Genomic DNA, 115,343 nt, shown 5'->3' on the forward strand with positions numbered 1-115,343 from the left:
TATCTACCACTACCGCGTTCATCGAAGAAATTGACTAACATTACTGCCTTCATTATTCAAAAATCAATGAAATACTTTGCAATAGGAATTTGGCCTTGATTGACATTTACTAGCTACTGCGTTTAGCTAAGTTGGGCGTATGCTCGCAGATGATATTGCTGTAGATGTCGGTAAATATTGAGTCAAAGCTTTTGAATGAAACAATCCTTTGGAGAGTGACATCTAGCAAACTGCCAGATTTTTTGAGTGCCTGCACTCAAGGTCAATTACATTCAAATTAGAAATGACTTTAATTTTTTGTCTAGGGAATCATCTTTCTGAGAAGGCTCATATACAGATGACTTTCATTTAGCCAGTAAATACTGGTACATTTGTTTGATATACTTGTATTATGTTTGCCTTTGTACCTTCCTTTGATTAACTCAGTAAATTGTTTCTTTTAGTGTGTTTAATTGGATGCTAGTTTTTACTTCTAACTCCGTTTGCTTTGCTAATGCTTGCTTTTAAAGCACCAACTGCCTAGAAAAAAATCAATCAGAAGTGTAAAAAATAGGTTTTAAGAGCGTCCAAATTAACTGCATATAAAATTTATATTATGTATAAAACTGAGTGTTCACAGAAATTTGCCCGTTTACTTAACCCTATTAATTCTCTTCATTTTTTAGCTGAAAAATCCGGATAGTTAAACACAAAAGACTAGTTGAGAAAAGTTAAAAGATTAACGATCACTATCGTCATCGTGTCATCTATCCATTGACCTAGTATTCCCAAGTTAAAACTAGGATCTGCAATTAAAAAGTAACTAATGATCAAATTATGAGATAAAGTAATTTAAATAAGTATTTTTAAAAGAAAATCTTATATTCATACTGATAACTCTTGATGAAGCCTAAACATTTTTAACCAAGTAACATAGTATTTATACGATTTTAAATCGTATAAACACTCAATTTTTCTCTTCAAAATCTAAATCCTAGTATTTTTACGTAGTTAGTTAGAAAATCTGTGCCTCAACTTCTTTGCGGATTTCTACTGCGATCGCTCCACAGATACCGCCACTTTCCCAACTGAATAATCTGAAGGACATAGTATTGCCTGAATTTGGCTGATTGATGTCAAATTCAGTTCTTAAGGCTATCGCTATGATGCCTTGTATCTAGTTTTAAACAGGACTTACGCACCTAGGTTGTCGATTGAGACGAGGTGTAAGGGTTTTAAACATTTATTTATACCCTTATACCCTTGTCCTAGCCCTTGATTTTTCGCTTTCTGATGTAAGTCCTACTAAACTATGGCAATTTGAGTTCGGTAGTTATAACAAAAAAGTTAAAGCTTGACCGCGCACGTTAGTATTTACCTGATTCTGTTCATAAACAACCTGTCCCCCAACAATTGTGGTGACAGGCCAACCTGTGAGGTTCCAACCTTCAAAAGGACTCCAACCACATTTAGTTAATAATTCTTCGCGGCGAACTGGGCGGTAAGTATCCAAGTCTACTAATACTAAATCAGCATCGTAACCAGGGGCGATCGCTCCTTTGTTAGGAATACGATATGCTTGCGCCACAGCTTGTGACATCCAGTGAACAACTTGCGCCACAGTACATTTGCCCTCCATTGCCGCAGTTAACATCAAAGGTAAAGAAGTCTCAACCCCCGGCATACCTGAAGGCGTATTGGGATATTCTTGGGCTTTTTCTGCCAAGGTATGGGGTGCGTGGTCTGTAGCGATAAAATCAATCACACCATCGCGTAAAGCTTGCCAGAGAACTTGATTATCGTGGGGCGATCGCAATGGTGGATTCATCTGCGCTAAGGTGCCAATATCTTGATAGGCATTGGTATTTAATAACAAATGCTGTGGTGTCACCTCAGCCGTCACCCAACTCGGCTTATCTTGACGCAACAACTCAGCTTCTTCGGCTGTGGACAGATGTAAGATATGTAGCCGTCGCTGATATTTTTTAGCAAGATTTAAAGCTTTTTGTGTTGCTAACAGTGCAGCTTGATTATCTTGGATTTGCGAATGAATAGCTGGGTCATGAATGCCAGCAAATTCTTGTCTTCGTTGGTTAATACGTTCTTGGTCTTCAGCATGAACAGCAATTAAACGATTCCCCTGGGCGAAAATCGCTTCCAGTACAGTATCTTGGTCAACGAGTAACTGACCGTGCATCGACCCCATAAAAACTTTAATGCCGCATGTCGGCTGGGCTGTGAGCAAATCTGGTAGAACTTCTGCGGTTGCGCCAATAAAAAAGCCATAATTCACTACAGATTTACTTGCAGCACGTTGGAGTTTGTCATCTAATGCAGCTTGGGTAGTAGTCAGAGGGCGGGTATTGGGCATTTCTAAAAACGAGGTGACACCACCCTTCGCACAGGCACAACTGGCGGTGAACAAGTCTTCTTTATGTTCTAGCCCTGGTTCACGAAAATGCACTTGCGGATCGATAACTCCTGGCAACAAAGTTAACCCTTGTGCGTCAATTTCTCTGGTTGCGATGGTAGCAGCAATCTCCGGTGCCACTTCCATGATGAGGCGATCGCGTGTGAGTACGTCCCCAACCATGAATTCACCATTGGGTAGAACAATGCGAACGTGGCGAATTAATAAACTTTGTGAAGATGACATGGAGTTAAAAAAAATTACTCAAAGAGTTATGTGTTAGTGAGAACTCTGATTTTAGGGTAAACTTGGTTGCGTTTTCTGTGATCACTTTTTGCAGCTAATTAAAAAAAAGTTTATTTTTAACTTATGAATCTGTCTGTGAAGATGTTACAACCAGCGTAGAAAACCTAATTCTCCCGTTAAAATTTACAAATAGAGTCTCCCTGAGCTAGTTAATTCCTACACTTTTCCTTACTTCAGTACTTTCATGCAAAATCAAGTGTCTGATAAAAATTCTAATCAAAAACCCGATAATTCCTGGATTGCCGAGCTAGGTAGAACAGTTGTATTAAGTATTGTTCTTGCCCTTGGTATTCGTACTTTTGTTGCCGAAGCTCGCTGGATTCCTTCTGGTTCTATGGAACCTACTTTGCATGGTACCCAAAACCAGTGGGAAGCAGACAAGATTATTGTTGATAAGTTGAAGTATAAGTTTGCCAAGCCCCAACGAGGAGATATTGTTGTTTTCTCACCCACTGACGAACTCAAAAAAGAACAATATCAAGATGCTTTTATTAAACGTGTAATTGGCTTACCAGGAGAAACAGTAGAACTGCGGGATGGTAAAGTCTATATTAATAGCAAACCTCTCGACGAAGAAAATTATCTCAGTTCTAATCAACGTACAGTAGTTGATGTTTGTACTTCGGGACAACAACCAGCTTTTTTATCAGCCCCTCAAACCATCCCACCAAATTCATACCTAGTGTTAGGTGACAACCGTAATAGTAGTTACGACAGCCGTTGCTGGGGTGTTGTACCTCGTGACAATATTATCGGCCGGGCTGTACTGCGCTTTTGGCCACTAAATCATGTTGGTGGTATTGATAAATCACCTTTGTATCCGTAACCGAGTCATACTAGAATGCCATACCTAGCCAAAATCTTAATTTACCCGATTAAGTCATTAGATGGGGTAGAGGTGCCACAAGCCGAGGTTTTGTCTAGTGGCGCATTAAAGGGCGATCGCGAGTTCGCCATTTTTGATGTACAAGGTAAATTTGTGAATGGGAAGCGTCATCCCAAAATTCATTTACTGCGAGCGTGTTACACAAGTCTCTTTGGGGAATCGCAATTTAGCATTTCTACCAAAATTCTTTCTCTAAAAATCCCCAACTATAATTTGCCGCAAGTTTTTAATTTAGATATAGAAAAACAAACATTAGCCACAGCTTTGATTGATTTTTTTGGGTTTTCTCTTACCATAGAGCAAAACTCACTGATGGGCTTTCCTGATGATACAGACTCTCCAGGGCCAACAGTGATTAGTACGGCAACTTTAACAGAAGTAGCTTCTTGGTTTCCTGGTATGAGTGTTGACGAAATGCGCCGTCGTCTACGTGCCAATATCGAAATTGCAGGCGTACCTCCTTTTTGGGAAGATCAACTATTTAGTGAACCAAATAAGTTAGTCTCCTTTAGAGTGGGAAATGTGCTGTTTTATGGAGTCAACCCATGTCAGCGTTGTATAGTGCCTACGCGCCATCCTGATTCAGCCACAGCTTACCCGGATTTTCAAAAAATATTTATCCAAAAACGGCAAGCAACATTGCCAGAGTGGGTTAAATCATCCCACTTTAATCATTTTTATCGATTGAGCGTGAACACTAGATTACCCAGATCAGAATCTGGAAAAATATTACAAATTGGTGAAGAAATTAAAATAATTGCTGACATTAATTAATTTTTATTTAAAGTTAAATATTTAAGTTTGATAAATATAAACCATAAGCTTACTGTTAAGCTAATATGCAGTTGTCCTAGCAAAATTGTCATATTTATTCTCCAGAGATTATTTACCAGTGAGGGACTGGTAAAGTATTTGCCGATAATATCTAATTTCAAATTTTATCCAAGAGAATTGGGTAAGCAAGTGTTCATCTATTTTTGATTTTGGCTCAATAGTTTCTTTGGTATGTCACTAAAAGAGATCAAGTAAATTAAGGTGCTATAACAAAGTTTGAAGACTTAGTATAATTATGAGTTTGCCTATACTATGTATGCGTATAACTTGGCAAAAGTAAATGTTTATACTAAAAATAGTAATATAGTCTGTTATTTTCCCACTAGCACATAGTAATAACCCGGATTAAGACATGTATCTGATACAACGTGAGTGTTCCACAATTGGACTTAGGAAACAATCAAAAAACGATTTTATTCAAACTTCAATTTGCTCAATCACTTAACCTCATCATTATCATTACTAAAGTTTATGCCAAAAGACTCATAATATTAGTTCTAATTAAGCCTTGTATTTTTTGAATGGATGTTGTGATGTAAGAATTCAAGAGTAATAATATTGAAAAATTCTGCTGAATTACTTTTAAATTCTGACTTCTGACTCGTAAATGCTGAATTCTTATGTTGTGATTAGTCTATTCACTTATATTTGGTTACAAAATAGAATGCAGCAGTAAAAAGCTGACTACTCAGCCAGAAAACAAGACTTTGTTGAATTTAGAGATGATTATTGTAGAGCAGGTAAAATGCTCATTTCACAATAGTAGCAAAATCATTCCGCCAAGTATGCAAGGCAGAAAATGAAATCTGCAATCCCATAGGACAGTATTTTAAGGATAAAATTACAATCAAATAGCTGGTTTTTGAACGATTTAGCTAATAAAGCTCAGTTTAAGAAAATTATGAAATTGATTAGAAGCAAGACATAATGAATTACCAGCAGTTAGACCCGGATAAAAAAGATATTTTAATAATTGATGACAAGGCAGATAATTTGAGGGTTTTATCCTCTCTACTAGCTAGAAAAGGATACAACGTCCGTAAAGCTTTGAACTGGCAAATGGCTTTAACTGCTTGTCAAACAGTTTTACCGGATCTGATTTTACTCGATATTATGATGCCGGAAGTGGATGGTTATGAAGTTTGTCGGCGTTTTAAGAACTGGGATTTAACCGCAGATATTCCCGTGATTTTTATTAGTGCTTTAGATGACGTTTTCGATAAAATTAAAGGTTTTAGATTGGGTGGAGTAGACTATATTACTAAACCCTTTGAGTTTGAAGAAGTTGTGGTACGTGTCCAAAATCAACTAGAACTTCGAGAAGCACGCCTAGAAATCTTAAGACTTAATACGGAACTAGAACAAAGAGTAAAATCTCGTACTTGGGAACTAGAAAATACTCTCCAAAAACTTCAAAAAGAAATTTCTTCTCGGCAACAACTGCAAGATAAATTACTAGATATTGTTCTGCATGATTCGCTGACTGGATTACCAAACCGAGTTTTGTTTTTAAGACAACTAGGAAAAGCTCTCAACCTCGCCAGGGAAGATATTAAGTATCAGTTTGCTGTACTGTATTTAGATTGCGATCGCTTCAAAGTTGTGAATGATTCCCTAGGTCATATTGTTGGAGATGAATTACTCATTTCTATTGCTCGTCGTCTACAATCCTGTCTCAAGCCAGATGACACTCTAGCACGATTAGGTGGTGATGAATTTGGTATTCTTTTAGAAAATATTACAGATATGAATTCTGCTATCCAAGTGGCAGAATCATTACTCCAAGAGTTATCAATGACATTTAAATTGTCTAGATATGAAGTATTCATGAATGCTAGTATTGGCATTAATTGGGGTAATAAAGATTACGAAAAACCAGAGTATTTATTGCGTGATGCTGACACAGCAATGTATCGGGCTAAAGCCCAAGGAAAAGGTAGATATAAAGTTTTTGACCCCGCAATGTATCAGGAAGCCATCCAACTTCTAGAAATAGAAAATGATTTGCGTAGAGCTATTGAACGAGAAGAACTGATTATTTACTATCAACCCATTATTGACTTGCATACAGGTAGAGTGGCTGGATTTGAAGCCTTATTGCGTTGGCAACATCCAGTTCGTGGTCTCATGCTTCCTACAGAGTTTATCCCCATAGCAGAAGAAACAGGTTTGATTAATGATATCGACATCTGGGTTTTACAATCAGCCTGCAATCAATTACGAATTTGGCAAGATCATCCAGCAATATCAGAAAATTTAACTCTTAGTGTAAATTTAAGTGCGCGTCTTTTTACTCAAGTTAACTTAATTACACAGATTGATAAAATTATTAATAAAACTAAAATAAATCCATCAAATTTAGAACTAGAAATTACTGAAAGTGTCATTATGGAAAATACTAATCTTGTCAGAGCAATTATTGAAGAAATTAAACAGCGTAATATTAAGTTAGTGATGGATGACTTTGGTACTGGTTATTCCTCTCTCAGCTATATACATAGCTTACCTTTAGACTCATTAAAAATTGATAAATCTTTTATTACAAGAATGCAGTTTTCTCAAGATAATATGGGATTAGTACCAACAATCATCAGTATTGCTAAATCAATGGGAATGACGGTGATTGCTGAAGGAGTAGAAGCTAAAGAACAAGTAGAAAAATTAAGAAGTTTAAACTGTGACTTTGCTCAAGGTTATCTTTTTTCTCAACCTCTGGCACAACCATTAGTGATTGATTTTATTGCATCTATGCCTCAGTGGTAAATATAATTACCCGATTTGAGTTCTTAATTACTGGTAAAGTTAGGGAAGAGGAAAAAAAGGAATAAAGCAATTAATTTTACAATTATTAATATAGAAAAATATATATTTATTTTTATCAGAAGGTAATATTTTACCGCATTTCATTGACAGAATCTGTCAAAAATGAGAGTCTGGTCACTCAGAACATCAAAATAGTGTCAGCAAAATTTTTATTGATTAAAGACTACTATTTTCAGTTACATAAAAGCATAATAGAGATGTGACTGATTTGTTTGCCCCTTTACATTCTTTGGAAAAAGGTCACTGGTTCAAGCTGATTTGCGGAGCCAGTTATCAACATCTGCCAGCAGTCAGAAGTTTGACATTAGCCTACACTTTGGCAGGCGCTGACTGTATAGATGTGGCTGCTGATCCTGCGGTAATAGCAGCAGCCCAAGCAGCGCTGCAAGTCGCTAAAACTCTGACAATGGAAGCTCAACAGCGAGGCTTCAACTATCAAGGTGGCTCACCCTTGCTGATGGTGAGCTTGAATGATGGTGAAGACCCGCATTTTCGTAAAGCCGAATTTGATGTCCGTCAGTGTCCCCCAGATTGTCCCAAACCTTGTGAGCGAGTTTGTCCAGCACAGGCGATCGCATTTAACCGGACACAAGATAATTTTTCGGGAGTAGAATCTCAGAAATGTTACGGTTGCGGTCGTTGCATCCCAATATGCCCATACGGTATAATTTATACTAGTTCTTATATGTCAACACCAAAGGCGATCGCGCCAATGGTAATTTCCACGGGAGTAGATGCCGTAGAAATTCACACCCAAGTAGGACGATTAAAAGAATTTCAGAAATTATGGCAAGCGATTTCACCTTGGGCTGAACAACTGAAATTATTGGCAATCAGCTGTCCCGATGGCGAAGGCATGATTGAATACCTAAACGCAATTTATGACCTAATTAACCCACGTCCGCGTACATTAATTTGGCAAACCGATGGTCGTCCCATGAGTGGTGATATTGGAGATGGTACCACTCTGGCGGCAGTCAAATTAGGACAAAAAGTTTTGACAGCTAACTTACCGGGATATGTGCAATTAGCAGGTGGCACAAATAGCTACACCGTTGCTAAGTTAAAGGCAATGGGACTACTTAAAGAAGCAAGAGAGCAAGGGAGCAGGGAAGCAAGGGTGAAAGACTCTTCCCTGCCCTCCGCTCCTCTGCCCCTCTGCCCCTCTGCCTCAATTGCAGGAGTCGCATACGGAAGCTATGCCCGTGTATTGCTGTCGCCAGTTCTCGAACAGCTAGAGAATAAGGAGGTGAATCATACCAGTGTCAAAGCGACTGTCCACCTGGAAGCAGAACCAGACTTATTATGGGAAGCTGTAGGGCTTGCCCATTCACTCGTTTCCCAGATCAAGTCACAGCAAGAGCGATAATCGCTCGTTCGTTATCTCTCAAAACGTCACCATAGAAAGCATGACGATTAAAGACGATCTCCAAAAGTTATTAGACATCTTGCCCCAAGACTTGCGACAAGTACTAGAAAATCATCCTCAGCGAGATAGTTTAGTTGAAGTAGTCTTGGATTTGGGTCGTCGCCCAGAAGCTCGCTTTCCTAATCAAGCTGAGTATCTGAGTGAAACACCCGTAACTCAAGCACAAATAGATGATTGCATTCAGCGAGTCGGCACCTTTGGCGGAGATAATCGAGCAGGAATTGAGCAAACTTTGCATCGGATCAGTGCTATCCGCAACCGTAATGGTAAGATAATCGGCTTAACCTGTCGTGTCGGTCGTGCAGTATTCGGTACTATTAGCATGATCCGCGATTTAGTAGAAACAGGTAAATCCATTCTGATGCTGGGTCGTCCAGGTGTGGGTAAAACTACTGCATTACGGGAAATTGCCCGTGTTTTGGCAGATGAGTTAAACAAACGAGTAGTAATTATTGACACCTCCAACGAAATTGCTGGAGATGGTGATGTTGCCCACCCTGCCATTGGTCGTGCTAGACGGATGCAGGTAGCTCATCCAGAACTTCAGCATCAAGTCATGATTGAAGCGGTGGAAAACCACATGCCAGAAGTCATTGTCATTGATGAAATCGGCACAGAACTGGAAGCTTTAGCCGCGCGTACCATTGCCGAACGCGGTGTGCAATTAGTAGGTACTGCTCATGGGAACCAAATTGAAAACCTGATCAAAAACCCCACACTTTCTGATTTGGTTGGTGGGATTCAGGCTGTGACACTGGGAGACGACGAAGCCAGAAGGCGCGGTTCGCAAAAAACGGTGTTAGAACGCAAAGCTCCGCCTACCTTTGAGATTGCTGTAGAAATGTTAGAACGGCAGCGTTGGGTAGTGCATGAAAGTGTTGCTGACACAGTAGATACCTTGTTGCGTGGAAGGCAACCAAGCCCACAAACACGCACTGTGGATGAGAACGGAAAAGTCGCAATGACTAGGCAGCTATCTGTGGTTAATGGTCGTGGCGGACAGTTAGCCAGCGGGGAAGAAACTTTTGCCTCTGGGCGACAATCTACTGGCTGGCGTGCATCCGGACAGATGGTAGCACTACCACCATTAACTGTTGAAAGAGAAAAGGCAATTGGACAAAGCGAGTTTGACCGCTTGCTAGAGGAATCCTTTAACTACTCCGACAGTATTGATTTCGCCGCGACGAAGAATGCTGGCCCCAACGGAGAAGATTTGCCACTGCACGTTTATCCTTATGGGGTGAGTCGCCATCAACTAGAACAGGTAATTAGCGTGCTGACTTTGCCTGTGGTGTTGACAAAAGATATCGATAGTGCTGATGCAATTTTAGCATTGCGATCGCATGTCAAAAACCACGCTAAACTCCGGCAAGTAGCTAAAGCCCGACATCTACCCATCCATATGATCAAGGCTAGTACCATTCCGCAAATTACCCGTGGACTGCGGCGCTTGCTGAATATGGATGAACCAGAAATTGCTGATGACCGCGAACTGCAACTTTTTCTGCACAGCGGTAGTGATGACGAAATTGATGCCCTGGAAGAAGCTAGACTTGCTGTTGAGCAAATTGTGATTCCTAAAGGACAACCAGTAGAGTTATTGCCTCGTTCTCCCCAAGTTCGCAAAATGCAGCATGAGTTGGTAGAACACTATCGCCTCAAATCTCATAGCTTTGGCGAAGAACCTAATCGTCGCTTAAGAATTTATCCGGCGTAATCTCAATTCAGCACTAACCCAGAAAGGTTAGTTGTTAAAACTGGGTGTTAGGGTTGAGTGATCATTTGATTTACTTCAAACCTTACACCCTCCTAAATTTTTTTAACAACCTAGACAAGCCAAGGAATTCCCAAACGCTACTACAGAGACACAGAAGAATTAGCGTTTGAGAGGTTTTTTGCGTAATATCAATTTAAGCGGCAGCTTGCACCAGTGGCTTCGTTGCAATTAAAGCCAGGTGGGTAATGCAGAAATTTGGTCAAAAATATTTATAGTCATTATGAGCGAAGTGAAGCAATTCCACCCCTTGCGATTGCTTCGCTTCGCTCGCAATGACATTGTGTCATTAATTCTGTCTGACTACTTATTTACACTGTGGACATAGCTCACCGTACTGGTGTAACTTTTTATTTCTTTTATAGCCCCACACTAAATTTCATACTTCAAACTTCATAATTCAGATTTTTTTATAACTTTTTATACAGAAATATCCTGAAGAACACTAAAAAACTTTGTCAAAAGAAATATTGGTGTTAGTCAACAGATATACCATGAGTGACATAAGTCTACTGATGCTAGGCGTATTAACAGCCGGGCAAACATCTCCACCGTCTAATTTACCAGAGCAGCCTGTAATTCAGTCAGACAATGGTGTACAGCAGCTAACAGAAGAGAATTTATCTCCAATTTCTCCACCTGCTGAAATCACACCACCTGAATTTATGCAGCATGAAAGCACTTCGGCAGCTATTACTCCAGACGTAAATCACAAGTATCAAAATCTACTTAATAAAAGTCATAAAAATAATAGTTGGCAAAATTCTGCCAACCAAGAGCTACCAGCAGAAACCACACCACAACTATCACCATCTGTGCAACTACAAATTTCTCCAGAATCTCCTGCCATACCAGAGTTTTCTGATACATCTGATTCAGATGAGCAGATGTCTCAAGTAACATCAGTGTCGCAACTAGATGATGTGCAACCCACTGACTGGGCTTTTAGTGCTTTACAGTCTTTAGTTGAGCGCTATGGTTGTATAGCAGGAAAAAACGAGAATTATTTAGGTAACAGCGCTGTAAACCGTTATGAATTTGCCTATAGTTTAAATGTTTGTCTCAATCATATTCAGGAATTAATTAATAAAAATCAAGCTAATAGTGTTAGTCAAGCAGAATTAGACCAAATACAAAGATTACAGACAGAGTTTCAAACTGAATTACAGGAAGTAATACAACGTATTGATGTTTTAGAAAATAAAAATGTGGAATTAAAGTCTCATCAGTTTTCCACTACAACTAGACTATTTGGGCAAGCTATTTTTAGTATTCAAGGAACAAATACAACTAATGTTGATTTGTTTCCTAGAGATGGTGTTCCAGAGCGTCAAGGTAAGACAAGTCTCACTTTTACGAATAGCGTACAGTTAACATTAGCAACTTCTTTCACGGGTAAAGATTTATTAATTACAGGGCTATCAGCAGGAAATTTAGGTTCTAATGCCTCCTTAGTTTCTCACAATATGGGGCGATTAAGTTTTGAGTCAAATACAGATAATCAAGTAGTAATTAATGACTTATCTTATCGGTTTTTACTAGCAGATAATTTAGGAGTTGTAGTGGGTTCGGCTGGTGTGAATGCAGCTACGACCTTTCGGGGAATTAACCCTTTAGAAGGTTCAGGAGATGGTGCAATTTCCCAGTTTGGTCAGCGTAACCCAATTTTGAATATTGGTAACGGTACTGGTGGTATCGGTTTTGACTGGGAAATTAGCGATCGCATCAGTTTGCAAGGTGTATACAGCGCCGAAATTCCTAGTTTTCCTGGTAATAGCAATGCTGCTGGATTTTTTGGTGGTAGATATAGCGCAGGCGCACAACTCACTCTCGCACCCACCGATAATTTAGATATCGGCATAGATTACATATATTCTCATTCCCCCAACGATTTGCTCGGTACTGGTATTGGTGACGCGCAATTAATTTCACCATTTGCACCTAGTACAGCTTTTAATACTCATGCTGTTGGTGCTACCGTCGCATGGCGTGTCAATGATAATTTGCAGTTAGGCGGTTGGGGTGGTTTTTCTACCTCCAAACCAGTAAATCTCTCTGGCAGTGTAGAAACTACTAATTGGATGGTATTTGCTGCGTTGCCTAATTTGGGTAGGGCTGGTAATTTGGGTGGTATTTTGGTTGGACAACCGCCAAAAATTAGTTCGAGTAACTTACCCGATGGCTTCAATTTTCCTAACTTTTCCAATGGGGGAACGCCAGGGGGACGCAGCGATACATCATTACACGTCGAACTTTTTTATCGCGCCCAACTCAATGATCGTTTGTCTTTAACACCAGGCTTATTGGTTGTATTCAATCCCGACCATAATGCTGCTAACGACACTTTGATAGTAGGTGCATTGAGGGCAGCTTTCCGGTTTTGATTCCGTAATCATGTAAATGTAATCACAGGGGGCGAAACCCCTACTCCGTGTTGCCTTACTACTCTTGACTGTCAGCAATCTTTCAGCGTCTGCAAGTTAGATTATCGACTTTTTAATCACGCAGTAGATTCCTCTGCGTGTTGTTTTTCATGAGCAAATTAAGGAGCAAATTTTTCATGCAATTCCAGTCATCAGCAACAAAGATAGGCTGTGCAGTTTTGGGTAGTAGTAGTTTAGCCGCAATGTTGATTGCTTTGGGAGGAAGTAGTGCTTCGGCTCAACTGATCATTCAAAGTACGGGTACAGTATCAGGTACCTTAGAACTACCAAGTTTTAATCCTAATTTTAATAACTCCGTCACACGGATTGATACTGACTCTCAAGGAGTGTATCAACGTAACATAGGTACTGCAAGTAGGCCGAATTATGTGCCTGTTTACCAGTCAAATTATGTGAAGGTACTAACACGCAGTGATGGGAGTTTGCGTTATGTTGTTGACTTTAAAGGTATCCCTGTAATTTCCTTCAACGGAGTTTTGACTTCACCCGCGCTGTCTGGTGGTAAATTAACACCTTTTACTTATCAAGGAAAAATCCCTAACATTTCCTTTCAAGGTGTAGTTCAAGATGAGTTTGGCTTTGCCAAAGCTTACTACACTGGTGTTGTCACCGACCCAAAAACTGGTCAGCAATATCAAGGTACTTTTCTATTGAATGGCCAAGGGCCAAGATATAGCGATCGCAATGGTGGTGAAAGTCCAACAGTTTTTGATTATAAGTCAGATATTCCTGGTACTACGCCAGATCCCACACCCTATGAGATGAAAAATACTCCTTTGGTGAGGTTGACAATTACTGTACCGGCTGACGCTACTCCGATTAATTCCGGTGGTGGAATAACTCCAACCCCAACACCACCTAGCGTCAACAATCCTCCTACTTCTACACCGACTCCTAGTACACCTATTCCTGTATCAGTAGACAGTGGTGCGATCGCTCAGGCTCCGATAACATCTAATCTTGGTGGGACATTTGGTCAATCTAGCCCATCACCTTCTACTGATTCTAATATGGAGTTCAGTAGCGGTTATTCTCTCACAGCCAATCCTGTTAGTTTAGAAGTTTCTTCCATCGACTCGAAAATTTGTCATAACGATTCTCTTAATTGTCGTCCACAAGTGACTGCGGCTAAACAAGCGATCGGCCCCCGCAGCCGGGTTCTGGTACGTTAGCAGCTTGTCATGATCAAATTTTCAATTTTTCGGGAATTGCTCTAAGGCAGATTGTATCTAAGAAACGACTAAAAAAATACGACCTCCTAGAGCAAAAATTATACTGGAAGCGTGAGTGGCAAAACTGCCAGCCACACTTCCAGATTTCTGTTAAATATATTCTTGATAACTTTCTGGTTATACTAGTTGTCTAGGCTGGTTAATTTACAGATTCAGCCGTAGCTAATATAAAAATATCACAGCTAATTTTTGCCCAACTTATCAGTCAACCACAGAAATTAAGACTAGAGAACGATATTAATCAATCACACATCTTGCAAGTGAGCTTTTATGAAAGGGGAATTGATTGAATTGATAGCCAGAGTTTTACAGGTCTTGCGAATCAATATGAATTGGATGACTTGGAACCTATTTTTGGCTTTTATACCTTTAGCTTTAAGTGTTTGGTTGTTCCGCACAAAACGCGGACGTTCTTGGGTTTGGTGGTTGGGATTTATCGTATTCTATGCTTTCTTACCAAATGCGCCTTATCTATTAACCGATGTTATTCACCTGATAGACGATATTCGGACAATCCAATCAGTGTGGATAATTACTTTAGTGTTAATGCCGGTTTATTTGCTGGTAATTTTTGCTGGCTTTGAAGCTTATGTTATATCTTTAATCAATTTAGGTTACTATTTACACCGCATTGGCAAAAGTCAATGGATTTTGAGGATTGAGTTAATTACTCATGCTCTTTGTGCTGTTGGGATTTATTGGGGAAGATTTTTACGTTTCAACAGTTGGGATTTTATTACTCAACCTGATGCTTTATTGACTAAAGGTGTAGAGGAACTTTTTGGTAAACAACCTTTAGTGATTATCACTATTACTTTTGTAATTCTGTCGGGTTTGTATTGGATGATGAAACGAGTGAGTTTAGGTTTTGTGCGTCCATCAGCACAAGGGATAGCAGTCCAGCCAAATTCGCCTAATACTGATACACCCAATGCTGGATAAATACAATTTCTTGCTCAAATTGTTTAATAAAAATTTGAATTAATCCGCCCATTTCAGGCGGATTTTTTTTAAATCCACTTTTATCCCTACCGATTTATCTCTCTAAAGAATGGTGATTTGGTAGATATTTTTTATCAAAAGAAAGATGTATTTTTTAGCCTATAGCTTTGAAATAAATCTAGATGCTGTCAGGAGTTTTATAATATGAAACTATTATCTATTGATGAAATCAAAACTTTAACTGAACATAATGAAAAACCCTGTGTTTCGCTATATATGCCTATGCAAAAAGCAGGGTCAGAGATTCGGCAAAATCCCATTCGCTTTAAAAATTTAATCCGGGAAGCGCAAGCTCGCTTAGAAGCAATGGAAATCAGCAAAAATGAGGCGAATCAGTTGCTTCAGCCAGCAATGGAACTGGATACAGGGGAATTTTGGGAAAATCAAGACCAAAGTTTAGCTATTTTTATTGCGCCGGGAATATTCCGCTATTATCAATTGCCAATGGAATTTGCAGAGTTGGTAGTTGTGAGCGATCGCTTTCACATTAAACCATTACTATATTTAATTAATCATGATGGTCAGTTCTATGTTCTGGCTTTAAGCCAACAAGATTTGAAATTTTTTGCAGGTACTCGCTCTGGTTTGAATGAAGTAGAAGTAGAAAATCTGCCCAAGAGTCTTGATAAAGCTCTTTTATATGACGAAACTGCTAAAGAGGGACAATTTCGCATCGCCACAAAAAAAGGTAGCACTGCAACTTCTTTTTCAAGTTCACAGCCAGGTGCATTTCACGGACAAGGAAGCCCCGATAGAGATCAACACCAAGAAGCTATTCTGCAATTCTTTCACATAGTTGATGCAGAACTCCATGAAAAACTGCGAGAGGAAACAGCACCACTAATTTTGGCAGGGGTAGATTATCTTCACCCAATTTACCGCCAGGCTAACAGTTATACCAATTTATTAGAACAAGGTATTACCCGCAGACTAGAACTTTTCCAAACTGATGAATTACACGCAGACGCTTGGGAAATTGTTGAGCCGCTATTGCACGAGTCAGAACAGCAAGCTATGGAGCTTTATCAACAACTGGCTGGGGAAGGTACTGGTACAGCTTCTAATGATCTCAAAGAAATTGTGGCTGCGGCTTACTACCAAAGAGTTGATTCTTTGTTTGTACCTGTAGGACAACAAATTTGGGGCAAATTTGACCCAGAACCCATGAATGTCGATCTTCACTCAGAGCTAGAACCAGATGATCAAGATATGTTAGATTTTGCTGCAATTCACACGATTATCAACGGTGGCAAGGTTTATGCTGTGGAACCAGAAAAAATGCCAAATCAAGTACAAGTGGCAGCAATTTTCCGATATTGATGATTTATTTAGTGTTGTATAAAGTAGAACTATCTATATACAACACTTATGCAGAATCATCTCCGCCCTTTGCTTAGTCAATCTCTTATTGGTCTAGCTGTTTTTAGCCAAATTGCTATATTTGCCCAGCCAAGTAGTGCAGAAACTATTACTGGGCAATTAGGTAATATTAGTGCAGAAATATCTTACGACAAACCAGAGGAATATCAATATAAAAATGTCCGTTTGCAGATTAGCCGCGCAGGTAAAATTGTTTTAGCTCAAAAACTGCCCCAAGAAAGTGAATATGACCGACCTGTTGGCGGTATATACGAAAAAGAAGATAAGTTGCCCATACTAGATTTAGATGGGGACAAAGAACCAGAAGTAGTTGCCGATTTCTTTACAGGTGGCGCACATTGTTGTACTTATTCTTTGATTTATCGCTATGACAAAAAATCCCAAAAGTACACTCAAATTCGCCATGACTGGGGTAATGGGGCTTATCGACTCAAGGATATAGATAAAGATGGCATCGTAGAACTTGAGAGTCAAGACGATCGCTTTGCTTACGCATTTACAGCTTATGCGGCTTCTGCTTATCCGCTACAAATTTGGCAATATCGCCAAGGCAAAATGGTTGATGTGACTCGCCGTTATCCCAAGTTAATTTATAGCCATGCTTCTGAGTTATGGAAAACTTATACTGAAATTCGCCAGCAAGGTGATGATGGTAAAGGATTTTTAGCTGCGTATTTGGCAGATAAGTATTTGCTGGGTCAAGGAGAAGATGGTTGGAAACGAGTCCGACAAGCTTATACCAAAAGCGATGCCTCCGGCGGGCTACGCCAACGCAATCAATATTTTGCCGATATACGTAAGTTTTTCCGGGAAACTGGATATATTAAGTAAGATTTTATGGCTGGCTGATGTGACGGCGTGCTGCGGCCAAAATTAAGCGATGTTCAGCACGGGCGATCGCTTGATGTGTCCGTTCTACTGCTTCCGGTTCCACAGAAATTGAGGTAATACCCCATTCCACTAGTTGGTCAATAATTTCGGGATACAATGCTGGTGCTTGACCGCAAATAGAACAGGGGATTCCGGCATTTTTAGCTATTTGAATGAGTTGGGCGATCGCACCCATCACCGCTGGATGGCGTTCATCGAATATTTTTGTTAGCTGTCCTTGTTCTCGATCTACTCCCAGCAAAAGTTGTGTCAAGTCATTCGTCCCAATCGAGATTCCCTGAACTCCAGCTTTGACATACTCTGGCAGTAAAAATAATACACTAGGTACTTCTGCCATCATCCACAATTGAAATTGCGATACCTGAGTTAAGCCAATTTGCTCAACTTTGTGGCGACAAAAGGTAAATTCAGCCACATTCCGCACAAAGGGTAACAACAGCCGAAGATTGCTGTAGCCAGCTTTCTGCACATTGAGTAAAGCTGTTAGTTCCAACTCAAAAACAGCAGGATTGCTGACATAACTAAATGTGCCGCGATCGCCAAGAATAGAATGTGGTGCAGATGGTGAAGTATGAGTTAATGATGAAAACTCCGGGAATCGCCAATCAAGAGAACGATAAAACACTGGTCTGGGTGTAAAAGCCCGCGCAAAGTTGATAATCTGCTGTGTCCATATCTCCAACAGTTCAGCCCGACGACCACTCAGCAACCAGCTATGAGGATGTTGTCCTTCTAGTATATTTAATAACATTAATTCTGAGCGTAACAATCCCACACCATCGACAGGTAAGTTTTGCGATCGCTCGATTAAACTAGGCTGACTCAGATTCAACAATAGTTGAGTAGCAATCATGGGTAGATGAGGGCTAACAAGCGGATGGTTTGATGAAAAAGCAGAGATAGGCGAATTAATTTCTTGATTTTCTCCATTTCCGTTTTTAGTTTCTCTTAGGCGATAAACTTCTCCCCTATCGCCATCTACCAGTAATTGTTCTCCAGTTTGAATTAAGACTGTAGCATCTTTGGCGCTGACAACTGCGGGAATACCCAATTCTCTCGATAAAATTGCCGCATGGCTAGTCAACCCCCCTTGTACTGTGACAATCGCCACAACTTTGTGCATCAAAGCTAACCAATCAGGTGCGATCGCGGGGACGACAAGAATGACTCCTTGGGGTATTTGCTCAGGTTTTTGTAGCGAATTAATCACATAAGCACTAGCTGTTACCCTACCTGTAGCTGCGCCTAACCCTTTGATTAACTGTAAATTGGGAATTGCCGATAGGGGAGTGTTAACTTCTGTAATTTGGATCTGAGAAACAGAATCTGCGGCTGAAATACTCCACTGCACAGTAAAACTGTTACCCAGTTCACTCACTAGTTGATTTCCCAAAGCAATCACTTGTTGCAAACTTGGCTCTGGTAACGCGTATTGTTTTTGTGGCTCTTCTGGTAGTAAATGAGCAATTAGACCAGTATTTTCATCAGTGATTACTGACTGGAGTTGAGGTTGTTCTGCTGCTGTTGTGCCATCATCAAGACGATAAGCCAGTATTTTATTACCCAAATGTCGTTCTAAGACGATACCTGTTTCTGGCTGAATATAGTATACATCTGGCAAAACTTCACCTCTGGAGAGTGCTACACCTAATCCCCAGGTGGCTTCAATTGTCCATCCAGCGGAGTTAGCCTGAAGTGAGCCACTGGCGATCGCATTTTGTATTGGTTGGACTAACACAGCCAAATTGACATTTTGCAGATCAATTCCCATCCGTTGCCAATACAGTAAACTTCTAGCACGGAACAACTGACTCCAGATGCGTTTTAGTCCCAAGGCGATCGCATCTTCATCACAATAACAAAAGCTTGGCTCTAGTAACCCAGATGTATTTCCTAATGCTTGTGCAGTATTCCCAACTGACAAGGTTGGGTGCAAAATCAAATATTTAGTTTGCCATTCTCTCGTGGCCGCTAAAATTGTACTCACCCATTGGGGCGGTAAATTTGCACCCACTATTTCTTGGCGCAAGCGACTAGCTACTAGTTGAAGTTGTCGCCAATTAGCTACATCTAAATGTAATGAAGAATGAGGTAAGTCTGCAACTAAGGACTCTGAACTGTGGATAGTTTCTAAAAATTGCCGCAAAACTTCTGCTGAAACCACAAAACCAGGTAGCACAGGGTAGTTATGCTGCATGATTCTGCTTAAGTAAAATGCTTTGTCACCTACTTTGGTGCGGTCTTGTAGTTTAATTTGGTCAAGCCAGTAGACTTTTTCCACTCACGTTATTTTTTATTAGTTGTCAATTTTTTTCTCTTGGTCAATGCTTTCAGGCTGTTGACTAAATTATCTGCCGAGAGAAGTTCTTCCTAGTCTATTATTTAAGATTAGTTCGACTTAGTTATGAGTTAATTTCTCATTCCACGATATCCGGCAATAATCTCACCTCTTGGTTTAGTTAATATTGTTGGTGCAATAATCATAGATAAAACTCTAGACAGGTATATAGCCTTTAAGTATTGAGTTTATGGCTAAAACTAGTAGTTTGAGTTAAAATTTTACCTACTTAATCAGTTTTAACACTCAAATAGCTAGTCCATCAGTTTGAAAGTTATGCAGTTAGTGTAGATCATTAATATTGCCATAAATTTTCATCCAAATTCCATATCATTTGCCGAAAATAGCCCCGTAGTGAATACAGTTGATTATCCAAAATTGTCGTGATTGGCGGGTAATCAATCATTATCTTTAACATCTGGCTTTGTAGTGAAATTAATCAAACTAAGTCAGAATATTTTTCCAAAATAATTTATACTCAGCGCTATTGCTTGATAGCAATAGCCATCAAGTTGGGACACAAAAATCGTATCAAATATCTTTTACTCATCTCTAATTACCAGCAGCAATGCTGCTATTTTTAAGTTAGAGTAACATATATTACTTTATATATCTAAAAACAGAATTGTTAAATACTTACTACTTTCCACCAAATGATTGGCTGAATACTCTTTTTAGACTGTGCCTAGCTTTACTGTTAGGAGCAGTTATTGGGATAGAACGTCAACTCAGACGTAAGCCAGCAGGTTTAAGGACGCACACACTTGTGAGTTTAGGTTCAGCCTTGTTCACTCTCATACCTTTGCAAACAGGTATGTTAGATGCCAGTCCTGATGCTTTGAGTCGAGTAATTCAAGGTATCGCCGCAGGTGTAGGATTTCTTGGGGCTGGAGAAATTTTTCGAGAATCTTCCCAAAAATCACAGCAACCTGAAGTTCACGGACTGACATCAGCCGCAGCGATTTGGGTTTCAGCCGCGTTAGGAATTGCTGCTGGGTGTGGTTTATGGCAATTGGGATTAATAGCTGCTTTATTGACAATTTTAGTGCTGAATCTGTTTAAGAAATTAGAAAATAGTTGAGTTTGCCCTCGGTCATTTATTAAATAATGCTAATGCTTGAGTAAAAATTTCTTCTTCGGCTCTAGTTTCTAAGATTAATTTAACTAAATATATAAATTCCCAATCTGTTTGGTTATCAGTTTCAATAGTTTTACTAGCTGCGTAAAAACTTACATCATCAGTACACAACTCATTAGTATTACCTGTTTGTAATTCTGGTCTTCTGATATCCCAGGAGACTGTTTTTCCACGCAAGGTAAATTGAAACCAGATGATTTTTTCATACTCAAATTCAAAAAAAACATCAAAATAAGGTTCTTCGCCTTGAAACCAAATTTTTTTATAACCTTCTTTCCGTCTTTGTTTTAAGAATTTTTGCTCAATTGCTCGTAGTGATGCACCTAATGATGCAATTTCCTGTGGCTCTAATTTGTGATTAGTTTTTTGCATAATTGAAATGTCATTTGTCATTTGCCACTTGTCAATAGTCATTTGTCATTTTGAGAATTGACTATTGACTATTGACTATTGACTAATTCATGGATATCTCTCCTGCTTTGACAAACAGAATTTGAGAAGAATTTAACCACTGAGCATCAAAAGAACTCAAGTGAGTTGTGGTAATTAAAGTTTGAAAACGGTCTTGAATCGCATCAAGCAATTGATTTTGACGATATGGATCTAATTCAGCTAGGACATCATCAAGCAACAACAGTGGCGGCTCTTTAACCACTTCTTCAATTAGCTGTAATTCTGCGAGTTTTAAGGCTAAGACTAAGGTGCGTTGCTGACCCTGAGAACCATATTGCCGAGCAGGCGTTTGATTGATAGTCAATTCTACTTCGTCACGATGAGGGCCGACAAGGGTAGTACCTCGGTAGAGTTCGGCCACAGCACGTTGCTGAATTTTGGTTAAAAAAGCTTGCTGAACTTCTTCTGGTTGGTTCAGTACCAAAGGAATGTTAGGTAAATATTTAATTTCTAAGATTTCGGTACTGCCGCTAATACTAGCGTGCCAAGCCGCAGCAATGGGAGCTAATCTTTGTATAGCCCGATCGCGTCTTCTAATTACTCTTGTACCTGTAGTTGCTAACTGTGCATCCCAAAGAGCGAGTTCTGGCTTCTGAGTGCTGATAGCTGATTCTTGGTTTTTTTTTAAAAAAGCGTTGCGTTGGCGTAATACTTGGTTATATTGATGCAAAATGTGGGCATAAACTGGTTCGAGTTGAATTAATAAAGTATCCAACCAGTTGCGGCGGACTTCAGGACTACCACGCACCAATTCTAAATCTAAACTGGAAAACTGCACGGCGTTAAGAACACCTAAAAAGTCCATTTGTCGCCGCACAATCTCACCATTAATTGCCACACTGCGGCGACCATTACGACGAAGAGTTAAATTTAAATCACTAATACCTGTATCTCGTTCCAGGCTGGCGTTGATTTGAGCAAATTCTGCCCCATCTTGAATTAAATCGCGATCGCGTGCCATACGGTGCGATCGCAATGTGGCTAATAACTCTACGGCTTCCAACAAATTGGATTTTCCCTGAGCATTATTACCTACCAAAATAGCTTTGGCAGCATTAAACTCAACCTTTTGCTCTTGGTAATTCCGAAATTGTCTGAGATGTAAAGTTTTGAGATACATAATTTAACTAAAAAGGCAAAAAGTAAAAGGCAAAAGTAAAGATTATTTACTTTTGCCTTTTGACGAAATTACAAAGGTAAAAAAGCTACAAGCAGAATACAGACTAAGCAAATAGTTGTATTTATTTTCTTTTTACTTTTACCTTTTAACTTTTTAAACAGTTCTCTTGCCAATTAAACGGAAGAAGATTTTCTCACCTTCAATCCAGACAAACATTAAGGCGCTGAAACCAATACAAATTGCCAACTCTTCGGGAGGTAGCCAGTGAGTGCCGAAGAAATCGCGCAGGGGCGGAACGTAAACGAGCATCAGTTGTAAAATTGTTGTTACCACAACCGCACCCAGTACAAAAAGATTTGAAAAGGGATTGATCTCAATGGTGAGTTGGTTATTGGAACGAATAGCGATCGCATGACCCATCTGGGCAATACACAAGGATGTAAATACCATTGTCTTCCAGCGTTCTGGGTCAAGTCCTTCTCCTGTCACAGTTTGGGTATGATGATATGCCCATTCCATGAGAATGATCGTAATAATTGCAAACACAATCCCAATGCGAATCATATATGAACCCAAGCCTCTCGCAAAAATGCTTTCGCGTGGACTGAATGGTGGACGCTGCATAACGTCTGGTTCTGGTGGTTCTACAGCCAAGGCTAAGGCTGGTAAACCGTCTGTCACCAAGTTCATCCAGAGAATTTGTAAAGGTGTGAGGGGAACACCACCTAAACCTAAGATAGGCGCTGCGGCAATAGTTAAAACTTCGCCGATATTACTACCCAAAATGTATTTAATAAAGCGGCGAATATTGGTGTAAACAACTCTACCTTCTTTGGTGGCGGCCACAATGGTGGCAAAGTTGTCATCTAGCAGCACCATATCACTAGCTTCTTTACTGACATCTGTACCAGTGATGCCCATTGCAATGCCAATGTCTGCTTGTTTTAAGGCGGGGGCATCATTCACCCCATCACCAGTCATGGCGACAAATCTACCCCGACGTTGCAATGCTTGGACAATTCGCAGTTTGTGTTCTGGGGCAACTCTGGCATAGATGCTAACTAAATCAACTTGTTGCTCTAGTTCCTGGTCGCTCATGCGTTGCAATTCTTGACCAGTCAGCACTCTGTCGCCTGCTTGAGCAATGCCCAAATCGATCGCAATGGCGCGGGCTGTCAACTGGTGGTCGCCTGTAATCATGACTGGGCGAATCCCGGCTTGGCGACATTCTGCCACGGCTGCCCTAACTTCTGGTCTGGGTGCATCTAGCATTCCGACCAACCCCAGCCAGACCAAGCCTTTCTCAGATTCTTCATCTGAGCCTTCCGGGGGAACTTCTGTCAGGGGTTTATAAGCAAAACCCAACACCCGCAAGCCTTGACTTGCCATTTGGTCATTTGCAGCTAGAATTTGGCTACGTTGTTCTTCTGTTAAAGGTGCTGAGTTTGTACCTAAATGAATTTCGGTGCAACGAGCCAAAATTAACTCTGGCGAACCTTTGGTAAACATCAGGTAAGATTCAGAGTTGATAAAACCAGAAATTGCCGGATCTACACCTGTTAGTGATGGTTCTCCAGTAGCTATTTCCTCTACCTGAGTAATCACGCTCATACGCTTGCGTTCTGAGGTAAAAGGAAACTCACTCACACGAGGTAACTTACTGTTCCACTGGTCTTTTTCAATGCCAGCTTTGCCAGCTAGAGTAACTAATGCACCTTCGGTAGGGTCGCCTAAAATTGCCCATTCCCCTTTTTCTTTTTGTAGTACCGAGTCATTACAAACGGCGCAGGCGACGAGTAAAGCGGGAATTTCGGGGTAATCTTCAACAGGGATTTTTTGACTATCTAATTGAAAATCCCCAACAGGGGCGTAACCTTCTCCTGTTACCCGAAAAGTTTTGTGATTGGTAAAAATCGATTGCACCACCATTTTGTTCTGTGTCAGGGTACCTGTTTTATCAGAACAAATGGTAGTGACAGAACCCAAGGTTTCTACTGCTGGCAGTTTCCGAATTAAGGCATTGCGGCGTACCATCCGCTGGGTTCCTAACGCCAAGGTAACGGTAATAACGGCTGGTAAACCTTCTGGTACTACTGCCACCGCCATACTTAAAGAAACTTCTAAAAGGTCTTGTAAATTGCTAAAACCTCTGGCCTGGATGATACCGCCAATGACAACGATCGCTACTAAAATCAAGGAACCAGAAACTAGAACGTTACCCAGTTGCGTCATCCTTTGTTGCAAAGGTGTCGGTTCACTCTCTACCGATTGCAACATGGTGGCAATTTTACCTAGTTCGGTGGTCATTCCTGTGTTTGTCACTAGAACTTTACCGCGTCCTTGGACAACTTCGGTGCCTTGAAAAACTAAGTTAAGGCGATCGCCTAAAGATGTATCTTCGGGTAGTTGCAGAATTGCCTGCTTGTTGACAGCTTCTGCTTCGCCTGTCAGTGCTGATTCACGTATTTGTAAACTAGACTGTTCGATTAAGCGTCCATCTGCGGCTATCTGCACTCCAGCTTCTAGCAGCATGACATCTCCTGGAACGATTTCTTTAGAGGCTACATCCAACAGTTTTCTATCACGGATGACTCGCACTAAGGGAGAAGCCATTTGTTTAAGCGCGGCTAAAGCTTTTTCCGCACGGCTTTCTTGCACATAACCAAGGATGCCATTGAGAACCACAATTGCCATAATTGCAACTGTATCTTTGAATGGCACTTCTCCTGGCTTGAGTTGACCAGCTTGCCAAGCGGTAAAATCCAAAAACCCGGATATCAAAGCCACTGCAATCAGCATCAACAACATAATGTTCTTGAACTGATCGAGCAAAATTTCCCAAGCACTGCGGCCACCATGTTCTTCTAATTCGTTGGGGCCGTATTTTTGCAACCGTTGTTCAACTTCTTGGGGTGTTAAGCCACTGTCTGCCTTACTATCCAGCAGGTCTAGAGCTTTATCAACTTCCAAAGTATGCCAAATTGGGGTACTTTCAGGCAGAGAATTAGCAGACATTGTGTTAGGTTACAGGAAAAGGTTACAAAATTCGATCATAATTTAGTGATGGCAATAAAACCATTCACTAAAGTTACATTAGGTTATTACTAACTTGTACAAGTTTAAATGTGTTTCCTGACATTTGCTAACTTTTTTTAAGTTAGGATTTTGTGTATTCTTATGTAATTCATCGTATTTGTAAAAACATTTTCTCAAAAATTGTTCCCCAAAAAATTTGCGGTTCCGTCTATAGGTTATGGCAAAATCTTTGCTAGGCGTGCTAAACCGGGGAATATATATGCTTAATATAAATTTTGCACTCCCTCATTAGACTGCAAGCCAGATGTTTGGGCAAAGGACAATTCGACCGCTTACGGCTGCCTCCCTATGTGGCATTGCTTTTATTGACGATAGACTGATTGCGATTGACAGTACAAAAGGGCATCTACTAGAGATTGATCCTGAGTCTGACAATAGCAAAATTATCAATCCGCACCAGGTGAAAGAATTTAATGATGTCACCGGTTTAGCAGTTTGGGAAGATACCCTCTGGGTAACTCGTGGTAATAGTGTTTATTTATCGAAGTTGGGATCTTTAGGGCTGGAACATTTTGCCACATTGCCTTATACAGCTAATGGTGTAGCTGTTTGGGACTCAACAGTTTATATTAGCTGCCAAAAGCTGGGTTACATTTTGATTTTTGACCGAAATACGCGGAAAGAAATTACCAAATTTTATGCGCCTGGAGTTGGTGTAGAAAATTTGACAGTGACTCAAGAAACTCTGTGGATTTGCGATCGCACTGAACAAACAGTTTACTCGATGGATCGGGCAACGGGTGAGCTAAATTTTAGTGTGCTGACACCGTTTGATTCACCAACAGGTATCGCCGTACATCATGATGGTGAGACAGGGAAAGATACGCTTTATGTCGCTTATGCTTCTGAGGAGCCTTATATCCGCGATAATCCTAATGCCGACCCAAATCATGAGTTAACTTACCGCGATCGTACTTTCATTCACCCGCTGTATTACTATTACAATCCTGATAAGCGCTATGCTCTTTCTAATGGCTATCTCATTGAAATGTCCTACGCCGAAGAAATTGCGCCCTTAGAGGAAGTGTATATCCCAGATGTTGAATGGCGTATAGCTTTACCCTCAGAAACAGAACGCCAAACACTTAAACACGTTGAACCTATTGGTGTCCCTTTTACAGAAGAAGTAATTGACGGGCAACGGGTGGCAGTATTTAAATTTGAGGCTTTAGCTCCTGGTGAACGGCACGTATTTGGCTGGAAGGCATTGTTAGAAGTACGGGGAATTAAGTATCGAATTACGCCTAAAGATGTTGAAGACTTGCCAGAACTTTCCGCAGAATTTCAAAGTCGTTACTTAGTAGATGACGATGATTTGGCAATGGATACTTCTATTGTCCGCAATGCAGCCCGTGATGCCATTGGCTCTGAAACCAACTTGCTGCGGAAAATGTATAGTATCCGTAACTATGTTTACGATGAGTTGTCTTACGGCATTAAACCCTACATTGACACCCCAGATATCGTTTTAGAACGAGGAGTTGGTTCTTGCGGTGAGTATGTGGGTGTTTTACTGGCTTTGTGCCGTTTAAATGGTATACCCTGTCGTACAGTCGGCAGATACAAATGCCCCCCATATAGTGAACATCAAGGAGTACCATTACAACCAGATTTTAATCATGTTTGGTTGGAGTTTTACATCCCCAATTTTGGTTGGTTGCCAATGGAATCAAATCCTGATGATTTGGGGTATGGTGGCCCTTATCCGACTCGCTTTTTTATGGGCTTGTGTTGGTATCATATTGAAATTGGCAAGGGTATCACTTTTGAAAGTTTAAATAGTCAAGGCACTAGACTAACAAAAGAAGATATTCCCATAGGTGATTTAGCAATTAATCATATTCGCTTTACGATTCTTAAAGAGTTGCCACCTTTTTAATTTTTACCTCAGTAGTTGGGTCACATCCTCCAAATTTTTCCTTGGAGAAATTTGACCCTCTAATATCAAGCCAATATAGATAAAATTCAGCTTGATACCAGTACCTAGTTTTGAAATTAAACAACATAACTATAAAACTTATATTTGATTTTTGGCAAAAATCGGTACATTCCTATCTACTTTCTTTGCAATTCTCTGTGTTCTGTTATTTAATCAGATTATGCAAGTAACAGTATGGAGATGGTTCTGTAGTCAACCTACACAGCAGAACCCGTATACACCCCCAAGACAGCTTTTCATAATTAGGATAGTCTTCCTGTATATAGTTAATTTTCCAGCTTTTTTAAAGCTGAAGTTGTGAAGCAATCATAAGGCTGATATTTATTGTCCTGACACTAAGTAAAAATATTAGTAAACAGAGAGATGAGATTTCTTAAGTTTGCATAAACGAAATCTTCTCTGATAATTCATCAACCCAATTTAACAGTGGTAATGATCAAGTGAATGATTGGATGAATCGTAAATCTCAAAAAATTCCCAAACCACAGGTTGCTAGTAATATTGTCGTCTCTAGCAATCAAGCTTATGTACCTTCATCCTTGACACAAAATTCTCAGCAATTTAATGCTGAAGAAAAGCAAATATATCAACATTTGCTGCATTTGGTGCAAGTCAAATCTCCTAATGAGATGATTGAGCGCTGTCGAGCTTTATTTATTGAAGGTGCAGATTATCCTGAACCAGAAATATTATTAATATTAGATAAAATTACAGCATCTAAAACTGCTGTGTATGAGTTTAATTTTTTTCTTAACCGTTGCTGTCATATTTTAATTAATCGCTGGCACATGCAGCCACAGTTACATTATGCTATTCCCCAATTAGTAAAATTATTTGAATTATCACCTACTAGGTCAAGAACAACAAGTTTTCGTTATCGCAACATTAGACGCTTGCGTGAATTAATCCAGATGTTTCTCGTCAGTGAACAGTATTTAATTTTACGCAGATTTGTGCAGATAATAACGAAAAACAACGAGGAAAATCTTAATCACGTACCTCAGCCTTTAATTACTTTAATTAATCGTTATCCTTATTTATATGAGCATTGTTTAATCAGTGATGACTCTACCTTTGAACACCAGTGGCGGGTTAGGCAAATACAAGCACAGGTAAAAAAACAATTTGAAGTTGATTTATCGAAATATGTTACTTATCAAGTGCGACGCACTCAGCTAATCAAAAAATTATCAGTAGATGAAGCAGATAAAATTTTACGTCCTGTAGGTAATCCTACATTATTGAGCGATCGCCAACTGCATGATACTCTACAACATTTTATTGGTAAGGTCGAAGGTAACTATACATATCAAGAATTGGCACAAAAATTTTTACATTCTAGTCAACAGGTAAATTGTTTTCGGGACTTTAAAGATAATTTGTATGAATATCTGATATCTTCGATTACTGGAGTTTCAGGAAAACGGCAGTTGCAACAAAAGTTATATGCACACTTAAAAAAAACATTACCACAAGCTGATCAGCAAAAACCTGATGAATTTTTAATCATGAGAACCTGTAATCAGTTATTGAATTTTTTAATTGTTGAAAGTCATTTATCGATACAACACTTTAATTTTATCGACTTAATTACTAATCAAGGCACTATAGTTACTACTGGATTATTGCTAAAGATTTTGTTGATTTGTCCTAAAGTTAAATCATATCTTGAAAAGAGATTAACAACTTTATTTCACCATTATGAATGTTCTAATACTAGCGATATAAATTGGCTAGTTCAAGTTTTAGAACAAGTTAATATTGCTATGATTCTTTATTTCGGCAATATTGATATATCTTATTTTAAAGAAATTTGTTAGGTTTAATTAAACTATCCAACAAAATCACCGCTAACTCTTAAATGATTAAGTTTTCCGACTCTTAAACTGGGATAATTGTGTGGGCAGAAGTTGTGACACTGGCAAATTCACAAATAGAATTAAAGGGACAGAAACGACAGTGATAGCCAGGGTTGGGCGGAAAAATTTGACTAAAATTACTATTTTTTTCCTGATATTTGTGCAAGTCGTCTTGATGTTTATGGGCAATATTAGCTAACTCATATTTTAAATTTTCAAATTCATTATTAGTAATTTTAATTAAGTCAGATTTTTTACCCAGTTCTAAATTATAAAATGACGCTACTGCTTGTCTGCCAGGATAAAGATAACGCGCAGCTAGTAGATAAACTAGTGCTTGTCTTTGGTCAAAGGCAGATTTGCCTGTTTTAAAATCTAGAATATGTAAAGTGCGATCGCCATCAATAAAAATGCAGTCCATAGCTGCATATAAGCGGAAATAAGAATCGCCTTGTTCAATTAAAATTGGCTTCGGAAAACCTTCATCACCTGGAGTTAATTGCAGAATATTTTTTCCTCGCAGCAGCGGCGCATCCTGATATTTCTTCAAAATTTGGATGACTCGCTGTTGCACTTGGTAGCTAGTATTGCTGAGTTTTAATAACTGTGCGACTTTTTCGACACCATCGGATTTGTTTAACAAATGTCTATTATGATGAAATTCATAAACGCCTTTTTGGGCGAGTATACCAATCCGCTGAGGTGCCGTAGCCTTTGTTAATAGTGCTTTAACTTCGGGTTCATGTTGACGTGCTTTAATAAACCCACGTCGCATTTGACAATGCCAGCGTTCTTGTCCTATGGCTGGGGCAATTAAAGACCAAAGGTGATAACTGGCAAAAGGTCGGTCGGGGGTTGACATCGCTAACAAGCAGTGAGAAGAAATACAGTGGGGAGAAATTTGAGCATTAATTTTGGCTGCTCACAACTTCTTTTGATACTTGCGGCTAGGCACGCTTTGCGGGAAGCTTCGTAATAGACTACTGAAGATGGACGGGAGAAATTGGCAACAATGAGCGTTACTAGCAATTCCGGTAAAATAAAGTTTGGGACTGATGGATGGAGAGGAATTATCGCCGATGATTTTACTTTCCCCAACGTACGGAAAGTAACTAGAGCGATCGCAAGTTACCTCGAAACAGCCTACTCTAAAGACAGACCTGTTCTAATTGCTTACGATACGCGGTTTTTAGCTGATGAGTTTGCCCGTACAGCCGCGCAAGTCTTAGCAGACTTGGGTTGGACGGTCAAAATTACTGATCGGGATTGTCCCACACCAGTAATTGCCTACAACGCCCGCCACTTAAATTCAGCAGGGGCGTTGATGTTTACAGCCAGCCATAATCCTGCACCATATTGTGGAATTAAATATATCCCCGATTATGCCGGGCCTGCCACTCCAGAAATCACTGATACTATTGTGGCAAATATTGAAAGTGCTGCGGATGATCTGCCTAGTAACAACCCTAGCGGGTCAATTTCTATTTTTGATCCCAAACCCGATTATTTGCAATTTATCTACACATTGCTCGATGTCGAACGCATTAAAAGCGCCCATCTGAAAGTTAAATATGATGCGCTATATTCCACATCCCGCGGTTATTTAGATGAAGTTTTGCAACAAAGTGGCGTGGAATTAGAAAGTTTCCACACTTGGCGAGATGTATTATTTGGTGGGGGAATGCCAGAACCCAAAGGCGAACAACTAGAAGAGTTAGTGGAAGCTGTACGCCGAGATCAAGCTGATTTAGGTTTGGCAACAGATGGCGATAGCGATCGCTTTGGTATCGTAGATGAACAAGGCAACGTCCTCACCCCTAACACTGTGCTGTTAGTGTTAGCAAGGCATTTAATCAAAAATAAAGGTAAAAGTGGCGCAATTGTCCGCACTGTAGCGACAACGCACTTGCTAGATAATTTTGCAGCTAAATATGGTCTGCCAATTTATGAAACACCCGTAGGCTTTAAATACATTGGTGAAAAAATGCGCGAAACTACCGTGCTGATTGGGGGCGAAGAATCAGGCGGTTTAAGTATTGTGGGGCATATTCCCGAAAAAGACGGTGTTTTAGCCGATATGCTAGTAGCAGAAGCGATCGCCTACGAAGGTAAACCCCTCAGCCAACTCGTCAAAGAAGCGATCGCTGAAGCTGATGGCCCCTTGTATAATCATCGTTTGGACTTACACCTCACCGAAGCCCACAAAACCGCCGTTATCGACTCCTTTACCAAAAATCCGCCCTCAGAAGTTGCGGGTATTAAAGTCAAAGAAACTGGGCGCAAAGACGGGATTAAACTTTACCTAGAAGAAGGTAGCTGGGTGTTGCTACGTCCTTCAGGAACAGAACCACTGGTGCGCGTTTACATGGAAACCCATAGTCCCGAAAAACTCTCGCAAATCGCCCAAGAAATGGAGAGCGTGATTGCTAAGTTAGGATAATAATTTACACCGCAGACGGACACAGATGAATCTTGATCAATATCTGTGTTCATCTGTGTTATTTTGTAATTTTTTATGAAGACAATTGCTAATTTGTTAATATCTATTGTTGTAGCTGTTTGGATAATGGCGATCGCAATTATCTCCGTTCAAAATGCCACACCAGTTTCGTTAAAGTTTTTGAGTTTCCAATCAATTCAAATACCAGTTGGTTTAGTCCTGGCTTTTAGTGCAGCTATTGGGGTAATTGGGATAGCTGTGCTGCAACCTCTGTGGGGGTTGGCTGGTTCCGGTGATAATCGCTTGGAAGAAGATGCTGAGTTTTTTGTTGATGATGAAGATTTTTAAGGGATAAATTAATAGTAGATAAATTAGTTTGCTTTTATAAGCATTGCAAAAGTCGCTTTTACTTACTCAGAGCGATCGCACTCTGCTTAAAGCTAAAATATGAAGAGCAGTGGTATCAGCCATGACTCAATCTCTCAGCAAGTTAATTACATTTGATGAATTTGTTGCTAAATATCCAGATCAAACAGGAAAATGTTACGAACTTCATGATGGAGTAGTTGTTGAAATGCCACAACCAACAGGAGATCATGAAGAAGTAGTTGGATTTTTAGCCTTTGAAATTACTAGAGAATGTATCCGTTTAAATCTTCCTTACTTCATACCTAAGACAGCACTAGTCAAACCGCCAGAAAACGAATCAGCTTACTCACCAGATGTACTGTTGTTAAATCGTGCCAATTTAGTCCATGAACCTCTTTGGAAAAAAGAATCCACTGTTATTCAAGGTTCATCAATACCATTGATTGTTGAAGTAGTGAGTACAAACTGGCGTGATGATTACCTTAAAAAATACGCTGATTATGAAGAGATGGGAATTCCTGAATATTGGATTGTAGATTATTCAGGATTGGGCGGTAGGGAGTTTATTGGTAATCCTAAACAGCCTACTATTTTGGTTTGCGCTTTGGAAGATGGAGAGTATCGTGTAAGTAAATTTAGAGGCAATAACCGAATCGAATCTGTAACCTTCCCGCATTTAAATCTAACTGCACAACAGATTATGAATGCTCGGTATTAGTAGTGGTACGGTCAGACTAGAACATTTATCAAATGAGTTACATCCTCATACTTACAATACCACAGACAAGCGATCGCACTCTACTTACATTTTCTCTAACGATATCAGACAGATGTCATGGTAGTTTGATTAAAGTTGCCCAGTAGTAGTCAGTATGCGGCTGACCATTACTGGGAAATCCTCCGTAATTGATTAGGCCAACTAGGGAGGCACAGCTTATCATGGCAAATAATTATGAAGACTCACATCGCCAAGATGATATAAACCATTGCCCATCTTTAGAGGGTTTGCAAATTCTAGTGGTAGATGATAATGAAGATAGCCTCGTTTTGACTACTTTTATTTTAGAAAGCTACGGTGTGCAGGTCACAACAGCAACATCAGCTTTAGAAGCGCTGGAACTAATCAAAAATTGCCGATTTGATATTTTGATTTTTGATATTGCTATGCCAAAAGTAGATGGATATTCCTTAATTCGCAAAGTTAGACAAATGTTAACGTTGCAAAAACAGCATACACCTGCGATCGCTTTAACTGCTCTGACTTCAGAGGACAGTTATAATCTGGCTTTTTTATCGGGTTTTCAAGGCTATATTCATAAACCTGTCGAAGCTAGTGTGTTAATAGCTGAAATTACGAAACTTTTAGGATTTTCTCAAGAAGGAAATGGTGAATAATCAAGGCGATCGCTAAAATACATACAGATAACCCAGGTAAATTCAGCAGGCGATCGATGATTAACCAACTCCCAGACTATAATCCTAGTGGTGTAGGTGAAATTAATGGCAACCTCTTCGGTTTGCCATTTGATTACGAGTCCGCCAACTTAATTGTCTTTGCCGTACCCTGGGAAGTTACCGTTTCCTATGGTGCAGGTACAGCAAACGGCCCCCAAAGAATCCTTGACGCTTCAACTCAACTGGATTTGTTTGATTTTGACAACCCTGATGGTTGGAAACAAGGAATTTTTTTAGTAGAAATTCCTCAAGATATTTTAGAAAAAAATCATTACTATCGCACCTTAGCTGACCAAATTATTGAAAGATTAGCACAAGGTAAACCCCTAACAGATACACCAGATTTAACTCCAATTCTGACAGAAATTAATCAGGCTTCCCAACAGGTAAATCAATGGCTATTTACCCAATCTCAAGCAGCAATCAATCAAGGTAAGCAAGTTGCAGTCATTGGCGGAGATCACAGTTCTCCATTGGGTTATTTTCAGGCATTAGCAACTAAATATCCCAACTACGGTATTCTGCATATTGATGCACACGCAGATTTACGCGATGCTTATGAGGGATTTGAATTTTCTCATGCCTCAATCATGTTTAATGCTGTGAAACTACCGCAAATTTCTAAGTTAGTCCAGGTAGGTTTACGTGATATTAGCCATGATGAAGTGCAAATGATTGACCAATCGCATGGTCGCATTGTTGCCTATTATGACCCAGCCATCAAGCAAAAACTGTATGCTGGCACCACCTGGATTGATATATGTCGTGAAATTATCAATCATTTGCCAGAAAATGTTTATATTAGCTTCGATATCGATGGTTTAGATCCGAAACTTTGCCCCAATACAGGTACTCCTGTCGCTGGTGGTTTGGAATTAGAGCAAACATTCTGTATATTACGTGAATTAGTCAATAGCGGTAGAAAAATTATTGGCTTTGATGTTTGTGAAGTTGGTGATGCAGAGTGGGATGGCAACGTCGGTGCTAGAGTTATGTATAAGCTGGCAAATTTTATGGAATTATCTCAGCGATGATATTGCCATTCAACTTCAACAAACAACCTCTAAGATACTTTTGGTTGATACCACAGGGATAAATTCAACTGTGAGCAGAAGTAATTTCCAGCCATAATTTGCTGCTTGTGGTCAACTATCCAATCATACAGTTGTGCTGCTCTTGCTAGTGCTACCCGTTCAGAACGATAAAGCCGCGGACTAGGACAGAAGACTTCACCATTAATGTGTATACCTGCAATTAACCAATAGTCACTACTTTCACCCTCTGGTAAAATTTCTAGAAACCCGCTACTGTAAGGCTCGATTATTCCTATATTCATTTGCAAGCATGACAATAATCATCCTATTTAATTTACCGAGGGTTTTCCGAAATAAAAGTAGTGTAAGCTCTATTTGTTATGCTTCAGGTATTTGATCTATGATTAACCATATATGAATGTATCTAGTACAGTAACTTTAATGACAGCAGGCAGAAAGTAAATACTGGATTTTCCCAACTAATGCAGTATGGCGTAAATAAAGCACCCATTGTAAATGGCTAAAGGCTTACTATATAGCTTTTTTAATTTCAGACTTGTGCTGTAAATTTGACTACCTAAATTTATCCGAACTTTTGTACCTACTCTACACCTACGGCTCCTATTCCTGCAAATATTGAAACCATTAAAAATATCGTAACAAGAGGATAGATTACATTGACTGCTAAAACACTTCTACAACGAATAAATCAACATCAATATCTGCGTGATTTACGAAATAAATTATTACATCTTCACCGGATGTTGCTAGAAACAGAACGCATCAACTATGAACAAGTTCGTGGAAGAGTATCGAATACTGAACTCTTTCAACTTGTTGTCGCTGATGAGCAATTTGCTTGGCTACATCGAATTTCTGAACTAGTTGTGCAAATTGATGAAACTCTATCATCTGATCAACCTATATCTTTAGAAGATGTGCAGAATTTAATTGCTAGTACCCGCATTTTAATTGCACCCTCAGAAGTAGGTGATGAATTTGCTAGAAAATACTATGCTGCTCTCCAAAGTGAGCCTAGCGTGGTATTAGCACATGCAGCAGTTTCCGAACTTTTAGCCATTAAGTAAATGCGGCAAAATGAAGGATATGTAACGAGAAGTATTTTACGGTACATATCCTTTTTTAATTTTTTATCTGAAGATTGCTGAAAACGTAGGCAAAATAACGATTTTATTATCAGCTGTGCTAAGACAGGAATGACCTAAAAATGGACATTCTATGCAGCAGCAAAACAATCAATTCAGCCATCTCACAGCGATAGAAAGAACTTACCTGTCATTTCCAGCAAAGTTGTTATTAAATCAAAACCTACTTCGGGGCAAAATATTAGATTTTGGCTGTGGTTTTGGTAACGATGTTAAATTGTTGCGCGAAAAAGGTTGTGATATTACAGGTTATGATCCTTATTATGTGCCTAATTACCCTCTTGGGCAATTTGATACAATAATTTGCTTTTATGTTTTAAATGTATTGTTTTCTGAAGAGCAAGCTAATGTTTTAATGGAAGTTTCTCACCTATTAAAACCAGGAGGAAAAGCTTATTATGTTGTGAGAAGAGATATTAAAAAACAAGGTTTTAGAGAGCATTATGTGCATAAAAAACCGACCTATCAATGTACTGTAAAGCTGCCATTTCATTCAATTTATTTGGATGATAGCCGAGAAATATATGAATATACTCATTATAATTACCAACGTAATTCGTCTAATAACTGTCTCTTTTGTAATCCTTATAGAAATTTAAAGCTATTAACTGAGTCAGCAACAGCTTATGCCATTTTTGATGGTTATCCTGTAAGTAAAGGTCATGTTTTAGTCATTCCTAAACGCCATGTGAGTAATTATTTTGAACTACCTTTCAAGGAGCAATCTGCTTGCTGGTTAATGGTGAACAAAGTTCAAGAAATTATCAAAACAGAATTTGCGCCTGATGGCTTTAATGTTGGTATGAATATCAATCGAGAAGCTGGACAAAATATTCTGCACGCTAGTATTCATATTATTCCTCGCTACAAAGGTGACAACATGGGTGTTAAAAGTGGCATCAGGAATGTGATACCCAAAAGAAAATAACTAGATTTTCTTTTTAGATCTCATTTTTCTTAGGTAATGTGTGATGAGTGATTTAAAACTACTCATAGTACTAGCACTATAAAAATAACTATTCTAGATATTCTTGCCAAAATAGAGATTGCTTTTGTTGCACAGAAAGATTTTTTGAAAGTTGAAGTAAGGCTTGATACGGTAGAGAATTATTAATATAAAATAGTTCTTTTTTTCTCCTAGAAGTATAATCAAAAAATATAGTAAATCTGTCTGAATTTTCTGGGGCTTTACCTCTATGAAAAATGCTCCCTGTACCAGCAAAAATTACTGTACCAGAACTCCCAATACAGGATTTATAGTTGTCTGGGGAAATCACCTTTTGCATAGTTTCATTTGGGATATATCCATAATTATATTTTAAATATTGAACTATATTCGAGGTCAAAGACAGAGGTATATATTGAAAAGGCCCATGATTTTCTGAAACATCATTCACATAAACTATTATTTTCAATACTTTGCGATCTTCTGGGTCTAAATGCCAAAGTCGAGAACCTTTTTCTAATTGATTTGCTAAATCTCTCCGAAAATATGTTCCATGATATGCCACTGGTAGACCAATATAATGCTCGATAATATTTAGTAAACGTTGTTCTAATCCCCACAAAAAAATTGTGGGATATGCCATAATTTGCTGTGAACTAGCATGAATAACGTATTGATTATCATCACTATTAATCTCTAGTTGAATCTGAGATGTCAGAGCCTGGGCTGTCTGAAGAAGTTGAGGATTAGATGTAATTCCCAAATTATCTAAGGAAGTAATTGCAACACCTTCATGATTAATTTTTTCAACTAATTCTAGGTCATCTTTTGAGATAATAGGTAAATTTGTTTTATGCTTATTAATTGCCATCTGATAAGCAATATCATTTTGCTGTTTTACAAATGGTATTTGATAAATTTTCTTAAAAATTCTTTTTTGGATTTTTGGTAATAAAAGATTCATATAATTTCCTCGTACGTTATTTGAAAAATATATTTTTACTACTACGACCAGCGAAAAAAATTAATTCCCCACTAAATAGGGATTATATTTATGAAGATATATAGGGAAATAAATCTGGTTTAGACACTTAATCAAGTTAATTCATTAATCCCAATTCAATGTCTTACTTTAGTTATAAATTTGAGGCAATAATTAGTTGTTTGGGTAAGTTTTAATACTAAAAGACAAGGATAGTAAAGATAGGTAGATAAAGCATGACTGGATAGTCAGTTTATCTCCCAATAAATCTAAAAGTAAATATTAATTTTGATTTTGCTTGAGGATATATTAACCTCGCTTGAGTGCTAAACTCAGTCAGTCGCTAATGAGAAAAATTGAAAGAGTGATTCGTTTATCATCGTGTAGCTTTTGATTGATAGAACGGATAGCTTGAGTACTGTGGTTTTGAATTTGAAAGTTGGCTACTCGCCCAGACCATAAAACATTATTGATCGCAATTAAGCCACCAGAACGAATTAATTGCAAACATCGCTCCTCATAAGAAGCATCAATAAAGGCAAAATCAAAGGTGCCAACTTGTCCGATCACTAACAGTTGATCTAAACTTTCTAAGGCTGGTGCTAATCGCAGGTAAATTTTGGCTAGTCCAGCTTGCTGCCAATATCGCCATGCGATCGCTGTATACTCTTCGTTAATATCACAGGCAAAGATTTGACTATCAGCAGGTAAGCTCAAGCGACTGACAGCGAAATGTAACTATTTAAAGCATATACCGCTATACTAGCGCTGGAGAGTAGAATATCGAAGATGGTGCGATTGTTTGTCACAATGATTTTGCTAGTATTGTTAACCGCTTGTGGTACCGTTGGACTACTGCCAACTAGCGAGTTAGTACGAAAAGCGATCGCACTTGGGCTAGAACAAACTCAACAAGAACTTAGTCAAAAACTCGATCTCGATTTTCAGGGGTTGGAAATTCAGCAGTTAAAAATTGCTGAAGAAAAACCGCTGACAATTCAAAATTTACCAGCATTCCGCGTCAAAGGAAAATACGATTTAATTATCAAGTTACCGCAGCGACAGTTGACGCAACTGCAACAACCTTTTGAACTGTACTTACAAATTCAACAAGAAGGCAAAACTTGGCGATTATTATTGCCAGATAAGACTAGCAAAGATTCTCAAAGAGTTTGGCGCAGTTATCTTATTCAATAATTAATCTGTGCAAGTAACCAAACCAGCACAACCATTCCGTAGAAATCCCCAGCCATCGCCATGATTGAAATGATAGTTTCACTGGAGTCATGGCAAAGTGTATTTTAACTTTTTTATCAGTTCCATCGTGGGAATTGTCACTATATTATTGTTAGCTTTTGGCCTACTGCAATGGTTTCATGTACCCGCAGGTAACTTCTTAGATTGGGTAATTGGCGGTGCAAGTTTTTGGTGGTTATTGGTAATTGTCACTGTACCTTGGAATGTGCATTTTCAAGCCAAAGAAGTTTTAGCAGAAGCAGCGCAATCTACAGAAAAAGGTATTCCTGTAGATGGCAAACAAGTAAAATATGTCCAGTTATTAGCCAAGCGATCGCTTTGGTTGGCAGTTGCTTTACACTTATTCTCAGCAATTGGACTTTACACTCTCGCAGCCACTGGAATTAGTGCAGTCGGTTATATTAGTTCTGGTGCAGCTTTATTATTAACAATTTTGCGTCCTGCTATTCGCGCCTACGAATATTTATATGCACGGCTAACTATGATTAGCCAAGAATGGAAGTATCCCCGCGAAGATATTTTTGAACTGCGGAATCGCTTCTTGGAGTTAGAACAAAAAGTGCAATCTTTAGAAGAACAACTGAACCCAGAACAAGCATATTCTTTACCTGCAACTCAACAACGTTTCGCGGAAGAAACACGCAAGGAAGTATCCAGGATTTTAGCTAATTTAGAAGAATTACGCGCCACAAATCAAACAGAACATGAACGTTTAGCCAGAGAAGCCAGAAATGCGATCGCCCAACTGTCTACTGATGGGCAATTTCTCGATCATGTCCGCGAAATTATCCGATTTTTCAAAACAGCTTGAGGTTGTTTGAATAGAAGCTTTTGCAATTGGAAATTGCGGCTATACAAACAAAACCCCTTCGGATTCGCCAGTTGCCTGCGGAGGGTTTCCCTCCCGCAGCACTGGTCTCATACCGTTTCACGAAAAAAATGATACGAATTATGGGTTTTTCATTCTTTCCCCCTACTCCCTGCGGTCTATTTGTATCAAACTTAAAGTGAAACGGTATCACCACCTGCGCGGGTTTCAAAACTCAATTTTTTCTTAGTCCACGTAAGTGGACTTTAGTTAGCTTTTCAACTCAGCACTTTCAACTATTGTTCTAACTTGCATTCCAACGCCTTTTTCTGCATGGTTTTAAATATGTTGTAAAACCCGTTAGCGCGGGAAGGTGTCAAGCTGACATTTAAACCTGTTTCTTGAATAAAATCTGGTGTTAATTGGACAATTTCTGTGGGATTCAGCCCATTTAAACCTTCGATTAACAGCGCGACTAATCCTTTAGTTAACTGAGAATCAGATTCTCCTTGAAAGAAAACTTTCCCTTCATTTAAAGTGGCGGTGACATAAACCTGAGAAACACAACCAGGGACTTTATTTTCTGGTAGCTTGTCAGCTTCTGGAAATTCTGGAAGCTTCTGTGCATACCAGATGAGTTGTTCATAGCGCCGCTTAGGATCGGAAGCACGTTGAAAGCGCTGGACGATTTTAGCGAGAGCAGGTGGTAAAGAATCTAAGCTGGAAGACATAACAGAAGCTGCAAATAATTCGGTCTCACCTTGAGTGTAAATTATCTAGAGGGCGATCGCGTTCACGATGAGCAAGTCTAGGATCAAACCTCATCAATAGAAAATCTTATTAAAACTCATACTCCAAATGATTGAAGATATTCATCGGAATAAGCGTAAGTTTAAAACCTTAAAAATGGCTCAGGTCGGATTTGAACCAACGACCCCAGGCTTATGAGTCCCGTGCTCTAACCAACTGAGCTACTGAGCCAAACGCTTTTGCATTAATTCTTAATATAGCATATACATTTGTTCATGACTAGTCTATTTTTCAAAAAATTTTCACCCACAAACGCATCTAGCATCTGACTAAACTAGGCAAAAGAGGGAGGAAAACTCCCTCTTTTAACAAGGCAATGACTGAGTTGGATACAGGCAAGGACTTATATGCGGTTTTGTTGTGGTAAAAAGGCAATTGGGTTAACTGCGCCCTTACCTGATGGATGAATTTCAAAGTGGGAGTGAGGCCCAGTACTGAAACCAGTACTACCCATTAAAGCAATGGTTTCACCTTGACGCACTTGTTGACCTGGACGCACCAGAATCTTGCTGTTATGACCATAACGAGTCATACTGCCGTCAGGATGGCGAATATCCACGAGATTTCCATAACCACCTTTATTCCAGCCAGCTTTTTCAATCACGCCATCAGCCGATGCGTAAACTGGTGTACCAGTGGCGTTAGCAACGTCAATACCTTTGTGCATTCTTCCCCAACGCCAACCATAACCAGAGGTAAATACACCTTTTGCTGGCCAAATATAAGCTACAGATGAGGAGGAAGGTGGAGGGATGGTCTCATCAATAGGTTTGGGTAAGTATTGATCTACTGCTGCTAAGGGTGGTAGTTGTGGCGATACCTGATTTCCCCGCATTCTTCTGGGAGAATCAGCAGCGTTGATCCCAATTGGTGGTACTGCCACTGTAGCCTGGTTAGGCAGAAACTCTGGATTGATTGCCTCGTTTGTGGCGCGAGTAGCACGACGAAATTCGGGCTTAATCGGTTGAGCGCTGTAGCTTGGTAAGATGGGTGTCGGAACAGGAATAGGCACAGCAAAATTTTTAGTTCCTGATACAGGCTTGGTAACAGCCAAGTTATTAGGAATGGCTACAGGAATTGGAATAGCAACGCTGTTTTTGTCAGTATCAGTTGTTGCTTGTGCAACTACATTGCCAGACTCTTGAGCGCGATATTTCTGCTGTAGTCTTTGAATTTCTGCCTGTAAGCTCTGTAGACGCTCGTTGTTTCTACCTCTGGCAACCTTTTGGGCAGTTTGACTTCCTGACTGTAGTTCGGCAAAGACTTTTGGTACTGGCGTGTCACCACCTACACCGTAAGTATTAGCGTTAGCAGTATTTGTCTGTGTTTGGTTGTTCGTTGTTGCTGTGGTGGTGGGCTTGACAGCATTATTGTTGACAAAAACTGGTGAAACTGGTGCTAAGGATACATTAGGGTTGCTGCTGGCAGTGTTGATAGGTACCCCAGCTACTTTAGAATTATTGGTGAACTGTACAACCGATGGATTAACTGCTACAGGTATTGAGATTGAGCCATTGCGGTTGCCGTTAGCCGATGGCAAAATCAGCTTTTGACTAATTTTCAGCTGGTTGGGATTGCTGATATTGTTGAGTTTTGCTAATTCTGCAACACTAGTGTTGTATCGGCTGGCGATCGCTGCTAAGGTATCTCCAGGCTTAACTTCGTAAGCTGTATCAGTATTTGTTGGTGACACCATCTGTGGTGTGGCAGGTGCAGATGTTGTTGCCAGTGGTTGTATCTGCTCGCTAGGAGATTTTATCTGCTTAGTCTCTGGGAAGAACTTTGTTTTGTCTTCATCAACCAAAGCTGGCAACTGTTGTGCTACCTCTTTATTGATAATGGTAGGTGACAACTTCTCTGCTACAGTTGTCTCCTGAGCCAATGCAGTAGTTTTGGTTAAGTTTTTCGACTCCCCAGACCGCAACTCCGCCAGACTTGCTCTTAAACGGTTCGATTTTTCTTGTAAGTGATATAGAGCAAATTCTTGCTGCGCTTTTAATTTAGCATTAACTTCATCGCTGGCAATTGTAGTTTCGCTACCTGTTGTTGGTACTTGGTTGGCGGCTACATTGTTAGCATTCAGGATTTCCTTTGCCTTTTTATCCTTGGCTAATTGCGCCTGTTTGATGGCATTTGTGTCGGCTGCTGTTTGGGAAACATCCTCTGTTGGTGGAACTAACACAGACATTCCACTTGCCGCAACTTGCAATTTAGCTTCAAGCCCTGGCAATTGTGAAATTGCTGTTGGTTCCATAATGACAGCATTTTCTGCCATAGTCGCGGCAGAAGCTAGTTTTGTCTCTAGCTTTGTGGGAACGAATTTCACCTCAGTGTCAGGCGCAGCAGGAAGATTTGAGGCTACTTTTTGGCTACCTACAGGTGCGGCTGCTTGGGCTTGATCGCTTTGTCGAGTCACTAAAAGACTAGTTGCTCCGACTGAGATAGCCAAGCCAATCATGGCGGCTTGTGTGCTAACCCGACGATTGATCTTGGGATTCACCACATTTAACTGTTCGTTCGGGACACCATCACTGCTGGGGGTATTTTTCAGCACAGCTTTTACTCTTTTTTTCAATGCTCGTTTCAAAGACGACCTCCTATGATCACTAGCGCTTAACTGACCTCGATTTTGCAGTCGGAATACTAGTCTATGATTTCGATCACATCTGATGATAGATCGGGATCACATTCACCAGAGACACTTACGCAAGATTAACCTGCTTCTCTGATTTAGACAAGTTTACACCTGTTAGCAAAACATAAAGTTGCTGTGCTTACTTGTCCGCTCCACTCCTCACACCTTAGAACTTCTGCTTTTTGCAGTTGTCAGCGCTTAGTTTACTTTACTCGCTGGGATGGGAAAAGTTGATATTAGCCGAATCTGCTTTTCTTGTCAGCAATTGTAGTTGCTATAACTTTTAAAAAGTGATGCCTCCTGCTGTAAATATCTTCAAGGTTTTTCTTGCCAATCCGTCTTCCCAACAGGAGACTTTACGTTGATTCTTCCCTAAAACACAACCGTACAAACTCTCCAGTACTTTTGTCCTCCTGAAATATACTTATTCAGACAAGATAGTACAAAGGCCTTATCCGTATGGATTTTCAGCTTTTTGTTTCCTGCGGCTCGGTGAATGAAATTCATCAAAATCTATCATTCAAATTTGGTAGATTCTCAAATTTAATATATAAATTTCTTATATTAAACCTATCTAGTGAACTAGATTTTTTCAGAATTATTACTTAAATTACAATAGCTTAAGTATAAAAAGTCAAATTGTTTTTGATGAGCATTGAATCATTTGCTGTCGCAAATCCAGGTTTCAATTAACTCCAAAAGTCTTGTAAGTATAAATGCTTATGAAATTTTTGATCAAAAACTACACTAAATAACCTAGTTGTCGCCGAGCTTCAAATAAGCCTATGGCAACACTAACCGAAAGATTTAGGCTACGCACCCCTGGTTGAAACATAGGAATATACAAGGTTGTATCACAAATTGATAACGCCTCTGGTGATAAGCCAGTAGTCTCGCTACCAAATAAAAGCCAATCATTAGGTTCAAACTGAAATTGAGTGTAGTTAAAACTTCCTCTCACAGAGAAACCTAAACATCTACCCCCTCTCTGCTGATGTAAGGTTTTAAAGGCTTCGAGTGACTTATGCTCATGGAGTTTGACATAAGGCCAGTAATCTAATCCCGCCCTTTTAAGGTAGCGATCGCTAATTTCAAACCCTAAAGGCCCCACCAAATGTAGTTCTGTTCCTGTCGCAGCGCAAGTACGCGCTATATTGCCTGTATTAGGGGGAATTTGCGGATTTACTAAAACTACCTGGGGCATTGTCTGTAGAACTGAGATATTTTGTATAGAAAGTTACATTAACAAGAAAAAATCTATCTAAAGGTAGAGGTTATATATAGGTTTTCTTAATAACCATTTTTTAGTTTACATCGATTAGTTTTTTAAAACAAAAAAATTGCCAAGATTCCCTAAAAATTTTCTGAAAATGTGTTGGATTAACCTGCGAAAAAAACTACTTTATGTTTTCCGAAGTGGAAATCCGTCTTGAGTTATTTGCTGGCTACTTGGAGAAAATCTACCTTATGTATGAAACCATAAATTATGGTCTTAGAGTAGAGGGAATTTCTAAGTTGGGTATTGGGTACTGGTCAATCAGCTAAAACATATCTAACTACATAACCATCTGTAAAAAAATAGTCATTAGTCATTTGTACCTTGTTCTTTGCAAAGACTAACGACTAATGACAGTCCTAATCACAAAATGTGTAACTTGAACAACCTCAATTTCCCATTAGGCCAGCAAGGATGAACACAATTTGTTTTCTAATTCCATTTCTCGTTCTTGTGTCGCCACAATCGCTTGGGTAATAACACGCTGAGAGTCAAAGCCTACGCTGTGTAGTTGTAACCACTGTTGAGCTTCGTTACCTTCACGCAGAATTTTATGCAATGGGGAAAGGAAACAACTAAAGCCTTGTTGTTTAGCGATCGCCCAAACTTCTTGATATAATTCCGCAATCCAATCTCTGGCTAAAATAGTTCTGCCATCTTGCCAATGTTGCATCTGAGCATCAAGACTTGCACTAGCGGCTGCTATTTCATTGTTAGTGGTCAGAGCAATTAGTTCTTCTGGAGAGAAGCTACTGTTAGTTAAGGGATCTGAATCGGGATTATTGATTACCTGCAACAAACGCGCTTCTAACAATGCGGTAATTGCGAGTAAAGCAATCGGATCTGTGACTAAATCGCAAATTCGCAGTTCTAACCGATTGAGATCATAAGGACGGCGATCGCCATTGGGTCTTACCGATACCCATAAATGGCGGACATTTTGCATTGTTCCCGCCACTAACTGCTCTTCTACCCACTGAATATGATGAGCGTGGCTAGTAAATAATGGTACGTAAGCAGGTGTTTGGGGAAAGACACCCCAACGTGTAGAGTGATAGCCAGTGGTTTTGCCATTAAAAAAGGGCGATGAAGCGCTGAGGGCAAGATACAGTGGTGCTTCTAAGCGAATGAGCCGACAAGCCCGCATTAATATTTCTGGGTCACTAATACCTACATTGATATGCACACTGGCTGTAACTACGTTTGTACCGTAAGTTTGCTCAATATAGTCATGATAAGGATTGGTTGGATCAGAACGAAAAAAGCGATCGCCCCCACTCAAAGACAATGTACTTCCTGGTATTAAAGTGTAGTTACCCAAACGCTGGAGGTACTTTCTTAACTCGCGGCGCGGATACAGCAAGGCACATAAGAGATTTTCGTAACTTGTGGATGGCTTCGTTATGTATTCTACGTTGCGGCTGTCTGGTTCCCGCATAAAGCCGTCCAAGTCGGCAACAATCTTATCGGAGAGACCAACAATTTCACCTTGAGGTGTGCCAGTATACATCTCGATTTCAAAGCCTTTTGATAGCACCACTTAGTTCTCCTTGGCTCTCTCAGCCTATTAATTGTATCGAATTAGACGATTTTTTGTGTTGAAGTTGCCGTTATTTAAACGTTAAGAATCTTTTAGCAGAACATTTATCACGACAAACTATTTCTTTTATCCCTTAGTAATTACTTAAAATAAAAGTATCAATTTTATTTCTGTCTTTGTGTGGAGATTCACATACCAAATTCGGTTGAAAAAACCGTACTCAAGATTGCGTCTTTTTCCGTGAGTTGAGCCAACTAGCTGTGAAATGCCACAAATTTCGCTGACATCACTACTACCAATGACACATACTACTGGATAACTGATACTCACAACCTCTATTTTTTAGAGGAAATTGCCAGTATCTGTTAAGGGCAAATTATTTAGGCGATCGCTTTTAGACGCAAAATTCAATACAAGTATTAATGAGGACAATTTCAATTAGACATAAAACTTATAGTACGGTGCTTTGTGATGCAGCGCCATACACATTAGTTTTTAGCTAGAAGATGATCACAAGTTTTTCAAGGCAGAATTATTGTAATACTGCTTTGAGAAGAATTAATTGGCGATCGCATGACTCATATTAGGCATAACAACAAACTTTTCACGCAGGCTTCTTCCTGAATTCAGAGATATCAGCTTTTCGTTTAATGCAAATTAAACTCAATAAATTACAAAAGATTTTTGATAAGTTTTTTATTTTACTATATTATTCATTGGTTTTCTGTTTTTCAAAAACTTCTCTTTTTAATGTTTTTGTTATTTTAACGACAAACACATATTCCCTAATTGTTAAACATCGCATATCCAAAAATTTTTATATGTGCAATATCTAAAACTAAAAGGTAGATAAGCTACATCATCATAATAGTTTTTCTGTTAGTGGCTTCATTTCTCAAGCTTTCTATTATTTTTTTGACAACTACTAAAAAAATCCTTAAGCTAATAGATAGATGACCGAGTATTAACCCAATAACTTCGATTTTGTGAGGTAAATTCAAAATCGTTGTGAGAAAGTATCAGCATGAACAAATGAATTGAACTCAATCATTGACGATAAATAGTAACTTCAACCAATTTAGCTAAAAAAAGCTAATACCTGATTTATTGGATTTCGCTACGCGGTTCTGAACATCATCCAATCAGGTGTGAATGTTTGTAGTGATGATCATGCTTGTCTGTTAATCATGAAACTTTGGCTGAGGTGCAGTAAACTATGTTGGATTTTTTTACATCGTTGAACGACCATAATTTACCCTATCCAGATACGCTACACCCAATCGTTGTTCACTTTGTAATTGCGATGGTAGTGTTTGCATTTTTCTGTGATGTCTTAGGTTATTTTACTGGCAAAGCTCGCCTATTTGAGGTGGGTTGGTGGAATATGTTTGTTGCCACGATCGCCATTTTTGTAGCGATTATTTTTGGACAATTTGAAGCAGGTTTAGCCCAACCCTACGACGTAGCTAAATCAGTTTTAAATATCCATACACTGATTGGTTGGTCACTTTCTGGCATCATCGCTGCAATTACAGCATGGCGCTATGTAATTCGTTCGCATAATCCCCAAAAATTACCAATTCATTATTTAGCAGCCGGATTTATCTTAGTGGCAATTGTCGGTGTACAAGTATATTTCGGTGATCAATTGGTTTGGGTATATGGATTGCACACAGTACCAGTTGTTGAAGCAGTAAAGGATGGGATGCTGCCATGAATTCAGACCTAATTAATCAATTGAACGTAGAATTGGGCGCTAACGGACTGCCTTACACTCTGCCAATTCACCCAAACTTAGTACATCTCACAATTGGTTTATTCATCATTGGAATTACCTTTGATATCGTGGGTGTTCTATTTCCCTTCCAAAAATGGGTGTTCAAATTTTTGGCAATTACAGTTGAACGTGCCAACTTCTTTGATGTGGGTTGGTACAACATGTTTGGCTCAACCATCATTACCTTTTTTACTGTAGCCGCCGGCTTTTACGAAATGCTTTTAGCAACCCCACCAACAGAAATTAAAAGTGCTTGGGGCTTGCAAGCAATGCAAACTATGCTTTGGCACGGTATTGGTGGTGTCGTCTTACTAGCTCTATTTGTCGGGATGACCATGTGGAGAGGATGGCAGCGCTTTGTGTGGAGCAAAGATTCCGACACAGAAGTGCAGTGGGGCTATTTGTTAGCGGGAGTAGCAATTATGTTTTTGATGTTCCTCCACGGCACATTAGGAGCGCAACTAGCAGCCGAATTTGGTGTTCACAACACCGCAGACAGATTACTGAAATTAGGCGAAGACCTGAACACAATGCTCAAATAACTGTCCAGGGTCAAAAGTCCAAAGTCCAAAGTATTTAATTGTGACTCTTGACCATTGACTCTTGACTATTGACTCTTGACCAAAACCCATGAAACTCCCCAAGATTTTAAACATATTAACCTTAATTACTGGTGCGATCGCCGTGAGCATCACCAGTATGTGGATAGGTAAACAAGCCTATTCCTGGCTACCGCCCCAAGCAGCGGCCGAATCTCATCTGATTGATGATTTGATTAGCTTTTTGGTGACATTAGGTGCATTTATTTTTCTTGGTGTTACCAGCACCTTAATGTACTCTGTGATTTTCCATCGCGCCCAGAAAGATGATCTCAGCGATGGCCCCCACATCGAGGGTAATGTCACTTTAGAAGTTGTCTGGACAGCTATTCCGATTTTATTGGTACTGTGGATTGCTGGCTATAGCTCCCAAGTATACGAACAAATGGGAATTCAAGGCCCCACACAGCTAGTGCATTTGCATAATCCAGTAGGAATGGAATCTGCTTATGCAGCGACAAAAGACGCTGTTATGAGCGAACCTGTAGAAAAAATTGATGTCATCGCCAAACAATGGGCATGGGTATTCCATTACCCTGAGAAAAATGTTACCAGTACCGAACTGCATTTACCAAGCGATCGCCGCGTGCGTTTAGCACTGCAATCAGAAGACGTACTGCATGGCTTTTACATCCCCGCATTCCGCCTCAAACAAGACATCATTCCTAATCACACCATTGACTTTGAATTTACCCCCATTCTTCAGGGGCAATATCACCTCACTGACTCTCAATATAGCGGTACTTACTTTGCCACCATGCAGGCCAATGTAGTTGTGGAATCCCCTGAAGAATACCACAAATGGTTAGCGAAAATCGCTACACATAAACCCTTCTTCCCTAAGAACCAAGCTGTGAATGAATACGCCGAAACAGCCAGCGAACCAGTGAAAAATGGCTGGGATACAGTTGTACCCGCCGCCCCTCCTCTGGTCAATTTTTCCGGTTGACAACAGACACACCCTTATACCCCTGTTTTTTCAAAAGAACAATGACTAACGTCCCTATTGATAGTCTCAGCCTCCCAGTTGGGAAGCCTCAACATGAATCTCCAGGAGGCTGGAAACAATACTTCAGCTTTAGTACAGACCACAAAGTAATTGGTATCCAATACCTTGTTACCGCCTTTTTCTTCTTTCTCGTCGGTGGTATCTTTGCCATGATATTGCGGGGAGAATTAATCACCCCCGAAGCGGATTTAGTTGACCGTACTGTATACAACGGTATGTTCACCATGCACGGCACTGTGATGCTGTTCTTGTGGACATTTCCCTCACTCGTCGGTTTTGCTAACTACCTCGTCCCCTTAATGATTGGGGCGCGAGATATGGCATTTCCCCGCCTCAACGCCGTCGCCTTTTGGATGGTGCCTGTAGTTGGGATTTTGTTAATGGGCAGTTTCTTTGTCCCCGGTGGCCCCGCCCAAGCCGGTTGGTGGGCTTATCCACCAGTCAGTCTCCAAAATCCCACCGGTAACTTGATTAACGGTCAAGTTTTATGGCTGTTAGCGGTGGCAATTTCTGGTGTCTCCTCAATTATGGGGGCTGTCAACTTTGTCACCACCATTGTCAAGATGCGTGCGCCCGGTATGGGCTTCTTTCGGATGCCTTTGTTTGTCTGGGCAGTACTCAGCGCTCAAATCATCCAATTGTTTGGCTTACCAGCACTGACAGCAGGTGCGGTAATGTTGCTACTTGACCTCACCGTGGGTACTGGCTTTTTCAACCCAGCCAATGGCGGAAATCCCGTCATGTTCCAGCATTACTTCTGGTTTTACTCCCACCCTGCGGTGTATGTGATTATCTTGCCAGTTTTCGGTATCTTCTCCGAAATTTTCCCTGTTTATTCACGGAAACCTTTATTCGGTTACAAAGTAGTTGCGATTTCATCTTTATTAATTGCTGTCGTCAGCGCCATTGTTTGGGTACACCACATGTATGTCAGTGGTACACCTGCTTGGATGCGGTTGATTTTCATGTTGACAACTATGTTTGTCTCTGTACCCACTGGCATTAAAGTATTTGCTTGGGTAGCAACTATTTGGGGCGGTAAGTTGCGGTTGAATACACCCATGTTATTTGCTTTGGGTGGATTAATCATGTTTGTCTTCGCTGGTATCACAGGTATTATGCTTTCTTCTGTACCTGTGGATGTTCACGTTAATAATACCTACTTTGTCGTTGGACACTTCCACTACGTTTTGTTTGGCACAGTGACAATGGGCTTGTATGCTGCCATTTATCACTGGTTCCCCAAAATGACCGGGCGGATGTATTACGAAGGCTGGGGCAAGTTACATTTCTGGTTATCATTCATCGGTACTAACCTCAACTTCTTACCTATGCACCCATTGGGTTTACAAGGGATGTTACGTCGGGTTTCTTCCTACGCCCCAGAGTATGAATTCTGGAACATTATTGCGAGTCTTGGTGCATTTCTGTTAGGTATGTCTACTTTGCCCTTCATCTTTAACATGGTAGTTTCTTGGATGCAAGGTGAGAAAGCACCTGATAATCCTTGGCGGGCAATTGGTTTAGAGTGGTTAGTTTCTTCACCACCACCTGTTGAGAACTTTGAAGAAATTCCTATTGTGATTTCTGAACCTTATGGTTACGGCAAATCAGAACCTTTAGTAGCAGAAGCCCACAATCAGGCTCAATGATTTATCTGTGTACATCTGCGTCCATCTGCGGTTTTAAACGCAGAGAGGCGCTAAGGAAGGCGCAAAGGTACGCGGAGTATTTTCTCAGCAATATTACATGATTAATCTATGGACAGCTATATCGTTTCTGAAGAGTTGCAAAATCACTCTCATCATGCTGGGGAGCATGGACATGATGAAGAAGGCAATAAAATGTTTGGTTTTATTGTTTTCTTATTGTCGGAAAGTGTGATTTTCTTGAGTTTTTTCGCTGGCTATATTGTTTACAAGCTAACAACTCCTAACTGGCTACCGCCTGGTGTTGAAGGTTTAGAAGTGAGAGAACCGGCTATCAATACTGTTGTGTTGGTTGCTAGTAGCTTTGTAATTTATTTGGCAGAACGCGCTCTACAACGCCATAAATTATGGGGTTTTCGCCTGTTTCTTTTGGCAACAATGGCAATGGGCAGTTATTTCTTGGTAGGACAGGCGATTGAATGGAGTCATTTGGCTTTTGGTTTCACCACTGGCACCTTTGGCGGAATGTTCTACCTGTTAACAGGTTTTCACGGCTTGCACGTTTTGACAGGAATCCTGTTGCAATTGATGATTTTTATCCGTTCTTTTATTCCTGGGAATTACGAATCTGGTCACTTTGGAGTTAATTCTACTTCCCTATTTTGGCACTTTGTTGATGTGATCTGGATTGTATTGTTTGTTCTGCTCTATATTTGGCAGTAAATATTCAGCTTTTTCCAAAAATGAGAGCAAATTTTTAGCTGGAGGGTAAGGTAATTCACCTTTTCCTCTGTTTTTCATATTTAGGTATTATAAAAATGATTTTATGATCAGTTATCAAAATATGTCACTCTATCTCTGTATAGATGTGAAAAAATTGATTTTCAAGATACAACTGGGAAGGCTTAATGTTAAAAATTAAATTTTACTGAGCTAAACAAATTCAGCATATACAATCTTCCCTAAAAAACTTGATTCACCAATGGCACTTCAAACTTTAGCAGAAAGTCCAATTGTTGCCTTCACTATTCTCCTCACAGTAATTTTTACCGTACCGCCAATATTTGAAAAATTGCGGTTGCCTGGATTAGTGGGTTTGCTAGTAGCAGGTGTCATTCTAGGAGAAAATGGCTTAAAGTTACTCAACTCAGAATCAGATACAATCAAATTGCTCTCGGACATTGGCAAAATTTATTTAATGTTCGTAGCAGGGTTAGAAATTGATTTAGAGCAGTTCCGCAAAACTAAAAATCGCTCGATTGGTTTTGGAATACTAACCTTTTTAGTTCCGTTAATAGCTGGTATTCTGGTTGGGCGCTTGTTTAATTTCGGTTGGAATGCTGCTTTTTTAATTGGTTCTTTATTAGCATCCCATACTCTTTTAGCCTATCCAATTGTGAGTCGTTTGGGAGTGGTCACAAATGAAGCTGTGACTGTGACAATTGGGGCAACAATTTTTACTGATACGGGTGCTTTGTTGGTATTAGCAATTTGTGTAGGTATTCATGGGGGAGAATTTTCTGCCCTGAGTTTAGCTACTTTATTGGGGGGATTAGCAATTTATTCTGTTGTGGTTTTGTTTGGTTTTGACTGGGCAGGTAAGGAGTTTTTTCGGCGTTCTGGAGATGAACAAAGCAACCAGTTTTTGTTCATATTATTAGCATTATTTTTAGCTTCTGTAGGGGCGCAAGTTATTGGTGTTGAGAAAATTGTTGGGGCATTTTTAGCTGGATTAGCAGTTAATGATGTTTTAGGACGTAGCCCAGTTAAAGAAAAAATTGAATTTATTGGTAGTGTTTTATTTATCCCATGTTTCTTTGTGGATATGGGATTATTAATTAATATTCCCGCATTCCTCAAAACTCTCAGTTCTGTTTGGTTGACTGTGGTAATTGTAGTAGCTTTGATAGGAAGCAAATTTATTGCGGCATTTTTAGCTAAATTATTTTACCGCTACAACACAGCCGAAATGCTCACAATGTGGTCTTTGTCTTTGCCTCAAGTAGCAGCGACACTGGCGGCTGCATTAGTGGCTTATCAAACTGTTAACCCGGCTGGGGAAAGGTTGATTAATGAAGGTGTTTTAAATAGTGTGATTGTGCTGATGCTGGTGACGGCAATTTTAGGTCCAATCATTACTTCTAGGTTTGCAACTGCTTTACAAGTGAGTGAAGCAGATTTAGCCACAGATAGTCTGTCTACTTGGTGGGAAAGTCATGAGACTGAGATAGAAGAAGAACAACAGCAATTTACTGTAGTTGTACCAATTTATAATCCGCAAACCCAGCGTTATTTAATAGAGATGGCTGCATTACTGGCGCGTCACGAATCGGGGAGAATTGTACCTTTAGCTATTACCAAAGCTCTGATTCAGATGGATGATCCGCAATTAGTGACAGCACTTGAACAGAGTCAAAAAAGATTGCAGTTGGCTAAAGAAATTAGCCAAGAATTTGATGTGGAAGTTTCGCCAGCAATTCGCATTGATGATGATGCAGCTTTGGGAATTAGCCGTGCTAGTCGGGAACGCAACGCTAATTTAGTGGTAATGGGTTGGTCGCAGACTACAGGCTTCCGCGCTCGTTTGTTTGGTAGTGTACTGGATAGTGTATTTTGGTCTGCACATTGTCCAGTAGCAGTTACACGGTTGTTAAGTAGTCCGACAACTATCCAAAGAATTCTGGTACCGGTGGGTGACTTGACACGACAAACTATAGGTGCTGTTAGGTTCGCCCAAATTTTAGCTGATGTGAATCAGGCAGAGGTAGTATTGTTACATGTGAGCGATCGCAAAACTCCCCCAGCTTTAGTGGAAAAATTTACATCTCAATTGTCGGAAATTGTGACTAAAAGTCAGTTACAGGTGAAGACAAATATCCAGACAATTAAAGGCGATGATATTGCTAGAGTCATCATTCGGGAAGCTCAAGCTTTTGATTTAGCAGTGTTGCGTTCTGTTCGCTATCGCACAGCAGGTGGTTTAGCCGTTAGCCAAGTCACAACCCAAATTTTAAGAGCATTGAAATGTTCGATTGTGTTGCTAGGAGAACCCCACTCTTAATTTGTTTAACACATACAGCAGACTTCAGAAGTAAAACAGCCTTGATATCTGGCTTTCACTCTGAAATTGTGTACTCCACTAACTTAAAATCTGCTGTAATCGGCAAAACTAAATTAGGGTGGGTATAATTTGCCCACCCTACTCATGTTGAGATTTTAATTTCTATCGCTGGTCATACCTCAGTAGATTCCACAAACTTAATCTATTTAGATAACCTTATAAATATGTTGTCGTAATCAGCAAGCTTAGATATTTTAGACCTGTGTACGCTCCACACCACTAGGAAGTTAAATGTAATGCAGATTTTTAAATTTTGGAATCAATTAACTAAGGGGAAGTTTAGTAAATTATTCAGTCAGACAGTAGTTTTGGGAGTAGGTGCTAGTGTTTTGCTGTTCCATGCTAGTGCAAACGCGGCTGAACAGGTAATTTTAAAATATGGTAGTTTTCAAGGGCCTGTTTCTGTAACGGAATTGAATGCGTTTGTGCAAACAGGGAAAACTACCCCAACACTAAGAAATTATTTGCAAGTAGCTAAACAAGACCCGGCTGTAGCTCGTAAAGCACTAGTCGCAGGTATAAAAGCTGAACCTGCTTATTTAGATAGTTTGTTGTCTGGTTGGACAGGGCCAATTTTACTGGCTCAAATTGGTGATGTAGTTCATCCACCTGCGGGGGACTTAGATGCACAGGCGCTACAAACATCTTTGAGTAAATCTATTCAAGAAGATGGAGAAATCACACTGCTAGGGGCAATTCGCCATTATCCCGATAATATCGTAGAAATAGAAGGCGATCGCCTGATTCCAGTTTATGAAAGACTAAGCAGCTTGGCAAAAGTCCTCTAAGTACTGAGTGCATTGCAAATCTCAAGCTTTATTAATTTCAACAGTCTAATAATGCTTGTAGCAATGCCTCAAATCCTCATTGATTATGAATCTCCGGTTTTAAAAGATTCATTTGGTTAAAGTTTGTACTTGTAGCTTATGGACACATGACCTTGGTCATAGTTAGAACCGATTAAGGATGGTCAATTTATTTGTATACCACTCCGAATATTTACATTCAGTTTTAACGAGCAAATGTCATGGCTAAAGAAATAACATACTTAGAGTTATCAGAAGATGGTGGAAGTTCCCACAAGTTTTATGAGGTTATTGTTGAAGATACCCAAGTAAGTATCCGCTACGGTCGCATCGGTGACGCAGGACAGACGCAAACGAAAACTTACCCCACACCAGAAAAAGCACAGGCGGAAGCGGCGAAAAAAATTAATGAAAAGCGGAAAAAAGGCTATGAAAATGCTGTGATGGGTGTGCGTCAAAAGCGTTCTGTGACTCGCAGAGAAGTTGCTAGTACTGTTTCAACGTCCAAACAAGCGCCAATTTTATGGAAATTTGCGGCTAATTCAGCGGCTTTTGGCATTTTCATTGATGCTAACCGTTGCTGGCTGGGTAATCAAACTGGTCAAGTTTTTGCTTTGAACCATGAAGGTAAAGTCAGCAATCAATTTAAACTCCCTGATGGGGTTAAATGTTTAGTAGCTGATGATATCTGGATTTACGCTGGTTGCGATGATGGCAATGTCTACGATTTAACTGGTAAGTTACCCCGCGTTGCTTACAAAATTGATGAAAATGTCGATATCTTCTGGCTGGATATTAAAGATGGTTTATTGGCTGTCTCTGATGCTAACGGTGGCGTAACAACTATAGATCATGATGATGAGTCACAATGGACACGTTTAAGTCAAGGTAATTCTGGCTGGATGGTTCGCTGCGATGAAGCTGGGATTTATCACGGTCATAGTCAAGGCGTGACGATGTATGATAACCAAGAAGGTCGAATGGTTTGGCATCAAAAAACTGGCGGGAGTGTGCTATTTGGTTGGCAAGAAGCATCCGCAGTTTACGCCGGTGCAAGCGATCGCAAAATTTATAGTTTTAGTAAGCAGGGTAAGCCACTAACAATATATAAATGTGATGCCGCAGTTTATTCTTGCGCCACTGCACAAGATGGTAAATATGTGTTTGCTGGTGATAATAATTCTTCGATTTACTGCTTTAATCAAGCGGGTGAAAGATTGTGGAAGTTGGGGACTGGTTGTGGTTCGGCTTTATCCATGCAGTTTTGCGAATCTCGAATTTATATTGTAACCACTGATGGGGCTTTAGCTTGTATTGATGCTAGTGAAACTGCGATCGCTTCTGCTCAAGCTGGTACAATTCCCGATGCAACTATTATTAAAGCACCAAAAACTGAGGGAGTCGCACCTTCTACTGTTCTCGAAACCACGACAGATACAAGTACTGGGGTAATTGTTGAGTGTTTTCAAGATGGTGGTCAATTGCGCGTCAGAGTTATTTCCCCAGGATACAATTTTAACTGGAACGTGCAGTTTCCCAAAGATATTCGCCAAGCTGGCGATCGCTATCTTGTCCAAGAAGTCCGCGAGTCAGCTAGAGGTGGCTTTTATCGCGCCTATGGAGATATTAAAAAGATCAATAATTAAGGTTTTGAATTCTTCAACTAATGTCTCTTGCAGGTAAAGCAACTGTGCGAATGGCGATCGCTTGTTTTTTACCATTACGATTAATTGTAATTTGCATCATGTCGCCAACTTTGGTAGTTTCTACCAATTGTTGCACTTGCCGAATATCTTGAATGGCAACACCGTTAATACTGTCAATAATGTCGCCTGGACGCAACCCTGCACGAGCAGCGGGAGAGTTGGAGGCGACTCCTAAAATAATCACACCTGTATCTTGATTAACTTTTAAACCTGTATCACTCTGATTAATTTTGCTGCGTAAATCAGGTGTTAACTCACCCATTTGAATGCCAACATAAGGATGATCTACTCGTCCTTTAGTGATTAATTCATTAGCAATTCTTTGTGCTGTTTTGATGGGAATGGCAAAGCCTAATCCTTGCGCTCCTTGGATGATGGCGGTATTCATTCCGATTACTTCTCCTTGAGCGTTGAGCAAGGGGCCACCAGAATTACCAGGGTTAATGGCTGCATCAGTTTGAATAAAATCTACACGTTCGGTTGGTACTCCTAAATCAGCCACTGAACGCTGAGTCGCACTGATGATTCCCTGAGTGACTGTATTATCTAATCCTAGAGGATTGCCGATGGCGATCGCCCATTGCCCTGGTAACAAATTATCTGAGTTACCAAACTTGACTGTCGGTAATCCTGTACCTTTAATTCGCACTACCGCCACATCCGTTACACGATCAACGCCTACTACCTTACCTTGAAGACTGCGTCCGTCTTTTAACACCACGGATACGTTATCTGCATCGGCGACAACATGAGCGTTCGTCAAAATAATCCCATCCGCACTGGTAATAAATCCTGAACCAATACCCCTTTGCACTTCTTCTCTATTTGGCACCTGTGCGCCAAAAAAACGCCCTAAATAAGAGTCTTGTGGAGATACTGCCACAATCCGCGTTGAATTGATGCGTACCACTGCTGACCCTACTTGTTGTACAACCTTAGTGATGTAATTTGCATCTTGATTATTGCTGGGTGCGGCTGGATTGAGTGTTGCTGTAACTAGAGGATTTTTACCATCTCTATTGGCAACACAGCCAGTTAATAGCAAAGTTAAATAAAGCGAGAAATAGGGAATTAATCGTTTCATTATGGGTTGATGGGGCTATTGAGTTGTAGTAATAACCAAGTTAAATAAGTACCAAAAGGCCCCCACAATGCGTAAGGTAGAAATAGCCATGAAGCAGTTTGCGAAATTGGCTTAACAACAAAAGCCAAAATGTACACCAAAACTGTCGCTAAACCGCCCACAATCATACCACCAGTCAAACTGCGAAGTTCTACCACAACGGGACTGTAAAGTGATGTGAGTAAAGCGATCGCCCCATAAACTACTAGCAAACCCCAAGGACGAAAACCTTTTTTGCAACTTTTCTCCCACACAATGATTGCAGAAATCGTAAGGCAAACCCAAATGAAAGTCCAAATAACAGGAATAAGAAACTCAAAGGTCAACCAACTGGGACGTTGCAGATTTTGAAACCAAGGATCGCGCAGCGATGTGAACAGGCTACCACCAAAGAACAGGGCTGCTGAAGCTGCTGTAATTATCCATCTAGCTTTCACTAAAACTCCTGTCATAATAATACATTTGTAGTTTAGATTGAATCGGCGATCGCTGCACCTATCCTGTGATATAGCGGTAGTCAGATATGTTAGGACAATTTGAAAGCTTGAATGCCAGGAATAATCAGACTTTTCCTCCTGCCTCCTGTCTTCTGCTATGGGTGATAGGCGACAGTCGAGAAGAAGTTATTGTCGCAAAAATAACTGAGTCATGTAGTATGTATTCCCAACTCGCCAGATGCCCACACCTGTTTCTCGGAATACTGGACGCAGAATATTGGCTCGGTGTCCAGGGCTGTTCATCCAACCTTTGATGGCGGCTGGTACAGGTTGCGGCACATTGGTAGATGTAAATAAGTTTTCCCCAACCATCCAATAATTGATTCTGCCTGCACGTACTCTGTCTCGTAAGGTACTACCATCGGCACCAGTGTGACTAAAGAACTTTTTCTGCGCCATCTGATGGCTATAGTTGCGGGCTACCTGGGTGAGTTTTTCATTATTTTGTAGCGGCTGAAGTCCATTTTGCTGTCGCACTTGGTTGATACCTTGGCGAATTGCGGCTTCCATGTCTGCAATTTTGGCAGATTCGGCAGAAATTACAGGCTGTGGTGGTTGGCTTGATGGTAATTCAAGACTGGGCAACGGTGGCGCGTATTTTAGCATTTCCTCGCAACCACTGGCTAATAGTGCGATCGCCGCCGATGCTAACCAAATTATTTGCGGTAGTTTGTTTTGCATCTACTTATGGTTCTTTCTCCAGACAAGAACTATCAACTTAGCTGTCGTGATGAAGTTGCTATGAAATCTGTCTTTAAGGTAACAAAAATAGCAAAATTCAACTGAGCTACACTTGAGAGTTGCATTGCTAGAGAAAGAACAAGAATAAGTTTAGAGTATGGGATTGATTGAGAATCTCATCTCTGTGTCATCTTGTATTTTACAGACGACCAATATTAGTCAGTCCTAAAACAATCCCAATGCCGATGATATGACCAAAAGCCATAGCCGCGATAAAGGTGGTAACACTAACTGGCAAACCTGGTAACTTAGGCCCTACTTGGGGTTGTTCGATGCGGGTGGATAGCAACAGAATGATGATGCTGCTAACGCTAATAATGATTCCAACGGTGGGAGTCCACGCGGGAGTTGCGGGAACATTAGCTGCTGCTGCCAGTAAATTTGATAACATCAAGGTTCTGTCTCCTAAATGACAAAATTCATAAAACCTTCAAAATTATAGAATTACTGAGTAAGCAACCAGAGATTGTTAGCAAAAATTCGCTCTTTAGAACTATATGCGGGTTAAAATCTGCGGCATCACTCAACCAAAACAAGCTAAAGCGATCGCATCTTTAGGCGCAACAGCTTTAGGATTTATTTGTGTACCTACTTCGCCTCGTTATGTTACAGCAATGCAAATTAGGGCAACCGTGACACAGCTACCAGATGACATTGATAAAATCGGCGTGTTTGCTAACGCTCCCATTGAGGAGATTAGCCAGATAGTGAATGATTCTGGTTTAACTGGTGTGCAGTTGCACGGTGATGAAACACCTGAATTTTGCCACCAAGCACGTCAAAAAATCCCCAATGTAGAAATTCTCAAAGCACTGAGGATACGAAGTTTTGACCATCTGGAACAAGCATCTATTTATGCTCAATACGTAGATACTTTATTACTTGATGCCTATCATCCCCAACAGTTAGGCGGTACAGGCCAAACTTTAGATTGGGCAATGCTAGAAAAATTTCACCCCAGTAGCCCGTGGTTTTTAGCGGGAGGATTAACACCAGAAAATATCTTAGAAGCCCTTAGCCAAGTCAAGCCTAATGGTATAGATTTATCCAGCGGTGTCGAAATTCAACCCGGAGATAAAGATTTACACAAGGTAGCGCTACTGTTTGAAAGGCTTAAAACTAAAGTATGAAGTATGTAGACACCTTTTAGGTGGCTTGCCGCAGGCTAGTATGAAATTTTATTTTTCATACTTCACGCTGTGTGCAACTTTATCTCAGACCTAACCCCCAACCCCTTCCCTTGTAGGGAAGGGGAGCGAGAATCAAAGCCTCTCTCCGTTGCGGGGAGCCAGTGCGTTGCGGGGGTTCCCCCCGTTGTAGCAACTGGCGTGAGAAGAATGGAAGTGGGGTTTCAAAAATAAGTCGCACATCGCGTTACTTCTAAAAGAATGATGGTTGATGGCGAATCAAGTTAAAGAATTCTTCACGGGTTTTTTGCTCGTCGTGGAATACGCCCAACATAGCGCTGGTAACAGTCCATGAACCGGGTTTCTGAACACCCCGCATAACCATACACATGTGAGTAGCTTCCATAACTACTGCTACACCTTGAGGTTCCAAAATCGTCTGAATCGCTTCGGCAATTTGGCGAGTTAATCTTTCCTGAACTTGCAACCGTCGGGAATACATTTCCACAATCCGGGCTAACTTACTTAAGCCCACAACTTTTTGATTAGGAATATAAGCAACATGCGCTCTCCCCATAAACGGCAGCATGTGATGTTCGCAGAGGCTAAAGAAGTTAATATCTCGAACTAGTACCATCTCGTTATGACCTTCATCAAAGATGGCACCATTCACCAGTTCTTCTAAAGATTGGTTATAGCCACTGGTAAGATAACGCATTGCCTCAGCAACACGCTTGGGAGTCTTGAGCAGTCCTTCACGCTCAGGATCTTCGCCAACGCCGACTATGATGTTCCTGACGGCATCCATCATTTGCTCCATATTTTCCTCAGAAGGCGGTTGCAAATCCGGTAGTCGTCCGTCGTGGGTGTTGCGATCGGGTCTGGTATTGATGGCCTCTGCCAAATCGGAAATCAGCGGAGATTGAAAACGATTGGAACCGTTAGAACTAGCAATAGTCATGATGTAATTTTCAGTTAATTTTTGGATGTTTGCTATCAGTCATTAGTCATTGGTCGTTGGTCATTTGTCTTTTGTGATTCACTCATAACAAATGACTAATGACCAAGAACAAATGCCTAAAAAGTGCCTGTATTGGGCATGAGAATCAATTCATCAATCACCGCTTGTGGTGGCAATAAGACGGTGTGGAGAATTGACTGTGCCACAATTTCTGGAGTTAACATTTTTGAACGGTCAAAGTTGACATTAACGGTGTCTGTGTCCCAGATTTCTGTATTCACAGAACCAGGACAAATGGCCGTAACACGGATACCGTGGGCGCGTTCTTCTTGAGCCAGGGTTTGAGAAAGGGCTAGAAGTCCGGCTTTGCTAACACAATAGGCTCCCCATCCAGCAAAGGTTTGCTTGGCAGCTATTGAGGCTACGTTGATAATTGTGCCTGTGCAGCGATCGCGCATTCCCGGCAAAATTCCTTTGATGCACTCAAATACACTGGTGAGATTGATGTTAATAACTTGTTGCCAGTCTTCTAAGCTGGTGTCATTTAAATTAGCTGTATAGCCTATTCCGGCATTGTTTACCAAAATATCTATGTTGCCAAAATCTTGGGCGATCGCATTTATTTTTGCTTCTACTTGTGGTAAATCGGCTAAATCCAGGGCGTAAGCTTTGGCTTCTACTCCGGTTTGCTTGGCTGCTGTTGCTACCGCCTCTAATTTATCTAAAGAACGGCTGACTAAAGCAACATCTATGCCTGCCTTGGCGAATGCTAAAGCGGTGGCTTTGCCAATTCCACTACTAGCCCCAGTAATCAGGGCATGTTGTTTCTGCTTACTACTCATACTTTCCCCCATTTTTTTGGCAGTGACCCAAGCCCCTTGCCACCAAATTATTTAAGTCTTTCGGATGGGCTACATTAAAGTAACCTTAAATTCCGATAATTTTTTTTTGACAATTGCTATATTGAATTGTCAGTGTGGGCATTTTTGCCAATTAGATATACGCCAGTGATGAAAATTCTTCTTCATCCGGGTGTTTTGGCTGTCTACTCGCAGTAAGTTACTAAAAACTACACAAATCTCTCATTTAAGTGAGACGATTCATCATAAATACAAATGCCTGTGGTTAAAAAGATTGTTAAAAATCTTTAAGAACCACAGGCAATTATAACATTGCTCTTGAGTTAATGACCTAGGTTTGGCTGGCTAGTGGGGAATTTCTGTAAAAACACCAATTTTGCGGAATTTTTCGTAGCGCATTTGTCGTCTTTCTGGAGATGTTAACTGTTTAAGTTCATCTAAATTATCTAAAAGTGCTTGCTTGAGGGTGGTTGCGGCTTCTAGAGGATCAGAATGAGCGCCGCCAATTGGTTCCGCTAAAATTTGGTCAATAATCCCTAAGTTTTTTAAGTCATGGGAAGTAATTTTTAAGGCGACAGCGGCTTGAGGTGCTTTACTGGCATCTTTCCAGAGAATCGCCGCACAACCTTCAGGGCTAATCACAGTGTAAACAGCGTGTTCAAACATCAGTAGGCGATCGCAAATACCAATACCCAGCGCTCCACCAGAACTTGCTTCACCAATAACTGTGCAAATAATCGGTACATCTAAGCTAAACATCTCGCGCAGATTATAAGCTATGGCTTCGCCAGCACCTTGATGTTCTGCGGCTACTGTGGCTAAAGCGCCGGGTGTATCAACAAAAGCTAAAATCGGCATTCCAAACTTATTGGCATGTTCCATCAAACGCATTGCTTTGCGATAACCACCAGGAGCCGCCATCCCGAAGTTACGGGCAATATTGTCTTTAGTGTCACGCCCTTTTTGTTGACCTAACATCACCACCGGCTGCCCACCTAAACGAGCTACACCAGCAATTAAAGCCGGATCATCAGTACCACAGCGATCGCCATGCAACTCCATCCATTCATCTGTAATCGCCTGGATGTAATCAAGAGTACTGGGACGACGGGGATGACGGGCGACTTGCACCCTTTGAGCCGGAGATAAAGTACTAAAAATCTCTTCACGCAGTTTTGTCGCGCGTGCTTCTAGCTTGCGAATTTCACCAGATACATCAACGCCATTTTCTTCTGCAAGTTGTCGAATCTGCTCAATGCGGTTGGATAGTTCTGCTAACGGCTTTTCAAAATCTAACAGTAGTGGTTTACGCTCGGTAGTAGCCATATAAACTAGGGGTGAGGAACTAGGGATTGGGGATTTAAGAAGTAAAAAGTAAAAAGGCAAAAGTAAAAAGATTCTTTTAACTTTTTACTTTTGACTTTGCTAAAGCAGCAGAGGCCTAAAGCCGTGTTTCACCGATGCTTGACCAATCTGCTCCATTTTGTCTACGGTAATCTGATTACGCCCCCAAGAAAAGTTCGTATGTAACTTCTCAAATTCCAGTAGCATAGCTTCGGCAAAACAGGCAAATAGCTGGCGTTCTGGCACTTCCATATTGACGATTTGCATAATTTTCCAGTCAATATCTAAAGAATGCTCAACAATGCCACCGTTGAGTACATAAACGCCAGGATGTTGAATTTTCGTACCTAAATTTTTAGGATAGCCACCATCAATGAGTAGGCAAGGTTGTTTTAACACCTTGGGGTCAATTTCTACCCCTTTGGGCATACTTGCCACCCACACTACAATATCAGCTTCGGGTAATGCTTCATCCAAAGCCATGATTTTCCCTCGCCCCAATTCGTCTTGGAGATTTTGCAGGCGTTCTTGGTTACGGGCAATCAGCAAAATTTCTTTGACATCCGTTTTGGCATCTAGCCAGCGGGTTACTGCACTACCAATATCCCCAGTTGCTCCACATATAGCTACTGTTGCTTTCGACAGTTCAATTCCTACTTGTTTTGCAGCGGCTTCTACTTGCCGACAGATAATGTAGGCAGTGTGTGTATTGCCTGTAGTGAAGCGTTCAAACTCTAATTTGATGTTGCGGACTTGGCTGAACTGCTCTAAATTAAAGTTTTCAAAAATAATTGATGAAAAACCGCCTAAAGCTGTGATGTCTATATCATGCTTTTGAGCATGAGCCATTGCATTAAGAATTTTGCGCGTTGCCGCCTTAATCCGCCGATTCGCCAGCATTTCTGGCAAAAAGCATGATTCTACATACTTGCCTTCAATTATCTCTCCAGTCAGGCTGGTAACTTTAATGTGATCAACAATTTGTGGCGGGGCGCTGCACCAAAAATCTAGACCTTGATCGGCATATTCTGGGTATCCCAATTGTTGAGCTACCGCTTGAGCGTGTTCTAAACTAGTCAGATGTCCAATTAGACCAAACATGTATTGTATTAGGCGTTTGCTGCGTCGAAAGCGTGGAATTTAGTGGGTAAGTGACAATACCTAACCTTAAAAATACAATAAAGTCTGAAGTCTGAAGTCTGAAGTTTTAGCAAAATCGGATTCAGGAGTCAGAATTCAGGATGAATTCTTGACGAAGCCCTAAATAAATCTGTGGGTTGCAGACCCAGGCTCAGTTATTCTGTATCCTGAATGCCCACTTTTGGATTCTTCTTTTATCTTCATCCTTCATTCTTCATACTTGTTTTAAGCAGCGGACAGTCCGTAGGCTGACAAGCGCATGATATCTCTAGTTGTGAAGCCAATGTTACTTAGGGCTTCACCGTATTGAATCATGAAGTCTTCGACTAAAGCTTCTTTTTCCATTGCTAACACTTCAGCATCGGCTGCTACTTGGTTGAGCATTTTCCAAACAATGGGTAAGTTTTGGCGGTTTGCTTCTTCTAGTTCAGCTTTAGATGCTTCAAAGTTAGCTTTCAGCCAAACTTCACCAAAGTTTAAATGACTGTATTCATCTTTGACTACACCCTCAGTAATTTTGCGGGCAAAATCATCAGCAACAGGGATATAGATGTTGTAGGCCGCGATCGCAAAGCATTCAATAATCAAAGATTGAATCAGTAAGCAAGTGACAACGTTACCTGTGGCTGCTGCTGCTTTAAAGTTATCGTGCAGAGGTGCAAAAAACTCCTTAGCAAATTGCAGGTCTGGGGTAACTTTTAAATTCCGTCCACAAGCTTCAAAGCCCTTTTTATGGCGGCTTTCCATTTTCGACAAGCCAATCAGTTGATCATGATTTGCTGGCAGCAGTTCAGCTAGTTTGATGTAATTCTCATAAGCTTCTTGTTCCCCTTCAATCACGATCGCATTAATGCGACTATAGGCATCTTTATATGTTTCGCTTTGGAAATCAATTTCTAATTCGGCTGCCAACGGCTGCATGGTATCTTCACTCCTGTAAGATGAATCATTTGATACTAACGCTTAATTTCCCCTGTAATTTTAGGGTAATCTTCACTGTTGTTTAATTTAACTTAACAAGTCACTATGTAATAGATTAGCTTTTGCTGGGGGCGATGCTCTAGTACTAAAGAAACAAATGAATCAAGAGTCAAAGGTTAATAGTCGATAGTCAATGGTCAATTCCTCCTAGCCCCTAGCTTCTGCTATCTATTTACTTATGATGAAATCAAGTTGGAATCTGAAATCTGGCGATATTTTTAGTTTAGCGGTGCTGCTATGCGGCGCATTAATTGTCTTACTCCCGCTATTTGTCGTGTTTTTCACATCTTTTGCACCTCCTGGCGCGACTCCAGATATGATGCCTCAAGGTTGGACTTTAGGTAATTATTATGATGCGTGGCAGCGAGGGAAGTTCCTGTTGGCGTTTGCTAATTCTACCTTAGTAGCGATCGCAGTCACGGCGTTTCAGTTGATCACCTCAGCTTTGGCTGGTTACGCCCTGGCGAGATTGAAATTTCGTGGTAGACAAGCTCTACTGCTAGTTGTTTTAGCAACCTTGGTAATCCCTTTTCAGCTGTTGGTTATACCGATATTTTTGGTTTTAAAGTGGGGACACTTAATTAATACTTATGGGGCGCTGATTTTACCAACGGCTGTCAATGGTTTTGGCATATTTCTCTTACGGCAATATTTTCAAACCATTCCAGTAGAATTGGAAGAAGCCGCAACTATTGATGGGGCGAACAGGCTACAAATTTTGTGGCGAGTATTGTTACCTTTAGCCCGTCCAGCTTTGGTGACATTGTTTTTATTCACCTTTATTGCTGAATGGAATGATTTATTTAAGCCTTTGGTATTCACCACACGCCCAGAATTAAGAACAGTACAGTTGGCATTGGCGGAATTTCAAGAGCAGTTTACCAATAACTGGCCTTTGATGATGGCGGCAGTAACTATTGCAACGGTGCCGGTTATGCTACTGTTTCTGATTGGTCAGCGTCAATTTATTCGCGGAATTGCGACCACAGGGATGAAGAATTGATTCGTGGAAGAATTCATCTCTTGGGCAGACTCAACAAAAATTGAGCCAGACAAAACCTTAACAATCAAATGAATTCTACAGAAATTCCAGATAGGTAGTGAACAAATAATTCTGATCACGAACCGCATAGACGCGTTAGGACTATTCTTCGATAACGCCTAACAGCGAACCCGCAGAGAAGGACGCAAAGTACACAAAGAAAGGGAACAGCGCAGTTGTTCACTAATGATTGAGGATTATGAAAAACCCATAAATTTGTATCATTTTTTTTCGTGAAATGGTTTGAGATGATTGCTCTTCAAAAATATCATCTCAATGTTTAACACACCTTAGTAATTAAAATTGAATTAAAAAACAATTGTCAGAAAACTATGAATTATGAGAGAACTATATTAACGGTAAAAATATGTTTTTTACCTTAAGTTATCTGTAAATAGTTTTTTATTTTTTACGCTTTCAGGTTTTTCTCAAAATAAATTCCTTTAAGTTTACATTTTTTAATAAAAAATAGAGCTATAACTTTAATTAATATTTAAGAAGCATTGATATTTAATAACTTAGTTATTTCATTCCGACAGAATATTTGAATAATTAAATAATTCATAAGTATGTTTAACATTGCCAGTAAATTGAATAACATGGAGGAAATATACTGACGAGGGTATTAGATGGAGCCATTACAAAACCAGATCCTGACTTTAAGCCATAAACTGGATGCCCTCTACCAGGTAATTGAGCAGCTTGATTTTAAAGTGGCTCAGGCTTTCTCAGAATGCTCCTTAGCGAAAACACAAGCAAAAGATAACTATCAAGAAAATAGTGATACTTTTCCTTATCAATTAAAAGGATCAATTAGTTTGAATCCAGAGTTTGAACATAAGGATGTTCTAACTGATGGCATTTATTTAGATATGAATCGTCAAGGCGGGGAGAAGATTTTAACACCAGAAATTCAGATACAACGACTGACAGCGCAATTAACAGCAGCCTACAATCGGATTGCGGCATTAGAAGAACAATTACTCCGAGAAAGAATTCATTAATGGTTCAATAGTCAATATTTCCCAGAATTTACCGGAGCTTTCTCAGTCCGGTACTTTTGCATTGAGGTCATACTTCAGCAAAGTGCTGAGTTAAAGTTTTCAGCAATCAACAATGTCTGAAGTTACCTTTCCTGTTAAATGAACCGTATTGAGCTAAATTTTGGATTTTAGTCTTGAGATTGAGTCAGCCGCTGGAATTGGTCTTCAATAGCTGCTAAAAGTTGAGATTGTGACCAATTTTGGTAGAGATAGGCTGCAATGCAGGCGGCTCCTGCACCTACACCTTCTTTGACAAAACCTTGCTCATAAGCTTGGAGTTGGGGATAACAGGAATTGGCAAAACTTAGTTGTGTTGATAGTAAAGGTGGATTTGTACCTTGAGTTTTGCTGATTTTATCTAAGCTGAGGGCTAAATCAACAGTCTCACCGGTGGGATCTTCGGCTACCCAGCGGGTTGTACCGACAATTACCTCTGTGGGTTGCCAAAATAAGTGAAGTGTTTGAGAAATTGCTGTAGTTAAAGCGTAAACGGCAAGCATTTGTGTTCCACCTGCTAGTATTACCCCAGAACGACGACTAGCGGCGATCGCCATTCCCGCCACTACCACTTGCATAGGATCACCCACGGCTGCCACGATTTCTAAAGGATGGGAATTATGGGGAATTTTTTGTAACCCCGACTGAACTATTTCCCATTTTTGCTGATGGTTACAAATTGGGTGACTGCTGTTGACTTTGCCGATCGCATCTATTCCTAAAGCTGTGAGAACAGCTAAAGCGGTTGTCGTACCGCCAACAACGCATTCACTCAAAATTACGTAACTTTGTGGAACTTCAGCCGCCAAGCGATCGCCCCAAATCATTCCTTGTTCTAGCAAATGTTTGACTGTGGCTAATTCCATCGCCTTACCTGTACTTACACACTTAGCTAAGGAACCACCTAAATCAATTGCTGGTATAGCCGGGAACTGAGGTAATCCCGCATTAAATAAATAAACTGGAATTTGCAGTGCTTCCACCACAGCGCGAGAAATTAACACAGGCGATGCTCCCGCTGTGAGTGGTGGTAAAGAATAGTGCGGTTGATGTGCTGCACCGTAGTATAAAAATTCAGCATCCGCGCAAGCTGTGTACTTGCGGTCTTCTGGCGTACTTCCAGCCGCTGAAATTCCGGGAATCAAAGCAGTTTCTGTAAAACCTAACACACAGGCAAACACAGGTAAATTACCACGATATTTATTAATCCAGGCTTTACCTTGTTCTATTTGAGTATAAATACTAATCATAAATTAAGAATCAAGTGTCAAAAGTCAAAAGTCAATAGTTAAAAAACTCTAGACTTCTGCCTCCTGCCTTCTCTACCCTTCATAATCCATCATGACTTGCACCCAGCGGGGAGGACGGGGAATAGGATTGCCCAAACGATCTAGTAGTAGCCATGCAGCTAGGTGTACCACAAATAGATAAATAAAGTTATTAATAACAACCAAGGCAAAAGCTCCGACTTGAATCAAAAATACACTGGGAGTGTTTAATAATCCGAGTTTGAGAAATATCCACTCGATGATGTCTGTAACTTGGTTAATTAAATAAATCCATAAGTCTTCGCCGGACAATATAGACAGTAACCACATCCGAAAAAAGAAACCTAAAGTGCCTAAAAGTGTAGCTAACGTAATAGACACAATCCAAGGAACGCGACGATTCCAGGTTGCGCCCAAGAGTACGCCCATAAAAGCATAAGGCATAACAAACAAGAGACTGCGAACAGGCCCCATGAGTACAGATAACAACAAGCCAGAGGTAACTGCGGCCATCCATGCGGCTCTTTGCCCCCAGCGCAGGTAAACTAGAGCGATCGGTACTGGAAAAAATATCCGCAATACTGGCCCCAAAGGAAAATAAAAATTAATAAACCAAATTAAGCTGGCAGTACTAGCTAAAAATGCCGTTTCTACCATTCTTAAAGGTGCAGCAGCTTTTAAATGAGGAGATTGTAATTGACTATGGTTCCCAGAACGATGGGAATTGTCGTTTTGTTGTAATTCCTCTTGGTGAGAAAATGGAGATTCAGAAGAGGGGCTTTCCTCTGGCTCTTCGGGCAGAGAATTGACAATACTCATTTTGAAAATTTTTTATACAATCAATCTTTCCAGGGCTAACACATCGGGGATGGAAATAGTGTCTTGATCCCGTTGAATTAACCCTTTCTTTTCTAACCTAGTCAAGACTCTTGTTACGGTTTCTCGCGCCAGCCCACTTAAACTACTTAATTCTCGGTGAGGCAAATTCGGAATTTCTGTTCCTGTGAGCGATCGCTTGCCCTGCCCTTCTGCTAAAAATAACAAAGTGTCTGCTACCCGCGATTGGCTATCAGATTCTCGCAACCGTAGACGACGATTTACTTGCCGCAAGCGCCTAGCCATCAACTTGGATAATCTTACCCCTGCCAAGGGTTCTATTTGGAGTAACTTGACAAAATCTTGAGATGGTAGACTGCCGATAACTGTAGGAGTAAGAGTAATCACATCGGTAGAACGAGGCACTTCATCTAAAGCTGCCATTTCACCAAATAATTCGCCTTTACCCAGAATATTCAGAGTTACTTCTTTACCTTCCAAATTATAAGTACGAATTTTTACCCAACCCTCAAAGATGAAATATACAGAACCACCCCAGTCATTTTCCAACAAAATCACTTGATTTGCTGGGTGTGTTCGAGTCACCAGATGGATAAGGGCTGCTTCCACAGCTGATTCGGGCAACCCTTGAAAAAAGGGAGCGGTTCTAATCCACGGATGAATAGGTTCTTCTTGCAAGCTATATCGGTCTCCCATTACGGCATCTTCATTAAAGGTATTACACACAAAACAAACAACAGAGCTAATTTCAGCCTAAGCCATCAAGGCCAAGACTTTTTTCAATACAGACTTCAGCCCAGTAAACAAAATCACAATAAAAGCATTTGTAAGAACCGTCTCACTGACGCAGTTTAAATAGAGTAAAACTTTTGTAAGTAATGTCTAAGTGCCTCTGGGAGAAGTTTGAAAACCTAGCTGCATTGCAAAAATATTTACTAAAAAATTTAGGCAAACCACATTAATGATACTCAACCTAGTTAATTTTTGCTAACGGAAAATCTTCGGAAAATTGATCATTCCCTACATCCCCATACTCTTAAACCCTAAAACCAAGTTTCCCAGACATCTCCTCAAAAACCTACACCTGTTAGTCCCAATGTCAACCACTAACCTTTGTGCGTAGGTCATCCAAATTATTTTTGTGTTCTAGCTAACTTGCCATTCCTATACTCCTTAGCTAGATTAATGGCGCATGTGGATGTAAAGTGGAGGGAATTTGCCTTATTGATGTGGTGTCTGTGATCAGATGCCAGTTGCTTCCAGACTCCTGGCCGATTTGTTGCATTTTTTTATGTTTTTGATTGTGAAGTCCCAGAAGCTGTAACATCGCCTGTAGGGTAAAAGAGCAAAATGCATAGTCAACCAATTGGCTGACAATTAGGGAATATTTTTGTATCCTGGTACTTCAATTAGCACTCCAGCTAATTACCTTGATGCCTAGTTATCATAAATTGCCGTCAGAAGTCTGAGGGGCAGTTGCTACCGTTCTTAACTTTGATAAGCGTCAATTTCTCACCCAAGTTAAAATCCAGTTCTAGCTAAGGTAATTCAAAGTGACTTCCCGCGCTGATGAAATTCAAAAACTGATCGCAGATATTGATAACTTACTCACTAACAATGGTAAGCGACTGCCGAAGTTGCTGTCTGGTCAAGCGCCAGAAGCCAGAGAGGTTTTAGAACGAGTTCGCAACTTCCTGGTGAATTTAAAAGAAACAGAAGATTTACAAGGCTATCTTCCTCAGCCAACGGGACAGATGCAAACATCACCTTTGTTGGCAAAATTTGCTGAACAAGTAAATCACCCATCTTCAAGAGAGTTATCTTCATCTGAGTCAGCAGAAAATAGTGTTCTGAGTAGCCAATTCAAAAGTGAATTGGCGATATTAATTCAGCCACTCCAAGCAGAATTAACAGCGCTATTGCAAGAACGCTCGACCCTGATGCAGGAAATTAGACAGTTGGAGCAGAGGCGACTGCAAAATTACTCTTTAAGTCAACAGTTAGCGAATCAAGAACAAATTATTGGGGAATTTTTACAGGTACTAATGAGTCGCCTTGTTCCTACTGTCGCACCGCATATCAACTCGAATATGGCGAATGAGTTGAATGCTGTTAGTTCAAGTCAGCACAACATTATAGAACGAACAGCTGCTACGGGTGTGTCTGCATTAGAATCTTCAACACAGGTAGAACGGTTAACTCAGTTTGCTAAAGAATTAGACCAACGTTTACTGTCTTTAGATGGAACGGTGAATGTTGTTTTTGACGCACTACAACGTAATATTAATACTTATCATGAATCCTTGTCGCAAGCACTGGCGAGAATGCACAGTACAGGCTTGCAAGGGGAACAGTTGCTGGTGAGTTTCTTGAATAATTGGACTCAGCAATTGCAGCAACTTCCTACCACAATTCCCGCGGCGGTGGTTCAGGAAACATCAGGGCGATCGCCATTCCCAACGAAAGAAGATGCTGTTACTGTAGAAACTACCCCACCCGCTATTACCAAGATAGAAGCCACAAATCCAGCATTAGAATTACCACAGCCAGAAGTCGAATTTGCATCTGATGTGGCAACTAACGATTTGGATGCCATGCTGTTAGAACTCACAGGTATTGTGAATCAAACTGGGGATAATTCGACAACGCCTCTGGAATTGGAAGGGTTGGATGAATGGGATCAATTGGCGGATGATACTCCACAACAACCATTAAATTCGCCATCACTCCTACCTACTTCCGCTTGGGAACAGGGAACAGGGAATAGAGAACAGACCCCACAATCATTAAATTCGCCATCACTCTTACCTACTCCCGAAGCTGTCACTCCTCCCCCAGAACTTTTAGAGATATTCAGTGACTCAGCACCAGAGAAGATGGAGTTGACTGATACTGATGAGGTAGATCAGCTTTACGCCAGTTTATTTAATATTAGTCCTGTCACTCAACCGAGTGTTGAGCCTAAGCCAGAGGAACCAACACCGGATTTTTCCGCAAATATTATTGACACCGCACCTCTCAGCACTCCTGTAAAAGAACCAGAAACATCTCTAGGTGTCACAGCAGATTTTGCCGCATTAAATACTAGTGATAACCCTCCACTAACACCGTTATTTGATGGGAATGTTGGCTTACCGGAGTCGATATTCACTCAGTCAGATGCAGGGTTGTTTGAACCGAGTTCCACTCCACCGCCAAACATACCAACTGATTCGCTGCAATTTATTGATTTATCATCAGATTTCCAACAAAAATTATTTTTTGAGGAAGAGCCGGAATTATTCAGCGCTACACTCAGTTATTCTCCTTCCCTACGTGAAAATATTCCAGTTCAGCCAGAGCATACTGATACGATTACTTCTTTAAGTGAACTGTTCGCCGAGGCGAGTAGTGAAGAGAATTTATGGACTGGTTTATCACCCGCAGAAATCGCACTAACTTTGGATGAAGCAACTCCAGAAATTGCAGATACCTCTGATGCGGAACCCCAGGAGAATTTATCAGATATATATATTGCGGCTTCCCCCCAGGAGAATTTGCTTGCGCCAGAGGTAATGCAATCGGCAAATTTACCGGAGATTTCTTTGAATGAATCACAGTTGCAGCAATTAAATCAAGATTTAGCTAATTTTGATGAGTTGCTCAACTATCAGTCAGCGGATGTCTACAGTCTGGCAGAGAGCGAACCACCAGATGTTACTTTTCCTCATCCGCAAACAGTAGACCACACGCCAAATGTGGCTTTTTCGCGTCCGGCTGTACCACCAATTGCACCTATATCATTGCCACAAACACAAGCTGATTTAAACTTTAGTCCCGCCAACGAAAAAAAAAAGGAAGCCGCAACTGGTTCTATTTCTCCCAGCCAGATAGAACTGACCGTCGATGTGCATAACTCGGTATGGTATCTAGGTATTGATTTGGGAACAACGGGTATTTCTGCGGCTTTGTTAAATCGCTCCCAGTCGGTGGTGTATCCTATTTACTGGTCAGCAGAAAATATTCCAGGTGCGACTTCTTTTCAACATTCATTTCGTTTACCTGCGGAAGTTTATCTCCCGAATGCTTCAGTTTCAAGTGGTGGAACTAATGTCAAGAGTAGTCAATGTTCCGCACAGTTAAAGCCTTATTTACAAGTGGCGATTCCCTACAAAAATGAAGAGCAAAAATGGGAACCTGTGCTGCAATTCAATGAGTTTTCGGCAGGGCCATTAATTTGGGTGGTACGATCGCTCTCTAAGTTACTTTTAACATTAAAATCCGATCGCCAAAGCACAACTCAAGGTTTAGTAGCTATGGCTGTGGGGATTAATCAGCCAACTTTCCACACAATTGTTGGTAAAATCGCTGGTGTTATCTGCACTTGTCCTTCTAGTTGGTCAGAACAATATAGATTTAATGTGCGGGAAGCTTTGCTGACGAGCAAACTGATTCAACATCCCCAGCAAGTATTTTTTGTAGAAGAAGCGATCGCCAGTTTAATTAGTTTATTCGATCAAAGTCACGGCGAAATCATTCAAGTGAGCGATCGCACTGGTTTACAACCTGTTCAAACCACAGAATCTTTGCTCGGCAATACTTTGGTGATTAATATTGGCGCAACCGCCACCGAAATGGCTTTGGTTGATGTCCCAGAACATCTGCTGCAATTAGCGCACCAAGATTTTATGCTGCACAGTTTTCCTTATGCGAGTAAGGGAATAGAACAAGATATTATTTGTCAGTTGCTAATTCCGCCGAAATATCGGCAATCACGCAAAGATATTGCAGATAGTGGTCAAAATAATACTAGTAGCTCTTGGCATTGGCAACCAGCTTTCCCCGATATCGACAAAATGCAGTGGCAAAGTTTGGGGTTAGATAAATTTGATTTACCACGAGCCGGAGAGCCAGATATTGGTGTGCGAATTCGCTTACAACAGCGCCTAGAAAGTTCAATATTAGGACAAGCTGCTCTCGAAGCTGCTCTCGCATTAAAGTTAATTTTGCAACACCAGGAGAATTTTACCCTGGATTTGGCAGACCAACAGTGGCAACTACAAAGACGGGACTTAGAAAATCAGGTGTTTGTCCCCTTTGTGCGACGACTGAACCGAGAACTGAATAAATTGCTAGTCGCGCGGGGTATCCCCACCGAAGCAATTAATCAAGCTATCTTGACTGGTGGAGTTGCATCATTAGGAGTTGTGCATCATTGGCTCAAGCAAAAACTCCCCAACGCCAAGATTATGCAAGATGCTTATTTAGGGGAAAATGGCGCACCGAATTGCAGCCGAGTTGCATTAGGTTTAGCAATGTTACCTTTGCATCCCCAAATTTTAGAAGAACCGAGACAACAGTATACCGACTATTTTCTGTTTACAGAATTGCTGCGGCTGTTACCAGAGCGAAGTTTATCCTTTAACGAAGTACTGCAATTGTTTGAGGGAAGGGGAATTAATACAAGTATTTGTCAGCAAAGATTATTGGCATTTTTAGAAGGAGAATTACCTGCGGGTTTGATTCCATCGCCACCTGAGTCAGCATGGTTAACCCAGAATTCATCTCAGAATTTAGATTATCAGGCGATCGCAACTGCACCCCTATTTGAAAAGCAAGGTAATCTCAGCTATCGTCCTAACTCTCAGCAATTGTCTGCTTTGCGACGCTATTTAGCAGCAGTGAAAACTAGTACACAGCAATCTTTAGAGGAACCATACACAGTTAACTTTGTTAATGTTCCTATGTAGGGTTTGCTGAAAAAGTGATCTGTGAGGACAGGGAACAGGGAACAGTTTCAGCTATCTGAATCTTGCCAAGTTTGCTAATCTATCAAAAATATCCCTTTTCTGTCACTTTCCAGAATAAGCAAGTAGTTCAGGAGCAAAATCATCCAGAAACATAACAGGGTTTAAACTGATTCATTGCGGCAATTAAATGCTTGAATCCCCGCAATAAATGTGAATTAGGGAAAATACTGAACCAGGGATAAATTAACCAACATAGTAAAAATGGTTGGGTAATGAGACGCAGATTATTTAAAGTATTTTTCCATTTTATGGTGAGTGCTTACATAGCATAAACTGTGTAGGTTTATTCAATAAGTTTTAATTAGGCAGTTTCCCGAAGAAAGCACAAATTTTGTTGCCTTTATACCAACAATTTAACCCCTAGATAGATAAAAATTTGTATGCTGAAGTTAACAGGTCTTAATAGTTCTTTTTAAAGATTGTGCAGGAAGATTTTAGATTAATTGTCGATTTAGTACTAGTTTTGGGAGTCGCAGCCTGTGGGGGACTGTTGGCATCCCTTTTAAAACAACCCGTGCTACTGGGTTATCTCATCGGGGGAATGGTTGTTGGGCCTGCGGGGCTAGGGCTGATTAAAGAGGTTATTCAAGTAGAAACTTTAGCGCAGTTCGGGGTAGCCTTTCTCTTATTTGCCTTGGGCGTAGAATTTTCTTTTGCTGAATTAAAAAAAGTAAAAGCGATCGCTCTTGGTGGAGGTGGACTACAAATCGCCTTGACAATCTTAGTCACAGTGCTGGTGTGTGGCGTAACGGGAGCTTGGGGCAGTTTACCCGCTAAAGGTGTATTCTTAGGGTCAATTCTTTCCTTATCTTCCACCGCCGTTGTCCTCAAGTGCTTGATGGAGCGTAACGAGACAGAAACGCCCCACGGACAGGTAATGTTGGGGATTTTGGTAGTGCAGGACTTGGCTTTAGGGCTAATGCTGGCGGTTTTACCTGCACTGCACGCACCAGCAGAAGTAATTGGTGTAGCTGTACTCACAGCCCTGGTACGGATTGGTTTATTTGCTGCTGGGGCTGTCGTGGCGGGGATTTGGCTCATACCGCCATTGTTGCGACTGTTAGCCCGCACGGAAAGCAGAGAATTATTTTTACTAGGTGTTGTAGCCCTATGCTTAGGTATTGCTCTGTTAACAGAGTATCTGGGCTTGTCAATTGAAATGGGGGCCTTTGTCGCCGGCTTGATGATTTCTGAGGTGGAATACGCCGACCAAACCCTAACTTACGTAGAACCGCTACGAGATATTTTTGCCAGTTTGTTCTTCGCGGCCATTGGGATGCTGATTGACCCGATGTTTTTGTGGCAGAATCTGGAATTAATTTTAGGTTTAGTGGCGTTGGTGTTTGTCGGTAAGTTTTTGATTATTACGCCCTTAGTCAAACTGTTCCGTTACCCATTGAAAACAGCCTTAATTGCTGGTTTAGGACTGGCACAAATTGGGGAATTTTCCTTTGTACTAGCCAGTGAAGGACAAGTATTAGGTTTAGTATCCCGACGGATATATTTATTAATTTTAGGAACTACAGCAGTTACCCTGATTTTGACTCCTTTTGTACTGCGGCTACTACCATTGTTATTTAATTTTGCCGAATCTATGCCTTGGCTAAAACCCTATTTAGCGGGAGAAGGTGAAGCGCGGGATGTATCGGAAGAATTACCGATAAAAGACCATATAGTTGTTTGTGGCTATGGGCGTGTAGGTAAGAATTTGGTCAAGTTATTGCAACAGCATGACTTACCTGTAGTAGTTATTGACCAATCAGAAAGTCGAATTCAGCAGTTACGAGATGCAGGAGTGCCTTATGTTTACGGTAACTGCGTGAGTTTTCACGTTCTGGAAACCGCAGGTGTCAATCATGCTAAAGGAATGGCGATCGCACTTCCTGACCCCATGAGTACACGCCTCAGCCTGAAACGTGCTTTGGAATTACATCCAGAATTAAATTTGGTTGTCCGCGCCACCCAAGATAAAAATATTGAAGTGCTTTATCAATTAGGGGCGAGGGAAGTAGTTCAGCCAGAATTTGAAGCCAGTTTAGAAATGGCAACTTATTTATTAAATGACTTGGGCTTCTCGCAATTTGTGGTGCAACGGGAAATGCAGCAAATCCGTAACGATCATTACTTGGATTTGCGCCCAGAGCGTTCTGCTTCAGAGGTTTCCCGTGATTTACGCCAAGCAACCCGCGATTTAAATCGGCGCTGGTATGCAATACCATCTACTTCACCTCTCATTGGGATGAGCTTAGAAGAAGCAGATATGCGTTACTTAACAGGGGTAAGCTTGATGGCGATTCGCCGCGCTAACGGCAATGAAATCGACTATCCTAATAATCAAACTAAATTAGAGGAAGGCGATCGCCTATTAGTTGTCGGTGCATCTGAGGAACTAGCAGCCTTAGAAGAATTTGCTCAAGGTAAGATAGCTGTTCCAGGAGAAAATAGCGCTTGCCAATGGATAGCTGTCGAGGCTGATTCCCCTGTGGAAAATAAAACCTTGGCTGACTTGAAAAATCATGAGCAATCAGTGAAGGTGCAAGCACTACGGCGGGATGGTAAGTTTATTCGCCGCCCTGATGACAAAACAGACCTCAGAGTTGGCGACCAATTATTATTATGTGGGAGCTTACCCAGTTTGAATCAACTACAATCTTTATTTGCCGCAGCCAACAAAGTGCCTTTATCTATACCCATCGCCAAAGCCAATGAAGCACAAACGCTCAAAGAGTTTCTGCCTTGAAAGTGCTGTTAGCGGTAGCGGGGCGTTCAGCCCGTGCTGAGTAAAAATACTAGTCTCCAACCCTAGCCCCTCTTTCATAAGAGGATTAACCTTTGGGTTTGAAGTAGGCGATCGCTTGTTTCCAAATGGTTGTTTGCTGGTTGTTTTCATCGGCAATACAAACACAACCGGGGTCTTGCCATAAAACCTTACCTGTTAACAGGTCGCCTGTCACCAGTTTGAATTCAACTACTGCGGCTTGTTTAATCAGGTTCTGCACTTGCCGAATGCTTGGTAGTGACGTATCAAAATCAGTTGTCGCCATGTTTGATGATGGTTTATGCACAATAAAAAATGTTTTCTGTAAGGAGTTGTAAAGTATGAATGATCGATTATGAAGGATAAAATTTCATACTAGCCTGCGGCAAGCCACCCAAAGGGTGTCTACATACTTCACACTTCATACTTTCCTAATCATTGATAATTCATCATTGGAAAAATGGCAATCGAATTTACTAAGTATCACGGTCTAGGAAACGACTTTATTTTAATTGACAATCGCGCGTCAGCCTCACCATTACTAACACCAGAGAAAGCAATTGAGTGGTGCGATCGCCATTTTGGTATTGGTGCAGATGGTGTGATTTTTGCTTTACCCGGAAAAAACGGTGCTGACTACACCATGCGGATTTTTAATTCCGATGGTTCAGAACCGGAAATGTGTGGTAATGGTATTCGCTGTTTAGCCGCATTTCTCGCCGATTTAGAAGGTATATCCCGCACTCAAGATAAATATCATATTCATACCTTGGCGGGTACAATTACACCCCAGCTAACACCGGATGGTCAAATCAAGGTAGATATGGGTTTACCTCGGCTACTCGCTGGCGAAATCCCGACTACCTTGGGTGCGGCTGATGCCAAAGTGATTAATCAACCTCTAGAAGTCGATGGACAAACTTGGGAAGTCACTTGTGTGAGTATGGGTAATCCCCACTGCATCACTTTTGTTGAAGATGTCGCCGCGATTCCCTTAGAAACCATCGGCCCGAAATTTGAACATCATCCAGTGTTTCCCCAAAGAACCAACACCGAATTTATTCAAGTGGTGAGTCGTGACTACCTGAAAATGCGGGTATGGGAAAGAGGCGCAGGAATTACATTAGCTTGTGGTACAGGTGCTTGTGCTTCTTTAGTCGCTGGCGTGTTAACTGGCAAATGCGATCGCTTGGCTACTGTAGAATTACCAGGAGGTTGCTTAGAAATTGAATGGTCAGAAATAGACCAACGAATTTATATGACTGGCCCTGCTGATCGAGTGTTTAAAGGTACTGCTTGAAGAAGTTAGCAGTTATACAATTTTGGACTTTAAATTGTAGATTTTGGATTGTCACATATCTTGCACCTAGCCCCGACGAATGGAATTCGCGGCTAGAAAAACAAAGTCCGCCTAGCCTGCGGCAACAGCAAAGCTGAACACGGACTAAGTTAAAATCAAGAGTTTTTTATCAATCCAAAATCCAAAATCCAAAATCTAAAATTGCTTGGCTGCTTTCATAGACAAACTAATTCGTTTTAATTTCTCGTTCACTTCCAAGACTCTCACTTTGACAACTTGTCCCACCTTAACTATGAGTTTAGGGTCTTCGACAAATCTATCGGCGAGTTGGGAAATATGCACCAAACCATCTTGATGTACACCGATATCCACAAATGCGCCAAAATTGGCAACATTGGTCACAATTCCTTCTAATTCCATCCCAATTTGTAAATCTTTAATTTCTTTGATGCCTTCTTGAAAGGTGGCATACTTAAATTCGGCGCGGGGGTCTCGACCGGGTTTTTCCAGTTCGCTGAGGATGTCTCGTAATGTTGGTTCACCAATATTATCGGTGGTATATTTTCTGATATCGACTTTTTTGAGTTTTTCCGCAACTTGGATCACTTGATTTAATGGTACTTTTAGGTCAGATGCGATCGCCTCTACAACTGAGTAACTTTCAGGATGCACAGCAGTATTGTCTAAAGGATGCTCACCATTACGAATCCGCAAAAATCCCGCTGCTTGTTCAAAGGCTTTCGGCCCTAATTTCGGTACTTTCAAAAGTTGACGGCGATTTTTAAACGCTCCATTTTGATTGCGGTAGGTGACAATATTATTAGCCACTGCGGCTGTAATGCCAGACACAAAAGTTAAAAGTTCTTTAGAAGCCGTATTTAAATCTACACCCACAAAGTTGACGCAGCTTTCTACAGTGTCATCTAGCTTCTTTTTCAACAGTTTTTGATCAACATCGTGCTGATATTGTCCCACGCCAATCGATTTGGGATCAATTTTGACTAATTCCGCTAAAGGGTCTTGTAAACGGCGACCGATACTAATCGCACCCCGCACTGTCACATCTAAATCAGGAAACTCTTCTAAAGCTACTTTACTAGCAGAATATATGGATGCACCAGATTCATTCACCATCACCTTAATTGGTTTACGGTCGAGAGTTTGTAATACTTGCGCTACAAATTCATCAGTTTCTCGCGAAGCTGTTCCGTTACCAATAGCAATTAGCTCGATTTGATATTTTTCAAGCAAATTTTTAATCGTTTGTGCAGCTTTAGTGCGTTGTTCTGCTGCTTGGTGGGGAAAAACAGCTTGATATTCGAGAAATTTGCCTGTTTCATCTAAAACAGCTACTTTACATCCAGTTCTAAATCCCGGATCAATTGCCAAAGTGGGTTTCATTCCCGCTGGTGCAGACAACAATAACTCGCGCAGATTAGTTTCAAATGTTTTGATTGATTCTATATCTGCATAAACTTTTTTGGTAGAAATTACTTCTCCAGTGAGAGAGGTTTTCATCAGACGGTTGAAAGCATCTTTCAGCATCAGCTGGTAGAAATCCCGAATTGCACGAACTTTTGTGTGAATTACCTGAGATTCGAGATAACCAAGCACATAATCTTCATCAAAGTTAATATCAAAGTTTAATACTCCCTCAGCTTCACCACGACACAATGCCAACATATTGTGGGGAGCAATATTTTTGACTTTGATTTGATAATTCCGGTACATTTCAAATTTGGTTGTACCTTCAGGATAATCATCTTTAATCTGAGAAACAAAAACTCCTGCTTCTAAGAGGTAGTCACGCAAATAAGCACGGAGTTCTGCTTTTTCTGCTATTGCTTCTGCGAGAATATCTGCTGCACCTTTGAGCGCTTCATCTGCTGTTTTTACGCCTTTCTCTTGAGAAATATACTTGCTGGCTTCTGCTTCTAAAGATGCAGCTACACCATTTTTAATATTCAGCGATTTAATAAACTCTGCCAGCGGTTCTAATCCTTTTTCTTTCGCAACTGTGGCACGAGTACGGCGCTTTGGTCGATATGGTAAGTATAAATCCTCAAGCTCTGTTTTTTGTTGACAAGAGATAATTTGCGTTTTCAACTCATCAGTGAGTTTACCTTGGTCGGCGATCGCATTTAAAATGACTGATTTTCTGGCTTCTATTTCTGTTAAGTAATTATACTTATCAAATAAATCCCGCAATTGCACTTCATTCATTTCTCCAGTGCGCTCTTTGCGGTAACGTGCAATAAAAGGAACTGTCGCACCCTCTGCCAAAAGTTCCAGCGCGTTCTGCACCTGATAAGGTTTAAGGTCTAGTTCAGTTGCTAATAGTTGAGGAATGTTTAGCATTGGGTATCTAATGGGAAAACGTTACTTCTTAAGGTAATATCGTAGATCGTTATTATAGTGACAGCGCTGAGTGTTAAACTTATTTACTGGATAATTACGGAATTGTGACTTGCTGATTGTTTATTTCTTTAGAGGATTGTGAAGACACATCTTTAGATATAAGATTGACAGCAATGATTATAAAAAAAATATAAATTAAAACTTCTCAGTTCTTAGCATTTTACGTTAGGAGAAGAATGGCAATGCCCTTGTTTTTTTTAATTCCTCTGTTTACTGGTTTAGCAACTGGTTACTTATCCAAAAAATGTAGTGATGAATTAGCTTACCTGACTGGTATATTTACAATCATCAGTCTAGTCGTGAGTTTAGTTTTAGCACCTTGGCAAATCCAGCTATTGCTACTGGTTTTTGTGGTTATTACTACTAATAAACTTTTACGAGATAATGATAAAAAATATACCCAAGCCAGTAAAAAGTAACTGGAAATAATTTAAAGAATAGGACAGATGCGATCGCAACTAATTCTGTAAAATGATGAACTACAAGCGATCGCTGTCTCTTAGTCAAAAATTCATCCCTAAAAATTTACACATCTTGTATTGGGATAATCTAATAACTCTTGAAGGTAGTTTTCTCACCATTACCAACTATACCCAGAATATTCAACCGAGAAAGTTTTAAATTGTCAATAGCACGGCTAAGAACTAAGGACTGGGTTTTACCAATTTTTGCGACTATTAAAATACCGTCTGTGTTTGGTGCAAGCAAACTAACATCAGCCAGCCCCACTAGAGGAGGTACATCATAAATTACCAAGTCAAAAGAATTATGAAACTCAGTCATCAGTCGCTTCATTTTCTCTGAAGATAACAATTTTGTAGCATCTGGTGGTACTGGCCCAGAGGTAATTACAGATAATTGACTCAACGTAGATATTTCCTGAATAGCTTCTCCTACTGGTAAATTGGTCGAAATTAAATTACTTAAACCCCACAGATTACTTAAATTTGATAAAGTATGGATTGTTGGTCTGCGAAGATCAGCATCTACTAGTAGTACTTTTTGACCCATTGCTGTAGCTATTTGAGCCAAATTAAAAGCAACGGTAGATTTCCCATCACCAGGCATAGATGAAGTAATAATAATTGAACGGATTGGGTGATCAGAATTGAGAAGCTGAATATTTGTATAAAGCACCCGTAAAGATTCTAAAAAATTTGTAGTGTAGTTACTATTCTCGTGAACTCTGTCAACATTTAAATTAGGTAGAAATTCAGAGAAGTACTTTGGTAAATTGAGCAAAGGAAGATTTTGAGGAAACAGTGAGTTATCTTGCTCAGTCTGAATTTGCTTTTCAAAAGGTATACTACCTAATAATGGTAATTTTACTTTTTCCTTTAAATCTTTAATACTATTGTATGTACTGTCCAACTTTTCTAGTAGCAAAGCAACACCAATACCTATCAGAATACTGGCGGCCAATCCCGATAAGAGGTTCTTTTTTAAACTAGATGAAGTAGCAGGAAATCCTGGTTTAACTGGTGCTTGAACTAACTCCCAACTAAATTCTGTTTGAGATTTCTGAATTTGCAAAGTTTCACGAGTAGACAAAAAACGATTAAGACTTTCAACAGCAACTTGTAATTTCCTTTGTAAATCTGTATATTGACGCGACAAAATAGGTAGCTGTTTACGTTTTTGCTGCAATTCCTGTTCTCTTTTTGCCAGTGTCAGACTCTGTACTTCTAAAATTCTAATTCCAGTTGCTATCTCAGCACGTTTAGTATCTAAAAAGCGCTTGGCTTCTTGGTCAATTAAAGGCAACAAACTGTCTCGCCTTTCTTTCAAAGATTGGAGCGTGGGATTATTTAATTGGAACCGAGTAGAATCCGCAGCTACCTGAGCATCTAATTGATTTTTTTGAATGATTAGCTGTTGATATAAATTTGCAGTGTTCAGTGCTGCTTTGGCACCATCTGGCTGTTGAAGTAGGTTTAAATTAGCACGAGCTTGTGCCAACTGAAAATTAATTGTTTGCTTTTGTGCATTTAAGGTTGCTGTTTCGGCATCGAGTGCTTTTGTTTCAGTTTCTGGATCATTAAGATTGTATATTTGTTTGAGAGTTTGCAGTTGTTGTTGTAGCTGATCAACACGACTTTGGGAAATTTTTAGCTGTTTTTCAACAAATTGAAGTCCTTGTCCTATTTTAGTTTGTCGTTTTTCTTTACTATATTCTAGGTAAGATTGAGCAGTTTTATCTAAAACCAGTTTAACTTTATCTGGATCGTTATCTCGATAACTTACTTGTATAATTTTTGTTTTACCTAACTGAACAACATTTAAAGAATTGGCTAAAAAATCATAACTGATATCTGGATAGGCAACTTGCACGCGTTTAATTACATCTCCCAAAATTACAGGACTCTTAAGAATCTGAATTTGGCTATCATAATCTAGACTAGATTGATTTGAATTAGGATTAGCATCCTTAATCACATCAACAGTTTTGCTATCGTCACTGACTGGTTCTACTAAAATCTGAAAATTTGCTTCATATTCTGGCTTTGTCGGGTTCAGTGTTAAACCGATAACAATACTGACCATCGCAGCAGTAGCAACTCCAGCAATAGTTAGCCATCTTCGCTGTAAAATATCTAAAACTTCTTGAAGGTTCCAACCACCTTCTGATTCTTCAGCCCACGGCAGAGGTTGATTTGATAAAAATTGATGTTCAGGGTTGCTATTATGTCCGGAGGAGGAGTGTTGTGAAGGATGATTGTCCATTATTTATAAATACTTGGTAGTCAACCATACTAGATTTATTTATAACAATTTTTTAGATTGAGTTTCTATAGCAGCCATAATGACTTAATGAGAGTTTTTGCAAAAATTTATACGACTTGTAAGACTATTACTTAAACAATACTGGATCTAAAAGTAATTTTTAATACAACTAAATCTAAAGAAAAAATATTGTTGTTACAGAAAAATAATTTTATATTTATACTAGAGTATAATTAGTTTATACTGAAGTTATAAATTTATTTTAAGTTTATCAAAGGTTTAATATACCTACACAAAATAAATTTTTTTATAATATTTTTTACATTTATTTAGATAGAATTAGTATGTTAAAAATTATATCAAAATAGTCATTTTGAATTAACCATTTTTTCCCTTCTAGTCGAGGAGTACTTATAAATAAAAAAATACTTAATCATCTTTAGATGGAATCTGTAAATTACAGATTCATATAGTTGTGAATAGGAATAAACCAGTAACCTAATTTACGAAACTTCAACATATATATTTTCCCTAAACTACTGATTTCTTCAATAATAATTATTTTTTTATAAAGAAAAATTAGTGACATATTAAACTCTTAATAAGAGTCTGAGAAAATCCTAGTTCACCAATTAGTTCTTGATTAGGAGCAGGAAGTTTAATATACTACATAAGAACTAGTACTTAAATAAAAATATACTGTATGAAGATATTGTATAAAGCTACTTGCTCAAAATAAATTTTTGATAAAGCTTATGAGTTAACTTTGAAACATGATATTTTACTATTTAAGATCATAATTAGTGATTGTATGTAATTTGGGAAAAGTGAATACAGTCACTAATAAACAATAAAATTAGTAAAAGCTAAAATCTTATAAACATTAAGTTTCATACTAGGAGGTAAATCAGATTTCTACTATAGGAAGTAAAATTCCCAAATTTTATTTAAATGATCAATCTGTATGAGCTAAGAACTCGCTCGAAAAAAGTTTTATGTTTAAATAAAACTTATTGTGAATTTTGTGTTTCCCTGTTTAAGAAATTTTATTATACATAATCAAGAGTACACTTACCTATGTGGTGAATATTTCCTAGCTCTCGGAATTACACGAGTAAGGTTTAGGGAAATTTTACAGAGTATGTGATTCTCATGCCAGGCTTTCAGCAAACTAAAAACTGGTATGAACAACTAGTATTAAATTGTATAGATTAATGACTTAAGAGCTTTAGTGGTTCAGTTATATTTCCCTATAAATCTCTAAATTCTTAAGTAGGATAGCGCCGATGAGACTCAATGAATGGATGAACCAAAAATTTTTACAATCCATTTCTACTCGGTTAGAAGAAGAAAGCGAGAATTCTTTAAAAGTCCAGCAATCTATTAAATTGTCTGTAGTTACCCAATATTTTCCCCCAGACTATGCTGCTACCGGACAGTTAATTGAGGAATTAGTAAAACAGTTAGGACAGCAAGGAGTAGATGTAGAAGTTTTTACTAGTCAACCAGGGTATGCGTTTAACTCAGCAGCAGCTCCATCAGTTGAGAAATTAGAACGCCTCCGAGTTCAGCGCTCTAGGACTGCTCAACTTTGGCCAGGAAGAATTCGCGGCAAAGCTATTAATGGTGTGCTATACACTTTACGCGCCTTATTGTACATGTTGAGAGCTTGGCGGCGTAACAATGTGATGTTAGTTACAACAGCCCCACCATTTTTGCCATTATTAGGATATTTAGGATATTTGTTATTTAGGCTTCCCTATGTCTGCATAATATATGATCTTTATCCTGATATTGCGATCGCGCTAGGAGTAGTTTCCAAGAGTCATTGGCTAGTTAGAATGTGGCGTAAAATTAACCAACAAGTTTGGTTAAATGCAAAGGGAATTATTGTTTTAAGCCCAGCAATGAAACAACGGGTATTAGTTCATTGCCCGCAAATCAGCGATAAGATTTCTGTTATTCATAGTTGGGCTAATCCAGATTTAATTGTTCCAATTGCTAAACAAGAAAACTGGTTTGCATGGAAGCATAACCTTGTGCAAAAATTTACAGTTCTCTATTCTGGCAACATGGGGCGCTGCCATGATATTGAAACCATGTTAGAAGCAGCCAAAGAACTACAAGATGAACCAATTCAGTTTGTCTGTATTGGTGGTGGCGCAAAGCGAGAAGAATTAATAAAGGAAGTAACCCGCTTAGGTTTGAGAAACTTTACATTTCTGCCATATCAAGATAAACAAGTACTTCCATATTCTTTAACAGCCTGTGATTTGTCCTTTGTAAGTGTAGATGAAACTACAGAAGGTTTGGTTGTTCCTAGTAAGCTTTACTCTGCCTTAGCAACCGGGAGGCCTATAGCGGTCATTTGTTCTCCCTACTCTTATCTAAGACAGTTGATTGCAGAAGCTAACTGTGGTGCAACTTTTGACAATGGAGATGGACACGGACTAGCTCAGTTTATTCGCTTACTGAGCCGTGATCCACAATTAGGAGAACGGATGGGAAAAGCTGGTCGTCAATATTTGCGATCGCATTTCACACCTAAGTTAATCTCTCAACAGTACTTGGATGTTTTACAGCAAGCAATAGCCTCTGATGAAGTGATCTCTGTGTCTCAAATGCAGACAAAATAAACTTTAAGGGGATATTCATTTTATCCTAGAAAAATATTAGTTTAGTGTTTTGTTTCAACAATGCAATCTTGATAATTTATTAAAGCTCTGTTGATAATGAACTCACTAATACTAAGTATCTATATTTTTATGGTAGGAGGAACATAATATTTAAAAGCTGACTCTAATTAATCTATCTAAATAGACTATAACTAGACTAAAATAGATTATTTAGCAATAACCAGCTGAATCAATTGTTAAAACAAGTATTATAACTAAATTAGTAGTCAAATTGGTAAATATTTAGGAGATGGGCTTCGATGGTCATTTTGATCTCAGTTCCTCCAAATAAACCTTCCGTACTTATCTATTTGATAGTTCATCAATGTGGGAGGCAAAATTGCAGAGAAGGTGTGACCGAAATCGGAAGCGTTCAAAAAGAAGGGCGATTTACTGCCCAATTCACAGTTGCTATATAGATAGCGTCAGTCAGAAATATCAAATATTTGCTGAAAACCCAGGTCAATTGCAGCAACGAGGTGTGGGTAGGCGTAATGCTCTAATGCTAATTGCCAGCCACACGACAGTTGCCATAGAAGGAGAATGGCTAGAAGCTTTTTGGTGTGAAGAATGCCAGCAGACAAAATGGTATCATGTACAAAAATCTGGCGATCGCACCTATAAACTTTCACTAGCCCCACAAGAACTTTGGCAGCAAGCAACAGGAGTGATAAATCCAAATGGAAATCCTTCTGTTGGAGAGTTTACTCGTAGACAATCAAGACTAGTTGGTTATCACGGTATGAAAGATTTCCAGTTTGTAGGTTAACTATTACAGATTAAGATACTAAATATATACTATGAGTAGTCAAGATATAGCTTCTAAACAAGAGCTAGTACTGGAAGCTGGAAAAGTGGAGCGACAGTATTGGCAAGACTTGTGGCGCTATCGCGAACTATTATATTTTCTTGCCTGGCGTGATATTTTGGTGCGGTATAAGCAAACTGTGGTTGGTTTAGCGTGGGCGTTAATCCGACCATTTTTGACTATGGTTGTATTTACTGTAGTGTTTGGCAATTTAGCAAAATTACCCTCATCAGCACCTTATCCAATCCTTGTGTTTGCGGCAATGTTACCTTGGCAATTTTTTGCCAATTCCCTTAGCGACTGTAGCAACAGCCTAATTGGTAATGCCAACTTGATATCGAAGGTGTACTTTCCTCGCCTGATTGTGCCACTGAGTTCAGTAATTGTCAGCTTTGTAGATTTTATGATTTCTGGCATAATTCTACTCGCACTTATGGCTTGGTATAATTTTGTTCCTGACTGGCGGATATTGACACTGCCCTTATTCATTGCGATAGCTTTTGCTGCTTCATCTGGAGTTGGGCTGTGGTTTGCAGCATTAAATGTCGAATATCGTGACTTCCGCTATATTGTGCCATTTATCGTCCAATTTGGATTATACGTATCACCAGTTGGTTTTAGTAGCAATCTTGTACCAGAAAAGTGGCGATTACTGTATTCATTAAATCCAATGGTAGGAGTGATTGATGGATTTCGTTGGGCTATTCTTGGCGGTGATGCCAAAATTTACTGGCCAGGATTTACCTTATCTCTAGCCTTAGTTTTACTTTTACTGCTAAGTGGCATCTGGTATTTCCGCAAAGTAGAACGGACATTTGCTGACGTAATTTAGAAAGGAGTAAAGCAGATGTCAGAAACTGTAATTCGTGTTGAAAATCTTAGTAAAAAATATATCATTAGTCATCAGCAGGAGAACTCCGGTCGCTTTCGCTATAAAGCTTTGCGTGATGTGATTACTGATGGCACTAAATATGTGACTCAGAAACTTTTCAAACCAGCCGATAAAAAAATAACTAATCCATCTATTGAAGAATTTTGGGCATTGAATGATGTTTCCTTTGAGATTAAACAAGGTGAAGCCATTGGTGTGATTGGACGTAATGGTGCAGGTAAATCAACTCTCCTCAAAATTTTGAGTCGCATTACCGAACCAAGCAGAGGGCGTATTACTATCCAAGGAAGAGTGGCAAGTTTATTAGAAGTAGGAACAGGATTTCATCCAGAACTGACAGGCCGAGAAAACATCTATCTCAATGGTTCAGTCCTGGGGATGAGTCGAGTCGAAATTAAGCAGAAATTTGATGAAATAGTAGCCTTTGCTGAAGTTGAGAAATTTTTAGACACACCAGTGAAGCGCTATTCTTCCGGAATGTATGTGCGCCTTGCGTTTTCAGTTGCAGCCCATTTAGAACCAGAAATTTTAATTGTTGATGAAGTTTTGGCTGTGGGTGATTCGGCATTTCAGAAAAAGTGCTTAGGGAAAATGGATGATGTCGCAACCAAAGAAGGGCGGACAGTTTTATTTGTTAGCCATAGTATGGCCGCGATCGCCCAGTTAACAAAACGCTGTATCCTGCTTTCTAAAGGCAACATTCAGTTTGATGGTAGTACCAATAAAGCTGTACAGCTTTATTTAGTTGGACAAAAAGATGATTCCCTACCACAGGCATACTACCAAGCACCTGCAAATAAAACTGGCAATTACATTGCTTGGGCGCGAGTGCATACATCGGAAACTGAGGGAATTCACTGTTGGGGCGAACCAATTACCGTTGAGTTTGCATTACACATCACTCAACCTCATGAAAGTCTGCGCTTTTCTTTTCAGATAGTCAATTCTTTACAGCAGCCGATTTGTATTTTTTGGTTTTTTGAATCAAATGCTGCCTTCTGTCAAAAACCCGGAACATTTATTCTCCGGTGTGAAATTCCGAAATCAAGACTTTACATGGGTTCATATACCTTAACAACATGGTTTTCCGAAAGACGCAGCGAGACTTTACTAGAAAATCTCAGAGAAATTTGCCCATTTGAAGTGACTATGCACAAATTCGAGCGTCCCGAATATGAATGGCAGCCTAATGAATGTATTTATTTAGAAGATGCCGTTTGGCAATCTGTTGAACAAATCTCATAACAGCAAAAGGTAGAGTAAAGTGCCAATCAACGATGATGTAAAATTAGGCAAAAATGTCAAAATTTTTCATGCCAATCTGGTGAATCTTTACGGTTGTGAAATTGGTGATGGAACCAAGATAGGCGCATTCGTAGAAATTCAAAAAGATGTGATTATCGGTGAGCGATGTAAGGTTTCATCACACAGTTTTTTGTGTGAAGGCGTTGTCCTAGAAAACGAAGTCTTTATTGGTCACGGAGTTATGTTTACCAATGATGTTTATCCCCGTGCCACTAATGAAGATGGTAGTTTAAAAACAGGAGATGATTGGTGTGTAGTCAAGACCCTAGTTAAAAAATGTGCTTCTATTGGCAGTAACGCCACTATCCTACCAGGAGTAACTATTGGGGAAAAAGCTATTGTTGGCTCTGGTGCAGTAGTCACTCACAATGTTCCTGATTATGCAATTGTAGTTGGAGTCCCAGCAAAAATAATAGGTGATGTGCGCGATCAGCAAAACTTACAAATGTCAACTAGCATTTTGTGAAATCCTTGTTCATTGCCACTTTTCAATAGTAACAATTGATAATACCTAAAAAATAAATTGTGATTAGTTAAAAGCAATGGTAAATATCATTAATATCGGTGTCATTGGATATGGTTATTGGGGCCCAAATCTGGTAAGGAATTTTGTAGAGATGCCTGGAGTTCAGGTGAGAACACTCAGTGATTTTAACCCAGAATTATTGGCTAAGGCTCAAGCTCGGTATCCTACTATCCAAGTTACTCAAGATTGCCGAGATATATTTACAGATCCCAAGATTGATGCAGTAGCGATCGCCACACCAGTTTCAAGTCACTTTGAATTAGCTTTAGCTGCGTTGCAGGCTGGTAAACATGTGCTGGTAGAGAAGCCAATGACAACTACCTCAGAGCAAGCAATGCGGCTGATTGAAGAAGCCGAAAAACGCAACTTAGTGTTAATGGTGGATCACACCTTTGTGTATACCGGCGCTGTACGCAAAATGCACGATTTAATCGCCACTAATTCTTTGGGCGATATTTACTACTATGATTCTGTACGCGTTAATCTGGGACTTTTTCAGCATGATGTGAATGTTATCTGGGATTTGGCAGTCCACGACCTTTCGATCATGAGCTACTTACTGCCATCTACACCTTATGCTGTCTCCGCTACAGGTATCAGCCATGTTCCTGGAGAACCAGAAAATATTGCTTACTTGACTTTATTCTTTGAAAAGAATCTCATTGCTCACATCAATGTCAACTGGTTAGCACCAGTAAAAATCCGTCGCACATTGATTGGTGGTAGCCAACGGATGATTGTTTACGATGACTTAGAGCCAAGTGAGAAAGTCAAAGTATATGACAAAGGTATTACAGTCAATGGCAACTCTGAAAGCGTTTACCAAATGATGATTGGTTATCGCACAGGGGATATGTATTCACCCAAGTTAGATATGACAGAAGCCTTGAAAACAGAAGGATTGCACTTCATTCATTGTATAGAACAAGGCGATCGCCCGCTAACTGATGGACAAGCCGGACTGCGGGTAGTCAGAATTCTCGAAGCTGCAACCCAGTCACTCAAGCAGCAAGGCCAATTAATTGAACTTAATACAGCAGGGGTAGCAGTATGATTCCATTTGTAGACCTAAAAACTCAATACCTGAGTATTAAAGACGAAATTGATACTGCCGTCTTGAAATTACTTGCAAGTACGCAATTCGTTTTAGGAAATGAAGTCAAAGCCTTTGAACAAGAATTTGCCAGTTACTGCAATTCAGATTATGGCATTGCTGTCAATACAGGTACTAGTGCGCTACATTTAGCATTACTAGCAGCAGGCATTGGTGCTGGTGACGAAGTAATTACCGTACCTTTCACCTTCGTAGCAACCACGGCAGCCATTTGTTACACCGGAGCTACACCCGTTTTTGTTGATATCGATCCTGTTTCTTATACAATAGATGTTACGCAAATTGAAAAAGCCATAACAAAACGCACCAAAGCTATCCTGCCTGTACATTTGTACGGTCAACCAGCAGATATGGAGCCAATTTTAGATATTGCGCGTCGTCATGGTTTGGTGGTAATCGAAGATGCTGCCCAAGCTCACGGCGCTGAGTACAAAGGACAACGAGTAGGTAGTATTGGCGACATTGGTTGTTTTAGTTTTTATCCCGGAAAAAACTTAGGAGCTTACGGCGAAGGAGGTATGGCAGTTACCAATAATCCCGAATATGCTCGGACTATGGGAATGCTGCGTGACTGGGGTCAAGAACGCAGATATCATCATGTTCTCAAGGGTTATAACTATCGTATGGATGGTATCCAGGGAGCAATTTTACGAGTTAAGTTGCGTTACATTGAGGCCTGGACAGAAGCGAGAAGAAGCCACGCAGCATATTACGACCAACTCTTGGCAGACTCTGGTGTAAGTATACCCAAGGTGATGCCTTACAGCCGCCACGTTTATCATGTTTATGCAGTGCGATCGCCCCAAAGAGATGCTCTGCAACAAGGTCTGCAAGAAATGGAAATTCAAACAGGAATTCACTACCCTATTCCTGTTCATTTGCAACCAGCATATTCTGAATTGGGCTACAAAGCTGGAGACTTTCCCCACGCCGAAGCAGTAGCAAAAGAAGTGTTATCTCTGCCAATGTATGCAGAACTAACTACAGAGTCGCAAACTCAAGTTGCTAAGGCAGTAATTAGCTTAACATAACCCAGAAATTCAATGTCCGATCCAGGTACGATTAAGATAGCCAAAGCTGTCCACGGCTTACAAGCACAAAAGCTAGATCCTGATTTTGAAATTCAACTAGCAGAATATTTGCGTACTCAGTATGAAGGACAATCATTAATCGAGCTATATGCCCGGTTTGTGACCAGTGATGGCGACTTTGATGGATTGATGCGTCGGGCAATTTGGCGTGCTACGGCACGAAAATTCGGACACAACGTTCGTATTGGTAATGGTGTAGGCTTTAAACACTTGGAAACCTTTGAGATTGGGAATCAAGTATTTATTGGTTCCCAAAGCTATCTTCAAGGAAGATTCGATGGTACTTTTATTATCGGCAATCATGTTTGGATCGGCCCACAGAGTTACTTTGATGCCCGTAATTTAATTATTGAAGATTACGTCGGCTGGGGGCCAGGTGCAAAAGTACTAGGTTCAACACACACTGGCTTGCCGATTGACTTACCGATTATTCAAACCGATTTAGAAATTAAACCTGTCAAAGTAGAAACAGGAGCCGATATTGGGATGAATGCGGTCATTCTACCAGGTGTGACTATTGGCAAAAACAGCATCGTTGGTGCTGGGGCAGTTGTCACCAAGGATGTACCGCCATTTGCGATCGTGGCTGGAGTGCCTGCTAAATTTTTACGCTGGCGAGAAGGATATGAACCAACATAAGGAATAATATGCAAAATAAACGAATTTTAATTACAGGTGGTGCAGGTTTAGTAGGCTCCCATATTGCCGATTTACTAGTAGGTGAAGGAGTCTCAGAAATTATTATTCTAGATAATTTCACCCGTGGACAATTGAAAAACCTTGCTTGGGCAAAAGAACATGGCCCTTTGGTAATTGTAGAAGGTGATATCCGAGATCAAAAACTTCTGCATGAAGTTATGCAAGGTGTGGATATAGTTTTTCATCAGGCAGCAATCCGCATTACCCAATGTGCTGAGGAACCACGGTTAGCTTTGGAAGTCCTGGCTGATGGTACTTTTAACGTTTTAGAAGCAGCAGTAAAAGCTGGGGTGAAAAAGGTAGTTGCTGCCTCATCAGCCTCGATATACGGAATGGCAGAGGAATTTCCCACAACTGAATCTCATCACCCTTATAATAACCGCACTCTCTATGGAGCCGCCAAAGTTTTCAACGAAGGCTTATTACGCAGCTTTTATGATACGTATGGGTTGGACTATGTAGCACTACGCTACTTTAACGTCTATGGGCCGCGGATGGATATTTACGGTGTATACACTGAAGTATTGATTCGCTGGATGGAGCGCCTTGCCAAAGGACAGCCACCACTAATTTTTGGTGATGGCAAACAGACAATGGACTTTGTATATATCGAAGACATTGCCAGAGCAAATATCTTGGCAGCCAAAGCTGATGTCACTGATGAAGTATTTAATATTGCTAGTAACGTAGAAACTAGCCTCAATGACCTAGCCTATAGTTTGGCAAAGGTAATGAATTCAGATTTACAGCCAGAATACGGGCCAGAACGTAAAGTCAACCCCGTGTCTCGCCGATTGGCAGATGTGAATAAAGCAAAACAATTACTGGGTTTCGAGGCACAGGTATCTCTGGAAGAGGGATTACATCGGTTAGTTAGTTGGTGGCGTGAACAAAAATTGGCACAGGAAGCAAGCAATGTCTGAGAAGATACAATCTATCCCCATCGCTAAACCCTGGATAGGTGAAGCTGAAGCTGAAGCAGCTAAACGAGCGATTATGTCTGGCTGGATCACACAGGGGCCAGAAGTCACTGCCTTTGAGCAAGAGTTTGCTGCTTATGTAGGAGGAAAGTATGCTTGTGCAGTCTCCAACTGTACCACAGCATTGCACCTAGCCCTATTAGCTGTAGGAGTAAAACCTGGGGATGAAGTGATTACCGTCAGCCATTCCTACATTGCCACAGCCAACAGCATTCGTTACTGTGGGGGAATACCAGTGTTTGTGGATATTGAACCACAGACATACAACATCAACCCGATTTTAATCGAGGATGTGATTAGCGATCGCACCCGTGCTATTCTGATTGTCCATCAGATCGGGATGCCTTGCGACCTCAAAGCCATCTTAGATATTGCCCACCGCCACAAATTGCCAGTAATTGAAGATGCAGCTTGTGCGATAGGTAGTGAAATTCTCTGGAATGGGCAATGGGAAAAAATTGGCAAGCCTCATGGTGATATCGCTTGTTTTTCTTTTCACCCCCGCAAAATCATCAGCACTGGTGATGGTGGGATGTTAACTACCAACAACCCAGAGTGGGACAAGCAATTCCGCCTCTGGCGACAACATGGAATGAGCGTACCTGATACCGTGCGCCACGGTGCCAAACAGGTAATATTTGAGTCTTACCCAATGCTGGGCTATAACTACCGGATGACTGATATTCAAGCAGCAGTCGGACGAGAACAACTCAAACGTCTTCCAGAGATTGTGGAACGTCGGCGCTATTTAGCACAACGATATCATGAAATAATTGCGGACATACCTGGACTGAAATTACCATCAGAGCCAGCTTGGGCAAAAAGTAACTGGCAGAGTTACTGCGTTAGGTTACCGCAAAAATGTGAACAAAAACAAGTCATGCAAACAATGTTGGATGCTGGCATATCTACACGTCGGGGCATTATGTGCGCCCACCGCGAAGCCGCATATCAACAACATGAAACTTGGTTATGTGCCAATCAAAGAAAAGATTGCCAGTGTAGTCAAGGAAATTGCGATCGCCTTTTTGAAAGTGAGCAAGCACAAGACAAGACTGTTCTCTTACCCTTATTTCACCAAATGACTGAACCAGAACAAGACTATGTAGTAAAAGTTTTAAAAACAGCTTGTGAGAGTTGATTCATCCAGATAATCTTCAGGCGGCTCAAGTCCTTACTCGGTTGGAGTTTCAAGGAATCAGTACTATATTGACTTAAATTCCTGAAACCCTTTTTACTACACAATTACTTTACTTGAGTATACAAATTACTTCTGAAGAAACTCTGAACATCGCTTGCTTAATTTTAATAACTCAAATTTATCGAAATTCTATCTATCTTACTTATGAATACTATCTTTTCCACTCAAGTTCCCAGTATTCCTAATTTCACGGAGCCAGGAAATACCTACGAATTAGGTATGAAATTCCGTAGTGCCAGAACTGGTAACATTACCAAAATCCGCTTTTGGAAAGCCCCTAGTGAAACAGGTACTCATATTGGCAAACTGTGGACAGCCACAGGAACACTTTTAGCCAGTGTCACCTTTACGAATGAAACAGATTTTGGTTGGCAGGAGCAAACATTAGATCCACCAGTTCTTATTCAAGACAATACCACCTACGTAGTTTCCGTTAACATCAATAGCCACTACGTCGCCACCTATGATGAACTAGCTACTCCCATCGTGAATGGCGACCTCTCCTCCATCGCCGATGACAACAATGGGGTATTTAATGGTACACCTGGTGCCTTTCCCAGCAATTCCTATCGCAATACTAACTACTACCGTGATGTCGACTTTGTTTATGTGCCACAACCAACAATCACCAAAATTAGCGGCGATAATCAGAGTGGTTTAGCTGGCAGCACCTTACCCAATCCCTTGATTGTTGAAGTCAGAGATGCCGCAGGTAATATCAAACCTAATGCCCCTGTGACATTTACTGTTATCAGTGGTGGAGGCTCAGTCTCCCCTGCTAGTGGAGTTACTGATACCAGTGGTAGGTTTAGTACCACCTTAACCCTGGGAGCTAATTCTGGTACTGTAAGACCTGTGCCTAACATCGTTACCGCTACAGCTACTGGTATAGGTAGTGTAGACTTTTCTGCCGATGCCAATCCATTAGGCAACACAAAAGTAGTCTTGACTAACCAGGTTCCTAGCATTGGGAATAATACTGATGGTACTTCCTATGAATTAGGCATGAAATTCCAAACTACAGCAAGAGGGCAGATTACCCTCCTACGCTTCTGGAAAGCTCCTAGTGAAACAGGGACTCATATTGGTAAGCTTTGGACAGCGACAGGAACACTGTTAGCCAGCGTCATCTTTACGAACGAGACAGCTTCTGGCTGGCAAGAGCAGTTACTAGATACGCCAGTTAATATTCAAGCCAACACAACCTACGTAGTTTCTGTGAACGTTAATAGCCACTACGTTGCCACTTATAGTGAACTAGCTGCTTCCATAATCAATGGTAATGTTCGCTCTGTGGCAGACGGAAACAATGGAGTGTACAATGTCACTGCTCATTCTTTCCCACAAAATTCCTACAACAATAGTAACTATTATCGAGATATTGGCTTTGTTGTGGGTAGTAACTTATTAAAAGTGAGTGGAGATAATCAAACTGGTACCACAGGTAATGCTTTACCCAATCCTCTAGTTGTGAAAGTTGTCAATGCTCAAAATACTCCCCAAGCTGGAGTGACAGTCAACTTCAGTGTCACAATGGGCGGGGGGTCAATTTCCCCAACTAGTGCAGTTACCAATGCCAGCGGTGAAGCCAGTACAACCTTGACATTGGGAGCAGTTCCTGCGGGTTTAGGAGGAGTAGTAGTTACAGCGATCGCTCCTGGTATTGGTAGTGAAACTTTTTTAGCCGCAGCCGCTCCCAGCACTCCCAACGCTATTTATTCAGAAAACCTCAATGCTGGAACTAATAGCTGGAAGATGACTAACCGTGCCAGTGGTGAGATTGCTGGTTATGCGTCGACAACCAGCGTCAACAAAGGTCAAAGCTTAGATATCAAAGTCTCTCTGGCACAAGAGGGGCCATTTACCATAGATATTTACCGTTTGGGCTATTATGGCGGCGCGGGAGGCAGGCAAATGGCTGGCCCAATCTCACTGAACGGCTCGCCGCAACCCGCCTGTACTCTAGACCCCAATACTCGTCTGATTGAGTGTAACTGGACTACTTCCTATGTCCTACAGGTAGGTAACAACTGGGTAAGCGGTCTTTACGTCGCCAAACTCACCGACCAAAGCACTGGCAAACAAGCTCATGTATGGTTTGTAGTGCGTGATGATAGCAGGGAAGCGGATATTATCTTCCAAAGTGCCGTTTCCACAGTATTGGCATACAGTGCAATGGGAGGTTATAGCTTATACGGTTTTAACAGCAAGGATGGTCAAAGGGCCTACAAAGTTTCCTATGACCGACCTTACTCCCAAGCCAGTTATGAGGATTCCTACGAAGCTGACACACCGTTGCGATGGGAATACAATATGGTGCGTTGGTTGGAATCACAAGCCTACGATATCACTTACACAGACAATATGCAGGTACACTCTAACGGAGAAAGATTACTAAATCATAAAGTATACCTGTCTGTCGGTCATGATGAGTACTGGTCAAAAGAGATGTTTGATCATGTCAAAGCGGCTCGTGATGCAGGAATTAATTTGGGATTCTTTTCTGCTAACACCTGCTATTGGCGAGTCAGATTTGAAAATTCTACCCCTGCGGCTGGACAAATTAGGCCAAATCGAGTTATGGCTTGTTACAAGCAGGATTGGGCATTAGATTCGGTTGCCCAGCAACAAGGAATATCAGCCGCTACTAATAAATTTCGGAGTTTCCAGAACCAGCAACCAGAAAATGCCTTATTAGGAGTTATGTATGGTAGTGACACACCCAATCTTTACGGTGGTAGTAATTTTGTTGTTACCAACAGTAACGATCCATACTATGCAAACACAGGACTACAAAATGGGCAACAGCTATCTTTATTAGTAGGCTATGAATGGGATTTTGTGGTGAATAATGGTTCTACCCCTCCAGGACTAGTGATTTTATCTGAATCACCAGTTTCACCTGCAGCTTTATTACCCAACTTTGATGAGCCACCTGGAGAACCGGGTCTACCAGCGAATCAAGATAACACCAAGTCTCACTCAGCTCGCTATACCGCAGCTAGTGGTGCAAAAGTCTTTGCTTCTGGGACGATTCAATGGGCATGGGGGCTAGATAGTGAAGATGTTACACCAGCACGGGCTGATAGTCGCGTTAAGCAAATGACTGTCAACATTCTTGCAGATATGGCAGCCAGACCCCAGAGACCAGATGCAAACATCATCGTTCCATAAACCATCTCAAAATCGCTAGTAACATCACTGCGCTATCGATTTTCTGATTCAAAGATAGGAAAGACAGGTTCTTTCCTATCTTTACCTTGGCTACTATATGGTTAGATTATATAAATTTTAAATTTCCTTTATTAATAAGGACATGATGCAGAACAATTCTAAGCCGAAATTGGTATTTTTTAGGTATAAAAATGATGAGAATTTACCAGATTTTTTGATATTGCACAAACAACAACATGTCCAGTGTTTATCTGAGTTTTTTGAAATAACTGTAATTAGTGAAAATTGTGATTATCAACAAATTTGTGACCAGTACCATCCAGATATAACCCTGTTTGAAAGTGGTGTAAACTATCGACGATGTTACAGATTAGAGATTACTAATACTCATATTTATCCAGAAATACCCAAACTAGGTTTTCATAATGGAGACTCTTGGTGCGAAGCTCGTGCTGGCTTTATCTCTGATATGGAACGCTGGGGAATAGAAGCCTTCTTTTCTATTGCTACAACAACCCCTGAACATACGCCGGAAATTGCTGAAAATACTTTTATTTGGCCTAACTTTATTGATCCGCAAATCTATCATGATTATGGGCAAGACAAGACTATTCCGGTTATGTTTACTGGTGGAATTAATCCACTTTATCCTTGGCGGCAGAGACTTCATAAGCTAATTTCCCAAAATTATCCCTCCTTAATTTGCCCACATCTAGGATATCATCAGCGTGCTGCCTTCAAGATGTTAGAAGGTGAGCAATATGCGCGCACAATTAATTCTGCTTGGTTTGTGCCAACCTGTGGTTCCATAGAAAAAGAAATAATTCGTAAACATTTAGAAATACCAGGTTCTAAATCCTGTTTAATTACTGAAAAAACTCCTGTTTTGGAGTCTGCTGGCTTTGTTGATATGCAAAATTGCGTGTTTGCAGATGAAGATAACGTATTAGATAAGCTAGATTATCTATTTCATAATTTAGATAAACTATCTGAAATCATTGATGCAGGCTACCAGCTTGTTCACACTCACCATACATTCAAACAACGGGATCAAATATATCAATGGTTTAATCTCCAAAAACATCGCCAATCTCATCAAAAAATTATTCAAACAAGCCCTTTTGGTTCACTTTCGATTGTTGAAAAATCATCAGGGATACAAAGTTCTCACATCATTGGTAATGGATTAATTCTGGAAATCCTTCGCCAAGGAGATGAGAAATTATGGGCTGGTGAATATGCAGTAGCAGAAAGTGCATATCTAAAATGTGTCAATCACATATATTGGATGCCTGAACCAAAACTGCGATTAGCAATATGTCACCTTTATCAAGGAGATGCTAAGACAGCATATCATTGGATTACTCAACCAATTCAATATACTTTAGAAGAGTATAAAGCCTTAGATCCTGATCCAGTAGAATGGGCATATTTGATTATTACTTTACTGTGTCAAGGGGAACTCAATCAGGCGGTTGCGCGTGCTAATGAATTTACATCGCTGATTCATCCTGAGTTAGACCGCATTCGTTGGGTAGTCAAGCTGGTTGAGAATCCTGGTAGTAAAGTAAACCCATTAAATATTTCTACGGAAAAACATCGTTTGAGTGTACATCAATTACCTGAGCGCAGCTTAGATGACTGGTTGGCTCAACTTTGTAAGATGTTACAAGCTTGTGAACAGTCGCATTTAGTACAGATATTAACTCATAGTCTAAATTTACAAGTGCCTTTCTTAGCACCACAAAAATCTGTAAAGGATGACCTACACATATCATGGTTAAAGCAGAATTTAAATTTGAATATCAAAATCTTGACAAGAACGAAAAAATCAAGTTTTTCTCATAAGGAAAATCTTCTATATCAAAGAGTAAAATCTAAATTAAATAGAGAAATTGAAAAATTTATCATCAAACCCTTAAATAATTGGGAAGATCGAGTAGGATACTTCTTACCTTACAATCTTTCTAGTATGAGACATGATGAAGTATGGCAAGAGATTCACAATATTAGTCAAGAAAATATCCAAACAGTCTTAGTTATTGGAGCAGGTAATGGTCAATTAGCAACGGAAGCATTACTAGCACATCTGCATTCTAAGTTAGACAAGATAAATGTGGTTTGTCTTAATACTGCCACAAAAAACTTCCAGAAATTACAAAAACGGTATAGGCATACTAAAACGGTAGTTTTCTATACTTTAAACCTCAATGGTGATCAAAAGTTTTCCGTGAAAGATTGCGTAAAATCGGAGAAAGAAAATCAAGCAAAAGTATCCTTTGACTTAGTATTAATTGATATTGATGACTTGCAGCTTGATTTTGATATTAATGAGGTTTATGGAGCTAATTATTTATTAATTAATAATGTAAATCAGAGGTTTAATTATAATAAATACCAACAATTAATTGCTGATATGAATTATATTACAGTGTCACAAAATCTTGTTCTCCGTAAAGGCTATGCTCTCTTTAAGATAAAGTAGAGTTCGATTGCATCATAAATTATACTATTAAAATGTCCAATTAGATAATTCATAATTTCATAATCATCAATATGAGTATTAGTATTGTTTGTACGATAGATGAGAAATATGCACAGCATTGTGCTGTGATGTTATCTTCATTATTTAGCAATAATCCGCATCAGGATTTTAATATTTATATCATTACTGATAGCATTTCTTCTAGAGAGATGGAAAAGTTAAAGCTTTTTTTGGAAGAAAATAAAAAAAATTTTGAGTTTATCACTATAAGTAAGGACTCTTTTACGAACGCGCCAGTAACTCACCATATTTCCATAGCTACTTACTTTAGGTTGTGTATACCGAAAGTATTGCCGCCCACGGTTAATCGCGTGTTGTTTATTGACTCGGACATAGTAATTCGTAAACCGATTACTCCTTTGTTAAATATTAATATTGAGAATTTTAGTCATGCAGCTGCGATCGCATCTGGTATGGATGATTATCCACCAACAATTGGACTACCCCAAGATTCTCTGTACTTTAACGCCGGATTAATGCTGATTAATCTAGAAGCTTGGCGCAGACTCAATGTTTTCGAGAGGAGTTGTGATCTAATTCGTCAACAACCTGATCGATTACAATGGCACGATCAAGATACTTTAAATATCCTTCTTCATAATTCCTGGTTGCCGATAGATTTAACCTGGAATTCTCAACCTTTTATTTATGATCAAGAAGGGATAAATAGATCACATTATCGGGCTAAATATGAAAAGTTTGATTATTTAACAGCCCAAGTTGATCCAGCCATAGTCCACTTTGTCGGTGGAGGAACTGCCAAACCTTGGTACTATGGTTGTCAACATCCTTTTAAAGATGAATATTTCAAGTACTTAGCAACTACACCTTGGAAAAATATGCAACTTCTGGGCAAACCTAATTATCTATCTAAAGTCACTGCTGATTTACGATTTCGTTTAGGGATAGGAAGTAAAATTCGCAATTTACTTGCACCACTTACAGGAAGAATTAGCTAAAAAATCGTGCTTAAGGGTTTATTACATCGCCAAGAAAAGTTAGCAATTTTCTGGCGAAGATGGAAATTGCAGTTATTGGGCGTGGAATTACACTCTTCTTGTTGGATAGATAAGCAAGTTAAAGTAGCTTTAGGTGTTGCTAGAGATTCTCCTGGAAAAATTTGTTTATTACCAAATGTCAAATTAGAACAAGGAGTAATTCTAGAAGCATGGGGAGGAAGTATCACAATTAAGGATAATGTTTTTATTGGGCCTTATACCGTGATTTACGGTCATGGGGGCGTAACTATTGGACAAGATTCATTAATTGCTATGCACTGCCGCATTCTTTCCTCTAATCATACAATTCCTGCTCAGTCCGAACAAATTCGTTCACAACCTGATATTTTACTACCAACAACTATAGGTAAAGATGTTTGGTTAGGTGCGGGAGTTACTGTTTTAGGCGGAGTCACAATTGGCGATGGTTGTGTTGTTGGCGCTGGTTCTGTTGTGACTAAAGATTTACCTACTTATTCCATTGCTATAGGTGTTCCAGCAAAAGTTATCAAAACACGTATATGAATCCTCTAATTTCAGTTGTTATTCCCACTCATAATCCTAATTTAACTCGACTGCAAAGAACTTTAGATGGATTGCGATCGCAGTCTTTATCTTATAGTGATTGGCAGTTACTAATTATTGATAATGCTTCTAGTAATCCAGATTTGTTTGCCAATTTAGACCTCTCTTGGCATCCCCATACTCACATTATTCGTGAAGAACGTCTAGGATTAACCAGAGCAAGAATTGCTGGTATTCAAGCCAGCCAAGGAAAATATATAATTTTTGTTGATGATGATAATGTCCTCTGTCCTAATTATCTTCAAGACACTATCAACATTTTGCACACCTATCCCCATTTAGGGGTAATAGGTGGAAAATCTCTGCCAGAATTTGAAGCAGATCCCGAACCTTGGGTAAAACAATTTTGGGGTTGTCTGGCATTGCGAGATTTAGGGGATGAGATGCAAATTTATGCTTACGACAAAGACCCCAATAGCGAGAAACAACACCCTGAATTTGCACCCATTGGTGCAGGAATGGCTTTGCAACACCAAGCCGCACAATTTTATGTCAACAGTATCTTAAACGATAGTCTGAGATTAGGTTTAGACCGGACTGGCAAGAGTTTACAATCTGGCGGTGATTGTGACATTAATCTAACTTTGCTTGATGCTGGTTGGGGAGTTGGTTATTTTCCTCAACTACAACTTACCCATCTAATTTCTATTAATCGCTTAACAAAACATTATCTGGCTCGACTCAATTATTCTTCTTACCGTTCCTGGGTGCAAGTATTAAATGCTCACAATATTCGCCCTTGGAAAAAAATTGCTAGTTGGACTGTCAATTTGAGGAAAGCTAAGGCTTTCGTTAGCTGTCAACCTTGGAAAAGTCCTGCTCATTATGTGGAGTGGCAAGGTGCTTGTGGGCTATTTGAAGGTTTAGCAATGTTGAAATGAGCAGATGTCAATACTTATGAATACAATTCAGATTCTCCAAATATTTAAAAAAGTGAAAATTGGTAATATTTTATCTCGTTAAAATCTAGTTACTTCTGAAAAAAACTTACTATTACTAATTTTTCCCCATAGTAGAAATGCAGTTACTTACCTGATACTTATTACTTTATGTTTGGAGCAAATGCGGTAAAAGCGTAAAACATAATGTTAATTTATAGACAAGGATATTAAAGATTTAAGCTATGCTACCAGCACCTGATTTATCCATTATCATACCTGCTTATAATCGTATAGAAATGCTCAAATACACCCTGGAAAGTGTTCAGCGTGCAATTCAAGATTGCACTGTGGAAATCATCGTTGTCGATGATGGCTCACAAATACCTTTATCAGATTGTTTGCAGAATTTTCTTAGCTTGCCGATTCATTTTATTCGTCAAAGTAATCAAGGTTCAATCGTTGCTAGAAACCATGGTTTTCGAGAAGCAAAAGGTAAATATGTTTTATTTCTTGATTCAGATGATTTGCTCCATCCAGATAAATTAGTAGTTCAAATTAAGCAACTAGAGGAAACTCAGTCAGATGTTTGTTATACTGACGAAGCTGTGACCAGACTTCAAGGACACTATACTGATTTAGTATTTAAACCAAAGCGTGTTTTATCAACAGTTCAAGAGTCAGCTAGGTTTTATTTGCAAGTACAACCATTACCAAGTAACCCAATCTATAAAAAGAGTTATTTAGATAAATATTTGACAAAGCCTTTAGTATCTGCCAATCGTATTTATGATTCAGTTGGGGATGTTTGGCTTTATTATAATCTAGCAGCTTACCCTGCTAAAATAACTAAAATTGATGGTTATTACTGTGTTTATGGAGAGCATGAAGGTGAAAGATATACAAATCATTGGGAAAATTTAGGTGTTTCTTCTTTAGCATTAATGTTAGCATTTGCCAAAAACTGTCCAGTTAATGATTCTACGTTAGAAGCACGTAGATTAGTAGGTGAATGTGCCTTAATCTCTTGGCGCAAACTACCCAAAAATTTTAATTTAGATTTTGAAAAAAAAATGTGGGGTATTTGGAAAGAATCCCCAAAAGGAGATTTACAAAACTTAGGTGGTAAAAATTTTCAAATCCTAGCCAAACTCTTAGGTGTGCGTAATGCAGCATTCATTTTGCGGTATTTACAAAGACCTGATTATGCAAAAATTCAGACAATTAGCAGACAAGAATTAAGCAATAAACTTTCTAGTATAGAGAATATTTAAATAATTAAATGATATTTAATTTTCATATTATTTATAGGCAGTATATCCGCCAGTTAGCTAAACAATGGGGACTGGGTGCGATCGCATACAAATTATATTATGCTCCCAAGAGCTTTTTAGAAAAAATTTCCCGTCAGGGAAGTATCAATATAGCCATTGATTATTTGTCACGTCTTCAAATGGAAGCTGCTGCTGATAAATTACCTACAGTTGCAGTTCAAACATCAGCACTATCTTTAGATATTTACTTTTTAAGTGGGCGCAAATTTTGGTATCAAACCTGCTTTTGTGCCTACTCAATGCAACAACATACAAATCTAATATTGCGTCCAATTATTTATGATGATAGTTCTTTAGATCAGCAATATCAAAAAAAAATTAAGCGAATTTTTCCTCACGCTGAAATTATTCTGCTTTCGGAAGTTGAAGAACGCCTAGAGCAATATTTACCACAAAGTAAATTCCCCTATCTTAGAGAACGTCGTCTCAATTATCCTAACCTGAAGAAATTAACAGATATTCATATTGGCTCTCAAGGGTGGAAACTGGTACTTGACTCTGATATGTTGTTTTTCCATCCGCCAGATTTATTAATAGAATGGCTCAAATCGCCTCAGCAACCATGCCACATGGTAGATGTAGAGACATCCTATGGTTATTCTCAGTCTTTGATGTCTTCTCTAGCCCAAGCAGAAATTCCAGAGCGATTGAATGTCGGAATTTGCGGATTAAAAAGTGAGAATATCGACTGGGAAAAGTTAGAGTATTGGTGTAAAACGATGATTGAGCAACAGGGGACTCACTATTATCAAGAACAGGCGTTGATAGCAATGTTAATGTCTAGTCAACCTTGTACTGTTGCTCCAGCCACGGATTACGTTGTTCTGCCAAATCAAGCAGAAGTCATTCAGCCCAAAGTGGTGCTACATCACTATGTATCAGAATCTAAATCATGGTATTTCCGCTATGGCTGGAAGCACATTATATCTTCTATGTGAACTGATTAAATAAAATTTAATTTATTCATGATTAATTATGAGTAAACAACCTCTAGTCTCAATCCTCATACCTGCTTTTAATGTAGAAGCATGGCTGGCAGAAACCCTAGAATCTGCTTTGGCACAGACATGGCAAAACACAGAAATCATTATTGTAGATGATGGTTCAACAGATAATACTCTGGCAGTAGCCAAAAGTTTTGCCTCTTCTAAAGTTAAAGTCATCAGTCAAGAAAATAGGGGACAAAGTGCATCTGAAAATCGTGCCTTCCAAGAAGCTCAAGGAGATTTTATTGAGTATTTAGATGCAGATGACTTGTTAGCACCTGACAAAATTGAGCGACAAATTCAGCTTTTGGGTGATAGCAGTTCTGAATTTGTCGCCTCAGGAGAATGGGCGAGATTTTATAAATCTCTTGATGAAGCTTTGTTTATTCCCCAACCTCTGTGGGCAGATATGTCACCAGTTGACTGGTTAGTTTGTGCTTGGGAAAATCATCTGATGATGCACGGAGCAGCTTGGCTAATTCCCCGCCCAATTGCTGAACGGGCAGGAAATTGGGAGGAACGTTTATCATTGATTAATGATTTTGACTACTTCAGCCGCATATTATTAAGTAGCAAAGGAGTTAAGTTTTGTCAGGGTGCTAAAACCTACTACAGATCCGGTAACACTACTAGCCTAAGTGGTTCAAAATCTCGTCAAGCTTGGGAATCAGGTTTTTTAGCTTTGGAACTTGGCACAAATAACTTGTTAGCTCAAGAAGACAGCCCACGTACACGTCACGCTTGTGCAACGGTGTTTCAACGCTTCATTTATGAAGTTTATCCTGACGTACTAGACTTAAGAGGAAGGGCGGAGGGAAAAGTTAAAGAATTTGGAGGTTCAGACATTCAACCTTCTGGAGGAAGGATTTTTAAAAGTATTTCTTCTTTCGTAGGTTGGAAAAGAGCGAAATTTATTCAAGTATGGGCTGATAAATACCGTTATAATCCAGCATTGTTGAAAAAATTAATTTTTACTAAATGATTTATAAACAGTTTTATGGCACTATGTCGCGTTTATTTATTAACCTATCGGCGTAATCATCTTTTACCTCGTGCTTTAAATAGTTTATTAAATCAGACATTTACAGATTGGATATGTGAACTACATAATGATGACCCTAGCGATCCATTTCCTAGAGAACTAGTAGAAAAGATTGCTGATCCCAGAATTGTTATTGTAGATCACGTTGAAAATTTGGGGCCAACTCGTACCTTTAACCTTGTTTATCAACCAAAATCAGAAGTATTTATTAGCTTACTGGAGGATGATAATTGGTGGGAACCACATTTTTTGGCAACGATGATTAATGCGATGGAGCAGTTCCCAAATGTTCAGGTAGCTTGGGCAAATATGCGGTTATGGCAAGAAGAATCGGATGGTTCTTGGACTGACATAGGCAAAAATATTTGGAACAGTTGTCAAACTGATGGTGTACAGCTATTTGATTGGGGACAGCAACAACAAATTATGGGAGCGATTCATTCTAACGGAGCCATGATATTGCGTTCACAGTTTGCTAGTAACTTCGTTATCCCAGACGATACACCATTTGCATCTGTTGAGTTAGTGAGGGAAAGAGCTTTCCATTTTCCTATTTTATTTGTGCCACAGGTTTGTGCGAATTTTGCCATAACTCAATCAACATCTCGATCAAAAAACCGTAGTGTTTGGTCAAGAATACAAATTCTGATGACTGCGAGTTTTTTTAAACATGTGCCAGTGGAGGTAGAAACAATCCGCCAAATTTGGCTGGAAGCAGGTTCAACAACAGCTAAGTCTACAAGTAGTTTATTTTTTGCTGCTTTAATCTGTCCAGACTGTCGCCAACTTTTAAAGTATGCCAGATTGAAAGATTGGATTTTTTTCATTGCTTCTTGCCTCAAACGCCCCAAAATTGCCCTGGAAAATTTGCAAGCAACCAATTCCTATCCTGATGTGTGGAATTTTCTGGACAGGCAAACAGCGATTCGGGTGCAAGAGATGAAAAAGCAAGTCTACAGTGATTAAGCTTAAGCCATTTTCAGTGAATGTAGGTTAATTTGTGGCAAAATTTTTAATCTTAATTGGCGCTCATCTTTGTACAGCACCTCGCCCACAAAAAGAAGCAGAAGCCTTAACAAATGCAGGTCATGATGTGATAGTCGGTGGTTGTTGGTTTGACCCAGACTTGGTAGAGCGCGATCGCCTAATCATGGTAAACAAAAAATGGCGATTTGTACCCATGATTGACTTTCGACCCAGCAAAAAATTCAAGAACTTGCTGATTCGTCTCCAAGGACGTTTAGCTAGAGAAAAATTTCAACGTTTCGGGATATTTTCGCCGGAATTGCTAGGCTACGGAGCAGAAGCTATGCTCAAATTTGCTCTGAAAACCCGTGCAGATTTAACAATAGTTCACTCGGAAGCTGGACTGTGGGTAGGAAATCAGCTTCTAGATAGAGGTTTTAGGGTTGGTGTAGATTTTGAAGACTGGTTTTCTGAAGACTTGTTACCAGAAGCTCAGATCAGCCGTCCTATTACACAGCTAAAACGTCTAGAAAGTCTGCTAGTTAAAGAATGTAGCTATTGCTTGACAACATCCCACGCCTTAGCAGAGGCTTTAGCTAAAGCTTACAACGCACCCAAACCCACAGTAATTTATAACGTTTTTCCCTGGAAAGAGCGATCACAAATCGATCACCAAAAACGTGACCGAAAAAACCTGAAGTTACCTTCTGTACATTGGTTTTCCCAAACCATTGGGACAGGAAGAGGTTTAGAAACTTTATTCCAAGCCTTACCACAAATCACAATTCCTTTAGAAATTCATTTAAGGGGTAATTATCCAGAAAGTTCCCGCCAATGGTTAGAACCATTAATACCTGATGAGTGGCGCGATCGCTTATTCATTCATCCTACTGTTCCCAACAGTGAGTTACTATCACGTATTGCTGAACACGATATTGGTTTAGCGTTGGAGTGTAATCATATTACTAGCCGGAATCTTACAGTCACAAATAAACTTTTTCAATACCTACAAGCAGGTTTAGCAGTTGTTGCTAGTGATACTATGGGTCAACAAGAGATTTTTACTGAATTTCCTCACATTGGACAATTAATTCCTAGTGAATCTCCTAAAGCACTTGCCCAAGCATTAGAAGATTTATTAAGTACCCCAGAGAAGTTAGTCAAGGCAAAATTATCTGCATTGCAAGCAACGCAAGAAAAGTTAAATTTTGAGTTTCAAATTGAGCAAATTCTGTATATAGCTTCCCAATCAATGAATCCTGTAAAGACTAAAATATCTGTTTAATATAAATTAATAAAAAATAATTCCTTCTGATTTTAAAAATAAAACTGCAATCTTTTCAGAGAAATCTAAATTATAGAAATGCGTATTTTATTAACTGCCGATCCAGAACTACCAGTCCCACCAAAACTTTATGGTGGCATTGAACGTATTGTTGATTTGCTAGTAACTGAACTGGTAAATCGAGGTCACACTATCGGGCTAGTTGCTCATCCTGAATCTACTTCTAAAGCTAGTCAATTCTTTCCTTGGTGGGGAAAACAATCTCAAAACAAATTAGATGCTTTAAAAAATACAAAAGTCCTGTGGTCTGCTGTGCAGAAATTTCAACCAGATATCTTGCATAGTTTTTCTCGCATCTTTTATTTGTTACCTCTGCTGAACTCTAGCTTACCCAAAATCATGTCTTATCAACGTAACCCCAGCTTACGCACTACAAGTTGGGGGACAAAATTAGCTAGAGGTTCCCTAACATTTACTGGTTGTAGTGATTATATTTGTGGTATTGGACAGCATGCTGGCGGAGTTTGGCACACAATTCATAACTGCGTAGAACTAGATAAATATACTTTCCAACCTACTGTAAAATCAGATGCTCCCTTAGTTTTTCTCAGTCGAGTTGAAAGTATCAAAGGAGCGCATCAAGCGATCGCCGCAGCTCGTCAAGCAAAAAAACCCTTGATTATAGCTGGTAATCAAGTCAATTCCGAGGAAGGAAAAAATTACTGGGAACAAGAAATTGCTCCCTATTTAGGCAAAGATGGAATTGAATATATTGGCTCAGTCAACGATGAGCAGAAAAATGAATTACTTGGACAAGCAGCAGCCATGATTGTCCCTATTCAATGGGATGAACCCTTTGGCATTGTCTTTGCCGAAGCTTTAGCCTGTGGTACACCTGTAATTTCCTGTCCTCGCGGAGCTTTACCAGAAATTGTACGTCAGGGTATAGATGGTTATCTAGTGAATAATCTGGAGGAAGCTGTTAGTGCGATCGCCAATATATCTAAAATTAATCGTGAGCGTTGCCGTCAGCGTGTTGAACAGTGCTTTTCTGCTGATGTAGTTGTGAGTAAATACGAACATCTTTATCATAGTTTAATATTTTCTAATACCCTAGTTTTAGCTGAAAATTAACCTCAATATACAAACCATGAAATCTGTTGCTCTACCTTTACCATTAACTTGGATACAACCCTTTGATTTTCAACATAAACTCGGAATATGTGAGCGAATATTTGGCAAAACTATATCGTCTCATGGTGTATGTTGGGTAAACACTGGAGCAGGAATTACTTGGAAGCTTGACCTGACTAATCCAACTCATCGCTGGATTGTTTACGGCAAATATGAGGGAGAATCTTTCATTAACTGGGCTACTAAATTTCTACCGAAAGATGGAATTATTGTAGATTCTGGGGCTAATATCGGTCAAATGCTGATGTATTTATCTCAGTGGATACCGAATGGTAAAGTCTTGGCCTTTGAACCCGGTAATGAAGCTGCAAATTGGTTGGCAGAATGTCTTGCTGCTCATAAAAACCTACCTGTAGAACTTCTGAGATATGGTCTTGGTGCTTACCCTGCCAAATTACGGCTGCAAAATATTGGAGATCATCTTGGGCATGGGGCTTGGAATCAAATATCTGAGACAGAAGGTGAAGAGATTGAAATTGTACGTTTAGCAGATGAATTGGCAGCACGCAACATCCCAAATGTGCATCTATGGAAACTGGATGTAGAAGGTTACGAAATTCCTGCTTTACAAGGGGCAGAAACTTTACTTCACCAGCAGCGTATCAAAGCTATTTATGCAGAATTAGCTGGTGATAATGGACAACGAGTGCGAGATTACTTAGCAAATTTTGGGTACTACTGTTACTTTTTAAATCAACAAGGAAAACCCTATTTAGCGAAACAACTTCCTGAACATACAAACGGGCTATTTTTGCCAACACAAAAATTTTCAGAAAATCATCTTGAGAGTCTTTAACCTTGGTTAATCGAATCTTAATTGTCAGTCCACACTTTCCCCCGATCAATGCCCCTGATCATCAAAGGGTAAGAATGTCTTTGCCTTATTTAGAAGAATTTGGCTGGCAACCTCATATTCTCACAGTGCAACCAGATGCTGTTGAAGGAGTTAAAGATCCACTGTTGGAAAAAACCGTTCCCCAACATATCCCAGTCACACATACAGGGGCATTATCCATTCAACAAACTCGAAAATTTGGTTTAGGTAGTTTAGGCCTGCGGAGTTTTCCTCAACTACTTCAAGCAGGTAATCGCCTTCTACAGCAGCAGAAGTTTGATTTGGTATATTTTTCTACCACTATATTTACATCAATGGTGCTGGGAGCAATTTGGTATCGGCGTTTTGGTATTCCTTACGTCCTAGACTTTCAAGATCCCTGGCTAAGTGACTACTATCAAAAATCCAATACAGCAAGACCCCCTGGTGGCCGTTTTAAGTATGAGTTTTCGCAACTGCAAGCGAAATTACTGGAACCTATTGCTTTAAAATCCGTCAGCCATGTGATTAGTGTCTCACCTGCTTATCCGCAAATCCTCCAACAGCGATACCCCCAATTGCGCTCAGAACAATTTACAGTTCTACCCTTTGGTGCGCCAGAGTCAGATTTTGCATCGCTTCCGGGGCTTGAGGTACAGCAGAAAATATTTAATCCTCATGATGGCAAACGCCACTGGGTTTATGTAGGTCGAGGGGGTGATGATATGGCATTGGCATTGCGAGCCTTATTTTTGAGTATACAGTGCGATCGCCGTCAAAATCCGCAAGCATGGCAGTCAATTAGACTACACTTTATTGGTACCAGTTATGCACCTAAAGGACTAGCCGTTAAAACTGTAGAACCAATTGCCCAAGAATTGGGAGTTGCCGACTTAGTAACTGAACATCCTGAACGTATTCCTTACTTTGAAGCTCTAAAAATTCTCACAGATAGTAATGCTATCTTGCTGATTGGTTCCAATGACTCTACTTACACTGCATCTAAACTCTACCCTTGCATTCTAGCCCGCAAACCCATATTGGCAGTTTTCCATTATCAGAGTTCTGTGGTAGAAATTCTCCAAAAATGCCAAGCTGGCGAGTCTGTCACTTTTAACTCGGACAGCCAACCGGAAAATTTATTAGTCGAGATGACTAATGCGGTTCAGAAATTGCTTGACTTACCGAACACATATATACCAGAAACTAACTGGTCAACCTTTAAACCCTATACAGCAAAAGAAATGACTAGGAAGCAATGCCAAATTTTTGATCAGTGTCTTGCCACTTAAAGCAAATCACCATGAATGAATCATACTCTAGCAATTATCATTCTTTAGCTCTACTACCAGCCGTTGAAAAATATCAACGGCGACAGTTACTCAAAGTATTTTGGTTGATTGCTATAGGGTTACTGATATTTGAATTACAAGCAGAAACTGATTCTATACTGTCAAAGTTGGCAGCCATAATCATCACTGTAGCAGCACTATGGCCTAGTTATCTGTGGTGTTCTGGTCGAGCCTTTGGAATGCCACTTTTTCCATTATTTGCTCTTACTTATACTTGGACTCATGGTTTACCTCTAGTAGCTAATCATCCTTTAGTTATAACTTATTCTCCAGAAAGTCATTTATTTGCTGGTATAACAACTGCCGGATTTTTAATTATAGGTACTTCATTTTGGCTGAAATCGGTAAAATCTCCTCCACCTTTGCCTAAACATTATCGGGCTTTAAATGGGAAAAAAGGAAACTTATTTTTTTTATTAATTATGGCACTAGCCGTTTTATTCAATTTGTCTAAAAACGGAGGGTGGCTATTACTAGATGGAGGTATATTTGCTGTTATTAGGGGTACTGTTTTAGGGCTAACTGTACTAGCTAGTTTTGTATTAACCTATCAGCTAGGTAATCGTACTTTACCAAATAATCAGTCACGATTATATATGATTTTGCTGATTGCCTATATGGTGACAGATGCAGTTGGTTTGCTAGTTGTAGGCGCAGCATCTACATTTATGGTATCTACATCTGCCTTTATTATTGGGCGTAAAAAAGTACCAATTGTAGCTATTTTAATTGTGACTATTTGCCTATCTGTTCTACACCAAGGCAAAGACGAAATGCGTCACAAATATTGGTTTAAAGATGAGCCAACCCTGGTTCAGCCTTGGCAATATGCCGATTGGTATAACGAATGGATTGCTTACAGCCTAGAAAAGATGAGGGCAAAAGATGATGTGTACAAATCATCCGACTCAGAAGAAAAATCATCTTTTATAGAACGTTCCAGTGTAATTCAGATGCTACTTTTGACCCAGAAGAAAAGCCCTGAACCAATTCCTTATTTGTATGGAGAGAGCTATGCAGTAATACCACAGCTATTAATTCCCCGTTTCTTAAATGCCAATAAAATTCGTAGTCATGAAGGCACTTATATTTTGAGTATTCATTATGGATTACAAAAACGTGAAGATACTTTAGGCACAACTATTGGTTGGGGATTACTGGCTGAATCTTATGCAAATTTTGGCCTTCTAGGCAGTGCTGGACTTGGGGCAATTTTAGGAAACTTTTACGGTAGAGTTACTCGTTGGTCTATGAATGCACCAATTCTTTCAGCACAGTCACTATTTTCTGTTCTATTGCTGGCATTTTCGTTTCAAACAGAGTTTAGTGCTGGAGTCTACGTTTCTGCTTTATTTCAATCCGGTATGGTACTGGCGGGGATTGTGGTAGTCTTGATGCAGAATCAAAAGATACCGAAATTTCCAGCTTATCACTCATAACAGACAAGTGCAGCTAGAACATGAAAAAACTGGCGATCGTTGTTTCTCATCCAATTCAATATTATTCTCCTTGGTTTAAATATCTCAGCAACACAGCAGGTTTAGCTATAAAAGTTTTTTATTTGTGGGATTTTGGGGTTACCAAGCAAGTTGATTTTGGTTTTAAGCAGGAAATTCAATGGGATATCCCTTTACTAAGCGGATATGATTACGAATTTGCACCAAATATCAGTTCTCAACCGGGTACGCATAATTTTTGGGGTTTACAAAATCCCTCTTTAATTTCACAAATTCAAAGCTTCCATCCCGAAGCTGTACTGCTAATGATTTATAACTATGCTAGTATCTATCGTTTATTGTGGGGTTGGAATCAACGTCAAATTCCATTGTTATTTCGAGGTGATTCCCATCGATTACTAGCATCTAAAGGTGTAAAGGCTTTAGTTAAGCGAGAATTTATTACACAAATTTACCGTCGATTTGCGGCTTGTCTGTATGTCGGTAAAGCCAACTATGACTACTTCCGTTATCATCGTGTTGCTGAGAAGCAGTTGTTTTTTTCTCCCCATACAGTAGATAATGAGCGTTTTTTGGCTCAAGCTGATATAGTTGATCACCAAGCACAAACCTGGAAACAAGAATTAGGTATTCCCGCAGACCATGCAGTAATTCTGTTTGCAGGTAAACTAGAAGATAAAAAACGTCCTTTGGATTTGCTCACAGCTTTCTTATCAGCCAATATTCCTCAGACATCTTTATTATTTGTCGGTGCTGGCCCTTTAGAAGCAGAAA

92 protein-coding genes, 1 tRNA gene and 1 pseudogene (2 of these 94 cut by a window edge) are annotated in these 115,343 nt (G+C 40.0%); 63 read left to right on the forward strand and 31 right to left on the reverse strand.

The features are described 5' to 3' along the window. Together patS and NCWK1_RS00235 are read right to left on the reverse strand one after the other, a co-directional pair. On the reverse strand, positions 1–53 hold the 5' portion of the coding sequence (gene patS, locus NCWK1_RS30555; protein WP_397334138.1) for a heterocyst-inhibiting signaling peptide PatS. 1 nt of this gene lie to the left of the window's left edge; only the first 53 of its 54 coding nucleotides appear in the window; its start codon is at positions 51–53; only part of the stop codon is in view: it crosses the left edge, with 2 bases visible at positions 1–2. Positions 54–1,312: 1,259 nt separating this feature from the next. Further along, positions 1,313–2,635: a dihydroorotase gene (locus NCWK1_RS00235; protein ID WP_103123309.1), complete on the reverse strand. Its 1,323-nt coding sequence runs from the start codon at positions 2,633–2,635 to the stop codon at positions 1,313–1,315. A 244-nt stretch (positions 2,636–2,879) separates the two neighbouring features. On the opposite strand from NCWK1_RS00235, the gene lepB reads away from it, so the two are divergent. The 10 genes from lepB (at position 2,880) to NCWK1_RS00285 (ending at position 17,330) form a co-directional block, all read left to right on the forward strand. Beyond that, positions 2,880–3,521, forward strand: coding sequence for a signal peptidase I (gene lepB, locus NCWK1_RS00240; protein WP_096582460.1), 642 nt, complete (start codon positions 2,880–2,882; stop codon positions 3,519–3,521). 15 nt (positions 3,522–3,536) lie between these two features. Next, positions 3,537–4,355 carry an MOSC domain-containing protein gene (locus NCWK1_RS00245; protein ID WP_103123310.1) on the forward strand — a complete coding sequence of 273 codons (819 nt, stop codon included), beginning with the start codon at positions 3,537–3,539 and terminating at the stop codon, positions 4,353–4,355. Positions 4,356–5,342: 987 nt separating this feature from the next. Next, positions 5,343–7,178, forward strand: a complete 1,836-nt coding sequence (locus NCWK1_RS00250) for a two-component system response regulator (protein WP_103123311.1) — start codon at positions 5,343–5,345, stop codon at positions 7,176–7,178. A gap of 259 nt (positions 7,179–7,437) precedes the next feature. Beyond that, a complete protein-coding gene (ldpA, locus tag NCWK1_RS00255; protein ID WP_103123312.1) occupies positions 7,438–8,607 on the forward strand; it encodes a circadian clock protein LdpA in 1,170 nt (389 codons plus the stop codon). Positions 8,608–8,647: 40 nt separating this feature from the next. Continuing rightward, positions 8,648–10,384, forward strand: a complete 1,737-nt coding sequence (locus NCWK1_RS00260) for a R3H domain-containing nucleic acid-binding protein (RefSeq protein WP_096582452.1) — start codon at positions 8,648–8,650, stop codon at positions 10,382–10,384. Positions 10,385–10,935: 551 nt separating this feature from the next. Continuing rightward, on the forward strand, positions 10,936–12,825 hold the full coding sequence (locus tag NCWK1_RS00265; protein WP_103123313.1) for an iron uptake porin: 1,890 nt from the start codon (positions 10,936–10,938) through the stop codon (positions 12,823–12,825). A gap of 176 nt (positions 12,826–13,001) precedes the next feature. Beyond that, positions 13,002–14,057 carry a RodZ family helix-turn-helix domain-containing protein gene (locus NCWK1_RS00270; RefSeq protein WP_103123314.1) on the forward strand — a complete coding sequence of 352 codons (1,056 nt, stop codon included), beginning with the start codon at positions 13,002–13,004 and terminating at the stop codon, positions 14,055–14,057. A gap of 330 nt (positions 14,058–14,387) precedes the next feature. Further along, the gene (locus NCWK1_RS00275; protein WP_096582446.1) at positions 14,388–15,059 is read left to right on the forward strand and encodes a DUF1361 domain-containing protein; all 672 of its coding nucleotides are present in this window, start codon (positions 14,388–14,390) and stop codon (positions 15,057–15,059) included. A gap of 204 nt (positions 15,060–15,263) precedes the next feature. Further along, the gene (locus NCWK1_RS00280; RefSeq protein ID WP_103123315.1) at positions 15,264–16,439 is read left to right on the forward strand and encodes a baeRF7 domain-containing protein; all 1,176 of its coding nucleotides are present in this window, start codon (positions 15,264–15,266) and stop codon (positions 16,437–16,439) included. Positions 16,440–16,487: 48 nt separating this feature from the next. Further along, positions 16,488–17,330, forward strand: coding sequence for a hypothetical protein (locus NCWK1_RS00285; protein ID WP_103123316.1), 843 nt, complete (start codon positions 16,488–16,490; stop codon positions 17,328–17,330). 4 nt (positions 17,331–17,334) lie between these two features. On the opposite strand, the gene NCWK1_RS00290 is transcribed toward NCWK1_RS00285, so the two are convergent. After that, on the reverse strand, positions 17,335–19,671 hold the full coding sequence (locus tag NCWK1_RS00290; protein WP_103123317.1) for a putative PEP-binding protein: 2,337 nt from the start codon (positions 19,669–19,671) through the stop codon (positions 17,335–17,337). A gap of 682 nt (positions 19,672–20,353) precedes the next feature. On the opposite strand from NCWK1_RS00290, the gene NCWK1_RS00295 reads away from it, so the two are divergent. Then, positions 20,354–20,809, forward strand: a complete 456-nt coding sequence (locus NCWK1_RS00295) for an MgtC/SapB family protein (RefSeq protein ID WP_096582438.1) — start codon at positions 20,354–20,356, stop codon at positions 20,807–20,809. Positions 20,810–20,821: 12 nt separating this feature from the next. On the opposite strand, the gene NCWK1_RS00300 is transcribed toward NCWK1_RS00295, so the two are convergent. From NCWK1_RS00300 to NCWK1_RS00310, 3 genes are all read right to left on the reverse strand, one after another. Further along, entirely contained in the window at positions 20,822–21,238 is a 417-nt protein-coding gene (locus NCWK1_RS00300; RefSeq protein ID WP_096585527.1) for a hypothetical protein, read from the reverse strand. Between the two features lie 82 nt (positions 21,239–21,320). After that, positions 21,321–22,439, reverse strand: a complete 1,119-nt coding sequence (recF, locus tag NCWK1_RS00305; protein WP_103123318.1) for a DNA replication/repair protein RecF — start codon at positions 22,437–22,439, stop codon at positions 21,321–21,323. Positions 22,440–22,592: 153 nt separating this feature from the next. Beyond that, complete coding sequence (locus NCWK1_RS00310) at positions 22,593–25,454, reverse strand: cation-translocating P-type ATPase (protein ID WP_103123319.1); 2,862 nt, start codon at positions 25,452–25,454, stop codon at positions 22,593–22,595. Positions 25,455–25,779: 325 nt separating this feature from the next. Between NCWK1_RS00310 and NCWK1_RS00315 the strand changes: the two genes are divergently transcribed. Beyond that, a complete protein-coding gene (locus NCWK1_RS00315) occupies positions 25,780–27,414 on the forward strand; it encodes a transglutaminase domain-containing protein (RefSeq protein WP_096582432.1) in 1,635 nt (544 codons plus the stop codon). A gap of 512 nt (positions 27,415–27,926) precedes the next feature. Next, positions 27,927–29,294, forward strand: coding sequence for a hypothetical protein (locus NCWK1_RS00320; protein WP_103123320.1), 1,368 nt, complete (start codon positions 27,927–27,929; stop codon positions 29,292–29,294). Positions 29,295–29,355: 61 nt separating this feature from the next. Here NCWK1_RS00320 and NCWK1_RS00325 read toward each other — a convergent pair whose 3' ends face one another. Further along, positions 29,356–30,195 carry a PD-(D/E)XK nuclease family protein gene (locus tag NCWK1_RS00325; RefSeq protein ID WP_103123321.1) on the reverse strand — a complete coding sequence of 280 codons (840 nt, stop codon included), beginning with the start codon at positions 30,193–30,195 and terminating at the stop codon, positions 29,356–29,358. Between the two features lie 150 nt (positions 30,196–30,345). Between NCWK1_RS00325 and NCWK1_RS00330 the strand changes: the two genes are divergently transcribed. The 6 genes from NCWK1_RS00330 (at position 30,346) to speB (ending at position 34,631) form a co-directional block, all read left to right on the forward strand. Further along, positions 30,346–31,773 carry a phosphoglucomutase/phosphomannomutase family protein gene (locus tag NCWK1_RS00330; protein ID WP_103123322.1) on the forward strand — a complete coding sequence of 476 codons (1,428 nt, stop codon included), beginning with the start codon at positions 30,346–30,348 and terminating at the stop codon, positions 31,771–31,773. Between the two features lie 75 nt (positions 31,774–31,848). After that, positions 31,849–32,121 carry a LapA family protein gene (locus NCWK1_RS00335; protein ID WP_096582424.1) on the forward strand — a complete coding sequence of 91 codons (273 nt, stop codon included), beginning with the start codon at positions 31,849–31,851 and terminating at the stop codon, positions 32,119–32,121. A gap of 121 nt (positions 32,122–32,242) precedes the next feature. Next, a complete protein-coding gene (locus NCWK1_RS00340; protein ID WP_103123323.1) occupies positions 32,243–32,860 on the forward strand; it encodes a Uma2 family endonuclease in 618 nt (205 codons plus the stop codon). Further along, positions 32,847–32,984, forward strand: a complete 138-nt coding sequence (locus NCWK1_RS29305) for a hypothetical protein (RefSeq protein WP_187308013.1) — start codon at positions 32,847–32,849, stop codon at positions 32,982–32,984. The genes NCWK1_RS00340 and NCWK1_RS29305 overlap by 14 nt, the downstream gene beginning before the upstream one ends. Before the next feature lie 97 nt (positions 32,985–33,081). Beyond that, positions 33,082–33,537: a response regulator gene (locus tag NCWK1_RS00345; RefSeq protein ID WP_103123324.1), complete on the forward strand. Its 456-nt coding sequence runs from the start codon at positions 33,082–33,084 to the stop codon at positions 33,535–33,537. A 56-nt stretch (positions 33,538–33,593) separates the two neighbouring features. Next, positions 33,594–34,631, forward strand: coding sequence for an agmatinase SpeB (gene speB / locus NCWK1_RS00350; protein ID WP_103123325.1), 1,038 nt, complete (start codon positions 33,594–33,596; stop codon positions 34,629–34,631). A gap of 29 nt (positions 34,632–34,660) precedes the next feature. Here the strand turns inward: speB and NCWK1_RS00355 are convergent, their stop codons facing one another. Then, the gene (locus NCWK1_RS00355; RefSeq protein WP_096582416.1) at positions 34,661–34,933 is read right to left on the reverse strand and encodes a hypothetical protein; all 273 of its coding nucleotides are present in this window, start codon (positions 34,931–34,933) and stop codon (positions 34,661–34,663) included. Positions 34,934–35,308: 375 nt separating this feature from the next. On the opposite strand from NCWK1_RS00355, the gene NCWK1_RS00360 reads away from it, so the two are divergent. Further along, a complete protein-coding gene (locus tag NCWK1_RS00360; RefSeq protein ID WP_187308014.1) occupies positions 35,309–35,719 on the forward strand; it encodes a hypothetical protein in 411 nt (136 codons plus the stop codon). Positions 35,720–35,870: 151 nt separating this feature from the next. Then, a complete protein-coding gene (locus NCWK1_RS00365) occupies positions 35,871–36,725 on the forward strand; it encodes an HIT family protein (RefSeq protein WP_103123326.1) in 855 nt (284 codons plus the stop codon). Positions 36,726–36,813: 88 nt separating this feature from the next. Here NCWK1_RS00365 and NCWK1_RS00370 read toward each other — a convergent pair whose 3' ends face one another. Continuing rightward, a complete protein-coding gene (locus NCWK1_RS00370) occupies positions 36,814–37,707 on the reverse strand; it encodes a phytanoyl-CoA dioxygenase (RefSeq protein ID WP_103123327.1) in 894 nt (297 codons plus the stop codon). A gap of 354 nt (positions 37,708–38,061) precedes the next feature. Then, positions 38,062–38,442: an O-methyltransferase gene (locus NCWK1_RS00375; RefSeq protein WP_103123328.1), complete on the reverse strand. Its 381-nt coding sequence runs from the start codon at positions 38,440–38,442 to the stop codon at positions 38,062–38,064. A 72-nt stretch (positions 38,443–38,514) separates the two neighbouring features. Between NCWK1_RS00375 and NCWK1_RS00380 the strand changes: the two genes are divergently transcribed. Together NCWK1_RS00380 and NCWK1_RS00385 are read left to right on the forward strand one after the other, a co-directional pair. Further along, positions 38,515–38,922 (forward strand): hypothetical protein, encoded by a 408-nt coding sequence (locus tag NCWK1_RS00380; protein WP_096582406.1) that lies wholly within the window; start codon positions 38,515–38,517, stop codon positions 38,920–38,922. A gap of 97 nt (positions 38,923–39,019) precedes the next feature. Further along, positions 39,020–39,793 carry a hypothetical protein gene (locus NCWK1_RS00385; RefSeq protein ID WP_103123329.1) on the forward strand — a complete coding sequence of 258 codons (774 nt, stop codon included), beginning with the start codon at positions 39,020–39,022 and terminating at the stop codon, positions 39,791–39,793. Positions 39,794–40,086: 293 nt separating this feature from the next. Here the strand turns inward: NCWK1_RS00385 and NCWK1_RS00390 are convergent, their stop codons facing one another. The 5 genes from NCWK1_RS00390 to gshA all read right to left on the reverse strand — a co-directional run bounded on the left by NCWK1_RS00390 (position 40,087) and on the right by gshA (position 46,051). Then, positions 40,087–40,521 (reverse strand): SufE family protein, encoded by a 435-nt coding sequence (locus NCWK1_RS00390; protein WP_103123330.1) that lies wholly within the window; start codon positions 40,519–40,521, stop codon positions 40,087–40,089. A 176-nt stretch (positions 40,522–40,697) separates the two neighbouring features. After that, a tRNA-Met gene (locus NCWK1_RS00395) sits at positions 40,698–40,771 on the reverse strand. A 172-nt stretch (positions 40,772–40,943) separates the two neighbouring features. Next, positions 40,944–43,187, reverse strand: a complete 2,244-nt coding sequence (locus NCWK1_RS00400; protein ID WP_103123331.1) for a peptidoglycan DD-metalloendopeptidase family protein — start codon at positions 43,185–43,187, stop codon at positions 40,944–40,946. 790 nt (positions 43,188–43,977) lie between these two features. After that, positions 43,978–44,439, reverse strand: coding sequence for a tRNA (cytidine(34)-2'-O)-methyltransferase (locus NCWK1_RS00405; protein WP_096582398.1), 462 nt, complete (start codon positions 44,437–44,439; stop codon positions 43,978–43,980). Between the two features lie 472 nt (positions 44,440–44,911). Further along, positions 44,912–46,051, reverse strand: a complete 1,140-nt coding sequence (gene gshA / locus NCWK1_RS00410; protein ID WP_103123332.1) for a glutamate--cysteine ligase — start codon at positions 46,049–46,051, stop codon at positions 44,912–44,914. 1,216 nt (positions 46,052–47,267) lie between these two features. On the opposite strand from gshA, the gene NCWK1_RS00415 reads away from it, so the two are divergent. The 8 genes from NCWK1_RS00415 (at position 47,268) to NCWK1_RS00450 (ending at position 56,658) form a co-directional block, all read left to right on the forward strand. Beyond that, positions 47,268–47,768 (forward strand): DUF2231 domain-containing protein, encoded by a 501-nt coding sequence (locus NCWK1_RS00415; RefSeq protein ID WP_096582394.1) that lies wholly within the window; start codon positions 47,268–47,270, stop codon positions 47,766–47,768. Then, complete coding sequence (locus NCWK1_RS00420) at positions 47,765–48,370, forward strand: DUF2231 domain-containing protein (protein WP_096582392.1); 606 nt, start codon at positions 47,765–47,767, stop codon at positions 48,368–48,370. Before NCWK1_RS00415 ends, NCWK1_RS00420 begins: the two co-directional genes overlap by 4 nt. An 88-nt stretch (positions 48,371–48,458) precedes the next feature. Then, positions 48,459–49,376: a cytochrome c oxidase subunit II gene (locus NCWK1_RS00425; RefSeq protein ID WP_103123333.1), complete on the forward strand. Its 918-nt coding sequence runs from the start codon at positions 48,459–48,461 to the stop codon at positions 49,374–49,376. A gap of 41 nt (positions 49,377–49,417) precedes the next feature. Next, positions 49,418–51,088, forward strand: a complete 1,671-nt coding sequence (gene ctaD, locus NCWK1_RS00430) for a cytochrome c oxidase subunit I (protein WP_096582387.1) — start codon at positions 49,418–49,420, stop codon at positions 51,086–51,088. 108 nt (positions 51,089–51,196) lie between these two features. After that, positions 51,197–51,808 (forward strand): cytochrome c oxidase subunit 3, encoded by a 612-nt coding sequence (locus NCWK1_RS00435; protein WP_103123334.1) that lies wholly within the window; start codon positions 51,197–51,199, stop codon positions 51,806–51,808. Between the two features lie 259 nt (positions 51,809–52,067). Next, positions 52,068–54,146 (forward strand): cation:proton antiporter domain-containing protein, encoded by a 2,079-nt coding sequence (locus tag NCWK1_RS00440; protein ID WP_103123335.1) that lies wholly within the window; start codon positions 52,068–52,070, stop codon positions 54,144–54,146. A gap of 296 nt (positions 54,147–54,442) precedes the next feature. After that, positions 54,443–54,994, forward strand: a complete 552-nt coding sequence (locus tag NCWK1_RS00445) for an alpha/beta hydrolase (RefSeq protein ID WP_103123336.1) — start codon at positions 54,443–54,445, stop codon at positions 54,992–54,994. A gap of 239 nt (positions 54,995–55,233) precedes the next feature. Further along, positions 55,234–56,658 (forward strand): WGR domain-containing protein, encoded by a 1,425-nt coding sequence (locus NCWK1_RS00450; protein ID WP_103123337.1) that lies wholly within the window; start codon positions 55,234–55,236, stop codon positions 56,656–56,658. A 13-nt stretch (positions 56,659–56,671) separates the two neighbouring features. Here the strand turns inward: NCWK1_RS00450 and NCWK1_RS00455 are convergent, their stop codons facing one another. The 4 genes from NCWK1_RS00455 to psaK form a co-directional block, all read right to left on the reverse strand. After that, entirely contained in the window at positions 56,672–57,802 is a 1,131-nt protein-coding gene (locus NCWK1_RS00455; protein WP_103123338.1) for an HhoA/HhoB/HtrA family serine endopeptidase, read from the reverse strand. Beyond that, on the reverse strand, positions 57,802–58,278 hold the full coding sequence (locus NCWK1_RS00460) for a TspO/MBR family protein (RefSeq protein ID WP_187308027.1): 477 nt from the start codon (positions 58,276–58,278) through the stop codon (positions 57,802–57,804). The genes NCWK1_RS00455 and NCWK1_RS00460 overlap by 1 nt, the downstream gene beginning before the upstream one ends. A 186-nt stretch (positions 58,279–58,464) precedes the next feature. Beyond that, positions 58,465–59,019, reverse strand: a complete 555-nt coding sequence (locus tag NCWK1_RS00465) for a CAP domain-containing protein (RefSeq protein WP_103123340.1) — start codon at positions 59,017–59,019, stop codon at positions 58,465–58,467. 199 nt (positions 59,020–59,218) lie between these two features. Further along, entirely contained in the window at positions 59,219–59,470 is a 252-nt protein-coding gene (gene psaK, locus NCWK1_RS00470; protein ID WP_096582370.1) for a photosystem I reaction center subunit PsaK, read from the reverse strand. Positions 59,471–59,576: 106 nt separating this feature from the next. Here psaK and NCWK1_RS00475 point away from each other — a divergent pair, with 106 nt between their 5' ends. Next, the gene (locus tag NCWK1_RS00475) at positions 59,577–60,209 is read left to right on the forward strand and encodes a phosphoribosylanthranilate isomerase (protein WP_103123341.1); all 633 of its coding nucleotides are present in this window, start codon (positions 59,577–59,579) and stop codon (positions 60,207–60,209) included. 250 nt (positions 60,210–60,459) lie between these two features. Here NCWK1_RS00475 and folE read toward each other — a convergent pair whose 3' ends face one another. The 5 genes from folE to NCWK1_RS00500 all read right to left on the reverse strand — a co-directional run bounded on the left by folE (position 60,460) and on the right by NCWK1_RS00500 (position 65,432). Next, positions 60,460–61,167, reverse strand: coding sequence for a GTP cyclohydrolase I FolE (gene folE, locus NCWK1_RS00480; protein ID WP_096582366.1), 708 nt, complete (start codon positions 61,165–61,167; stop codon positions 60,460–60,462). A gap of 116 nt (positions 61,168–61,283) precedes the next feature. Further along, the gene (locus tag NCWK1_RS00485) at positions 61,284–62,009 is read right to left on the reverse strand and encodes an SDR family oxidoreductase (RefSeq protein WP_103123548.1); all 726 of its coding nucleotides are present in this window, start codon (positions 62,007–62,009) and stop codon (positions 61,284–61,286) included. Positions 62,010–62,372: 363 nt separating this feature from the next. Beyond that, positions 62,373–63,353, reverse strand: coding sequence for an acetyl-CoA carboxylase carboxyltransferase subunit alpha (locus NCWK1_RS00490; RefSeq protein ID WP_096582364.1), 981 nt, complete (start codon positions 63,351–63,353; stop codon positions 62,373–62,375). Positions 63,354–63,452: 99 nt separating this feature from the next. Next, positions 63,453–64,472, reverse strand: a complete 1,020-nt coding sequence (locus tag NCWK1_RS00495; protein ID WP_103123342.1) for a long-chain acyl-[acyl-carrier-protein] reductase — start codon at positions 64,470–64,472, stop codon at positions 63,453–63,455. 264 nt (positions 64,473–64,736) lie between these two features. Next, on the reverse strand, positions 64,737–65,432 hold the full coding sequence (locus tag NCWK1_RS00500) for an aldehyde oxygenase (deformylating) (RefSeq protein ID WP_096582360.1): 696 nt from the start codon (positions 65,430–65,432) through the stop codon (positions 64,737–64,739). A 238-nt stretch (positions 65,433–65,670) separates the two neighbouring features. Between NCWK1_RS00500 and NCWK1_RS00505 the strand changes: the two genes are divergently transcribed. Together NCWK1_RS00505 and NCWK1_RS00510 are read left to right on the forward strand one after the other, a co-directional pair. Then, positions 65,671–66,495 (forward strand): carbohydrate ABC transporter permease, encoded by an 825-nt coding sequence (locus tag NCWK1_RS00505; RefSeq protein WP_096582358.1) that lies wholly within the window; start codon positions 65,671–65,673, stop codon positions 66,493–66,495. 668 nt (positions 66,496–67,163) lie between these two features. Then, positions 67,164–67,538, forward strand: coding sequence for a hypothetical protein (locus NCWK1_RS00510; protein WP_103123343.1), 375 nt, complete (start codon positions 67,164–67,166; stop codon positions 67,536–67,538). A 167-nt stretch (positions 67,539–67,705) separates the two neighbouring features. Here the strand turns inward: NCWK1_RS00510 and cobT are convergent, their stop codons facing one another. The 3 genes from cobT to NCWK1_RS00525 form a co-directional block, all read right to left on the reverse strand. Then, complete coding sequence (gene cobT, locus NCWK1_RS00515; protein WP_103123344.1) at positions 67,706–68,824, reverse strand: nicotinate mononucleotide-dependent phosphoribosyltransferase CobT; 1,119 nt, start codon at positions 68,822–68,824, stop codon at positions 67,706–67,708. Positions 68,825–68,896: 72 nt separating this feature from the next. Then, complete coding sequence (locus NCWK1_RS00520; RefSeq protein ID WP_103123345.1) at positions 68,897–69,661, reverse strand: DUF2232 domain-containing protein; 765 nt, start codon at positions 69,659–69,661, stop codon at positions 68,897–68,899. A gap of 12 nt (positions 69,662–69,673) precedes the next feature. Further along, on the reverse strand, positions 69,674–70,375 hold the full coding sequence (locus NCWK1_RS00525) for a Crp/Fnr family transcriptional regulator (RefSeq protein WP_096582350.1): 702 nt from the start codon (positions 70,373–70,375) through the stop codon (positions 69,674–69,676). Positions 70,376–71,232: 857 nt separating this feature from the next. On the opposite strand from NCWK1_RS00525, the gene NCWK1_RS00530 reads away from it, so the two are divergent. Then, positions 71,233–75,408: a hypothetical protein gene (locus NCWK1_RS00530; RefSeq protein ID WP_103123346.1), complete on the forward strand. Its 4,176-nt coding sequence runs from the start codon at positions 71,233–71,235 to the stop codon at positions 75,406–75,408. A 139-nt stretch (positions 75,409–75,547) separates the two neighbouring features. Here the strand turns inward: NCWK1_RS00530 and NCWK1_RS00535 are convergent. Beyond that, a pseudogene (locus tag NCWK1_RS00535) lies at positions 75,548–75,712 on the reverse strand (IS701 family transposase); the annotation flags it as partial. A gap of 177 nt (positions 75,713–75,889) precedes the next feature. On the opposite strand from NCWK1_RS00535, the gene NCWK1_RS00540 reads away from it, so the two are divergent. After that, the gene (locus tag NCWK1_RS00540; RefSeq protein WP_096582346.1) at positions 75,890–78,208 is read left to right on the forward strand and encodes a cation:proton antiporter; all 2,319 of its coding nucleotides are present in this window, start codon (positions 75,890–75,892) and stop codon (positions 78,206–78,208) included. 85 nt (positions 78,209–78,293) lie between these two features. Here the strand turns inward: NCWK1_RS00540 and NCWK1_RS00545 are convergent, their stop codons facing one another. Continuing rightward, positions 78,294–78,512 carry an Hfq-related RNA-binding protein gene (locus tag NCWK1_RS00545; RefSeq protein ID WP_103123347.1) on the reverse strand — a complete coding sequence of 73 codons (219 nt, stop codon included), beginning with the start codon at positions 78,510–78,512 and terminating at the stop codon, positions 78,294–78,296. 174 nt (positions 78,513–78,686) lie between these two features. Here NCWK1_RS00545 and dapF point away from each other — a divergent pair, with 174 nt between their 5' ends. Further along, on the forward strand, positions 78,687–79,526 hold the full coding sequence (gene dapF, locus NCWK1_RS00550; RefSeq protein WP_103123348.1) for a diaminopimelate epimerase: 840 nt from the start codon (positions 78,687–78,689) through the stop codon (positions 79,524–79,526). A 195-nt stretch (positions 79,527–79,721) separates the two neighbouring features. Here the strand turns inward: dapF and NCWK1_RS00555 are convergent, their stop codons facing one another. Further along, a complete protein-coding gene (locus tag NCWK1_RS00555) occupies positions 79,722–81,884 on the reverse strand; it encodes a Tex family protein (protein WP_103123349.1) in 2,163 nt (720 codons plus the stop codon). A 242-nt stretch (positions 81,885–82,126) separates the two neighbouring features. Here NCWK1_RS00555 and NCWK1_RS00560 point away from each other — a divergent pair, with 242 nt between their 5' ends. Continuing rightward, the gene (locus tag NCWK1_RS00560) at positions 82,127–82,363 is read left to right on the forward strand and encodes a hypothetical protein (protein WP_096585521.1); all 237 of its coding nucleotides are present in this window, start codon (positions 82,127–82,129) and stop codon (positions 82,361–82,363) included. Positions 82,364–82,493: 130 nt separating this feature from the next. Here the strand turns inward: NCWK1_RS00560 and NCWK1_RS00565 are convergent, their stop codons facing one another. After that, positions 82,494–84,668, reverse strand: a complete 2,175-nt coding sequence (locus NCWK1_RS00565) for a GumC family protein (protein WP_103123350.1) — start codon at positions 84,666–84,668, stop codon at positions 82,494–82,496. A 1,286-nt stretch (positions 84,669–85,954) separates the two neighbouring features. Between NCWK1_RS00565 and NCWK1_RS00570 the strand changes: the two genes are divergently transcribed. The 25 genes from NCWK1_RS00570 to NCWK1_RS00690 form a co-directional block, all read left to right on the forward strand. After that, a complete protein-coding gene (locus tag NCWK1_RS00570) occupies positions 85,955–87,304 on the forward strand; it encodes a glycosyltransferase family 4 protein (RefSeq protein WP_103123351.1) in 1,350 nt (449 codons plus the stop codon). 379 nt (positions 87,305–87,683) lie between these two features. Continuing rightward, the gene (locus tag NCWK1_RS00575; RefSeq protein WP_103123549.1) at positions 87,684–88,112 is read left to right on the forward strand and encodes a hypothetical protein; all 429 of its coding nucleotides are present in this window, start codon (positions 87,684–87,686) and stop codon (positions 88,110–88,112) included. A gap of 31 nt (positions 88,113–88,143) precedes the next feature. Then, positions 88,144–88,983, forward strand: coding sequence for an ABC transporter permease (locus NCWK1_RS00580; RefSeq protein ID WP_103123352.1), 840 nt, complete (start codon positions 88,144–88,146; stop codon positions 88,981–88,983). 15 nt (positions 88,984–88,998) lie between these two features. Further along, positions 88,999–90,288 carry an ABC transporter ATP-binding protein gene (locus tag NCWK1_RS00585; protein ID WP_096582332.1) on the forward strand — a complete coding sequence of 430 codons (1,290 nt, stop codon included), beginning with the start codon at positions 88,999–89,001 and terminating at the stop codon, positions 90,286–90,288. Between the two features lie 19 nt (positions 90,289–90,307). After that, on the forward strand, positions 90,308–90,814 hold the full coding sequence (locus NCWK1_RS00590) for an acyltransferase (RefSeq protein WP_103123353.1): 507 nt from the start codon (positions 90,308–90,310) through the stop codon (positions 90,812–90,814). Between the two features lie 76 nt (positions 90,815–90,890). Beyond that, the gene (locus NCWK1_RS00595; protein WP_103123354.1) at positions 90,891–91,928 is read left to right on the forward strand and encodes a Gfo/Idh/MocA family protein; all 1,038 of its coding nucleotides are present in this window, start codon (positions 90,891–90,893) and stop codon (positions 91,926–91,928) included. Next, positions 91,925–93,019: a DegT/DnrJ/EryC1/StrS family aminotransferase gene (locus NCWK1_RS00600; protein ID WP_103123355.1), complete on the forward strand. Its 1,095-nt coding sequence runs from the start codon at positions 91,925–91,927 to the stop codon at positions 93,017–93,019. Before NCWK1_RS00595 ends, NCWK1_RS00600 begins: the two co-directional genes overlap by 4 nt. A 12-nt stretch (positions 93,020–93,031) precedes the next feature. Next, on the forward strand, positions 93,032–93,718 hold the full coding sequence (locus tag NCWK1_RS00605; protein ID WP_103123356.1) for an acyltransferase: 687 nt from the start codon (positions 93,032–93,034) through the stop codon (positions 93,716–93,718). A gap of 8 nt (positions 93,719–93,726) precedes the next feature. Next, positions 93,727–94,701 (forward strand): NAD-dependent epimerase/dehydratase family protein, encoded by a 975-nt coding sequence (locus NCWK1_RS00610; RefSeq protein WP_103123357.1) that lies wholly within the window; start codon positions 93,727–93,729, stop codon positions 94,699–94,701. Then, positions 94,694–95,899 (forward strand): DegT/DnrJ/EryC1/StrS family aminotransferase, encoded by a 1,206-nt coding sequence (locus tag NCWK1_RS00615; RefSeq protein WP_103123358.1) that lies wholly within the window; start codon positions 94,694–94,696, stop codon positions 95,897–95,899. The genes NCWK1_RS00610 and NCWK1_RS00615 overlap by 8 nt, the downstream gene beginning before the upstream one ends. Positions 95,900–96,103: 204 nt before the next feature. After that, entirely contained in the window at positions 96,104–99,133 is a 3,030-nt protein-coding gene (locus NCWK1_RS00620) for a N,N-dimethylformamidase beta subunit family domain-containing protein (protein ID WP_096582318.1), read from the forward strand. Between the two features lie 142 nt (positions 99,134–99,275). Beyond that, positions 99,276–101,618 (forward strand): glycosyltransferase family protein, encoded by a 2,343-nt coding sequence (locus tag NCWK1_RS00625; protein ID WP_245894796.1) that lies wholly within the window; start codon positions 99,276–99,278, stop codon positions 101,616–101,618. 71 nt (positions 101,619–101,689) lie between these two features. Continuing rightward, positions 101,690–102,637, forward strand: a complete 948-nt coding sequence (locus tag NCWK1_RS00630; RefSeq protein WP_103123360.1) for a glycosyltransferase family 8 protein — start codon at positions 101,690–101,692, stop codon at positions 102,635–102,637. A gap of 6 nt (positions 102,638–102,643) precedes the next feature. Continuing rightward, positions 102,644–103,201, forward strand: coding sequence for an acyltransferase (locus NCWK1_RS30345; RefSeq protein ID WP_096582314.1), 558 nt, complete (start codon positions 102,644–102,646; stop codon positions 103,199–103,201). Beyond that, complete coding sequence (locus NCWK1_RS00640) at positions 103,198–104,142, forward strand: glycosyltransferase (RefSeq protein ID WP_103123361.1); 945 nt, start codon at positions 103,198–103,200, stop codon at positions 104,140–104,142. Before NCWK1_RS30345 ends, NCWK1_RS00640 begins: the two co-directional genes overlap by 4 nt. Positions 104,143–104,384: 242 nt before the next feature. Next, positions 104,385–105,413, forward strand: coding sequence for a glycosyltransferase family 2 protein (locus tag NCWK1_RS00645; RefSeq protein ID WP_096582310.1), 1,029 nt, complete (start codon positions 104,385–104,387; stop codon positions 105,411–105,413). A gap of 8 nt (positions 105,414–105,421) precedes the next feature. Continuing rightward, the gene (locus tag NCWK1_RS00650; RefSeq protein WP_103123362.1) at positions 105,422–106,411 is read left to right on the forward strand and encodes a glycosyl transferase; all 990 of its coding nucleotides are present in this window, start codon (positions 105,422–105,424) and stop codon (positions 106,409–106,411) included. Between the two features lie 37 nt (positions 106,412–106,448). Then, positions 106,449–107,441, forward strand: a complete 993-nt coding sequence (locus tag NCWK1_RS00655; protein ID WP_096582306.1) for a glycosyltransferase family 2 protein — start codon at positions 106,449–106,451, stop codon at positions 107,439–107,441. A 15-nt stretch (positions 107,442–107,456) separates the two neighbouring features. Then, positions 107,457–108,467 carry a glycosyltransferase family 2 protein gene (locus NCWK1_RS00660; RefSeq protein WP_096582304.1) on the forward strand — a complete coding sequence of 337 codons (1,011 nt, stop codon included), beginning with the start codon at positions 107,457–107,459 and terminating at the stop codon, positions 108,465–108,467. A gap of 34 nt (positions 108,468–108,501) precedes the next feature. Next, complete coding sequence (locus NCWK1_RS00665) at positions 108,502–109,752, forward strand: glycosyltransferase family protein (RefSeq protein WP_103123363.1); 1,251 nt, start codon at positions 108,502–108,504, stop codon at positions 109,750–109,752. A 78-nt stretch (positions 109,753–109,830) separates the two neighbouring features. Continuing rightward, positions 109,831–110,886: a glycosyltransferase gene (locus NCWK1_RS00670; protein ID WP_103123364.1), complete on the forward strand. Its 1,056-nt coding sequence runs from the start codon at positions 109,831–109,833 to the stop codon at positions 110,884–110,886. A gap of 16 nt (positions 110,887–110,902) precedes the next feature. Further along, positions 110,903–111,742: an FkbM family methyltransferase gene (locus tag NCWK1_RS00675; protein WP_103123365.1), complete on the forward strand. Its 840-nt coding sequence runs from the start codon at positions 110,903–110,905 to the stop codon at positions 111,740–111,742. Positions 111,743–111,816: 74 nt separating this feature from the next. Beyond that, positions 111,817–113,052, forward strand: a complete 1,236-nt coding sequence (locus NCWK1_RS00680; RefSeq protein WP_096582296.1) for a glycosyltransferase — start codon at positions 111,817–111,819, stop codon at positions 113,050–113,052. Positions 113,053–113,063: 11 nt separating this feature from the next. After that, on the forward strand, positions 113,064–114,551 hold the full coding sequence (wzy, locus tag NCWK1_RS00685; protein ID WP_103123366.1) for an O-antigen polysaccharide polymerase Wzy: 1,488 nt from the start codon (positions 113,064–113,066) through the stop codon (positions 114,549–114,551). Between the two features lie 20 nt (positions 114,552–114,571). Beyond that, positions 114,572–115,343: the 5' portion of a glycosyltransferase family 4 protein gene (locus NCWK1_RS00690; protein WP_096582292.1), read on the forward strand. 401 nt of this gene lie beyond the right edge of the window; 772 of the gene's 1,173 nt are visible here — the first part of the coding sequence; it begins with the start codon at positions 114,572–114,574; its stop codon lies off the right edge, out of view.

The sequence above is a fragment of the Nostoc cycadae WK-1 genome, assembly GCF_002897135.1.
Taxonomy (GTDB): domain Bacteria; phylum Cyanobacteriota; class Cyanobacteriia; order Cyanobacteriales; family Nostocaceae; genus Nostoc_B.

What these genes read in the sequence shown, in the direction of transcription:
- NCWK1_RS00280 (WP_103123315.1), top strand. Translation starts at nt 15,264, where the DNA reads ATGAAACTATTATCTATTGATGAAATCAAAACTTTAACTGAACATAAT.
- NCWK1_RS00390 (WP_103123330.1), bottom strand. Translation starts at nt 40,521, where the DNA reads ATGTCTTCCAGCTTAGATTCTTTACCACCTGCTCTCGCTAAAATCGTC.
- NCWK1_RS00310 (WP_103123319.1), bottom strand. Translation starts at nt 25,454, where the DNA reads ATGTCTGCTAATTCTCTGCCTGAAAGTACCCCAATTTGGCATACTTTG.
- NCWK1_RS00500 (WP_096582360.1), bottom strand. Translation starts at nt 65,432, where the DNA reads ATGCAGCCGTTGGCAGCCGAATTAGAAATTGATTTCCAAAGCGAAACA.
- NCWK1_RS00605 (WP_103123356.1), top strand. Translation starts at nt 93,032, where the DNA reads ATGTCCGATCCAGGTACGATTAAGATAGCCAAAGCTGTCCACGGCTTA.
- NCWK1_RS00445 (WP_103123336.1), top strand. Translation starts at nt 54,443, where the DNA reads ATGCAGATTTTTAAATTTTGGAATCAATTAACTAAGGGGAAGTTTAGT.
- NCWK1_RS00630 (WP_103123360.1), top strand. Translation starts at nt 101,690, where the DNA reads ATGAGTATTAGTATTGTTTGTACGATAGATGAGAAATATGCACAGCAT.
- NCWK1_RS00655 (WP_096582306.1), top strand. Translation starts at nt 106,449, where the DNA reads ATGAGTAAACAACCTCTAGTCTCAATCCTCATACCTGCTTTTAATGTA.
- NCWK1_RS00520 (WP_103123345.1), bottom strand. Translation starts at nt 69,661, where the DNA reads ATGAGTATTGTCAATTCTCTGCCCGAAGAGCCAGAGGAAAGCCCCTCT.
- NCWK1_RS00425 (WP_103123333.1), top strand. Translation starts at nt 48,459, where the DNA reads ATGAAACTCCCCAAGATTTTAAACATATTAACCTTAATTACTGGTGCG.
- NCWK1_RS00245 (WP_103123310.1), top strand. Translation starts at nt 3,537, where the DNA reads ATGCCATACCTAGCCAAAATCTTAATTTACCCGATTAAGTCATTAGAT.
- NCWK1_RS00640 (WP_103123361.1), top strand. Translation starts at nt 103,198, where the DNA reads ATGAATCCTCTAATTTCAGTTGTTATTCCCACTCATAATCCTAATTTA.
- NCWK1_RS00270 (WP_103123314.1), top strand. Translation starts at nt 13,002, where the DNA reads ATGCAATTCCAGTCATCAGCAACAAAGATAGGCTGTGCAGTTTTGGGT.
- NCWK1_RS00485 (WP_103123548.1), bottom strand. Translation starts at nt 62,009, where the DNA reads ATGAGTAGTAAGCAGAAACAACATGCCCTGATTACTGGGGCTAGTAGT.
- NCWK1_RS00450 (WP_103123337.1), top strand. Translation starts at nt 55,234, where the DNA reads ATGGCTAAAGAAATAACATACTTAGAGTTATCAGAAGATGGTGGAAGT.
- NCWK1_RS00625 (WP_245894796.1), top strand. Translation starts at nt 99,276, where the DNA reads ATGATGCAGAACAATTCTAAGCCGAAATTGGTATTTTTTAGGTATAAA.
- NCWK1_RS00365 (WP_103123326.1), top strand. Translation starts at nt 35,871, where the DNA reads ATGCAGCAGCAAAACAATCAATTCAGCCATCTCACAGCGATAGAAAGA.
- ctaD (WP_096582387.1), top strand. Translation starts at nt 49,418, where the DNA reads ATGACTAACGTCCCTATTGATAGTCTCAGCCTCCCAGTTGGGAAGCCT.
- recF (WP_103123318.1), bottom strand. Translation starts at nt 22,439, where the DNA reads ATGTATCTCAAAACTTTACATCTCAGACAATTTCGGAATTACCAAGAG.
- NCWK1_RS00570 (WP_103123351.1), top strand. Translation starts at nt 85,955, where the DNA reads ATGAGACTCAATGAATGGATGAACCAAAAATTTTTACAATCCATTTCT.
- NCWK1_RS00275 (WP_096582446.1), top strand. Translation starts at nt 14,388, where the DNA reads ATGAAAGGGGAATTGATTGAATTGATAGCCAGAGTTTTACAGGTCTTG.
- NCWK1_RS00355 (WP_096582416.1), bottom strand. Translation starts at nt 34,933, where the DNA reads ATGAATATAGGAATAATCGAGCCTTACAGTAGCGGGTTTCTAGAAATT.
- NCWK1_RS00600 (WP_103123355.1), top strand. Translation starts at nt 91,925, where the DNA reads ATGATTCCATTTGTAGACCTAAAAACTCAATACCTGAGTATTAAAGAC.
- NCWK1_RS00675 (WP_103123365.1), top strand. Translation starts at nt 110,903, where the DNA reads ATGAAATCTGTTGCTCTACCTTTACCATTAACTTGGATACAACCCTTT.
- NCWK1_RS00380 (WP_096582406.1), top strand. Translation starts at nt 38,515, where the DNA reads ATGGTGCGATTGTTTGTCACAATGATTTTGCTAGTATTGTTAACCGCT.
- NCWK1_RS00260 (WP_096582452.1), top strand. Translation starts at nt 8,648, where the DNA reads ATGACGATTAAAGACGATCTCCAAAAGTTATTAGACATCTTGCCCCAA.
- NCWK1_RS00320 (WP_103123320.1), top strand. Translation starts at nt 27,927, where the DNA reads ATGAATCGTAAATCTCAAAAAATTCCCAAACCACAGGTTGCTAGTAAT.
- NCWK1_RS00525 (WP_096582350.1), bottom strand. Translation starts at nt 70,375, where the DNA reads ATGGGAGACCGATATAGCTTGCAAGAAGAACCTATTCATCCGTGGATT.
- NCWK1_RS00330 (WP_103123322.1), top strand. Translation starts at nt 30,346, where the DNA reads ATGAGCGTTACTAGCAATTCCGGTAAAATAAAGTTTGGGACTGATGGA.
- NCWK1_RS00440 (WP_103123335.1), top strand. Translation starts at nt 52,068, where the DNA reads ATGGCACTTCAAACTTTAGCAGAAAGTCCAATTGTTGCCTTCACTATT.
- NCWK1_RS00510 (WP_103123343.1), top strand. Translation starts at nt 67,164, where the DNA reads ATGGAGCCATTACAAAACCAGATCCTGACTTTAAGCCATAAACTGGAT.
- NCWK1_RS00455 (WP_103123338.1), bottom strand. Translation starts at nt 57,802, where the DNA reads ATGAAACGATTAATTCCCTATTTCTCGCTTTATTTAACTTTGCTATTA.
- NCWK1_RS00300 (WP_096585527.1), bottom strand. Translation starts at nt 21,238, where the DNA reads ATGCAAAAAACTAATCACAAATTAGAGCCACAGGAAATTGCATCATTA.
- NCWK1_RS00435 (WP_103123334.1), top strand. Translation starts at nt 51,197, where the DNA reads ATGGACAGCTATATCGTTTCTGAAGAGTTGCAAAATCACTCTCATCAT.
- speB (WP_103123325.1), top strand. Translation starts at nt 33,594, where the DNA reads ATGATTAACCAACTCCCAGACTATAATCCTAGTGGTGTAGGTGAAATT.
- NCWK1_RS00580 (WP_103123352.1), top strand. Translation starts at nt 88,144, where the DNA reads ATGAGTAGTCAAGATATAGCTTCTAAACAAGAGCTAGTACTGGAAGCT.
- NCWK1_RS00335 (WP_096582424.1), top strand. Translation starts at nt 31,849, where the DNA reads ATGAAGACAATTGCTAATTTGTTAATATCTATTGTTGTAGCTGTTTGG.
- NCWK1_RS00565 (WP_103123350.1), bottom strand. Translation starts at nt 84,668, where the DNA reads ATGGACAATCATCCTTCACAACACTCCTCCTCCGGACATAATAGCAAC.
- NCWK1_RS00495 (WP_103123342.1), bottom strand. Translation starts at nt 64,472, where the DNA reads ATGTTTGGTCTAATTGGACATCTGACTAGTTTAGAACACGCTCAAGCG.
- NCWK1_RS00265 (WP_103123313.1), top strand. Translation starts at nt 10,936, where the DNA reads ATGAGTGACATAAGTCTACTGATGCTAGGCGTATTAACAGCCGGGCAA.
- NCWK1_RS00645 (WP_096582310.1), top strand. Translation starts at nt 104,385, where the DNA reads ATGCTACCAGCACCTGATTTATCCATTATCATACCTGCTTATAATCGT.
- NCWK1_RS00315 (WP_096582432.1), top strand. Translation starts at nt 25,780, where the DNA reads ATGTTTGGGCAAAGGACAATTCGACCGCTTACGGCTGCCTCCCTATGT.
- NCWK1_RS00680 (WP_096582296.1), top strand. Translation starts at nt 111,817, where the DNA reads ATGTCTTTGCCTTATTTAGAAGAATTTGGCTGGCAACCTCATATTCTC.
- NCWK1_RS00345 (WP_103123324.1), top strand. Translation starts at nt 33,082, where the DNA reads ATGGCAAATAATTATGAAGACTCACATCGCCAAGATGATATAAACCAT.
- NCWK1_RS00505 (WP_096582358.1), top strand. Translation starts at nt 65,671, where the DNA reads ATGATGAAATCAAGTTGGAATCTGAAATCTGGCGATATTTTTAGTTTA.
- NCWK1_RS00560 (WP_096585521.1), top strand. Translation starts at nt 82,127, where the DNA reads ATGCCCTTGTTTTTTTTAATTCCTCTGTTTACTGGTTTAGCAACTGGT.
- NCWK1_RS00465 (WP_103123340.1), bottom strand. Translation starts at nt 59,019, where the DNA reads ATGCAAAACAAACTACCGCAAATAATTTGGTTAGCATCGGCGGCGATC.
- NCWK1_RS00250 (WP_103123311.1), top strand. Translation starts at nt 5,343, where the DNA reads ATGAATTACCAGCAGTTAGACCCGGATAAAAAAGATATTTTAATAATT.
- NCWK1_RS00595 (WP_103123354.1), top strand. Translation starts at nt 90,891, where the DNA reads ATGGTAAATATCATTAATATCGGTGTCATTGGATATGGTTATTGGGGC.
- NCWK1_RS00325 (WP_103123321.1), bottom strand. Translation starts at nt 30,195, where the DNA reads ATGTCAACCCCCGACCGACCTTTTGCCAGTTATCACCTTTGGTCTTTA.
- NCWK1_RS00545 (WP_103123347.1), bottom strand. Translation starts at nt 78,512, where the DNA reads ATGGCGACAACTGATTTTGATACGTCACTACCAAGCATTCGGCAAGTG.
- NCWK1_RS00405 (WP_096582398.1), bottom strand. Translation starts at nt 44,439, where the DNA reads ATGCCCCAGGTAGTTTTAGTAAATCCGCAAATTCCCCCTAATACAGGC.
- wzy (WP_103123366.1), top strand. Translation starts at nt 113,064, where the DNA reads ATGAATGAATCATACTCTAGCAATTATCATTCTTTAGCTCTACTACCA.
- NCWK1_RS00620 (WP_096582318.1), top strand. Translation starts at nt 96,104, where the DNA reads ATGAATACTATCTTTTCCACTCAAGTTCCCAGTATTCCTAATTTCACG.
- NCWK1_RS00555 (WP_103123349.1), bottom strand. Translation starts at nt 81,884, where the DNA reads ATGCTAAACATTCCTCAACTATTAGCAACTGAACTAGACCTTAAACCT.
- NCWK1_RS00235 (WP_103123309.1), bottom strand. Translation starts at nt 2,635, where the DNA reads ATGTCATCTTCACAAAGTTTATTAATTCGCCACGTTCGCATTGTTCTA.
- lepB (WP_096582460.1), top strand. Translation starts at nt 2,880, where the DNA reads ATGCAAAATCAAGTGTCTGATAAAAATTCTAATCAAAAACCCGATAAT.
- NCWK1_RS00370 (WP_103123327.1), bottom strand. Translation starts at nt 37,707, where the DNA reads ATGAATCTTTTATTACCAAAAATCCAAAAAAGAATTTTTAAGAAAATT.
- NCWK1_RS00660 (WP_096582304.1), top strand. Translation starts at nt 107,457, where the DNA reads ATGGCACTATGTCGCGTTTATTTATTAACCTATCGGCGTAATCATCTT.
- folE (WP_096582366.1), bottom strand. Translation starts at nt 61,167, where the DNA reads ATGACTATTGCTAGTTCTAACGGTTCCAATCGTTTTCAATCTCCGCTG.
- NCWK1_RS00475 (WP_103123341.1), top strand. Translation starts at nt 59,577, where the DNA reads ATGCGGGTTAAAATCTGCGGCATCACTCAACCAAAACAAGCTAAAGCG.
- psaK (WP_096582370.1), bottom strand. Translation starts at nt 59,470, where the DNA reads ATGTTATCAAATTTACTGGCAGCAGCAGCTAATGTTCCCGCAACTCCC.
- NCWK1_RS00415 (WP_096582394.1), top strand. Translation starts at nt 47,268, where the DNA reads ATGTTGGATTTTTTTACATCGTTGAACGACCATAATTTACCCTATCCA.
- NCWK1_RS00340 (WP_103123323.1), top strand. Translation starts at nt 32,243, where the DNA reads ATGACTCAATCTCTCAGCAAGTTAATTACATTTGATGAATTTGTTGCT.
- dapF (WP_103123348.1), top strand. Translation starts at nt 78,687, where the DNA reads ATGGCAATCGAATTTACTAAGTATCACGGTCTAGGAAACGACTTTATT.
- NCWK1_RS00670 (WP_103123364.1), top strand. Translation starts at nt 109,831, where the DNA reads ATGCGTATTTTATTAACTGCCGATCCAGAACTACCAGTCCCACCAAAA.
- NCWK1_RS00585 (WP_096582332.1), top strand. Translation starts at nt 88,999, where the DNA reads ATGTCAGAAACTGTAATTCGTGTTGAAAATCTTAGTAAAAAATATATC.
- NCWK1_RS00490 (WP_096582364.1), bottom strand. Translation starts at nt 63,353, where the DNA reads ATGGCTACTACCGAGCGTAAACCACTACTGTTAGATTTTGAAAAGCCG.
- NCWK1_RS00650 (WP_103123362.1), top strand. Translation starts at nt 105,422, where the DNA reads ATGATATTTAATTTTCATATTATTTATAGGCAGTATATCCGCCAGTTA.
- NCWK1_RS29305 (WP_187308013.1), top strand. Translation starts at nt 32,847, where the DNA reads ATGCTCGGTATTAGTAGTGGTACGGTCAGACTAGAACATTTATCAAAT.
- cobT (WP_103123344.1), bottom strand. Translation starts at nt 68,824, where the DNA reads ATGATTAGTATTTATACTCAAATAGAACAAGGTAAAGCCTGGATTAAT.
- NCWK1_RS00285 (WP_103123316.1), top strand. Translation starts at nt 16,488, where the DNA reads ATGCAGAATCATCTCCGCCCTTTGCTTAGTCAATCTCTTATTGGTCTA.
- NCWK1_RS00615 (WP_103123358.1), top strand. Translation starts at nt 94,694, where the DNA reads ATGTCTGAGAAGATACAATCTATCCCCATCGCTAAACCCTGGATAGGT.
- NCWK1_RS00610 (WP_103123357.1), top strand. Translation starts at nt 93,727, where the DNA reads ATGCAAAATAAACGAATTTTAATTACAGGTGGTGCAGGTTTAGTAGGC.
- NCWK1_RS00420 (WP_096582392.1), top strand. Translation starts at nt 47,765, where the DNA reads ATGAATTCAGACCTAATTAATCAATTGAACGTAGAATTGGGCGCTAAC.